The sequence below is a fragment of the Paenibacillus sp. FSL R5-0914 genome, from assembly GCF_038004525.1.
GTDB lineage: Bacteria > Bacillota > Bacilli > Paenibacillales > Paenibacillaceae > Paenibacillus_AQ.
Genome location: NZ_JBBORH010000001.1, coordinates 2,191,515 through 2,306,857 on the forward strand (window position 1 = coordinate 2,191,515; position 115,343 = coordinate 2,306,857).

Here is a 115,343-nt window from a genome sequence, read left to right on the forward strand (position 1 = left end):
CACGGGAACGACGGGCCAAGCGGGAGTAGTGGGAGCCACGGGAACGACAGGCCCAGCTGGAGCAGTGGGAGCCACGGGAACGACGGGGCCCGCGGGAGTAGCGGGAGCCACTGGAACGACGGGCCCAGCTGGAGCAGTGGGAGCCACTGGAACGACGGGCCCAGCTGGAGTAGCGGGAGTCACGGGAACGACGGGCCCCGCCGGAGTAGCCGGAGTCACGGGAACGACGGGTCCAGCTGGAGTAGCTGGAGTCACGGGAACGACGGGTCCAGCTGGAGCAGTGGGAGCCACGGGAACGGCGGGGCCCGCGGGAATAGCGGGAGCCACAGGAACGACAGGCTCCACGGGAGTAGCCGGAGCCACGGGAACGACGGGTCCCGCCGGAGTAGCCGGAGCCACGGGAACGACGGGTCCCGCCGGAGTAGCCGGAGTCACAGGAACGACGGGTGCGGCAGGAGTAGCTGGAGTCACGGGAGCAACGGGCCCCGTGGGAGTAGCTGGAGTCACGGGAACGACAGGCTCCACGGGAGCAGCTGGAGTCACGGGGACGACGGGTGCGGCAGGAGTAGCTGGAGTCACGGGAGCGACGGGACCCGCCGGAGTAGCCGGAGTCACAGGAACGACGGGTGCGGCAGGAGTAGCTGGAGTCACGGGAGCAACGGGCCCCGTGGGAGATGTGGGTCCTGCCGGAGCCACGGGAACGACGGGTGCGGCAGGAGTAGCCGGAGTCACAGGAACGACAGGCCCCGCAGGAGTAGTCGGAGTCACAGGAGCGACAGGCCCCGCGGGAGTAGCTGGAGTCACGGGAGCAACGGGCCTCGTGGGAGATGTGGGTCCTGCCGGAGCCACAGGAACGACAGGCTCCGCGGGAGTAGCCGGAGTTACGGGAACGACGGGCCCCGCCGGAGTAGCGGGAGCCACGGGAACGACGGGAACGACGGGCTCTGCGGGAGCAGCTGGAGTCACGGGAACGACGGGTCCCGCCGGAGTAGCCGGAGTCACAGGAACGACGGGTGCGGCAGGAGTAGCTGGAGTCACGGGAGCAACGGGCCAAGCGGGAGCCACGGGAACGACGGGTCCAGCTGGAGTAGCCGGAGTCACGGGAGCAACAGGTCCCGCGGGAGATGTCGGACCCGCTGGAGTAGCAGGAGTCACGGGAGCAACGGGCCCAGCGGGAGCCACGGGAACGACGGGCCCCACCGGAGTAGCTGGAGCCATGGGAACGACGGGCCCTGCCGGAGCAGCCGGAGCCACGGGGACGACGGGTCCCGCTGGAGTAGCCGGAGTCACGGGAGCAACGGGCCCAGCTGGAGTAGCGGGAGCCACGGGAACGACGGGCCCCGCCGGAGCAGACGGAGTCACGGGAGCAACGGGCCCCGCCGGAGCAGCCGGAGCCACGGGAACGACGGGCCCCGCCGGAGCAGACGGAGTCACGGGAGCAACGGGCCCCGCCGGAGTAGCGGGAGCCACAGGAACGACGGGCCCCGTGGGAGATGTGGGTCCTGCCGGAGCAGTAGGAGCTACGGGAACGACGGGGCCGACGGGAGCAGCGGGAGTCACAGGCACGACGGGTCCCGCCGGAGTAGCCGGAGTCACGGGAACGACGGGCCCCGCTGGAGCAGTCGGAGCCACGGGAACGACGGGTCCAGCTGGAGTAGCGGGAGTCACGGGAACGACGGGCCCCGCCGGAGTAGCCGGAGTCACGGGAGCTACAGGTGCCCCAGGCGGAATAGCTCAGTTCGGGTATGTTTATAATTTAGGGGCTCAGGTGGTTCCAATAGAGGCGGATGTCTCTTTTGATACAAATGGACTTCTAACACCTGGAATTACACATGCCCCTGGGACCACTACAATCTCGGTTACTAATACGGGTAATTATGAGGTTGATTTTTCAGTTTCAGGTGTGGAACCCAATCAATTCGCATTATTCTTAAATGGCGCCGAGGCTGCAGGTACAGTATATGGTTCAGGTGCTGGCACTCAGCAAACTAATGGGCAGGCGATACTCGCTCTCTCGTCGGGCGATGTTCTTACGCTGAGAAATCATAGTTCAGCTGCTGCAGTTACTTTACAGACATTGGCGGGAGGCACTCAGGCAAACGTCAATGCTTCTATAGTTTTAAAGCAATTAAGCTAGGCAACAAAGAAATAGATTCTTCAGCATTAAAAAAGCGTGCAGGACTCTATTAGAGTTCTCCACGCTTTTTGTGTTAGCCCTTAACCGCCCCGGCGGTAATTCCCTTAGTCATCTGTTCTGTGAAGAGCAGATAGATCAGGATGGTTGGAATCGCAATGATCGTCATAACAGCGAACTGAGCACCGTAGTTGGACGAGTATTCTCCGGCGAATTTCATAATGGAGAACGGAATGGTTTTGAGATCCTCCGAGGTGAGGAAGGTGTTCGCCATAATAAATTCATTCCATGTGCTGATGAAATTGAGTACACAGATGGTAGCTAATGCGGGTTTCGTAATAGGGAAGATGATGCGGAAGATCACACCGTAAATGCCGCAGCCATCGATAACCGCCGACTCTTCAATCGCACGAGGGATGGTCTCTAGAAAACCAGTCATGATGAGCACACTCATTGGGATGACAATAGCCGAATAAGGCAGAATCAGTGTGTACATATTGTTCAGCATTCCGAGCTTGTTAAACAGAATAAAGTTCGGCAGCAGTGTCGCGTGAATGGGAATGATCATGCCCATCATGATAAGTGACAACACGATACCACTTAGCTTCCATTTCATACGGGTGAACGCATACCCCATCATCAGTGACACTAGTGCGGACAGCGCAACGGTAATTACTGTAATGATAAGACTGTTGGCAAAATAGCGTGGTACACGCCCATAGGTAAAAGCGTTTCTATAATTCTCCCATTGCGGAGGGGATGGCCATTTCAGAAAAGAGCTTCCGAAAAAATCACCACTCTTTAGCAGGGAGTAATCGATCAGCCAGATGAGCGGAAATAACTGAATCAAAGCAATGAGACAAAGAAACACCATCATTAGGATTTTGCCAGTTGTAGGTTTACTGCGCTTCTGTTTATGAAGCTTCAGATTGAGGGGCGAAGCGGCAGGTGCTAATGAATTATTCATATGATTTCCTCCGGTTACAGGGATTCTAAAACTCTCCGATATCTTTCTTCAGAACCTTGTTGAGTATTACGGTCAGTACAAGGCAGAACACAATGAATAGGATGGATATGGCATTACCGTAGCCGTATAGCGACGAGGAGAAGGCGGTTTTGTAAAGGTAGTTTCCTAAGAATTGCGTGCTATTAGCCGGGCCACCGTTGGTCATTAAGAACACGGTTTCCATTTGCTTAAGACAGGTTGTAACCGCGATGATAATGGCAACTCGCATCATAGGCGAAAGAAGCGGCATGATGATGCGCGTGTAGAGGGTATAGTTGTTCGCGCCATCGATCTTTGCGGCTTCGCTTAGATCACTTGGAATGCCTTGCAGACCTGAATAATATAGCAGCAGTGCGTATCCAAAACCTTGCCACATTACAACAATGATGATGCACCAGATCGCTGTCTTCGGATCTCCAAGCCAATCATGTGTGAGTGAATCCAGCCCAACGCCGCTAAGCAACTTGTTAAGCAATCCGTAATTGGGATGGAAAATCCCGCTCCACAGCTTGGCTGTAACTACAACAGAAATTACCGCGGGGATAAAAAAGATCGTCCGGAATATTTTTTCGTATTTACCGGAATTGGTCAGGAATATCCCTATGAGAATAGCAAAGGGATGCTGTAAGAATACAGTGGCAGCGGTTAGTAACAGGGCATTGCCCAGCGAGGTCCAGAATACTTTGTCATGAAATAGGATTTCGCGATAGTTATCAAAGCCGATAAAATTGTACTTGCCGATCCCGCCCCAGTCCGTAGAGCCGTAATAAGCGCTCATGAAGATAGGGATGCAAATCATAAAAGCAAACAGGAATAGCCCGGGTGCGATGAGTAGGAATATCGCTTTTTTGTCGCTTAACACTCTGTGCATGGAAATCTCCGTCCTTTGAAAGAGTAATCTATCTACTACCATCGTAACGGGAAGCCAGACCCTGGAACATGCCGTATATTTCAGATGATTGTACACATTTTTTAAATTATGGAATGATAATTTTCTCTAATGTCGAAGGTGCTTATGCTCAAACAACAAACCCCCGACCTCTGGGGGAAGTCGGGGGTTGTACGCCACTATTTATGATGTTAAATCAGAAGCGCCGTCATTCATGTACTTAGTAGTATTAGAGTTTATTTACCAGCCAATTTATCAGATGCAGCGTCAAGCGCTTTGGCGAATTCCGTTGTATTCATAGCACCGGAGAGTAAACTTTGGTGAGCTTCCATTACCTTTTGCTTGAACTCGTCGTTACCAATATCCTGTAGCGGAGTTCCGCTAGAAGAGGTCATCGAGCTGAAGACATCGACTAGTTCTTTTTGGAGTTGAGTTTCATTACCAGTCAAGAATTCATCGAATTTTTGCGCAGGTGTACCCGCGCCAGCTTGCCATAACATCTTGGACCAGTTCTCAGGAGCGAAGAAATATTTCAAGAAATCAACAGCAGCTTCAGGATGCTTGGAGTTTTTACTTACTGCATATCCACCACCGTACCAAGCAGCATCATCCGTTGATTTACCTTTATCTGAACCAGGGAAGGCGAATGCGCCTACATTATTGCGGAATTCTTCAGAGAAGTTCACATCTGTAGCTAGGCCAGACTCCCAAGCGCCCATAAAGAACATAGCGGCTTGTCCTTGTCCGAACAAGTTACGCGCTGCACCGTAATCGGCGGTCAGCCAGCCGTCGGCAAAACCTTTAGCATTTGCGAAATCTTGCATTTCAGTTGCAGCTGCAACAAGACTAGGATCATTAAAGGATATTTTACGAGCAACAGCTTCATCCATCTTATTAAAATCACCATTTTGACGTTGAGCCACAAACTCATACCAGATTGGCAGCGTCCATGCGTCCATACCATTCATAGCGATAGGGTTAATCTTGTTGGCACGCAATGTTTTGACAGCTGCGAGCAGGTCAGCAGTAGTCTTTGGAACCTCGATGCCGTTGTCAGCAAAGATTTTCTTGTTATAGAACATAACCATATAGTCGGCACTACGTGGCAATCCATACAGTTTGCCATCTTTGCTGAAGCCGTCCATGGAACCAGAAACAAACTGATCACCTTCGAAGTCAGCGCTGTTCAGTTCAAGCAGTAAGTCATTATCGAGCAGAGGACTCAGGAAAGAAGGCTGACCCCAAGCTTGAATGATATCAGGCATCTGATTACTGGAAGCATATACTTTGATTTTTGATTTATAAGGTTCATCTTGAAGCGCTTCCACTTCTATCTTGACGTTAGGGTGCTCTTTCATATAAGCGTCGATAATGTCTTGCTCCACCTTGCCTGAACCGTTTGCCCGATCCGCAAGTGCGGTGAAGAACTTCAGTGTAATTTTTTCGGCTGGTGCGTTCGCTGTGGCCTCGGCAGTAGCTTCGGCTTTGTCATTTGCAGGAGCGTTTGTAGCTTTCGCATTGTTATTTCCGCCACCGCAGCCTGCAAGCAGAGCTGGAAGCATTAGACTCATAAGCATTAGCTTGATACCTTTACTTTTCATCAAAGACCCACCTTTTAGAATGATGTATTTTGAAGAAACGATTGTTATCCATCAAGGAAGACGACAACGTCGTTTCTTCTTGAAATATAAGAATGTATAAGTTTCACGCTATACATTATCCTTATATTTCTCGCATAAACGCTGACCGTCTATAAGAGACGTCGAAGGCGTTTTTGCTTGCATCCTCATCTTAAGAGTTTCTGGCTAATAGAAACATGGTTCATATTTAAGAATGATGTAGGCATTTTTTAGCGAATGTAAAAAGCCGGTTCAGGGTGTAATGATTTCAGTTATACTTGCTTTACACATCTTTCTATTATATAAGAAGGTGGTTCTCATGAATCGAAACTTTCGCTTAGTCAGCCGTTATCGCCATCTTCCGCTCCAATTTAAGCTGTTGTTATGGTTCGTCCCCCTGCTTCTGGTGACCATATTCGCTATGGGCTGGAACTCGTATCAGATCTCTTCACAGCAGGTGGTGGAGAAAATGAAACAGTCGCAGGATCATCTTACCAAAAAAACAGCAGAGCAGATCGATGAGATGGTGCGAGGCATGATTTCTTTTTCGAATACACTCTTTCTGGATGAAAGTGTGCAGCGGCTCTTAGCATCGTCTGAAGCACAAAAGGAACGTAATTCTGTATTTAAGACCGTTACCAATCTTATGGTTGCAGGCAATTCAATTCAATCGCTGATTCTGTATTCTTTAGACGATAACAATGGAGCAGAGCCTTTTGCTGCGAATCAGGCAGGATTGACGACAGGTATGAAGTACTCAGATTTTATCAAAACCTCGTATTATAAAGAAGCTATTAAAGCAGCAGGTAGCCCAACCTTTGGACTCTCCAGGCCGACTGACGGCATTTTTGTAGGCGATCATTATCATAAGATTGTGCTTTCCAGAATCATCATGAATATTTACACCTTAAAGCCGGCAGGACTCGCTGTGATCGGTGTGGATGCAGGGAAGATTGGGAGCCAATATCTCGACAATGCTGAAGATGATGTAGATATGTTCGTAATTGATCGGGATGGGCTGATTATTACGGCTTCGAATCCGAGCTGGATTGGCAAAAGAGATCTGGAACTTCCGTATTTTGCGGACAGCGACCCTAAGCTGACTGTGAAAAAAAGGCTGGAATTTACAGCGGATCATAAACAGTGGATTGTGTCGCATCTGCAGTCGGAGACGACAGGCTGGTATGTGGTGGTGGCTCATTCCAAGCGGCAGCTTGTTAAAGAGCTCGGTCAGATTTTACAGGTCACGATGACGATTGCTGTTCTGTGTTTAGTAGTTAGCCTAATGGTTACCTGGCTGGCAGCTGCCGCTATCACGAAACCACTGAAGAAGCTTTCCCGTTCGATGCGCAGACTGCAGACAGGTGATTTTACGCAGCGGGTATTTTTTGAAGGAAATGACGAGATCGGCTTACTCGGGCATGGTTATAATCTAATGGTGCAGCGGATTAAATCGCTCATCAATGATGTATACGCCTCAAGAATGAAGCAACAGGAGGCAGAGTTGAAAACGCTTCAAGCTCAAATCAGGCCTCACTTTTTATATAACACGTTAAATACAATCTGTTGGGAAGCTGAGAAGAAGGGAGATAAAGAAATTGCCGATATGGTGTATTCTCTCTCTCAAGTGTTCCGACTGAGCTTAAATGATGGACGGGATACGTTTACTTTGGAGCAGGAAGTAGAGCTGGTGACCAATTACTTGTTCCTTCAGAAAAATCGCTTTAAGGAGCGTTTTGAATTCGAAATTTCTCTGGATGAGAGTATCAAGGATTTCACAGTACCAAAGCTGCTGCTGCAGCCACTAGCCGAGAACGCAGTGATTCACGGGATTGAGCCGCTGTCTGGAAGTGGGCTGATATCCGTTCGAGCTTACCGTATAGAGAAGACTATTGTGCTTGAGGTACAGGATAATGGTGCAGGGATCACGGCAGATAGACTTCTAGAGCTTCATCAACGTTTAGCAAGGGGAAATTCTTTACCTGAGGAAGACAATGTTGGACGCACAGGATTTGCGCTCATGAATGTGCAGGAACGACTGGCCTTATTTTTTGCAGGAGCCTCTTTACAACTAGAGAGTGTGGAAGGGGCAGGCACACGTATTATTATTCATATCACTGTGGAGGGGCCATAAATGATGAAGCTGCTGATTGCTGAAGACGAAGATACGATCCGTGAGGGCATTGTGAATATGATTGATTGGAAGTCACATGAGATTGAGGTCATGGGTGAGGCGGGGAACGGAAGTGAAGCGCTGGCTTTGATGGAGAATGAACAGCCCGATCTTTTGTTAACGGATATTCGTATGCCACAAATGGGTGGTCTCGAGCTGATTGAAGTCGCACGGCGTAGAGGTTACGGCTTTCGGTCGATTATTTTATCCGGGTATAACGAGTTTTCTTATGCGAAGCAAGCGATCTCCCTGGGTGTTGTTGATTATGTGCTGAAGCCATGCCGACCTGAGGAAATTCTGAAGACGGTACTGAAGGCCAAGGAACTTATTGAAAGACAACGATATCAGGAGGATGAACAGCTTAAAAGAGATCGTTCTTGGCATAAAAATGCACCGCTTGTCAAAAGCCAGGTTCTGTCTCAATGGATTTATCATCCCCCGGTTCCGCTAGAACGGCGACAGGAGCTGATCGGAGAGTTATCTATGGCGATTGGCTTTGAAGGACCACAAATTGGTCTGGTCAGCTTTGATTTTGATCCACCCTCCGCTACAGGAACAGGACAGGATTTTGTACTTCTACGTTACGCAGCGTTAAATATTATCAGTGAGACCTTGTCGCCTATCTATAGAGGAAAAATAGAGACTTTTCATGATGGCAATAACTTGCTATGGATTGGCAGCGGATTAGCTGGAACCGATTCTCGCAAGCCTTACCGAGCACCCCTCCAATTGAAAGAGCAGATTGAGAAGCTGCAGAGTAATTTGGAGAAATATCTCAAACTGTCAATCAGTATTGCCGTTGGCTCCTGTCGTTCGGATATTTCTGAAGCGCATCTGTCGTATAAAGAAGCCCTTCAGGCGATGGAATCGCGATTTTTGAACGGAAAAGGCGGTGTCTATTACTATACAGAAGGAACGGGAGTTATAGGTGGCGCTCCACAGGAAATCGGGATCTTAGATGATTCTAAATTAAATGTGCTGGAGGATGAAATGCTTGTGGCGGTGGGGGCTGGGAGCAATGAGCTCGCACTCGATCTGCTGGAGAAATGGCTGGATCGTTTTCGTAGCAATCCGGGATGTCTTAAACAAGAAGTGAATATTCGGGCAACTGCTTTTGTAGTTCGATTAAAGAGACTGGCGCAGGAAAAACAAGTCGCTGGCTTCGAATGGAAGCAGCATTTGGTCAATTGGATGGAGCAGGCTCCACAGATAGAGACGTTGGAAGAATTGTCTACGATTTTGAATAAGGTCATGCAGAATGTGGTGGAGGCTTTTTCTAAACATCGTCCACTACATCGCACAGTAGTCACTGCTATGGAGATCATCCGCAATAAATACAATACCAATCTGACACTAGAGTATGTCGCGAAAGAAGCCTATGTTTCTAATACTTATTTAAGCTCACTTTTCCGTCAGGAGCTTGGTGTGAATTTTCTCGATTACTTGCACCAATACCGGGTAGAAGAAGCGAAAAAGCTGCTCCGCCAAAATCTAAAGATGTACGCCGTTGCAAAATTGGTAGGGTACGGTGAAGAGCGTCACTTCAGTGCTACTTTTAAAAAATGGACTGGACTTACACCTTCACAATATCAAAAGGGATTAGGGAAGTAGGGGGGATTTGTTATCTACTAGGCTCTGTGTGGTTAAACTCTACATATAGCTAAATAGGAGGTAACCGAGTTATGAACCCCAAATGGTGGAAAGAAAGCGTCGTGTATCAGATTTATCCGATCAGCTTCATGGACAGTAACGGAGATGGGATTGGAGACTTGCAAGGTATTATATCCAGACTGGATTATTTACAGGACCTAGGTGTAGATGTGATCTGGGTCTGTCCTATTTATAAATCACCTAACCATGATAACGGGTATGATATCAGTGATTACTGTGACATTATGAAGGAATTCGGTACGATGGATGATTTTGACCGGTTGCTCAGGGAGTTGCACGCACGTGGAATGAAGCTGATGATGGATTTGGTTCTGAACCACACGTCACATGAGCATCCTTGGTTTGTAGAATCCAGGTCTTCGAAGGACAATCCTAAACGGGACTATTATATTTGGCGAAAAGGTAAAAATGGCGGCCCCCCGAACAACTGGGAGTCTTATTTCAGTGGCTCGGTATGGGAGCTTGATCCGCGGACGGATGAATATTATCTACATCTCTACTCCAAATACCAGCCCGATCTGAACTGGGAGAATCCTGTGGTCATTGATAAGCTGCATGAAATGGTGGAGTGGTGGCTGAAGAAGGGTGTGGATGGATTTCGTTTTGATGCGATTGCACATATCGTGAAGACGAAAGGGTATCCAGATGCAGACAACCCGAACGGAACACCTACGGTAAGGGCCTATGGTATGTTCTCCAATCTGGAGGATGTGCATACCTTGCTACAGAATCTATACGATAAGGTGTTATATTTCTACGATATTATGACGGTAGGAGAAACCTCGGGACTCGGACCAGAGCAGGCGCTGGATTATGTAGGTGACGGACGCCGGGAGCTGAATATGACTTTTCAGTTTGAACATATGTTTCTGGATGCCGCTTCGCCGGGTAGTGGGAAATGGGATGTGGTTCCCTGGAGTCTACTTGAACTGAAAAAGATCATGAGTAGCTGGCAGACAGTTTTACATGAGAGAGGCTGGAATGCGAACTATTTATGTAACCATGATCAGCCGCGTTCGGTGTCTCGTTTTGGGAACGATCTCTTTTACAGGATTCCTTCTGCAAAAATGCTAGCGACCTTCATTCATATGCTGGAAGGCACTCCTTACATTTATCAAGGAGAAGAAATCGGCATGACGAATGTCTGTTTCGATTCCATTGATGAATACCGGGATGTGGAGACACTTAATTATTATGAAGAAAAGCGAAAAAACGGTGTTCCAGAAGAGCAGATTATGTCTGCGATTCATCATAAAAGCCGGGACAATGCCCGTACCCCCATGCAATGGGACGATGGACATGCAGGTGGTTTTACAACAGGGACGCCCTGGATTGAAGTGAATTCCAACCATATGGAGATTAATGCTGGCAATGCGGTTAAAGATCCGGATTCTATCTACAACTACTATAAACAGCTGATAGCGTTAAGAAAAAAATACAAGGTGATTGTGTACGGCTCATATGAGCTACTGCTTGCAGAGCATACTGAGATTTATGCGTATACCCGAACTTTAGAGGATCAGCGATTGTTGGTTATTTTGAATTTTTTTGATAGAGAGCCTGAATTCGAATGGCCAGCGGGGTTCGATCCAGATCAGCTGGAGCTATTAATCAGTAATTACCCGCAGTCAAAAGATCAGGATATTCGTTCTTTCAAGCTTCGTCCTTATGAAGCAAGGGTCTATTTGCAGCAGCGTGTGTAAAGGAAGTTTCAATAAGAGTTGTCATTAAAGCCCAAGAGGTCAAGATGATGACTCTTCTTTGAGTTTGTCAGCAAAAGACTGTACAATGGCGATACATTAGCATACATGAAGTGGAGTTGCGGGATGACGCCTGTAGGAGGAGAGGAGAGACAACATGACTGAATGGTATGAAAAGAGCTTTGGTGAGGACTATCTGATCGTATATAAGCACCGGGATTTCGGTGGAGCACGTAAAGAAGTAGATCAGATGATCGCCTGGCTGAGACTGCCTCCAGGTTCGAAAGTACTGGATTTATGTTGTGGGATGGGACGTCATTCTCTGGCACTTGCGAAGGAAGGATACGAGGTTACCGGAGTGGATTTGTCGGAGGTCTTGTTGCGTGAAGCTCGATCTCAAGTCGGGGCGGAGAAGGTAACCTGGATCCGTTCCGACATGCGTGATTTACCACTAGATGGAGGATTCGATGCCGTAGTTAATCTGTTCACTTCTTTTGGTTATTTTGAAAAAGATGAGGAGCAAGTAAAGGTTCTGCGTGAAATCTATCGTCTGCTGAAGCCAGGTGGCAAGTTCGTTATTGATTTTTTGAATCCTGCGCATGTGATTCGTCATCTGGTACCGCATTCTACGCGTGAGGACGGAGAGAATTTGATAGATGAGTCACGCCGAATTGAGGATGGTTATGTGAAGAAGGACATCATTCTAACTACTAAGAATGACCCTACGCCTCGTCAATATCATGAGCGTGTGAAGCTTTATTCACTGGAGGAGTTCAAGGAAATGATTGAGAAAGCGGGCTTGCAGCTCGAAGCTGTACATGGCAGCTATGAAGATGAGGTTTATGATGCAGAAAGGTCCACGCGGATGATCTTTGGTGGAACACGTCCCTAAATGGTTTCCGGAAAAAGATTTAAAGGTGGTGAACGCTCTATGTCTAAGGCAGAGATTACTTCATGGGACAAGAACATTCTCCAAGTCTCGGTACCCATGGACTCGCCTCTTCGTCAAGTGAACAGCTATATCCTCTCGGATGAAGATGGTAGAGTAACTATTATCGATCCAGGTCCGCGTAGCCCGGATACAGAGAATTGCTGGCTCGGGATTTTGCAGGAGCTGGACTTGTCGTGGATGGATATACGGGATATCGTCGTTACGCATCACCATCCCGATCATTACGGATTAGCCGGCTGGCTGCAGTCGCAGAGTGGCTGTAAGGTGTGGATGACGGAGCGCGCCCATGCGGAGGCTAGGTTGATGTGGGGCTTGGGCACTGGTGAAGATCAGGGGAATGACATGGATGAAGATACGGGAAATGGCGTAGACAATGATGTAGGCATAAATGAGATCTTACCGGATTATTTCATCCGGCATGGGATGACGGAGCAGTGGTCGAACGGGATTAAAGCCCACTTGGAAAGCTTTAATTCCCAAGTGGAGCCGCAGCCTGCCGTTTCTTATTTCAATGTGGCGGAGCCCTTCAAGATGGGCGACCGTGAATGGCAGCTCATTATTACCGGCGGACATGCACCGGGGCATGTGAGCCTGTATCATGCTGACAGCGGGCTTATGATCTGTGGGGACGCTGTGCTCCCGCAGATCTCGCCCAATGTCAGCCTACTGCCAGGCAGCGATCCACAGCCGCTGCAGACGTTCCTTCAGGGGCTGCGGGAACTGGGCAGCTACCCGGTCAGCATGGCGTTCCCGGGTCATCGCGAGCCCTTCGCTGGCTTCGCGCACCGGGTAAGCAGCCTGCTCGCTCATCATGAGGAGCGGCTGGATACAGCGGCGGCGCTGCTCACCAGCGGTCCGCTCAGCGGATTCGCGGTGTGCGAATTCCTGTTTCGCAGCCGAGTAACGACTGTTCATCAGATGCGCTTTGCGATGAGTGAGACCCTGGCGCATTTGGCGGAATTAGTGCGCCGGGGACGGGCAGTCATGCTGGAGGCAGACGGCGGTTTCTTGTTCGACGCAGCTGAAAGTGTTGGAGAACATATTAGCTAGAGAGTATCTTGCAAGATCGAAGTGAAGTAGATGAGTATAAAGTTTAAGAGCAGTCCTGCATTGTGGGGACTGCTCTTTTTGTATTTGAGTAACCTTGTCCCTCCGTCCCTCTATTCATCCTTCGATCGCTTTCATATTCATGCGTTAGCGTATGTATTCGGACTCAGATGACGCTATTCGTTGATTTTGAGCTTTTGAGGTTAGTATCGGACCGGAAAGGCGTTATTACTTGTACAGAGTAGTGTTTTGGGTCATTTTTGAGCGAATAGCATCTCTGGAGACCGTAAGTGTTCAAATTTAGGGCGATTTAAGAGTATAGCGTCTGCTGAGTCCGACAACGTGTGCGAAACGCTTCTTATGTAGAGTAACTAACTGTTGGTAGCTATTAAAGGGAATTTCACCCTATAATTTTGGATTTAATGATTCTAAATCTGTTTATAGGGAATTTCTCCTTATAATTCTACTGATTTGGCTATAAATTGAGATTTTCATAGAGATTATAGGGAAGAATTCCGTATAATCTCTGGATTTGAGCCAAAATCGTTATTTTATAGGGAGGATTTCCCTATAGGCAACGAGCTCCTGTAGAACCCCCACCGTAGAACCCCCATAGCAGAAGCACCATCGTAGAACTCCTCGTCCGCTACCCACAAAAAAGCGATTGTCTCAACAGCCCGCAGGGCTGTGAAACAATCGCTTTTTCCTCAGAGTTTCATATAGTCGATCTGAAACTCATCATTCAGGTGTACCTAAAACTCCTCACTCCGGAGTTTCATCATATTCCGCAAGTTTCCTAGCGGCCTCTTCTCGATCCTCTGGTGTGTGAGGCAGATCCAGCTCAATTTCGCGCTCCGCTTGCTTGCGGTGTGCGATTCGGCTACTGGCTGCCGCCGCCACGGCTCCAACGATGTCGTCGAGATAGGTGTGGATTTGTCCGGTACTTTTGTCATTTAACCTTTGAAGAACGCCTGGCTTCAGCTTGTCCACATAGCCATAGTTGGTAAATCCGATACTGCCGTATACGTTCACGATAGAGAAGGCAAGAATCTCATCTACGCCGTACAATCCCTCATCATTTTCGATCATATCTTGAAGTGGGGAGAACAGCTTGCCCTCTTCTGCCATTACATCTAATTGAATGCCTGTTAGTACAGCATTTTGTACTTCTCGCTTGCTAAGCACCATCTCTACATTATGGATACATTCATCCATCGTTAAATTCGGATAGTATTTCTGTTGCAGGAACATAACGAGTTCCGCGATTTCTTCCAGGGTTACTCCACGCTTGTTCAGCCAGAATTTGGTCGCATCTGCGACGGCCTTGCTGTTCAGACTGTACGGAATTTTTTCGATTTTGTCATCAGCCATGTTCAGTCACCTCGTTGTTTAGTAAGTCATTTCATTACAGCAAACGTTAGTATGATGTTAAGGACTGTTGTTACCTCAGATTGTACGTTTACTGGAAGTATTTGTCCAGCGAGGGAAGTTTCAGCGAACTGAAATCCAGGCCCTACTTGAGATGAAGAAGTAGTTCACAGGCTTTTCCAACAATTTAGGATAAGCTGTTGTTATTTTTTGGACAAAGGTCTCGTATACATAGCAGTACAAATGATATCTAACCTTGAAAGGGGTAATAAATGATGAAACCTATGCAACAAATCCGCGGAATCTCCGCAGTATGCTTACTCGCAGTTCCACTGGCACTGTCCGGCTGTGGGCTGTTTGGTTCAGAATCGGCATCGATTGATGCTCCGCCACCAGAGGTTGAAGCACAAATGTTACAGACTAGTGGAAATACTACGTTGGATTCAGGTGTATTCGGTCCTGTGACACAGGATGATACACAGACAGCGGTTAAAGGCAGCACCAAAACTTCACAGGGCAATGCTTCCGGAGATCGCACAACTGTATTTTTGGAAGATGGTAATGGATTACTCGCTCCTGTATCCCTAAGCTTGCCAAAGAGCAAAGATTCCAGCGCACTCAAAAACTCGTTAATGGCATTAGTGAGCAAGGGAGAATATGCCTCATCAGTGCCTGAAGGTTTCCAAGGCATTCTTCCAGCTGGAACGGAAGTCAAAAATATTACGATAGACAAGTCGAACTCAGCTGTTGTCGAATTTAATTCAGAATTCAATAACTATGATCCTTTAGAGGAACGTAAAATCCTCGAAGCTATCACTTGGACGCTGACCGGTCAAGATGACATTAAAAGCGTACAACTCTGGGTAGATGGTAAAAAGCTCACAGAGATGCCGCTTCAAGGAACTCCGCTGGATCGTCCATTATCCCGCACAATGGGCATAAACTTGCCGAAGCAAGGTCCACTTCTGATGAACTCCAGTGCGGTTACTGTTTATTTTTCCACAACATCTCCTGACGGTATCCAATATTATGTACCTGTAACCCGCTTTGTACCCGCCGGACAAGAACAGCTGACCGCTGCTTTGAACGAATTGATTGCAGGTCCTGAATCCGGAAATGGGCTGGAAATGGTCATGACACAGGGAACGATACTTGATTCCGTTGATGCTGGGCAGAACGGTGTAGTTACCGTGTCCTTGACGGATGATATGTTCACAGATGGTAAAGGTGTACCCGCTGAAATGCTGGAATCGGTCGTACTGACGGTTGCGCAAAATTCGGATGATTCTCTGGTACAAATTCGCTTAAACGGCAAGGAATCGATTACGGATACAGATAATGTGGACTACAGCAAACCTGTTTCCGCACCTGAATATTTGAATGAGATCCCGTTATAGAATGACCCTGTAAGGTTTAAAAGATGCTTTTGTGCCTCCTCTTTGGTAGAATAAAAGTTGCTCAAAAAGACGTTACGTCCCAAGCATTGTGCTACTCGGTATTTATGACGGGGAAATGGGACTCACGCTAAACTTTTAGCTATACGATGTAGGAGGCAGAAAAGATGAGATCAAACGGGCGAAACGACGACCAATTACGGCCGCTGACAATAACAACCCAAACGAATAAATATGCTGAGGGCTCCGTGATCATTGAAATGGGAGATACCAAAGTCATTTGTACGGCTACTGTGGAGGAAAAAGTGCCTCCGTTTCTTAAAGGGCAAGGAAAAGGCTGGGTAACCGCTGAATATTCGATGCTTCCTCGGGCAACTCAATCCCGTAATCAGCGTGAAGCTGCACGTGGTAAGCTTACCGGACGGACTATGGAGATCCAACGGCTGATCGGACGAGCGCTTCGTTCCGTAGTGAATTTACAAGCGTTAGGCGAGCGTAGTATTACGCTGGACTGTGATGTGATTCAGGCGGATGGTGGTACGCGGACCGCTTCGATTACAGGTGCTTTTGTTGCTATGGCATTTGCTATTAACAAAATTGCACTTCAGCACAAGTTGCCTGTGTTTCCTATAACAGATTTCTTGGGGGCAATCAGTGTCGGTGTTGTAGGGGATAAAACGCTGCTCGATTTGAATTATGAAGAAGATTCCAAAGCAAAAGTAGATATGAATGTAGTTATGACTGGCGGCGGTGCCTTTGTTGAACTTCAAGGGACTGGCGAAGAAAGACCGTTCACTCGTCAAGAGCTGGACCTTTTGCTGGGTCTAGGTGAGAAGGGAATCTATGAACTGATTGCTGCGCAGAAAGAAGCGCTTGGAGCGATTGCTCTCAAAATCCCTTCCGGCCAGCCGGGCCAAGAGGTGTAGCATGAAGTCTGACGGCGGTATTCTTATTGTTGCGACGAAGAATAAGGGGAAAGTACGCGAATTCGAGCATGCTTTTGCCCCGCTAGGGCTGACAGTGAAAAGTATGTACGACTATCCGGATCTGCCCGATGTGGTGGAAGACGGAGCCACTTTTGCCGAGAACGCCTTTAAAAAATCCAAAGCCGTAGGCGATGCCCTGGGAATCCCGGTACTCGCTGATGATTCGGGTCTTTGCGTAGACGCTTTGGATGGCCAACCGGGTGTGTACTCTGCACGTTACGCAGGGGAAAATGCAGGAGATGAAGAGAACAATCTGAAGCTGCTTAGCGAACTTGAGAAGCTAAAACAGGGCGAGGATACCGGACAGCCTTTGCTAAGTACAGCTCGGTTTGTCTGTACATTGTCCTTATACGATCCAAGCTCAGGACGGGAGTTAACCGCTGAAGGTGCAGTGGAGGGATGGATCACATCCGAACCTGCTGGTGGTGGAGGCTTCGGATACGATCCGTTGTTTTACTTGGCGGAATATGAAAAGACAATGGCCGAGCTAACGCTCGAAGAGAAGCAGCGGATTAGCCACCGAGGAACTGCGCTAAGGTCGCTGACTGAGAAGCTGGCAGCTGCAGATGACTTGAATTCCTAATCTAAGCGCTCCATGCGGTCGCATGAGAGATAAAATAAAGAGCTTGCAAATCCAAGATACATATCTTGGTTTGCAAGCTTCTTTTGGTTTATTAGGTGAAACTTATCATATTAATGGATTAGTTCAGCTTCCAGAGTGCAGGTGTTGCTGTCGGTTCCCAGCCCAGAAGTGAAGTGTGGGGCTGCAGACATGTATACGTTAACCCGTTGTAGCTAACCTTATCACCCGCTTTGTATGCTACACCTGCTGCCCAGGCAGATATTCCCGGACTCGGTGTTGCAGTTGGCGTTGGTGTTACGGTTGGTGTTGAAGTAGGTACTGTAGTTGGTGTCGGCGTTGGTGCAACGGTTGGCGTTGGAGTAGGTGCTATAGTTGGTGTCGGCGTTGGTGCAACGGTTGGTGTTGGAGTAGGTGCTATGGTTGCAGTCGGCGTCGGTGTTACAGTGGGCTTCGGTGTTGGCGTTGCGGTTGGCGTCGCCGTTGGTGTTGCTGTCGGTGTCGGTGTCGCTGTTGGAGTAGGTGTAGGCGTTGGAGTGATACCTCCATACAGTTTGTCGTATTCCTGCTGGGACGAGCTTCCGTTCAGCGTAATTCGCTGCGGACCTCCCGAGAAATTCAGCTTCATCATGCCCGGAACTTCCAATGTGGCTCCGTTTGCAATCGTTTGGGATGCCGTTCCGGTAATACGATAGCGGTTAAAGTCCCAAGCCGTCGAGATTTGCTCTACAGTTCCTGCTCCCCATGCAGAAGTCAGGGTTGTTGTTGTCGGTAGATCGAATTCCAGCTTCCAGCCACCGGAGATATCCGCGCCTGTGTTATTCGTTATTTTCAGGGAGTAGGTATAATTCGGATGATCGTAAGCGCCACTGAAGCTAAGACTGAAGTTCGTAGGTGCAGGTAGTTGTGGCTTCGGAGTTCCACCTGGCAGAGAGGCTGTCTTAAGCTGGTCATAGGCAAAATCGGTCAACGAGTTGCCGTACGTGTAAGTGCCATCACTCTTTTCAGAGTAGTCGCCGGTCAGTTCCCAGAACATCATCCCTCCCAAGCCTTTTTGCTTGATATAATCCAGTTTGTAGCCGAGTGACTCCTTATCTTCATACGTAAGAAAGACCTTCTTGTCTGCGTTGAACAAGTATGGAGTTTTGGTAACAGGATCGAAATAACGTTTGTTCGCTGGATCTTTGAGCAGATTCAGCACATGCCAGATTGGATTTGCGCCAGCCGGCTGCTCTGGTGCAGGATCATTCCAGATTCCGTATACGCCGTCGGCTCCACCTCCGGTTGTAGGAGCTGTACCATAAAGACCGGTGTTGTTGATGCCTCCATTTACATTCTTCCAGCCACGTGAGTAATAAGGAACTCCGATGACGATTTTTTCCGGAGGAAGCGTACCCAAATAGTATCGAACGGCCCAGTCGGTATTCAGAACCGGAGTGCCCAGCGCAGCTGTTTCAGTATCACGAGAATCCGGGTACAGGGCGGAATGCGGCCCAACATATCCATTCCAAGCGCCGTGGAAATCATAGGTCATAAGGTTCGCCCAGTCCAAATACTGGTTGGCTTCCCCTAGCTTCATTCCGCCCAGAATCCAAGAGGAGGCGGTTGCGGCAATGGTTAGGTCATATTTCTGATTGTCCTGTGCGCCTGCCTGATCCAGCTTTTCACGAAGCTTTTTCATGAGGAGAACATAGTTGTTGTAATTCACTGTGCGCAGCGGCTCAGCCACACCGAAGTCATTCGGGTTACCTGATTGACCAGTACCGGATGGGTACTCCCAATCAATGTCCACACCGTTGAATTGGTAGGTACGTAGAAAATCCACAACACTGTTGGCAAAGGTCTCGCGGCCAGCTTCCGAATTGGCCATGTTATAAAAACCACCAGAACCCGACCAACCACCAACCGAAATCAGGGTGCGGACATCGGGGTATAACTGCTTATACTTTACGAGTTGATTAAAATGTCCTTTATACGGCAAATTAGTTAATTGGTCAGGGTAGTCTTTTTCGATAGCTGCTGTACGGTCCATCAGATCAATCTTGTTCGTTTGAGGGTTTACCTTGGCGAACGCATAGTTAATGTGAGTGATTTTGCCCCACGGTATTTTATCGACAGTATAAAATCCTTTGTTCTCCTGATCTCCCCACTCCGGGAAGTAAGCTACAATTTTACGCGGATGATCTGCAGCCGGAGCTGGAGCAGTAGGCGTCGTCCCTGCTGCTAAGACTACTTGCGACGATCCACCTGCACTTGTGTATAGCGGAAGCAGAATGATGGCGCTCATTAAGGCCGCAATGTAGCGTGCGGATTTACTTCGCCTATTACGTGTACTTATGTTCATTTAACATTCCTCCAAAAGGGATAATATAACTGCGGGAGTAGATTAGGAACGGTGATCCTTTCGCGTTAATAATGAGTCTTAATTCAGCTTCCAAAGTGCGGGTGTGGTCGCTGGTTCCCAGCCTTGAAGTGAAGTATGGGGCTGGAGGCAAGTATACGTTTTGGCGTTGTAGATAACGATATCACCCGTTTTGTAAGCGGTTCCTGCAATCCAGCTAGAACTCCCAGGGGTCGGTGCTACAGTTGCGGTTGGAGCCGGAGTTGCTGTCGGTGCTACTGTTGCGGTTGGTGCTACTGTTGCTGTCGGTGTTACAGTGGCCGTTGGTGTGGGAGTTGCGGTTGGTGCCACTGTTGCCGTCGGAGTCGGAGTTGCTGTCCCGCATACGTTGATGAATTTCCAGACTCCAGCAGCACCGCTAAGGTCGGGACGATCGCCTTGAGTCCACCACTTAGCTTCATAGACTGAACCGTTGTAAGAAACTTGCTGGCCGCCAGTATATACGGCAGTCTGGTTCCACGCCGCTGCGCATTGTCCTGGAGTAGCCGTTGGTGTTGGAGTTACCGTAGGAGTCGGAGTTGCGGTTGGAGTTGCGGTTGCCGTAGGCGATGGTGTGGGAGTTGCTGTTGCGGTTGGTGTCGGTGTCGGCTGTACCACTCCTCCGCCAAGGTCGGCGTTCAGCTTGTTGGTCAGTGTTTTGTTCCGGTCACCACTTGTCTCCCAGAACATGGCACCCGCTAGGCCTTTTGATTTGAGATAACTGATCTTATGGCCAAAAGATTCTACGTCGTCATAGCTGATATAAGTTTGGTTCGTTGGATTATAGAGATAAGGCACTTTTGAAGTGTCATTCCAATAACGGGTATAGCCGTTTTTGTTAATATAATTAGCTTCGAGGTCGTAGAAATCATAGCTTCCCTTCTCCCATGTACCTGTGGACGAAATACCAGCGGACAATTGGTATTGGCCATTTCCTGCTGCAGGAGCACCTCCCCAACCACGGCCATAGAATCCCATACCAAGAACTAATTTGTTCGCAGGTACGCCATTGGCTAAATAGCTGGTTACCGCTTTGTCGATGTTGAAGTTTTGCGGTTCGGTCAGGCCTGATGAAGATGCGGCTGGATCATAGTACAAAGGAGCATTGTGACCTGTAGTCTTATTCCAGCTTCCGTTGAAGTCATAGGTCATAATATTGATCCAGTCAACAATGGAAGCAATGCCAGCAAGGTTATTGTTATTGACATATGTTGGTCCTGCACCGGAAGCAATGGTCAGCAGATAGGTTTTTCCGTCGGTCTGACCGGCAGCATTTAGCTTTTCACGGATTTTTTGCAGAAGAAGGACATAGTTCTCCTTGTCTTCGGGACGGTAGCTGTTGCCTGCAAGCCCACCGCTGACTGGGTACTCCCAGTCGAGATCGACTCCGTCCATTTTATATTTACGAATAAAGTCTACCGCAGAGTTGGCAAAAACCTCACGGGTTACGGCCGTAGCCGCCACATCCGAGAAACGGTTCGACCAGGTCCAGCCTCCAACGGAGATCAATGTTTTCAGGTTCGGGTTCTTTTCTTTCAGCTTCCACAGCTGCTTCAGGTTACCTTTGATGGGATCATCCCATTTGTCATCCCCAAAGCTCTTTCCGGTGTCAATCCACGGGTCACCCAGCACAATCGTGCCGTTCGGAACGTTAATGGTCTGTGCTTGCTCATTTTGACAGCTCCATGTTACCGGATTAGGGCCGGTAGGGTCAGGGTTGCCGTGAATGCCATTCCAACAAATATCTGCGAAGGCGTAGTTAATGACATTCATTTTGGTGGGATCGATATCTGATACATTGTAAGCCCGCCCGTAAGCGGCCCAAGAAGCGTAATAACCAACCAGTTTATAATCCTGTGCGGCGTTGGCCGTTTTGGCACTACTACCCAGGGCTGAAAAAAGTGTAAGAACAAGCGCGGCGATCATCGCGATCGCAAAGGTCTTACGTGAACTTTTTTTCGTGAATATCATTGATTTTATACCTCCAAGGTTCAATGTGTAGTTCGAAATTCTTTTCGGCAAGAAACCCTACCTTCACCTCCCATAATTTGAAATTCACCTGTACCTTCACCCTTGCATATCTCTCATTCTACTGACACCCATTTCATAGATTTAGCAGCAAAAAAATAGCGGTCCACATAAAGCTCACACAATAAGTAAGCGCTTTCTAAACTGCTGTTTTAAGGATTCCTTTTTGATAAAATTGTAGATGTAACATTGTTGAAGGGGTGTAAGGTGAGTAGAAGAGTGGGTTTGGAGTTCAATAATTAGGATTAATTTCTTATTTATGGGTGAAGGCATTTCTTATTTTCAAGCATAGAGAGCGATTATGCTAGGGATAAAATTCAGTAATATAGGGGGACATTTTTCTAATTCATGGATACTTGTTTAGGGAACTTTGATAGAAAAGGTGTATGTCCTCTTTTTAAGGAAACTCATGCAGAACACATAACCTCCGATGTTATGAATATAAATTATATACATGCCTGCAATATTTTTACGGAATTACGCAACGCATCGCTGTTTCTTTTCGTTATAGTAGTATCATAAGGAAGGTGGTGGGTTCACCGATGGTTGTGTTTTGGTTGATCGCAGCCGGTGTCCTGTTTGTTGTAGAGATGATGACGCTTACTTTTTATCTGCTATGGCTTAGTATTGGTGCGCTGGCCGCAGGTTTGGTGTCGTTGATTGTTCCTGAAGCCATTTTGTTTCAGGTGATCCTCGGATCACTGGTCGCACTTGGTCTGACTATATTCTCGAAACCACTGGTTTCTAAATTTCGCAGTTCACGTGGGTTCAAGGATACAGGCACAGAAATCGTAGGCAGGCAAGGAGTCGTCATTGAGCCGATTGAGAAGGGGCGCTACGGGCAAGTGAAGGTAGGCGGAGATACGTGGAGCGCGAGCTCTGACCAGTCTTTGGGCAAGGACGAAGTGGTCAGAGTAGTGAAGAGAGGCACGACCATTATTGAAGTAGAACGATGGGGGGATATGAACTAATGGAATGGGCAATTATTTCAATTATTCTAGTGGTAGTCGTAGTATTTGTGGCATTAACGATCAAAATCGTACCGCAACAACGGGTAGGTGTAGTGGAACGTCTGGGTAAATTCAATCGTCTACTGACGCCGGGTCTGAACATTCTGATACCTGTGATTGATCAGGTGCGTACTTACCATGATCTAAGGATTCAACAAGCGAATGTGCCTCCGCAAACGGTGATCACGAAGGATAACGTGCAGGTGCAGATCGACACGATTATTTTCTATCAGGTAGTGGGACCAGAGGAAGCTACGTATGGCATTTCCGATTATGTATATGGGGTAAGAAACATTTCAACGGCAACTATGCGGCAAATTATTGGTAAGCTGGAATTGGATGAAACGCTGTCTGGGCGTGAAAAAATCTCAACTGATATTCGTCTGGCGCTTGATGAGGCTACAGAGAAATGGGGCGTAAGAATCGAGCGTGTGGAAGTCATCGATATCAAGCCGCCGCTCGATATTCAAGAAGCAATGGATAAGCAGATGAAAGCGGAGCGGAGCAAACGGGCGATTGTTTTGGAAGCGGAAGCTGCCAAGCAAGATATGATCCTGCGTGCTGAAGGGGATAAGCAGAGCAAGATTCTGAAAGCGGAAGGCGACAAGGAAGCACGTATCCGCCAAGCAGAGGGTTCAAGACAAGCACAGGAGCTGGAAGCTCATGGTGAGGCGAAAGCAATTCAAGCCGTGGCTGAAGCAGAAAAATCACGCATTGAGCTGATTCGCTCAGCAGGTCTGGATGAGCATGTGCTCGCATATCGCTCCTTCGAGGCTCTGGCTGAAATCGCCAAAGGTCCTGCAAATAAAGTGTTCTTGCCAACAAGCGCTGTTGAAACGCTGGGAAGTCTTGGGGCGATTGCTGAGGTATTCAAAGCGAGCAAGGATAGTAAATAGATTTTACAATTCGTGCTTCTTCCGTTAAAGTAAAAAGCAAAAACAACCCTATGCATACGAAGCTATTGTTGCTCATGCAAACTTTGAAGGAGAGAAGCTACCGTGACACAAAAAGAAATCTCACCGTTAGTTGAACTGCTCGGATTACAGCCCCATGTTGAGGGCGGTTGGTACAAAAGACTTTGGAACTCCGAATTTGAAATTCCGCAGGAAGTGCTTGGGGATAGCTATTCCGGATCGCGCCATTCGGCATCTTCGATTTATTTTTTGCTACACGAGGGGGAACAATCTGATTGGCATACTGTTTTGTCCGATGAAGTTTGGTTCTGGCATTCCGGTAGTCCAATAGTGCTTAGTCTTGGAGGTAATGGAGATAAGCCTGAGAATGTGCAGGAAGTTATTCTGGGTCTCGATATTGCTGCAGGTCAACAGCCGCAGGTCGTAGTTCCAGCGGGCGTATGGCAGGCGGCTCGCCCGTTAGGATCAGAACCAGTACTGGTATCCTGTATCGTTTCTCCAGAATTCCATTTTGATGATTTCAAACTGATTGAGAAATAAAGAAGAACGGGGGCTTTATATATGCCTCCGTTTTTTTATGAGGATTTTGGGAATGATGAAGCAGTCTGTTATACTTTTGTGGTAGCGCTTGCTTCTGAAGCGTGAATTTAGGTTAAGTAAGATTAATGAAATAACAATAAGCTTGGAGGGTTAAGCGATGAGTGAATTGAATGCACCGTTCTCGGGAGGTCCGACTTTAAATGATGGAGTGACCATGCCGTGGCTAGGCCTTGGCGTGTATCAGACTAAAGATGGGGAAGAGGTTATTCACGCGGTCAAGACCGCAGTGGAGCTTGGATATCGCAGTATTGATACGGCTGCTGGTTACAATAACGAAGAAGGTGTAGGTCAGGCTATTCGTGAATGTGGAGTGGCCCGTGATGAACTGTTTATTACGACGAAAGTGCGCAACCCTGATCAAGGCTATGAATCAACGCTGAAAGCGTTTGAAGTTAGCCGGCGCAAGCTGGGGCTGGACTATATAGATTTGTATCTCATACATTGGCCGGTGGCAGGAAAGTATCGGGAGACTTGGAAAGCTCTGATTCATCTGCAAAAAGAGGGTCTCATCAAATCTATCGGTGTGAGCAATTTTCAGATTCATCATCTGAAGGATATCATCGAGGACACTAGCGTAGTTCCAGTGGTAAACCAGGTGGAATTCCATCCGCTATTGACTCAGCGCGAGTTGCTGAAGTATGCCAATGAGCAAGGAATCCAGCTTGAAGCTTGGAGTCCGCTAATGCAAGGGAACTTAGATCTCCCCCTCCTTAAAGAGCTGGCTGGAAAGTATGATAAGACCCCTGCTCAAATTGTACTTCGCTGGGATTTGCAGCAAGGCGTCATTACGATTCCGAAATCAGTACATGCGGATCGAATCAAGGAGAATGCGGGATTCTTTGACTTCACGTTAAGTGATGAGGATGTTAAAGCCATCGAAGATTTGAACAGAGACCATCGGTTCGGTCCGGATCCGGACAATTTTAATTTCTAAAAATTACGAATACAAGCCAAACAGCAAGCCACCGATACGGGGACTTGCTGTTTGGCTTGTCGCTTATTGGATGGAGACGTTATATTTACGCAGCCAGAGATCTACTTGAGCTAGGTAAGCAAACAGCTGAGGACCGGACATGAGCTGACCGAACCAAGGCAGATTGGTAGAGGATTCTGGGGAAGCGGCGATCTCACGGATTTTGGCGGCATCGATTAAAGGAAGTATTGGCGAAGTAGAGTCATCTAGAATGTTCAATACTTGTGTTCGTACTGCGTTTAAATAGGCTGGATTGTGGGTTTTCGGGTAAGGACTTTTTTTACGATATAGCACATCATCTGGAAGAATTCCCTCAAGCGATTTGCGCAAAATCCCTTTTTCACGACCGTTCAGGTTCTTGATTTCCCAAGGAATATTAAAGACATATTGAACGAGGCGATGATCACAATAAGGAACACGTACCTCTAGTCCGGCGCCCATACTCATTCGGTCCTTACGGTCGAGCAAAGTAGGCATGAAGCGGGTGATGTTTAAATAGGACATTACGCGCATTTGTGCTTGTTTACCTGTCTCCCCATCCAATGTTGGGACTTCGGCTACTGCATCACTGTATCTGTCACCCAAATATTCCAGCGGCCGAATCCATTCATTAACTTCAGGGGATAATAGACTTGCACGCATTTTAGGAGCAACTGACCAAGGAAAAGTGCCCGAGGAGAGCATCTCCTCCCGATGGAACCAAGGATATCCGCCAAAAATCTCATCGGCAGCTTCGCCGGAAATGGCTACAGTAGCATTCTTTTTAATCTCACGGCAAAATAAATACAAAGAAGAGTCAACATCGGTCATCCCAGGTAAATCGCGTGTGTACAGCGCATTATCAAGTGCTTCTACAAGCTCTGGCGTATCAAATGAGATATAGTGATGGTTCGTATTTAATTCATCGACCATTCGCTTAATCCATGGACCATCTGCTCCGGGCTGAAAAGTATGGCTCTTGAAGTGCTTGTCGTTGTCGACATAATCGACGGAATACGTATCCACTCGTCCCTGGCCGTTTCGGTTGTAGTAGTCCACTGCAAGTGCTGTCAGCGCACTGGAGTCCAGCCCTCCTGACAAGAGCGAGCAGACAGGAACATCTGAGACCAGTTGGCGTTCGAGCGTATCCTGCAGCAGTTCACGTACTTTAGCGGCTGTCTCTTCTTCATTGTCAGTATGTTTTGCGCTTTCCAGCTTCCAATAAGCGTAACTACGCAGACCTTCGCGACTATAGATCATGGCATGCCCCGGACGAAGTTCCTGCATATCCTTATAAACACCGTGTCCTGGCGTACGGGCTGGACCGATAATAAAAATTTCCGCTAACCCTTCGGGCCCGACTATTGGCTGTACCTTGGGGTGCTGCAGCAGCGCCTTAGGCTCTGATCCGAAAACTAAGACGTCATCCACTTTACTATAGAACAGAGGCTTCACGCCTAAGCGGTCACGTGCAAAAAAGACCTGATCCCGAAGTCCGTCCCACACTGCAAAGGCAAAGATCCCGTTGAGCTTTTCTGCACAATCCGGTCCCCATTCGATATAGGCATGCAGCAGAACCTCGGTGTCACATTGGGTACGGAATTGATGACCCCGCTGCTTAAGTTCTTGTTTGAGCTCGGGTGCGTTATATAATTCGCCATTGTACACAATCGCGTATACCTGTTCGTCATGGCGGGTGATCATAGGCTGCGCGCCGTTCTCTGGATCGATAACGCTAAGTCTGCGGTGACCGAATGCGCAAGGACCTGAAATCCAAGTTCCAGCTGCATCGGGTCCGCGGTTTGCTAAAGTTTCAGTCATTTTGACCAGCAACTGCGAGTGCTGCGTGAGATCTCCGCGCCACTGGATAAATCCGGTTATTCCGCACATGATGGTTCATCCTCTCTTTTTGTGCGATTGTTGTCCTTACTTTTTTGCCAAGTAATACAGATATATGCCGAAGGAAGGCATAAAATGTATGTCCTTATCCGAACACTAGGGGAGAGAGGAATTTGCCAGGAGGGAAGGATGACAGGTGTATTATATTAAAGATGCCAAAATTCGCAGAATGATGGAGTATGACGGTGCGCCTTGTGCAGAAGTAGGTGTATTGCCAGGTGCTGTTAGTGATCCTGCGCTTTTGGTGTATATCGTAGAAGATCAGCGCGAAGAAGGCTATGAGATTGTCCGTATCCTCACTAACGACGCAGACACTTCTACCGATTGGTTTGATAACAATATGCATGATGCTTTTAAAGATGTGACTTCGAGCGCGTTTACAGGCAGTATGATTATGACGCCAGAAGATGAACGTTCCAAGTTTCAGAGAGAATTAATGACATACGGAGATTTAAAAAAGCAGCTGGAGGAGCATTTTCGGAATCTGGAGTAATATGGAGTAGAAACGAGGGTATCCGTAAGCTATGAAAATAGCTAAGATACCCTTGTTATTATTAAAATAGGATTAAGATTACTTATTTTCCAAAATGTTTGATCTTGAAAATTCTGCTGAATAAGGTATAATAAATATCGTTGCGTCAATACATATCATTAATTCTTATATGTCCCGGTAGCTCAGCTGGATAGAGCATGCGCCTTCTAAGCGCACGGTCAGGGGTTCGAATCCCTTCCGGGACGTCAAGTAACAGCCTTCCTTCGGGAAGGCTGTTTTTGCATGCAGGGAAAGAGAAGCCCGGGTGGTTCGTCGGAGCATAAGCATCGATAGGATCAGCTTCGCAGTCAGCCTGAAAGGGCTGCATCCCGCTCGGGGCAAGTAACAGCCTTCCTTCGGGAGGGTTTTTTTGCGTGCAGGGAAAGAGAAGCCCGAGTGGTTCGTCGGAGCATAAGCATCGATAGGATCAGCTTCGCAGTCAGCCCGAAAGGGCTGCATCCCGCTCGGGGCAAGTAACAGCCTTCCTTCGGGAAGGCTTTTTTTGCGTGCAGAGCATCCTCGCCAAAGTAAGTAAACTGAAGCTCTGATAGATAATTAGGGAAAATCTCCCTATAATTCAGAGCTTTCTGCTCAATAGACTAATAATTAGGGAAATCCTCCCTGTAATTTAACTAATTCGTTGGCGAATATAGATATTCCCCCGATTTTTAGGGAGGATTTCCCTCTTTTCATTCATTTCAAGCAATTATCGGCTAAATACAGGGAGCTTTTCCCTAATTATACGAAAAGAAGGTGCCGAGAAAGTAGCCTCCACTACTTTCTCGGCACCTTGAGCCTTCCCGTGAGAAGGCTGTCTCGCATATGCCCACCGCTAAAGAAGCGGCCAGATCTCCTCCCAGACAGTGTCTAGAATAGCTTGCATATTATCTTCCATACTGTTAATAGCGATTACCACTTGTGCATCCGGTACAACAATGCAGAATTGACCATGAGCGCCATCGGCACGATAAGCATCGTGCGTACACAACCAGAATTGACAGCCGTACCCTTGGCCCCAATCACCAGCTCCGTTATTTTCGATCTGCTTTTGTGTAACAAAATCAACCCAAGCTGCGGGAATAAGCTGCTGTCCCTTCCACATTCCTTTTTGCAAAAGAAGCTGTCCAAATCGGCTTAGTTCTTCCGTATTGATCTGAAGTCCGGCACAACCGAGGGTGATCCCTTGAGGGGCCGTTTCCCAATCGACGTTTTCTATGCCTAGTGGGGTAAAGAGACGGGGAACGAGGTAATCTTTTACGGTTTGTCCGACACGGGCCTGAACCATTGCAGAGATCATAATGGTATCCCCGCTGCTGTAGGTAAACTGTTCCCCAGGAGGTCTGTCTAAAGGTAGCGATAGATAATGTTGTATCCAATTTACATCCTTCAAGGCCATTCTTTCTTCAACCCAAAACGGTGGGGAATCATGCCCTGTACTCATACGTAGTAAATCGAACAAGGTCAACTCCCCAGGTTGCATGGAAAGAAGGACTTCTTTATGAGTGAATGCATATTCTGGAAACACATCCTTAAGTGTTGTATTTAGTGATAGTTTTCCTTCTTCGATGGCTAGACCCACCGCCATGCATGTAAAAGACTTGCTGACCGAATGCTGCAAGCGCCGAATATCCTCTGCGAGATCCACTTTCCCCACTAACGTTCCATTTTTAAGCACAAGAACATTGAACACATTCAATCCACGTTCGCGGATCTGGGCTTCGAAGCGAGTCATGTTTAACATAAAATGTAGCCCTCTCTTTCTTAGATTTCAAGCTGGGATTAGGAAGTTTGGTAGTCGAAATCATTGAAAATGATGTGGAAACGTTTCCTCTGACTAGATATTAAATAGCTAAATCGATGCTATTCTATTCTTATTTTAAAGTCAATGCAAGCAGAAAGACTACTATTTAACATCGAAACAATTAAAATTTAAAACGAATTTGAGATGCGAATCATTTTTAGTCAAAAATCATAGGTTGACTTCTAAAAAATATCTGTCCATAATGAACGTATTAAGCGATTTAGATCCGAAAACAGTCAAAATGATGTCATGGGAAACGTTTCCCATCATTTTATGCGTTTCCACTAAGCTGATTATATCAGGTGCATGGGGAGCTCATTATAGGGGTGAAACAGGGGGAATTATGAATATCAAGGATATTGCAAGGCTATCAGGCGTTGGTATCGCCACGGTCTCCAGGGTAATTAATAACTCCGGTGTCGTAAGTGATGCAACCAGAGCTAAAGTAATGGCTGTTGTAAGAGAGCATAATTACATTCCAAATGGAAATGCAAGCAATCTGAAAAAAACGCGTTCTAATACGATAGCGCTTATGGTTAAGGGGATTGCAAATCCGTTTTTTGCAGACATGATCAAAGAAGTAGAGCGTCAAGTGAATCTGCGCGGCTGCCCGCTTCTGATCCAGCATGTTGAAGATGGAGTGGATGAGATCAATGCTGCTCTTCAGCTTGTGAAGGAAAAGAATTTATACGGGGTAATCTTTATGGGTGGTACATATGACCATTCTGAAGAAAAATTCAAACAATTGCCGATCCCATTCGTTTTGACTACCATCACGACTACGAAGGATGTTGATCCTGCCGTATTCTCCAGTGTGATCATTGATGATATGCAAGAGTCTTATAAAGCTGTGAGCTATCTAATTTCACTCGGACACCGGAACATTTGCTTTTTGGCCAGATTTCCTTTGGTTCAGCATACTACCGGAAACCGTCGTCTTATGGGTTATATTAAGGCGCTTGAGGATCATGGGATTGAGTATGATGCTTCCTTGGTAGAGGATTGTGAATACAGTCCAAGTTCTGGTTTCACGGCTACGAAAAGACTGCTTAATAAGAAAAAAGATATCACCGCTGTATTTGCCGCATCAGATACCATCGCTATCGGAGCTGCCAAGGCTTTATTGTCTTTGGGTCTATCGATTCCAAATGATATTTCGATCATCGGATTTGACGGTATAGAGATGGCAGAATACTATCACCCATCGCTGGATACGATTAGCCAACCTGGGGTGGATATGGCGAAAGCCAGTGTTGAAATTCTGTTTGACCTGATTTCGGGACAATCGGAGAACAAACATGTGGTATTCGAGTCTGTTTTGGTAAAGCGGGGATCTTGTAAGAAGATTAATAAACAAGCATAAACGCCTTTGGCGTCCTTATAAGGACGGTAAGCGTTTGAGCGAGAAATAGAAGGATAATTTATAGCGTAAGCATATAATTTCTTATATTTTAAAAAAGGTTCCGTAAGGAGATGACATATGGCACTTCTAACCGTTGAGACTGGTTCTCCTACCTTAAGAATGACAACGTCCATCAGTATCATCTCCCCCGTTGATTCGGGCAATACCACCGGAGGAACGCTCTATCTGTTACATGGTGCTGGCGACAATGCTAGCACATGGTACAGGCTGACCACCATTGAGCAGTATGCTAACAAGTATGGCTGTACAGTCATAATGCCTCAGGTAGGAAGAAGCTATTATACAGATATGGAGTACGGACTGGATTACTTCCACTATGTTACGCAAGAGCTTCCTGAGCTTTGTGGCCGAATGATGAGGCTGGATGATGATCCGCAAAAGACGTATGTTGCCGGACTATCGATGGGCGGATATGGGGCACTAAAATGTGCACTTACCTATCCTGAGCGTTACAGCAAAGTAGTTTCCTTATCAGGCGTTACAGATATTCAGAAAAGATTGAAAGACCCGCAAATGTCTTCGGATATGGCGAGGGAGATGGCAGGCACTTTCGGAAAACGCTTACAAGTTAAGCCGGATCAAGATCTGTATGCTTTAGCGGCTAAATTGGTCGACGATAAACGTAAGCTGCCTTCAATTTTGACCTGCTGTGGCTCGGAAGATCCATTTGTGGAGATGAACCGGGAATTTGCTTCTCATATGCAAGCGAGTCCCTATACATTTCAATATGTTGAGACTCCGGGAACACATGAATGGAGATTCTGGGAGGAACATCTGAAGACAACTTTTGATTTCTTGTACAACTAAGAGCAATGAGCAATTGCAGAAAGAGATATTATGGAGGATTTGAGATGAAAGACCAGCAACTGACGTCCCTGTTGAACCAGATGACGCTTGAAGAGAAAATAGCACAATTGCAGCAGCTAGCTGCTAATTTCTATGAAGGAGCGGAAGAAGGAGGGCAAATCACTGGCCCTATGGCATCCATGGGGATTACGGATCACATGATTGAGAACAGTGGTTCAGTACTTGGACTTTCGGGCGCAGAGCAAGTCATTGCCGTCCAAGAAGCTCATTTACGTAAAAATAGATTGGGTATTCCACTGCTGATGATGGCGGATATCGTGCATGGCTTTAAGACGATTTTTCCGGTGCCACTGGCGATTGGTTGCTCTTGGGATATGGAACGGGCGGAGCTAAGCGCTGAGATTGCTGCTAAAGAAGCGGCAGTATCTGGTGTACACGTTACTTTTGCACCTATGGCGGACCTTGTTCGGGACCCGCGTTGGGGAAGAGTGATGGAGTCTACCGGCGAAGATCCTTATTTGAATGGTAGGTTTGCCCGTGCATTTGTACGCGGGTTTCAGGGAAATGACTTGACGGGTGATGTAAGTCGTCTGGCGGCTTGCGTTAAGCACTTTGCAGCCTATGGTCTATCCGAAGGCGGACGGGATTATAATACGGTCGATTTATCAGAACGTCAGCTACGGGAATATTATCTGCCAGCCTATCGTGCAGCACTGGATGAGGGTGCAGAAATGGTTATGACTTCGTTCAACACGATTGATGGGATTCCAATAAGCGGAAACGTTAAGCTGCTTCGTCAGCTACTGCGTGAGGAATGGGGCTTTGACGGCGTGTTGATCTCCGATTGGGGCGCGGTGAAGGAACTGATCCCGCATGGTGTCGCCGAGGATGAGGCTGAAGCAGCACTTAAAGCTATCAAAGCTAGCGTGGATATTGAGATGATGACAGAGTGTTATGTGCACCAATTGCCAGCTCTTGTAGCTGACGGGCAAGTGGATGAAAGTATCATTGATGAAGCCGTACTTCGTATTTTGAAATTGAAGCAAAGACTGGGCTTGTTTGAGAATCCGTTACGTGGGGCAGATATAGAGAAAGAGCGCGAGGTAATTTTCTGTGATGCTCACCGGACAGCAGCGAGAGAATTAGCGGTTAAATCCTGCGTTCTACTGAAGAATGATCAGGTTCTGCCGCTTGCGACTGAGCAGCGGATTGCGCTAATCGGACCGTTTGCTAATAACGGAGATATTCTTGGACCATGGTCCTGGTTGGGTTCAACAGAAGAAGCTAGCCGTCTTGCTCCAGCTTTTGAAGCTCGTGCAGCTGCTGGTAAGGTTACCGTTGCAGAAGGCTCCGGGATTGAGAGCTTTACAGAAGAGCAATGGCTGGAGGCGAAAGCGGCAGCGCTGGAAGCCGATGTGATTGTGCTGGCGCTTGGAGAACATTCGGATATGAGCGGAGAAGCTGGAAGTCGTTCAGATATCCGCTTGCCGGAAGCGCAGCGTGAGCTTTTGCAACGTATGAAGACGCTGGGTAAGCCTGTTGTTGTGGTGTTGTTTAACGGACGCCCACTGGATCTTAGTGGTGTGATCGAGAACGCGGATGCTATTCTGGAAGCCTGGTTCCCAGGAAGCGAGGGCGGTGCGGCGATTACCAGTCTACTGTATGGTGACGAGAATCCGTCAGGAAGATTAACGATGTCTTTCCCTGTATCTGTTGGGCAAATTCCGGTCTATTACAATCATTTCAACACTGGACGTCCTCTACATGCACCGGGTGCGGACAAGCGTTATGTCTCACAATATTTGGACATTCCTAATGAGCCGTTCCTACCATTTGGCTTTGGTCTTAGTTATACGACATTTAGCTACAGTGAACCGATCCTTTCCGGTGAAATAATGACGAAGGATCAGCCTATTAAAGTAACTGTTACGGTGACTAATACAGGCAATGTACAAGGTGAAGAGGTAGTGCAGCTCTATATCCGAGACATTTCAGGAGAAGTTGTTAGACCAATGAAGGAACTGAAAGATTTTGCTAAGATCAGCCTCTCCCCGGGAGAAAGCCAGGAAGTGAGCTTTACGCTTACAGAAGAACAGCTTCGTTACTATCATAGCGACTTAAGCTTTAGCAGTGATCCGGGACAATTCAAATTGTTTGTGGGTCCAAATAGCCAAGAGGTTAAAGAACGCGATTTTCGCTTAACATTAGCTTAAGTAGAATATATACGACACAGGCTGTCGTAATAGAGGAGTGCAAGAATATGACTACTAATATGAATTCTAACATCCATTTAAACGCTGGAGACTTATCATTCACTTTTACAAACAGCGGGGACTTGTTCCAAGTTCTCCATGAACGGACAATGATCAATCAATTGTTGCCTAATATCGTGGATGGCTCCTTATCGAACCTATACTTACGCATTCATAGTAATGGAAGCATTCAAGCTGTTCCTTTGCTGGGCATTCATTCCTCAAGCACTGTACGTAAGGCTGGGAACCGCTTGGTTTGGGAAGGTACTGCGGAAAATATCGAGTATCAGGTTATTTTTACTCCGACGGCTCAAGGCGCTTGGTTCTGGGACGTGAAGCTTAAAGGGCAAGATGCAGATGTGGATCTCGTGTACGGACAAGATGTGGGTATTGCCGATATCGGTGCTGTTCGCAGTAATGAAGCCTATCTGTCACAGTATATTGACCACGCCGTATTCGAGGATCAGTCAAAGGGATATGTAGTATGTTCCAGACAGAATCAACCGCAAGGTGGCAAATTTCCATACCTACAACAGGGTGCAATCACTAAGGCAGCAAGCTTCTCAACAGATGGTTTCCAATTCTTTGGATTGTCTTATAAAGAGACCAATCAACCAGAAAGCCTGAGCCGTGAGCAATTAAGTAATGAAATCTATCAATATGAATTCGCTTATACTGCGCTGCAATCGGAGCGGGTGAAGCTGAGTGGGGAAGCCCAGTTTGTATTTTATGGATTGTTCAAGCAAGATCATCCAGAAGCGATTACCTCGTTAGAATTCACGAAGGATGTTGCTGCGGCTTGGGAAACGGTAAAAGAGTTGCCTTTAGAAGCTGAAGCACCGCTCGAGCGTTCTTTCTTGACGAAAGAGCTGGGAGCACCACTAGCTGCAAATTCTCTGACGAGCGAAGAGATCGAAGCCTTGTTCCCGGTTCGCTATCAAGAGGAAAAAGAGGGAGACCAGCTTCTGTCTTTCTTCACGGAAAATTATGAGCATGTTGTATTGAAAGAGAAGGAACTTAAGGTAGAGCGTCCTCATGGTCATATTCTAATGAGTGGGGATAATGCCCGACTTAACGATAAGGTAATCACTACGACTTCCTATATGTACGGAATATTTAACTCACAAATCGTTATTGGAAATACCAATTTCAACAAGCTCATGACCAATGCCAGAAATGCACTTAACATTCCAAAGGCTTCGGGACAAAGAATCTATGTACAGTGGAATGGCGAATATCGCCTCTTGACCATGCCTTCATTGTTCGAGGTTGGTTTCAACTATGCCCGTTGGTATTACAGAACAGATGGCGAATGCTTTATTATTACGAACTACACTACTGCAGATTCTCCGGAGATATTCCTGAATGTGCGTACGGAAAGTGGAAAAGCTTATCGCTATCTAGTCACTAATCAAATCACTATGAACGTTAACGAATACGAGCTTCCATATCAATTCAAACAAGAAGAGGGAACCGTAACCTTCTCGGCTGATAGAAGTGCACTAAGTGCAGGAGAATATCCTGATCTGCAATATAAATTCCAGGTACAGGGAGCGGATTTCACTCTTCAAAATGAAGGTAGACTTGTCTCTCATGCTGACCAGTCAGATGCGCCGCTAGCTATTCTGGAACTGTCGGAGAGCAGTGAATGGACAATGAACATTCAAGGTCTTCTGGATGGTAAGGAGATTCAATCGAGCAGCCGTACAGCTGAAGAGGAGATTTCCGCATACCGCGAGTTCTACAGCGGGGTTATGAATGGCTTCCGCTTGACGTTAGGTGATGGGTCCGAAGGTGAATTGTTTAAGGTAAATGCTCTAGCTTGGTGGTATACACATAATATGCTCGTCCATTATTCAGTCCCTCACGGATTGGAACAATACGGCGGCGCTGCTTGGGGAACCCGTGACGTGTGTCAGGGACCAGTGGAATACTTCATGGCTACGCAAAAATACGATCAGGTTCGTGAAATATTGCTGACCCTGTATGCTCATCAATATGAAGATGATGGTAACTGGCCACAGTGGTTCATGTTTGATAAATATACGAAGATTCAGCAAGAGGAGAGCCATGGAGATATTATTGTATGGCCACTCAAAGTGCTTGGAGACTATTTGGCGGTAACGCAAGACTACAGTATTTTGCAAGCGACTGTGCCTTATACTCGTAAGCATAGCTTTGATTTTACAGAGGAAAAAGCGACGCTGCTGGATCATGCACGGAAGGAAGTTGCTTATATTAAGAATCACTTCCTGCATGACACGCATTTGTCTTCTTACGGTGATGGAGACTGGGATGATACACTCCAACCGGCTAATCCACAGCTGAAGCAGTACATGGTTAGCAGCTGGACAGTGGCGCTTACCTATCAGACATTGAATCAGTTCTCAGAAGTGCTTCATAAAGTTGATCCAGCAGGTTCGGAAGAGCTGAAAGCGATGGTGGAGGGAATCCGTGAGGATTTCAACACACATATGCTTCAATCTGAGGTAATTCCAGGCTTCTTGTATATGGAGGACCCAGAGCAAGTGAAGCTTATGGTACATCCAAGTGATACGGAAACAGGGATCCAATACCGTCTGCTGCCAATGACGCGCAGTATGATCAGTGAGCTGCTTACACCAGAACAAGCCGAAGCCCACTATGAAGTAATCCAAGATAAACTGTTCTGTCCAGATGGCGTTCGTTTGATGAACCGTCCAGCTCAATATGTTGGCGGCGTAAGCACCCATTTCAAACGTGCGGAGCAAGCTTCTAACTTTGGTCGGGAAATTGGACTTCAATATGTACATGCACACATCCGTTATGTAGAAGCTATGGCTAAGCTAGGGAAAACCGATCAGGTCTGGAATGGCCTAGCGGCGATCAATCCGATCGGAATCCGCGACGTGGTGCCAAACGCTGAACTACGTCAGGCTAACTCTTATTTCAGTAGCTCGGATGGTAAATTTAACACCCGTTACGAGGCACAGGAGAATTTCGATAAACTGCGTAATGGTGACGTAGCGGTTAAAGGTGGCTGGAGAATCTATTCAAGCGGTCCTGGGATCTACATGAACCAGTTGATCTCGAATGCACTGGGGATCCGTACGGAAGGTGGAGATTTAATCGTCGATCCAATTCTGCCGGAGTCGCTGGACGGAATGCGCTTTAGCTTTGAATATGCAGGCACTAAGGTAGACTTTATTTATCACCTTACGGGCTCTGATAACAGTCGGATTACTGTTAACGGTACAGAAGTGCAAGCCGAAGGTACGCTTAATCGCTACCGTAGTGGTGGTATCCGTATCAAACGTGAGGACTTTGATCGTCTCTGCGTAGAAGCTGGAAATGTGATAGACATCTATAAGTAAGATAATAAAAGAAGGGCAATCTCCGCGATAAGCGTGGAGATTGCCCTTTTTGTACTACATTCGGCTCGGTGTCGGTAACCCAAGCACTTCAAGTACATCCCCTAAAGTATCCTTAAATCTCGAAGTAAGCCAGAGGCGGAACGCGATGGTAGCCTCCTCACCTTTTAAAATCGGACATATAGAATAGAAGTTATTGAAAAGTGTGGCTAAGGTATGCGCGTACGTGCAGAGTATATTCGGTGTTAACTCTATGCTGGCAGCATACAATGTCTCTTGCCAGACGCTAAGCTGTCTCAGCAAAGCGAGCTCTGCCTTTTCCATTTCGAGTGGAAATTGAAGCTTTGAGGCATCTGTGCTGAATGGGATTGTAGATTTGCTCAAAACACTGCTGGCACGGGCATAGGTGTACATCAGATAAACCCCGGTATTACCGGATATTTCGGTAGCCTGTTTGAAATCAAACACGATTTCCGTTCCCAGGTTAAACCGCAGCAGATAATAACGAATAGCAGCAGCTGCAATGATATGGCTGGAAAGACCCTCTTTATCGGAGCGCGAATGTTCTATGTTCTGTTCCATAAGCATTACTAAATCGCTCACCTTAACGCCGATTCCTTGGCGCCCGGACATGGCATAAGAAGATTTCCCTTCTGAAACATCTATCCCCAGCTCAGCAGCAGAGGCCGGACTAAGAGAAACAACGCCATAACTTACATGATGGAGCTTCTCAGCCTGCTCGTTATATCCTAGTGCTCCTAAAGCCTGCTTAACCATTTGTTGCGGATATTCCTGTCTATAATCGATCACGTTAATAACACGGTCGGCATGTCCATAAGGCTCATGGGTTCCAGTTAATCCTGTGGTCCATAAACCAGACGAGAATTCACTGTAGGTGAAATCTTTGGATAGTAGACCGAATTTCCAGAGATGATAAGCAATGTCTTTGGCTGTGTACGTCAAAATCCCATTCGAACGCACAAGCACCTTATCCATCTGATGATCCTCTGAATCCGCTCCACTGCTAACCTCTGTCCCTTGCTTTAGCACCCAGCAGCCCGCAAGTTTGCCTTCAGTCTCCTGTACAAAAACTGCCGTTTGCTTCAATAGCTCAGATGCGGCTGTCCAGAATCCCTCTTTTAAAATATTGCTCTCCCACACCAGCAGGTCATAGTGAATACCAAAACGCTTCATTTCCGCTACATGTTCTCTCACAATACGTTCAGCGACTAAGTTGCCCAGCCACGCCTCATTACCATCACCCTGTTCAAGGGCATGCAGCATATCCGTGCGCTTGTGAGTGATCTCTGGATTCCGTGCATATTCTTTGTTCACTTTGGCATATAGATCCCAGCAATAATCACCGAAACGTTGATGTTCCCCTTCTAAAGGTACATTTAATAAACCAACGACTGTATCTGCCAGCTGGTTGCCCAGATCATCCACATAGTTATGGACCTCTACGTTATGTCCGGTTCTTTTCATGATTCTGACCAGCGCATCGCCGATGCAGGCATTTCTCAGATGACCTACATGAGCAGCTTTATTTGGATTGATTGAAGTGTGCTCGATGATGACCTTTTCCCTTGTGCTGTTAGGCAGATCAAAGGAATGTTTAGCCCACACCTGCCAATTCATATACAAATTAATAAATCCAGGAGCAGCTACTTCGACTTTTTGTAAAAGACCCGTGTAACTCTCTTGTAATTTGATTTCTGCTTTTACTAACTCTGCTATGACGAGAGGGGATTTACGCAGGAGTTTGGCTAGCTGCATAGCAATATTGCAGGAATAATCACCATGCTCTAGATTAGCTGGCTGTTCGATCAGAATTGCAACATCTTTTGGGTAGGCAATTTCTAAGGTGTGGAATACTTTTTTTACACTTTGTTCAATGCTGTTTTTGATGATTTGACTTAACATTTTATACCCTCCTTTGAAAATACAAAAAAGCCCTCGTCTCAAAAGAGACGAGGGCTTTAGCGCTCGCGGTACCACTCTCGTTGCTAAACAGATGTTTAGCCACCTTACAGGATAACGGTCTTTAGCCGGGACTTCCTACTTAGGTTCAGAAGTCCATCTCACGGGTGCGCTTCATTAGGTGATCTGTACCGGCTTGCACTTACCCGGCTCGCTGAGGACTAGAACACGTTAACTACTCTCCCGCTCATCGATGCTTGAATAATTTTTATCAGTATAACGAATATTTCGAAAAAAGCAATAGGGTGTTAGTTAGAAAACGTAGAAAATGCTTGAGTTTAAGATTGTCCGATTAGTAGATTACAAATTCAAAGAATAGAAGGTTGTCTTTTTTTGAGTGGCAATTCCTTTGCATAAATGTCCACACATTAACTTTAAATACAGAATATTACTATATAGAGCTATTAATTATGAACCATGTTACTAGTTTTATAGTTTTTTTATTTTTCAAACTGCAGCAGAAGAGAGGAGTGAATAAAGATGGCTTTATTCTCAACCGGACCTATAGATAATAGTCCAATTCTAGGGGTCAGACAGACACAAATCGTAACAGTAAAAGTAGTTAATCGTGATTCTCTTAATCCATATAATCTTGTTATTCAGGGATTTTTGCTAAATGGGTCAAGATCGATGTATGTGAATGAAATGATTAATCTCGCACCTAACCAAGTTCTAACTAGGAACTATTTTGCAGATTTAGATGCATTTGAATTTGAGTTTACGACATTAGAAGTTGTTGAAGCAGAGGTAGGGATCTCGGTCTGGGGAAAACAGGCTTCAGGGGAATTAGTAGAACCTCATCGTATAGTAGCGTGGGAAAAACATGTAGGAATAATCTAAAGGAGTGTTGAGAATTGAGCTATTTATCTACTGGGCCGATAGATAATACCATGGTGGGAGGTATACGACCTACTCAACATGTTACGATCAAAATCGATAACCGAAGCGACGTTATTTCTTCTACGGTTCTCGTCCAAGGATATTATATGAATGGGACAAGAACTTTATATGTTAGTGAGCTTGTTAACGTTATGCCTGATCAAGTTGTAACAAAGGACTATTATGCGGATTTTGATGCGTTTGAATTTATTTTTACGACTTTAAGCCTGGTAGATGATCCTATTCAAATTTCAGTCTGGGGAAAAAATAGTGTAGGTCAAATTGTGACTGCTCACCGACTTGTCCATGCTGAATTACTTGGAGCAACGGTAGGGACAACTGGTGCTACAGGTGCGGATGGAGCAGATGGAGCGACAGGGGCAACAGGTGCGGATGGAGCAGATGGAGCGACAGGGGCAACGGGTGCGGATGGAGCAACTGGAGCCGACGGAGTGACTGGTGCGACAGGGGCAGCCGGAGCAGACGGGGCGACTGGAGCGACAGGAGCAACTGGAGCCGACGGAGTGACTGGTGCAACAGGCGCAGCCGGAGTGACTGGCGCAACAGGGGCAGCCGGAGGAGCGACAGGAGCAACGGGAGCAGATGGAGCGACTGGAGCAACAGGGGCAGACGGAGCGACTGGAGCAACGGGAGCCGATGGGGTGAATGGAGCGACGGGAGCCGATGGAGTGACTGGTGCAACCGGGGCAGATGGAGCGACTGGAGCAACGGGAACCGATGGAGCGACTGGAGCAACGGGAACCGATGGAGTGACCGGAGCAACAGGAGCCGACGGAGTGACCGGAGCAACGGGAGCCGATGGAGTGACAGGAGCAACGGGAGCCGATGGAGCCACTGGGGCAACGGGAGCCGATGGAGTGACCGGAGCAACGGGAGCCGATGGAGTGACAGGAGCAACGGGAGCCGATGGAGCGACAGGAGCAACGGGAGCAGATGGAGTGACAGGAGCAACGGGAGCCGATGGAGCCACTGGGGCAACGGGAGCGGCTGGTGTAACTGGAGCGACAGGAGCAACGGGAGTGACCGGAGCAACGGGAGCCGATGGAGTGACAGGAGCAACGGGAGCCGATGGAGTGACAGGAGCAACGGGAGCCGACGGAGTGACAGGAGCAACGGGAGCCGATGGAGCCACTGGGGCAACTGGAGCAGCTGGAGGAACTGGAGCAACAGGGGCAGACGGAGCGACTGGAGCAACAGGAGCCGATGGAGTGACTGGAGCAACAGGAGCGGCAGGTGTAACAGGAGCAACGGGAGCGGATGGAGCCACTGGAGCAACAGCGGCAGCTGGAGTGACTGGGGCAACCGGAGCAGTTGGAGCGACTGGTGCAACAGGAGCCGACGGGGTGACTGGAGCGACGGGAGCGGCAGGTGTAACTGGTGCAACAGGAGCCGACGGGGTGACTGGAGCGACGGGAGCGGCAGGTGTAACTGGAGCAACAGGAGCGGCAGGTGTGACTGGAGCAACGGGAGCGGCTGGAGTGACCGGAGCAACGGGAGCCGACGGAGTGACTGGAGCAACAGGGGCAACGGGAGCCGATGGAGTGACTGGAGCAACAGGGGCAGCTGGAGTGACTGGGGCAACCGGAGCCGATGGAGTGACTGGAGCAACAGGGGCAGCTGGAGTGACTGGGGCAACCGGAGCAGTTGGAGCGACTGGTGCAACAGGAGCCGACGGGGTGACTGGAGCGACGGGAGCGGCAGGTGTAACTGGAGCAACAGGAGCGGCAGGTGTGACTGGAGCAACGGGAGCGGCTGGAGTGACCGGAGCAACAGGAGCCGATGGATTGACCGGAGCAACGGGAGCAGTTGGAGCGACTGGAGCAACGGGAGCCGACGGGGTGACTGGAGCAACAGGAGCGGCAGGTGTGACTGGAGCAACAGGGGTAGCTGGAGTGACTGGTGCAACAGGAGCCGACGGGGTGACTGGAGCAACTGGAGCAGCTGGAGTGACTGGAGCAACAGGGGCAGCTGGAGCGACTGGAGCAACAGGAGCGGTAGGTGTGACTGGAGCAACGGGAGCCGACGGAGTGACTGGAGCAACAGGGGCAGCTGGAGCGACTGGAGCAACGGGAGCGGACGGAGTGACTGGAGCAACAGGGGCAGCTGGAGTGACAGGAGCAACAGGAGCGGCAGGTGTGACTGGAGCAACGGGAGCGGCAGGTGTAACTGGAGCAACAGGGGCAACTGGAGTAACTGGAGCAACCGGAGCGACTGGTGTAACGGGAGTAACAGGAATAACTGGTGTGACTGGAGCAACAGGGCCGAATATTCAAGCTGAGGGATTCTCAGCGTTCCTATCAGCTTTGTCAGTTTCTACTTCTTCCCAACTGACTGGATGGTCTGTGGCTTCTCCTTTCTATTCTGATCCTTCCTTTAACCCCGTTTCGGGAAATTACACAGTTCCGACAACGGGTAGATATTCTATTGAAGCGACCATTAACTATTCCACAACTGCCTCAATCTCAATTAGTCTTGGTAGTGGGGTTAATCCAGCTTTCGTAGTTCAGAGAACTTCTCCTACTTCAACAAATCTGGTAAGTGGATTATTCCCTGTGTTGGATGTGAATGTTGCGCTTATTCTAGATTTGAGAGCTATTTTGGGAAGTGGGACTGTAACGCTGGTTGGAGAATTTGCACTAACAGCAGGTGATGTTATTGGTTTGTTCTATGTTTCTAATGGCTTGACGGTTCCTTTGAATCTGGGCGGTGCCAATACTTCGGGTATAGTTTGGTCTGTTCATGAATTGACGTAAATTTATCTCTGAGTTTGATTGTAAAAATAGAGGATGCTCAGTAGCCGTTAGGATGGCTTCCTGAGCTATCCTCTATTTTGTTAACGGGACAAGTTTTGGGCAGAACGGAATAATGCTCCTAAGATTTACAATCTATTGAATATTGATAGATTTATAGATTTTTCCAATAGCACTCAATATGTATAGTAGTAGCTTTTGATAGATGTCCACACATTAAAAAGAGAAAAGAATATTACTATTAAGAGCTGAAAATTTCCAACTGAAAAATATAATAGGCTCATTGTTAGCGAATTTAGAGTAGATCGGAGGAATGATTATAGTAACGCTACTATTTAGAATTTTTTGCAGGCAATCTATTTAAAAATAAAAGGAGTTGATAACTTGAGTTATTTATCTACTGGACCTATAGAAAACAATCTGGTAAGCGGTGAAAGACCCACTCAGCTTGTTACTATTAAACTTGTTAATCAGAGTGATGTCACTGCGTCGTTGATTCAAGTCGAAGGATATTATATGAACGGTACAAGAACACTATATGTTAGTGAACTTCATACTGTGGGACCTAATGAAGTACTAACAAATGATTATTATGCAAATTTTGATTCATTCGAATTTTCATTTACAACACCAGCTTTGATAGACGATCCAATTCAAGTCTCAGTTTGGGGAAAAAGCAGCACAGGTCAATTAGTGACTGCTCATCGGCTTGTCTACTCTGAATTGTATGGTGAAAATATAGGTTATTCAGGAGCCACTGGAGCCACCGGAGATACCGGAGCGACAGGAAGTACAGGTGCGACCGGAGCAGCAGGAAGCGCTGGAGTTACCGGAGCAACGGGAAGCGCAGGTGCAACAGGAGCAACGGGAAGTGCAGGTGCAACAGGAGCAACAGGAAGCGCAGGTGTAACAGGAGCGACAGGAAGCGCAGGTGTAACTGGAGCAACAGGAAGCGCAGGTGTAACAGGAGCGACAGGAAGCGCAGGTGTAACTGGAGCAACAGGAAGTGCAGGTGCAACAGGAGCGACAGGAAGCGCAGGTGCAACAGGAGCGACAGGAAGCGCAGGAGTTACCGGAGCAACGGGAAGCGCAGGTGCAACAGGAGCAACGGGAAGTGCAGGTGCAACAGGAGCAACGGGAAGTGCAGGTGCAACAGGAGCGACAGGAAGTGCAGGTGCAACAGGAGCGACAGGAAGCGCAGGAGTTACCGGAGCAGCGGGAAGCGCAGGTGTAACAGGAGCGACAGGAAGCGCAGGTGTAACTGGAGCAACAGGAAGCGCAGGTGTAACAGGAGCGACAGGAAGCGCAGGTGCAACAGGAGCGACAGGAAGCGCAGGTGTAACTGGAGCGACAGGAAGCGCAGGTGCAACAGGAGCGACAGGAAGCGCAGGTGTAACTGGAGCGACAGGAAGCGCAGGTGTTACTGGAGCGACAGGAAGCGCAGGTGTAACTGGAGCAACAGGAAGTGCAGGAGTGACCGGAGCAACAGGAAGTGCTGGCGCAACTGGAGCGACTGGAGTGACAGGAACAACCGGAGCAACGGGACCTACTGGTTCAGGTGCAATCATTCCTTATGCTTCTGGTCTTCCTGTAGCTATGACAACTGTATTAGGAGGCTTGCTGAATACTTCAAGTATCGTAGGATTCGGAAGTAGTGCGACGAATATTAGTGCTGCTGGCGGTACGATAGATCTCACCGGAGCGGCTGGAACCTTGCTGAACTTTGCATTCTCAGTTCCACGCACCGGAACAATTACCTCTTTGGCGGCCTATTTCAGCACAACAGCAGCGCTTAGTTTATTAGGTTCTACAGTAACAATCACTGCTCAATTATACAGTTCTTCTACCCCTAACAATACCTTTATTGCAGTCCCTGGTGCTGTAGTCACATTAAATCCTCCATTTACAGGTGTCCTTTCACTTGGCACAATTAGCAGTGGTATTACTACAGGCTTGAGCATTCCTGTAACCACTGGAGAGCGGTTGCTGTTGGTCTTCACTTCAACAGTAACGGCCGGAGTCGACGTTGCGACAACCATTGCTGGATACGCTAGTGCAGGAGTTACAATCGCATAATCTGATGATGATGACGTATTTACTACAGAAAAAGGGATATCCCAAAAGCCATTTGGCTGAAGGATATCCCTATTTTTCTCCAAACATCATTACACCTAGATCATCAGAATTTCTCGGATGTCTTGTTCTGTAAGGGTAGATAACCCTTCCTGACCTGGCTGGATCACTTCATCGATTAAGTTCCTTTTCTTCTGTTGTAGCTCATACATCTTGTCCTCCACAGTGCCTTGGGTTACGAGTCTGATCACTTGCACTACTTTTTTCTGTCCGATTCGGTGAGCCCGATCTGCAGCTTGCTGTTCGACGGCAGGGTTCCACCATAGATCGTATAGAATGACAGTGTCTGCCCCTGTTAAATTGAGTCCGGTTCCGCCAGCTTTTAAGGAGATCAGGAAAATATCCCGCTCTCCTTCATTAAATTGATTACATAAATCTACGCGCTGAGACACAGGCGTTTGACCGTCTAGGTAAAAATATGGAATACCTTGATAGCCGAGTTCACGTCCAATCAAACCGAGCATTTCTGTGAACTGGGAGAATACTAGCATTCGTTTACCTGAACTGCGGCATTCCTCTATGATTTCAAACAGCTGCTCGAACTTGGCAGAGCTTCCTTCATACCCATCCACAAATAGAGCCGGGTGACAGCATAGCTGGCGCAGACGAGTGAGACCAGCAAGGATTTTAATCCGATTATTATTACCGAAGCTATCCTGGGTCAGATGCTTAAGCGCCTCTTTTTTCAAACGGGCGAGATAAGCGACATATAACTTCTTCTGCTCAGGGAACAGCTCACAGGCTTGGAGTGATTCGATTTTCTCAGGCAATTCTTTTAACACATCATTCTTTAAGCGCCGCAGCAAAAAAGGACGTGCCCGTTTAGCGATAGTTTCCCTCGGCAAATCGTGAAAAGCCTTCTTACCTGGAAACAACCCGGGAAACACAGTGCCGAAGATGGACCATAGATCTTCTAGCGCATTCTCAACAGGAGTCCCAGTAAGTGCAAAACGATGCCGGGCTTGAAGAGCCATAACTGCTTGAGCGGTCTGCGTCGTATGGTTCTTTATGGTTTGCGCTTCATCGAGAATCAGGGTGTGAAAAGATTTCTTAGCATACAACTGAACATCTCTTCGAAGCAGCGGGTAAGAGGTGATAATTACATCCGCCTTCGCTGCATTTTTTAAAATTCGACCGCGTTCCGTTAAGCTTCCATCTGCAATAACAGCCATAATCTCAGGCGTGAACTTTTTAAGCTCATTATGCCAATTGTAGGTGAGAGAGGCAGGAGCGACAATAAGAGCGGGCAGACCACTCTGACGAATATCCGGAAGCTCAGAGAGCAGAAAAGCGATACTTTGCAGCGTTTTGCCAAGACCCATATCATCCGCTAAAATTCCCCCGAAACGGTAATGGGCCAGCGTCTTCAGCCACTGAAATCCATACTGCTGATAATCCCGGAGCACAGGAGCCAGACTCTCTGGTATAGGGAAATCAAGGTTCTCAGGATTGTGCATATTCGCAAGTAATCTTTTAAAGGATCTGCTCAGTTTGACTGAGTCACTTTGAGAATCGGAAGAGGTTAAGTGTAACCCACGAACGACTGGTAAAGAAAATTGCGCACCTTTAATCTCACCTTCTCGGATGCCCATCTCGTTCATAAAGGTGATGATTTCTTGGAGCTCCTCGCTCTCGAGAGGTAGCAGTGCCCCTTCGGGCAATCGGTAGTATTTACGTTTATCCTGAAGTGATTTTAAGACCATCACAATCTCAGATTCTGGAATACCACCCATGTCGAATTTAAAATCAAGCCAGTCGGTTTTCTCATTCCAACTAATGCTTACCTTAGGTGGCGTGGTTCCCGTGAACAGTCTCTCTTTAACAGCGGTGGTCGCATAGACCGTTAGTAGTGGCTCAAGCAACGGAATCGTGTGGTATAAAAAATCGTACTCACCGTCCTCATCCGTCATAATATACCCGCCTTCGGTTTTGGCGAAGGATTCATGCTCCATCAGCTCCAGAATTTGGGCCTCTCCTTCACCGTCGCGTATAAGAATCAAGTCCGTACCGCGAACATGGGCTTTTTCATCCAAAGGATTGATGATAATGTCACCATACTGAAACTCTAGCCCGGCGAGCAGTCGATCTCTCACGCGGTCCAGATAGAGCCTGGCTATAAGCTTATGTTGCACAATTCGATCAGCAATAGATTCGGCAATATGCACGTTTCCCAGTTTTTTTAGACCAGGGATAACCTTGTCCATAAAGGGCTCCATTTGTTCGGGGGCAATATCGATGCCATCTCGACGAGAGGATTCCAGCATTTTTTTCATCTCAGATAGGCGCATGCATTCCTGAGCAGTTAGCTTCAACAGCTTACCTTCAGACAGCACGAGCCCGTAATCTTCCAGAACTGAGATCTGCTCCAGTCCTTGAATATCCAGATGGTAGCCTTCGCCTTCGGCTTGTTCGAACGCAAAGCTAAGGGGCGGTGCTTCATTAGACATATGAATGCCTTCGTACAACACCTCTTCTTGTTGCAGATATACCGACGGAACCTCTGAAAGTGCGGGCTGAAGCGTCTCCCAGAAAAAAGGAGGGATAGCCAGCTGGCGATCTCCCCCCAGGTTGCCACCATATGGAGAGTAGTTAGTGACGTTATCGCGATACATTTTTTCATTTAAGACAATTTCAATTAGCTTCTGAAGAACGATGTTATCTTCCTTCCGAAAGCTGTGAATGGCAGGGTCATAGACGAAATGCTTCGAGAATTCGAAGGTTTCTCCACGATGTACACGTTCCAGAAAACCTCTAATTTTATGAACGACATATAGTCGTTTCGAGCCGATTTTCATTTCTATTCCCAGCATGGTAGTGCTATAGCTGTAAGTGAATGGCTTGCAGATGAACTCGACATTTAAAGGGATCCTATTATCTACAAAAGCCCCAGTACCGCTCGGACGCGGCTTATGGTTACTGAACATGCCTAGCAGGCTGCTCACAAGATGCTGGTCTCTGGACCTTCCTCCCATGTCTCGCGTAGAATCCGTAACATTACGTGGTGTTAAGACTCCAGTATCTTCAATAGTAGAAAGGCTAGAAGTTCCAGTATGAGCTGGCCGTTCTCCAGCAGTTTCAAGGGCATCAATGCTGATCAGTACGGCTGCGATATGTTTGCAGAAAGGTCCTCCATGCGTGTAAGCAGGACAAGTACATTCTGCTGTGACATCACCGTCGATATCGATGACAACCATGACTTCGTAGCCAATGCCCCCTTGAACGAGCGCTTCATAACGAGAGCGGGGCAGATCTGGGATGGATTCATTACGTTCTTCAATATCTATTATATCTACGCTTCCAGACTGGTAATAAGCCAATCCTTTTTCAAAAATAGACTTGCCGCACAGCAGCTTAATTACCCGTTCTGTCACACTAAAGCCCATAACATAATTCCTTCCTCGTAACTTGTTCTTCGAAAAGTCCGATTATTATATAGTCCTTATGATAACAGAACGGGCGTGCGCATCAAATAGGGGCTGCTACTCCACTAATCCCGTGCATAATAAAACGGATCGTCAGGTTAATCTCTTCCTCATCTTTCCAGTCCTTCTCCGGTTGGAGCAGCAGGCGATTAAGCAAATACCCACCAATGGATGAAATAGTGAAACGTAGAATAGCGGGTGTGGGTAATTCAATGACTTCACCTTTTGCCTTGAAGTGTTCAACAATTTCGATGACGCGCTCCAGCACCTTGCTTAGAATATTTTCTGCGAACTGTTCTCTGAGCAACGGTTGGAAAGGAATCTCCTGTATCAGAATCTTTAGCATTTTAAAATTTCTACGGGCGAACTCCAGACGATTGACGATAAATGACCGTAGGAATTCTTCGAAACTGTCATAGGGAACATCGAGTACCCCGTTGAAATTCCGCAGTACAAAAGGAGCGAGCATACGACTCATGGTGGGGCCAATGATGGAGAGCAGTAAATCTTTTTTGGTTTTGTAATATCGGAAAATCGTACCCTCTGCTACGCCTGCCTTTTGAGCAATTTCACTAGTCGCAGCAGCAGCGTAACCTTTTTCGGAGAACACCTCAATCGCCGCATGCAAAATGGAAATCTGCTTCGGTGTCAGTTTATCCTCTTCACTTATGGCCAGCAGCTCTTCAATCCACTGCTCTTCTATATTTTGTTCCGTAGAATCATATTCTTTCATTACAATTATCCTCCAAACTTGGTTCATTCCGTTCAACCGATGAAAGTTCTTAGTGAGGCTACATTTTCCGGTGTTTGCGCAGTGCCAATACATTCAGCACCATGAATAATAGTGAGAATCCGATCAGTACATAGACATCCAGAGCGATGGAATTCCATCCTTTGCCACGGATCATGATGTTCATAAGCGCTTCTGATCCATAATGAATTGGGGTTGCATAGCCGATGCGCTGTAGCCATAGCGGTAGGGTGTCGAGTGGGAACAGTCCGCTGAGGAAGACTTGTGGCACGATAATAAGCGGGATGAACTGAATCATCTGTAGCTCGTTGGCTGCAAAAGCAGATAGTAGCGTGCCCAGCGTCAAAGCTGTCATCGACAGGAGTAAGGTGATTAGCATTACGTATCCAAAGCTTCCTGTCATCATAATGCCAAGAATCTGAATAGAGAACCATGAGATCAACAGCGCTTGGAATACGGTAAAAATGCCGAAGCCACATACATACCCGAGTACAATCTCCCATCTTTTTAAAGGAGTGGAAAGTAAACGTTCAAGGGTGCCTGTAGTCCGCTCACGCAGGAAAGAAACACCGGCAATCAGGAATACGAAAAAGAAAACAAATACACCAATCATAATCGGACCGAAGCGGTCAATCGTCTTCATATTCTCAGAACCGTATAAGTAGCTGATCTGGGGCTGTAATTGCAGCTGTTCCTCTGTACTTGGAAGAAGCTTCTGAGAAAGCTTTTGAAGCGTCATAATTACCGCCTTGTTGGCTGTAGGATTACTACCCTCTAACAACACTTGAGGGATGACTCCTGAATTCCCAACGTTTCCGTCCAAAGTGATCAAAGCGTCAATCTTTCCTTCTACTAGAGCACTTTTCCCTAGCTCTTCGCTGGCATACTCTTTAATTGTGGTATTTTCTTCTTTTAACGCAGCTGAGATATTTAGTGGCACACCGGATACTCCGATTTTTGGCTCATAGGCGTTCCCGTTGAATACCAAGCTCATTAAACTTAGAACGATGAGCGGTGCAATGAACATTAAGGCCATCGTTCTTTTATCATGAATAAATTGTCGCAAAATCCGTAAGGTGATCGCTCGGATTCTCATGAACGGACACCTCCATAATATAGAAAGGCTTCTTCAATAGAAGCTGAGCCAGTGGCTTCAAGCAGTCCGGCAGGTGTGTCGGCGGCAAGCAGTTTGCCATCACGGATCATTCCAAGGCGATCACATTTCTCAGCTTCATCCATGACATGCGTAGTGAGTACAATCGTGGTACCTTTCTTGTTCAGAGCTTTTAGTTCTTTCCAGATGGATAGTCGGAGTACAGGATCGATACCTACTGTTGGTTCATCAAGAAGAAGTAGCGGAGGCTCATGGAGCAGCGCAATCGCCAGGGATAGGCGGCGTTTCATTCCGCCAGAGTATTGATCTACTCTTTTGCGCAGATGCTCCTGAAGATCTACTAGTTCCATAACAGCCATGATGCGTTTGCCGCGCTCCGCACCTTTTAGTCCATATAGCGCAGCGAAGAACTCCAGATTTTCTTTTGCGCTGAGTTCCGTATATAGGGCATCAGATTGAGCCATGTATCCAATTTGTTGCAGCATGGATAACTTAGGCATAGTGACACCAAGCACCTTTACCTCTCCTGAGGTCACCTCATCGATACCTGTAAGCAGCTTTACTAGCGTTGTTTTTCCGGAGCCAGAGGGCCCTAATATGCCGAAGGTTTCCGCACGCTCCACTTGAAGTGAAATATCTTCGAGCACCTGTTTGTCTCCAAAGGCTTTACTAACATGGCTCACTGAAATGACTGGAACTTCCGAACCCATATTCATCTCCTCGATTCTGAATAGTCTGGGATACAAAGTGGTGTTACTGAATGCTCTGCACAACAATAATGAGTGAGTGCTCACTCATTATTGTGCTCCGGAATCCAGTAAATGTAAAGTGTTAGATTTCCGCTACTGAAACTAACTTACAATTAGGTGTAAATCGCAAAGTAGCGGCATTTTTGCACAAGATGCGAATACCTGCTCACGAACCAACTTGATATGATGTTAATAAGGAATCCAGCTGGGATGTTCGACAACTCAATGATGCAAATACCATTGCTTCCGAAATTGATTAGGCGTTGTGCCGAAATGGGTTTTGAACAATTTGCAAAAATGAGAGCAATTTGTAATCCCCACTTCCTCGGCGATGTGTGCAACCGTGTATTTGCTTGAAGTCAGAAGATGAACGGCTTCCTGCATTCTTTTGACCGTTAAATAATCGGAAATACTGCTGCCTGTACATTCCTTGAACAAGTGGGATAAATGGTGGGGTGAAAGATGCAGATCCTTGCTCATTTGATCAAGCCGCAAAGATTCCTTGTAATGCAACTGCAGCCATTCCATAATACGTTCTGCCTGATGTGGTTTACGAAGCAATTGTTCCATGGAGGCCGGCTTCTGCTGTGTATCCCAAAGCGGCTTTAAAGTACGTAGGAACGTGATGAGAAACAATGAGACCTCTTCCATGAAATCATTTTTGTGCAAAGTTGGAAGCGCTTTATCCAGATTCTTCAGAAGAGCTATCAGGGATTGCAGGTCCTGCTGTTCATACCATCGAGGTGAGGCGGAATTGCCGCTGTGAATATGATTGAAAAAGCTTTGTAGGATGGGCCACTTTTCAAAATAAGCTTTAAAAATGCTGGGCTCATAATGCACGATCGAACGCACGAACGGAACCGCCTCATTAATTTCAATTTGAATATGATGCAGTTGATACGGCTGGAAAATACAAATCATCCCTGGCTTTATTTCATAGCTATTTTGATCAATAATCAGCGTCCCTTTACCTTCATGAACAATAAGGATTTCAACACCCTGATGAGCATGGAATGTACCTTGATAGTCGTCTGTATTTGTACTTGTTCTTTTATATACAAAATAGAGATGGAACGGTTGTAAGTCCTGCTGCTCATGGTACGTCACATTCGTGTTCCTCCTATTAGTAGGGATGCGGATAACCTATCGTTTACAAAAGTATAAGAGAACCATTGCACAGCTAGCAACATCTAGATTAAAAAGTCTTACTCACTAATGGAGGACACCGAATTATGGAAGAACAAAAGACAGAATTACATAACGCAGGGTATAAAGCTTGGCTCGAATATCCTTATATTCAATCGAGTGCAGTAAGAGAATGCTATTCTCCTTGGTGCTATAACATTTTGACAGTCAAACAAGATCATCCAGTGATCAAAAGTGCTGTGCAAGAACTAACACGTGGCATACAAGGAATGCTGGATATAGATGCTACTATTACTGAATCTCAGGATAAAGATATGCAGGCCTGTATTGTGATCGGTACATTTGGTAGTAATCATCCGTTGATTACGCAGACCTTTAGCGAGGCTACAAGGACAGCAATTGGATCAGAAGGATATGCCATTCGAACAAACACGGAGAAGGACTGTATTGCAATAGGTGCTTCCACACCCGTGGGATTACTGTACGGTGTATTTGCATTCTTACGCTTGCTTGGAACGGGTCAATCGATTAAGGCGTTGGATATGTTGGAACAGCCGGTAAATACGCTCCGCATGATGAATCAATGGGATAACATCGATGGAAGCATCGAACGTGGTTACGCGGGGAAGTCCATATTCTACTCAGACAACGAAATCACTAAGGACTTTGATCGATTGGAAGATTATGCGAGAATGCTCGCTTCGATAGGAATCAATGCGATTGCTATAAACAATGTCAATGTACATCGGTTTGAAACGATGTTTATTACGGAGCGCTATCTTCCTGACATCGCGAGGATTGCCGATATCTTCCGTACCTACGGGGTGAAGCTATTCCTAAGTATTAACTATGCTAGCCCGATCGAAATCGGTGGATTGAATACAGCTGATCCGTTAGATTCTGATGTACGCCAATGGTGGAAGGCAAAGGCGGTAGAAATTTATAAATTGATTCCAGATTTCGGCGGTTTCCTCGTAAAAGCTGATTCAGAGAATCGTCCAGGTCCATTCACTTATGATCGTGATCATGCAGAAGGTTCGAACATGCTGGCTGAAGCTTTATTGCCTTTCGGGGGAATCGTCATCTGGCGCTGCTTCGTTTACAATTGCAAACAGGATTGGCGGGATCGCTCCACCGATCGTGCACGAGCGGCATATGATCACTTTAAACCGCTAGATGGTCGATTCATGGATAATGTTATTTTGCAGGTGAAGAATGGACCGATGGATTTTCAAGTACGGGAAGGTGTGTCTCCGCTGTTCGGTGCCATGGAGCATACTAATATGATGATTGAGTTTCAGGTTACGCAGGAATATACAGGCCAACAGCGTCATGTCTGCTACCTCATTCCTCAATGGAAGGAAGTTCTTGATTTTAATACTTACGCAACGAATTCGGAGTCATCGGTGAAACGGGTCGTCGATGGATCCATGTTCGGTTATAAATATAGCGGCTTCGCTGCTGTTTCAAATATTGGTAATGATCATAACTGGACGGGGCATTTGTTAGCGCAGGCCAATCTATATGGTTACGGGCGTCTCGCTTGGAATCCGGAATTAAGTGCAGAGCAAATCGCGAAGGAATGGACAATGCTCACGTTCAGTGCAGAGGATGAGCAGTTAATAGATACGATTCGTGAGATCTTGTTAACCTCCTGGAATATCTATGAATCTTATACTTCGCCGCTTGGGGTAGGCTGGATGGTCAATCCTGATCATCATTACGGTCCAAATGTGGATGGATATGAATATTCGAAATGGGGAACGTATCATTTTGCAGACTTACAAGGGATTGGCGTAGACCGGACAATAAAGACGGGTACGGGATATGTTGCTCAGTATCAAGGAGCGAATGTAGATTTTTATGAATCGGTAGCTACTTGTCCAGATGAGCTATTACTCTTCTTTCATCATGTATCGTATACGCATACTCTTAAATCTGGTAAAACGGTCATCCAGCATATTTATGATACGCATTTTGATGGCGTGGATCGCGCAGCAGGGCTGAAAGAGAAGTGGCAATCCCTTGAGGGGAAAATGGATGGCAGCAGGTTTGGACAGGTGGCAGACCGTCTGCACGAACAGGTACTACATGCCCGCGAGTGGAGAGATATCATCAATACGTATTTCTATCGAAAAAGCGGTATCCCAGACCAGCATCAACGCACAATATACTAAATATTAGCATTAGGAGGAGTGTGTCCAGCAGGGCCACTCCTTCTGTTGCTCCATCCCTTTGTTTCATAATCCTATGAGAAGAAAGGAAGATACACCTTGAATCAGAAAAGATTATTTAATGAGGGCTGGGAATTCGCCAAGAGTACTTTAGAAGTGACGTATGCTGAGTCCTTGGATTTCCATCCCGTCGATCTCCCACATGATTGGTTGATTTATAACACGTTAGACTTATATGAGAATAGTATTGGCTGGTATCGAAAATATTTTATAAATACGAAGAACGATGAGCAGCTATTGCTGTGTTTTGATGGTATTTATATGGACTCCACGATTTATGTGAATCATCAATGGGTTGGGGAGTGGAAATACGGTTATTCTTCCTTTGAATACGAGATTACAGATATGCTCATAGACGGGGAAAATGAAATTCTAGTGAAGGTTGTGCATCAGAGTCCGAATAGTAGATGGTATTCAGGAGCGGGTATCTACCGGAATGTATGGCTCAAGACAAGAGATTGCAATCATATCGTGACAGATGGAATTTACATTCATACGGTACAAAAAAATGACGTTTGGCGAGTGGAGATCGACACCGATGTGAGCATTACAGGAGATATGCGGCTTTCCCAAACCGTTCTACACAAGGATCGAGAGATAAAGACCAGTGTTGAGAAGATCTCCGCAGTAGGATTAACACAAGTTACCTCACGTGTAAGTCAGGTGCTGACTGTAGAGAATCCTTTATTATGGAGCCCCGGTGAGCCGCATTTATATCAGCTAAAAACGGAATTGCAGCATAAGGCACCTGATCAGGGCTCTGATGATGTGTGGACAACAATAGAAGAAGTAACACAGTTTATAGGTTTTCGAACGATTGTACTGGATCCTCAAGAAGGAATGCTTCTGAATGGGTTAAAGATCAAGCTTAACGGAGTTTGTGAGCATCATGATCTTGGAGTATTGGGTTCGGCGTTTCATACAGCAGCATTGCGAAGAAGACTTGAGATCTTAAAGGACATGGGCGTAAATGCAATACGCACCGCTCATAATATGCCTGCAGCAGAGCTTATGGATCTGGCGGACGAAATGGGGCTGCTTGTGGTTTCAGAAGCCTTTGATATGTGGGAGCGATCGAAGACCACATATGATTACGCAAGATTTTTCAAGGACTGGGCGTTAAAAGATGTGAGAAGCTGGGTCATGCGAGATCGTAATCATCCAAGCTTGTTCATGTGGAGTATTGGCAATGAAATTTATGATACGCATGCTGACAGGCGAGGGCAAGAATTGACGAGCATGTTGATGGAAGCCGTGCTTCAATATGATCCGAAAGGCAACGGGAAAGTAACCATTGGATCGAACTATATGCCATGGGAGAATGCTCAGAAATGTGCGGACATCGTAAAGGTGGCAGGCTACAATTATGCGGAAAAATATTACCATCAGCATCACGCGGAACATCCTGACTGGATTATCTATGGTAGTGAAACCGCCTCTATTGTGCAGAGCAGGGGAATATATCATTTTCCATTCGAGCAATCCATCCTGGCTGATGACGATGGGCAGTGCTCTGCACTAGGTAATAGCTCTACAAGCTGGGGAGCGAAGTCAGCAGAAGCGTGTATTATCGCGGAGCGAGATGCAGCGTTCTCATTAGGGCAATTTATATGGACGGGTTTTGATTATATTGGTGAACCTACACCGTATCATACGAAGAATTCGTATTTTGGGCAGATTGATACAGCGACCTTTAAAAAGGATTCATATTACATCTATCAATCGGCTTGGACAAATTACAAGGAGCATCCCATGGTGCATATTTTTCCCTATTGGGATTTCAATCCCGGTCAAATGATCGATGTTCGAGTCTGCTCGAATGCTCCCAAGATAGAATTGCAGTTCAATGGTGAGACTGTTGGGACCTATGAAATCGATCATGTGCATGGAACGCAGCTAGCGGGCTGGTGGAAGATTCCTTATGAAGCAGGCGAGCTCAAGGCAATCGCTTATGATAAGGCTGGCCAAATCATTGCAGTAGACATTAGGAAATCGTTCGGGGATGCGAGTCGAATCTGCTTAAAGGCTGATAAGGGTACACTCCTTGCGAACGGCACAGATTTAATCTTCATCGAAATTACGATGGAGGATGAGCGCGGGAATGCCGTTGAGAATGCAAATAATCGCGTTCAGGTTCAGGTGAACGGAGCAGGCCGTTTGATCGGTTTAGATAATGGAGACAGCACGGACTATGATCCATACAAAGGAAAGAGTAGACGCTTGTTCAGCGGTAAGCTTATGGCGATTGTTGCTGCGAGTTTAGAAGCGGGTACGATAACAGTTGAGGTTACCTCGAAAGGTGTAGTAGGTAGTAAGCTACAGCTTCAATCGCTCCCTGTGGCAGATCGTGGAATAGGCATTTCAGCTAACACTAGAAATCTAGAGTTGCCCTGTGTAATGGGAAATGTAGAAGAAATTCCTTTACGAAAGATTGAAATTATTAGTCATTCTGGACAACAGTTTAATGAAAATAGAAGAGAAATGAATGTACACGCCATCCTTTACCCTAAAGACACTTCCTATACTGAAGTGGAGTGGAGTATTGTAAATGATGCAGGGATTGAGTCCAATCTAGCGCGGCTCGAACAACTGGGACAAGAAGCCAAGATCACGGCGTTAGGAGATGGGAGTTTCCGCGTTCGCTGTATGAGTAAGAACGGTACGGAAAAGACAAAGCTGATTTCACAGTTGGAATTTACAGCGAGCGGTCTGGGGACGGCTTACAAGGATCCGTTCGGATTTATATCTGGCGGTCTATATGACGAGGTTAAAGGCGAAGTCGGGAACGGAAATGAACGAGGCGTAGCAACGAGTCGAGATGGTGAGACGCAGGTTGCTTATCGCGAGATTGACTTTGGAACTTACGGCTCGGATTTGATAACGATTCCCCTATTCGCATTGTCTAGCGAAGCCTACGAGCTCCAGATTTGGGAAGGCATGCCGGACGAAGAGAATAGTGAGCTTTTGGCAGACGTTATTTATCAGAAGGAATCGCAATGGAATGTTTATCAGGAGGCAACCTATCTATTATCCAAAAGACTTACTGGCATCAGCTCTATTTGTTTTGTATTACAGAAGAAGGTGCACATTAAAGGCTTCTCGTTTGTGAAAAAGAACCGAGCGTTCGAGCAGAATAGGGCTGTGGATTGTGATCGCATTTATGGTGATACGTTCACCATCGCGGAACAGGGTGTTGAAGGAATCGGGAATAACGTATCTCTCGTGTTCGAGCAGATGGATTTTACGACGGAAGGTACTTCAAAGCTTGTCATTTGTGGGAGATCTCCGATCGATAAGAATACCATTCATCTTCGCTTCGAAGAGGGTGAAGCATCTAACAATCAACTGATCGAATTTACACAGTCAGATGGATATGTAGAGCGAGTATTTGAGTTGGAGAAAGTGACAGGGGAGCAGAAGGTAACGTTTATCTTCTTGCCTGGAAGTCAGTTCGATTTCGGTTGGTTTCGGTTTGAATGATCGATTGTCCTTTCAACTACTACGATAAATGAGGTGCGTGTACATGTTAACAGGCAAGATGAATGCTGCAATAATGGATGAGCAATTATCGATTTCTGTGAAGCAAATAGATATTCCTGTTCCTAAGGAAAATGAAGCGCTAATTAAGGTGTATTGTATAGGAATTTGCGGGTCAGATGTTCATTACTATGAGCATGGAAGAATCGGTCGTTATGTAGTAAAGGAACCGATCATATTAGGCCATGAGCTGGCTGGTGAAGTCGTTGAGGTTGGTAAGCAGGTATCAAATATAGCTGTAGGTGACCGAGTAGCGGTTGAGCCAGGAGTGACCTGTGGACAATGCGACTATTGTAAATCAGGACGTTATAATTTGTGCCCAGATGTGGTCTTTCTTGCAACACCCCCAGTAAATGGGGCTTGGGCAGAATACATTGTCATGCCAAGCGATTATCTATTTAAACTTCCGGATTCTATGAGTTATGAGGAAGGTGCAATGCTGGAGCCATTGTCGGTTGGTTTTCACGCAATGATGCGTGGTAAGGTTCAACCGTTTGATCGAGTGCTAATAACGGGTCTTGGTCCGATCGGACTGCTTGCAGGACAAGCAGCAAAGCTATTTGGCGTTTCTGAAATTTATGGTACGGATGTCGTACCTTTTCGGCGTCAACTTGCAATGGAGATGGGCTTCACTGCAGCATTAGATCCAGTAAAAGAGAATGTTGGACAGCGCCTCAATGAGTTAACGAACGGATTTGGAGTTACACTCGTCGTAGAATCATCGGGTAACGCAAGGGCGATGGCGGATACAATTAAGTGGGTTCGCCGTGGCGGGAGAATTGTATTTGTCGGTTTACCAGCCGATAGTGCTATTCCGATGGACATGGGACAATTTATCGATGGTGAGATCGATGCTTATGGTGTTTTTCGTTACGCGAATACCTATCCGGCTGCGATCCAAGCGTTGCAGCATTCTTCATTAGATATTGAGAAAATAGTTACGCATCGCTTTGCGCTTACAGATACTCAAGAGGCTCTTGAAGTAGCACGTAAAGAGAAGGATACAAGTATTAAGGTAATGATTTATCCGAATATGCCTTAATGCGTGTTATATAAAAAGAGACCGTCCCAAAAACCATGAAAATGGCTGCTTGAGGCGGTCTTTTTGTGTTTACGTAGGAGCAACTATTGCTTTTTATATGGACGCTCCGCGAACGGACCGTTGTTCCAATCGCTGTGGTCTCCAGATTTAATTTATTTTCCCTACGCGGTAAAAATCCGGAGACCAAGGCGAACGCTATCGCTTTTCCACAATCAGTCCGTCCTCTCCGCTGTTTTAGAGGGGGAAGTTTCAACAAAAAAAACGAGACCGAAGACACATAGATATGCCAAGTTGGACAAATCTTTCTACTGTAGGACAGCCTCTTCGCGTTATTACGCTTTAATATAATCTGCAAAATTCTCCAGTAAATATAAGGAGTTCATATCTTCACGCAAATGATGCTGGACTAGCTCATCCACTTTGTCTGGTTCATGGTTTGTCATACAATCCAGAATCATGTGATGCTCGCTCAAAATTTTCTCCAGCTTTTCTGGCTTTAGCGTATGCAAGCGTCGATATCTTTCATAATGCACATGGGAAAACTTAATTTGCTCCCACAAAAATTCATGTCCTGCTAATGTGAATAACGTCTTATGATAGGCGTCATCCAAAGCAAAAAAGTGCTCAATGGAATGTTCTTGATGTATGGCATTTTTTTGTTCTTCTAGGTTCTTCTTAAGTTCTATAATTCCTTTAAGAGTAAGGCTATCGCATAGACCTTTGATAATATCCTTTTCTAAAACGCTTCTTAAATAGATCATTTGCTCGACAGATTCCAAATCAATGTATGAAACCAGATTCCCTTTCTTCGGATACACATCAATATAGGACTCGAGGGATAGCTGCTTTAGTACATCGCGCAAAGGTGTTCTGGATATCTGAAACCGTTCGGATAACACGGTCTCACTTAGAATGGTTCCAGGTTTTAGCGTTAAATTAAGAATTTCGTGCTTTAATAGGTTCAAAATATCATTTTTGGTGGACATGAGGTTGCGTCTCCATTGCCGTTGAATTTGTAGTGCTGATATCTGAAACGGGATCCTGAAATAAGATAGTGATTTCATTATATAATTTTTTAATCTTGTATACAAGATCGGGGATTATTGATTTTATGTCATTGACAAAAGGTATTATTTAAATCTAATATTTGAGTATATTATCTTGTATACAAGATCTCGACATATGAAATTATAGGAGGTTTTATCTAGATGAACATGACATGGAGATGGTATGGAGAAGGCAATGACAACATTACGCTTGATCATATCCGGCAAATTCCGGGGGTAATGGGTATTGTCTGGTCACTACATCATAAGGTAGCGGGCGAAGTGTGGGAAATGGATGACATTCAAAAGGTTGCGGATCAAATTACGAGCAAAGGGTTTAGCACTGCCGTAGTAGAGAGTGTGAACGTCCATGATGATATCAAGATTGGACTCCCGACGCGTGATAAATATATCGATATTTACATAGACACCATACGGAAGCTTGCCAAGGTCGGTACTAAAGTGATCTGTTACAATTTCATGCCTATCTTTGACTGGACTCGGACGGAGCTGTACAAGGAATTGCCAGATGGCTCGAATGCTCTTTTTTATGAAAATGCGGCCATTAATGAGAACCCGCGCGACATGGTAAATCGTATTCTCGAGGGGGCAGGCGAATTTACGATGCCTGGCTGGGAGCCAGAGCGTCTTGCGAAGCTCGATGAGCTATTCGCCGCTTATGCAGATATAACGGAAGAGAAGCTGTTCGAGAACTTGGTCTATTTTCTGAAGCGCATTATTCCTGTCTGTGAAGAAGTCGATATCAAAATGGCTATTCATCCCGATGATCCTGCTTGGCCGATCTTTGGCTTGCCCCGCATTGTCCGCAGCCGTGATACGATCCGTCGTTTACTTGACGCAGTAGATAGTCCGTATAATGGATTAACCTTCTGCACTGGGTCGCTCGGTACGAATCCGAAGAACGATCTGCCGGCTATGATTCGGGAATTCTGTAATCGCATTCATTTTGCTCATATTCGAAATGTTAAGGTTTTTGAGAACGGAGATTTTATTGAGGTCTCTCATCGTGGACGGGATGGTAGTGTGGATGTGGCAGAGGTTGTTAAAGCGTATCATGAGAATGGATATACGGGGTATGTGCGTCCAGATCATGGTCGTCATTTGTGGGGGGAAGAGAAGACTTGCCGCCCGGGGTACGGGCTGTACGATAGAGCAATGGGGATCATGTATTTACTTGGTGTGTGGGATAGTCTCGACAATACGATGGGGGTGAAGTGAATGCTGCTTCTGACAAGAGAGAGTATTCAATCATGTGCAGAGGCGTGGAAGGACGCTGACGTGGAGCTTCCTCAGTTTGATTATGAGCAGGTGGCGGAGAATACGCGCGTTAGGCCGGAATGGGTTCATTTTGGAGCGGGAAATATTTTTCGGGGATTTGTTGCGAATGCTCACCAGAAGCTGTTGGATCTTGGAAAAGCAGATACAGGTATTATTGCCGCTACCTCCTCTGACTACGAGCTGATTGACAAAATTTATAAACCGCATGATCATTTAACACTTCTCGTACTAATGAATGCGAGTGGCGAGTTTACAAAAAAGGTCATTAGCAGCATTACCGAAGCTATTATGGCAAACAAGAATCGAGCGCAGGATTACTGCCGTTTGGTTGAAATTTTTGAAAACCCGAGCCTGCAGATGGCCAGCTTCACCATTACAGAGAAAGGTTATACCTTGACCGGTCCTGATGGAATGTACCTTGATATCGTGAAGAAGGATATGGAACAAGGCCCAGAGCAGCCATCCCACAGCATGAGTGTTATCGCTTCTCTAGCGTACCGTCGATATCTTAAGGGGCAGTATCCGATGACTTTTGTCAGTATGGATAACTGTTCGCACAATGGGGATATGTTGAAAAATAGCGTGATTACAATCGCCAAGGCATGGGCTGCGAAAGGGGTTGTGGAGCAAGGTTTTGTTGCGTACCTCGAAGACGAGAGTCGCATAACATTCCCCTTATCGATGATCGATAAAATCACACCACGTCCATCCGAGGTAGTACGTAATGCTTTACAGGAGCAAGGGATTGGCGGCATGGATATACTTATTACCTCGAGGAACGCTCATACCGCGCCTTTTGTTAACGCAGAAGTTAGTGAATATCTGGTCATTGAGGATAAGTTTACGAATGGGCGACCTTTATTAGAAGAAGCCGGCATTATATTCACAGATCGTGAGACCGTGAACAGGGTAGAAACGATGAAAGTTACCACCTGTCTAAACCCCTTGCATACTGCATTAGCGGTCACTGGCTGTCTACTAGGCTACACACAGATTTCGGATGAGATGCAGGATCAGACTCTACGTACATTAGTCGAGCGGATTGGGTATAAGGAAGGATTGCCTGTAGTTGTAGATCCTATCATTCTACGTCCACAGCAGTTCTTGGATGAAGTGCTGCAAGAGCGACTCACGAATCCATTTATTCCAGACACCCCGCAGCGAATTGCGACAGATACGTCGCAGAAGGTAGGCATTCGTTATGGGGAAACGATCAAATCCTATGTACAACGCGAAAATCTTCATCCAGCTGAATTGACAGCGATTCCACTAGCAATTGCTGCTTGGTGCCGCTATTTGATCGGAGTGGATGATGAAGGAAATTCATTTGAGCTAAGTCCCGATCCGTTAATGGAGTCGCTTCAAGCGCATCTGCAGGGAGTGACTTTGGGAGATTCGACCTCTAATGTGCATAGAATTCTAGATAATGAGAAGATTTTTGGTGTACCGTTATATGAAATCGGTCTGGGTAGCAAGATTGAAAGTTACTTCTATGAGATGCTGAAAGGCCCAGGAGCTGTACGGAGAACGTTGGAAAAGCATTTAAATGAAGAGTTAGGGTAAATCACATTTACAAAAAGCCTCATGGAGTAAAAGCTACTGCACCCCGCAGAGCTATCCCCCATGAGGCTTTTTCGTGTCTAGTCCATTTGGTTTATCTGAATTTAGCAGTCTAGTACGCTAATATACCTACTTTTTCAAAAAAATAATTATAGTTAATATTTCCATAACATTCCTCTGCAACAGAGTTGACAATTGTAGACGAAAATGACATTAGCAGTTACCTATACGAAAAGGGTGAATCTAATTGAAAAACAGTAAATGGATTAGCGCAACGTTGGCTTCAGCACTTCTTGCAACTGTAGGCGTTGGGAGTGTATCTGCAGCTAGCATCGGCAGTAATGTAAAATCTGTGGCTACCAATCAAACCGCTGCAAAAACAGCAGTTAAAGAAGGTACAGCCACTTGGAATGTAAATGGTACGCCGATTGTGTTTAACACCATTAATAGCAGTGGTTACAAGTTGTACTCGCTGAATCAGGTAGCTGGTGAAATTGGAGCTAAGTTAGTACTTGGAGCTGGCGGGTTTGAACTTAATGACAGCAAAGGATTACATAATGTGAAGCTCAAAACAGGCTCAAAGAGCTATCAAGTAGATGGTAATTCTGAGACATTCACAGTTGCTCCAGTATTTTATAACGGTAAAACCTATGTAGAGCTTTCAAAGTTAGTTTATGCATTAGGTGGAGAACTGGATGCTGACGCTAGCACGATTCTAAGCTTTGCTCGTCCTGAAGGATTGTTTGATACTTTGCACTGGACAGCAGCTGGAAGTCTGATTGCGAACAAAAGTGATGCTGAATCTGCTCAACTTATCAAGTTCAGCACAGAGCCAGGTAACTACGAAGTATTTTCATCAAATGACAGTGCAGTAGATTTTGCAGTATCGCCGGATGGGCAGTGGGGAGCTTTCAATGATGAGACTGGTTTGTTGAATCTGATTAACCTGTCTAGCGGAGCTACTAAGACACTTGGCACTGACAATAGTGTAAAAACGGATCTGGTGTGGTCGAACGATGGTAAAAGTATTTACTTCGTCCAAGGTGACAAGCAAGAGAAACTCGCAAAAATCGCTGTAGACACTGGTGAAGTTAAATCCGTATTGGCAGACAAAGTAGAAAATAAATCCGAACTGCGCATTTCCGCTGATGAAAAGAGCGCCGTTTATATCGTTAACTTGACGGGTGTTGCTAAAAACGATGCGGACAGCACAGAAGATTCTCTTACTGTAGACTTCAGCTCTGCTGGAGAGCAGCTTTACAAGCTTGACCTGGCTACGAAAGATGCTAAACCAGCTGCACTGACAACTACACCGGATAACAAACTGTACCCTGAAATTTCTGCTGATGGTAGCGTCGTTTACCTGAGTGCAGATGCTGAGGGTAACGCAGCTAACACATTGAAGGTTGTAAAAGCAGACGGAAAAAGCAGCAACATTGCACTTGATGTTGAAGTAACTTGGTCTACTGGCGTTAAGAACGGCTTGGTTGTAGCAGGTTCAGCGGCAGATGGAAGCACAGTAGTCTATTCCGTTGATAACAATGGAGCTAAGACTGAGCTGTTCCGCTCCACTGAAGATGTATCTGAAGTAGCTGTTTCGAATGATGGAAGCAAGCTTGCTATCGTAAGTGATGGCGGTGTATGGGTGGTTCAAGGCGGTAAAGCATTGCAACTGTCGAAATAATAAATATCCCTAATCATATTTTAACGGCGTAGAGCCGAGAGGAGAAATAATACAAATGAAGATTTTCAAAAAGCTAACAGTAACGGCTCTAACGGCTGTAATTGCGGTAACCGCATCTTTCGCAGGGGTTGCAGCAGCAGCCGATTCACTTAAAGGTAAAATCACAGTTAACGGTTCAACCGCACTTCTTCCATTGACGCTTCAAGCGGCAAAAGAATTCCAAAAGCTGCACCCTAAAGTGAAAATCGCAGCCTCAGGTAAAGGTTCAGTAACTGGACCTCAAGCTGTTAAAAAAGGCATCGCTGATATCGGTGCTTGCGACTGGGATGCTAGCATCGACGTACCAGGCTTCAAAGCTTTTGACGGTCAAGTAGCAAACAAAGTAGCAGTTATTCCTTTTGCTACAATCGTTAACAAAAATGTTGGTGTAGATAACCTTACAACTGAACAGCTTAAAGGTATTTTCGCAGGTAAAATCACGAACTGGAAAGAAGTAGGCGGTTCAGATGCTGACATCGTGGTTATCACTCGCTCTTTCGGTTCCGGTACACGCGTTAACTATCAAGCTAAAGCTTTGGATGGCGGAGATATCGTTAAAAAAGCTAAGAACTACAAAGAAACAGGTTCATCCGGTGACATGAAGACTGCCGTAGGAACAACTCCTAACTCTATCGGTTATATCGACCTTGTATATGTAAGTGGCGACGTAAAAGCTGTTAAACACAACGGTATAGCTGCTACTACAGACAACGTAATCAATGGATCTTATAAGATCTGGGCTTATGGTTACTACATGACTAAAGGCCAACCTACTGGCGCTACAAAAGAATTCATCGAATACGTACAAAGCAAGAAGTTCCAACAAGGTTCCCTGAAAAAGCTTAAATTTATTCCGATCGCAGCAATGAAGGGCTAATAACATCTAAAGATCATATTGAACGGTAACAGCGGCCAGCTCCGATCTTGATACGGGGGTGGCCGCTTACAGGAGGGAAAGTATGGGGGCACCAGTCCAAGGCTTGGCAACTAGGGGGAAAGAGAGCGTAACGCAGGTTAGCGCTAATCCTAAACGTCATGGTAGACATTTGTTTAGCAACAAATTGTTTAAGTTTTATTTTTTATTCAGCATTCTTGCGCTTTGCTTCGTGCTTGGACTTGTAATTCTATTTATCGGCAAAACGGCTATGCTTCTGTTCGGCCATCTCTCGCCTGCGGACTTTTTCTTTTCCTTTAACTGGACGCCGGAAGAGGATTCTTTTGGAGCGGCTGCCTTCATTGTAAATACACTTTCACTAACTGCATTAACGCTGCTGATCGCAGTTCCTATTTCGGTAGGGATGGCAGTACTTTGTGCAGAGATTGCTCCAAAATGGATGAAGACTTTTATCCGTCCAGTGCTAGATTTATTGGTAGGGATTCCTTCAATTGTTTACGGATATATAGGCTTAACGGTATTACTTCCTTTCTTGCGCAGAATTAGTGGGGAGAGCTTAGGCGATGGCTTGTTAGCTGCTGCGCTGGTGCTCGCATTAATGGTGCTGCCAACGATTTGCCGAATCAGTGATGATGCCATTGTCTCTGTGCCGCGCAAATATCGTGATGCTGCATATGCTCTTGGATCTACCCGTTTACAGGTCATCATGCGTGTAGTACTGCCTGCGGCTAGCCGGGGAATTATCTCTGCGGTTATTCTAGGTATGACTCGTGCTGTGGGTGAGACGATGGCTGTAGTTATGGTTATCGGGAATACACCGCAATTGGCGAAGATGTTATTCACGCCAGCATCGGTGCTAACTAGTAACATCGTTATGCAAATCTCCAATGTAGAGTTTGACTCTACATGGAACTATGCGCTACATATGATGGCATTTCTCCTGCTAGTAATATCATTTGTATTAATTCTGATCATCCGCGTGCTGGGTAGAAAAAGGAGGGATGCAGCGTGAACGGATTCGCAAGTACAAAGCATACAGCGCGGGCTCAAAGAAACAATAAAATTGCAACCATAGGGTTTTATACGCTTGGGGCTTTAGTCATGCTGCTGATCTTCTGGCTGCTCTTCACGATTCTTAGTAAAGGTTTACCGGCACTTCGGCCCGATTTCTTGATTAAACAGCCTGAAGAGATTGACGCAGGTGGTGGGATTGGCCCGGTGCTGTTTAACTCCTTTTACATTTTGTTCATCTCGCTGTTTATTTCCGTTCCAATTGGTTTGGGTGCGGGAATCTATATGGCTGAATATGCACCAGACAATAAATTTACAGGCGCACTACGTATTTGCGTAGAATCTCTGTCATCGGTACCATCGATTGTGTTCGGTATGCTCGGACTCGCGATTTTTGCGGAATATTTCGATATCGGTCTGACGATTCTTGGCGGAGGCGTCAGCTTGGCACTGCTGAATCTACCTATGCTTGCGCGAGTGACAGAGGAAGCGGTACGTGCTGTCCCCGGGGAGATCCGCGAGGCTGGTTATGCGCTTGGGATGACTAAATTCCACGTGATCCGCACGGTAGTTCTGCCCGTTGCAATGTCTGCCATTGTTACTGGGATTTGTCTCGTTGCTGGACGCGCCTTCGGGGAGTCTGCGGTTATTATCCTTACCGCTGGTCTCAGTACCTCGGGCGAAATGTGGGATTTCAATCTGTTCTCGCCGGGTGAAACACTGGCCGTACATCTTTGGTATGTACAATCCGAGGCGATTGTAGAAGATGCGCGTCAAATTGCTGATAAGTCGGCAGCCGTACTTGTATTTGTAGTTTTGTTTATCAATTTTGTATTTCGATTTCCGCTGTGGCTGGGAAATCGCCGGAAGTAATGAATTGGGTCTACGGGGGAAGCCTGTAGGCCTTTATTTGTTTATAGGGTTATTGATGGGGTGTCGATGGATTAGTATTGGATTGAAGTTGTTTATTCGTAATTAGGGAATATCTCCCTAAAATTCAGCGTTTTATGCTCTTTAGAAGCATAATTAGGGAAAACCTCCCTGAAATATCCTTGATTACTCATGATTAGCGGTTTTTAGGAAATATTTAGGGAGGAATTCCCTAAAAAGTTTGTTTTTTTGAGATTATAGGTAAATATCAGGGAGGATTTCCCTAAAACTATAGTCTCGGCAGGAAATAACCATTCGATCTGTTCAACCTATGTAGCTCCAAAAACTGAAAGGTCCTCGTCCTAATGTAAGCTGCCACGAATCCGATACCCAGTTGCTCATAATACACCACCGTCGAGCTCCTAGTTCCCTCAACCAATCTAGTGTATCGAGCGTACCGCAGTTGATACAGCGCCCAAGGATGGTATGAGGAACGCCAACTGTACTCGGCCGAGACTTAGTTACTCAACAAGCCTAGTGCACTGATCATAGACCAGCCGACACACCACCTTAAGATGCCCCGAGAAGCATCACCAGCTGTCGGGTCAGGGCTTACTGCGAAGCGTATGCTTTCGATGCCTATACTCCGACGAACCTCTGTGCTTCGCATCCCCTGAACGCAAAAACAGCCTCCCCGAAGGAAGGCTGTTACTCTGACGTCCCGGAAGGGATTCGAACCCCTGACCGTGCGCTTAGAAGGCGCATGCTCTATCCAGCTGAGCTACCGGGACATGATTGCTGGCTGAAAAGCAAGCAGGAGTTATCATATCATGTACGCCGATGTTTTTCAAGCTGTTTTTTAAAAAGAGTACGGGGTATGCTATAATCTACAATTATTAAGTTTCGGAAGAAGCTTAAGGTCTTAATAACATTTATGACGTTTTAGAATTCAATTCACATAATTAGCTATAAGGAGGTGCCCTCATTAAAGATTCAGATTCCCCCGCCACAAAAGAGAATATCGTCCTGTTTCCCAAGACACTGGACTATTATCAAATCCAGCTTACGGTGATGCTGGAGAGTGAACGATACGGGGAAGCGATGGAGCTGCTGCGTTTTTTGTTGCAGTGTCAAGGACAGGAAGAACGAAATTACGAGGAATGGCGGTCTCTGCTGGAATGGCTCGAAACAGCTTTCCCTTACGCCTCTCAGAATGGAGATGCGGAAGGAGCCGTTCACCCCGAAGACGAAGATTTAAGGGAAGAAGATATGGCCCGTCTCTTGGCCAAATCAAAAATGACTGAGGATGCGGGGTATCCTCAAAAGCTGCTGCAGCGGATAATGAATGAGCCGTTGTCAGAGGCGACAATCCTAGCACTAGAGCAGCTTTCATATCTGGAAGGCGGCGGAGTCGATGAGGCGCTGACGGCATGGCTGCAGGGGGATAATGTTCACCCACTGCTGCAATTTCGGACCCTGCAGACCCTTCGGCGGCGTGGGATACAGGGAACAGTGAATCTGATTCGTGGTCACGAAACAGCAATTGTAGAGATTGAAAGTGTACCGCTGCAGACAGAGGATTTTCCACCACAGGTGAGTCAGGTGCTCGAGCGGGTAGCCGAGCAGGCGGAGGTACATGAGCCTACGCTGTATTATTTTGCACAGGAGCTCTGGGGCCAGTTCGTCATGTCGATTTATGGATCGGAAGAGTATCGGAAAATACTGGATGGGGAAGACGCGCTACTAGATATTTGGGCGGGGGCGTTACACCAGTTTGTATCTGAGAGCTTAAACGGTACACGGCAAGAGGAGGAGACTCGTGGAATGTACGGCATTACAGACGGCATGCGCTTTCAATTTGAGGGGGCATATCGTGCGCTCAAGGGTTTTGTAAAGACTTCTCTACTTGATAAATAAAGTAATGTTGTATATAATATAATGGTTATTCTGTGCGTGGATTGTATCATTTTTTGAAGTAAACTTGTGAACCTATATTTTGGAGGGAAAAGTATAATATGAAAGCAACATGGGAAAAAATAGAGAAGAACCTTGGAGTTCTTGAAGTAGAAGTTGACGCAGAACGCGTTGCAGCAGCACTTGATAAAGCTTTTAACAAAGTCGTTAAGAAAGCTAACGTACCAGGCTTCCGTAAAGGTAAAGTGCCACGCCCGATCTTTGAATCCCGTTTTGGTGTAGAAAGCTTGTACCAAGATGCAATCGACATTCTTCTTCCTGAAGCTTACGGTGAAGCAGTTGAACAAACTGACATCTTCCCTGTAGACCGTCCTGAAGTTGATATTGAGCAATTTGCTAAAGGTCAATCCTTTATCTTCAAAGCGAAGATCACGGTTAAACCTGAAGTGAAGCTCGGCGATTACAAAGGTCTGGAAGTTCCAGTACAAAAAGCTGAAGTGACTGAAGAAGAGCTGAGCGCTGAGCTTGCTCGTCTGCAAGAGCGTCATGCTGAACTCGTAGTAGTTGAAGAAGAAGCAGCAGCTAACGGCGACATCGCTGTGATCGATTTTGACGGATATGTTGATGACGTACCGTTCGAAGGCGGAAAAGCTGAGCGTCATTCTCTTGAACTTGGTAGCAACTCCTTCATTCCTGGATTTGAAGAGCAAGTAGTGGGAATGTCCACTGGAGATTTCAAAGATGTTGAAGTTACTTTCCCTGACGAATACCATGCAGAGAACCTTGCGGGTAAGAAAGCAGTATTCAAAGTGAAGCTGCACGAAATCAAACGCAAACAACTTCCTGCACTCGATGATGAGTTCGCTAAAGATGTAAGTGAATTCGAAACTTTGGAAGAGTACAAAGCAGATCTGAAAGCTCAGCTCGAATCCCGTAAACAGGATGAACTGAAAGGCCTTCGCGAGAACGCAGTTGTTGATAAAGCAGCAGCAAACGCTGAAGTTGAGATCCCAGAAGCAATGATCAACAGCGAAGTTGAGAACATGGTTCGTGACTTCGACACTCGTCTTCGTCAACAAGGTATGAACATGGATATGTTCCTTAGCTTCTCGGGTCAAACTCGTGAAGACTTGCAGAACCAAATGAAAGGCGATGCTGAAAAACGCGTTCGCAACAACCTGGTACTGGAAGTTATCGCTAAACAAGAGAACATTGAAGTTTCCGAAGAAGAAGTTAACGAAGAGTTGGCTACTATGGCTGAAGCTTACAAACGTACTCCAGAAGAAATTCGCAGCATCTTGGCAGCTAACGGTTCACTGGGCAGCTTGAGCGAAGAACTTTCTTTGCGCAAAACCATTGATTTCCTTGTTAGCAATAGTGTAGAAGTTGAAGCAGTAGAAGAAGCACCAGCTGCTGAAGACGCTAAAGCTGAGTAAGATTTTTCAAACTACCTAGAACGGCCGAGCAATCGGCCTCCATACAGATATGATAAGGCACGTAAGTTTCGTTACGTGCCTTATTTTTATCCTCGGGCACAGATATATGTGATTACATAGGTATCCGTATGAGCGTATGGTATTAAGGAAATTGGCGTGATGACGTCACTATCACAAGCGGTGGACAGGTCTGCTGTAGTGAAAAAATGACATCGGGCCGTGAACGTGTTAAAATATTTTTGAAACGATAAGACTAATCTGTATAGAGAAAAGAGGTTGGTGGCATGAGTCTGGTACCAATGGTTGTGGAATCAACAAGTCGTGGGGAACGTTCATACGATATCTATTCCAGATTGCTCAAGGATCGCATTATTTTCTTAAGCAGTGCGATTGACGATGATGTCGCCAATCTGGTTATTGCTCAATTGCTGTTCCTTGCAGCAGATGATCCCGAGAAGGACATTCACTTGTACCTCAACTCACCCGGTGGTTCAGTAACAGCCGGCATGGGTATATACGATACGATGCAATATATCAAACCGGATGTTTCAACCATTTGTGTAGGGATGGCGGCAAGCATGGGATCGCTCCTTTTAACAGCTGGGGCTCCGGGCAAAAGATACGCGCTGACTAACAGCGAAGTTATGATTCATCAACCGCTCGGTGGTGTTCAAGGTCAAGCGTCCGACATTTGGATTCATACCGATTGGATCCTCAAGACGAAACAGAAGTTGAATCAAATTTATGTAGATCGCACAGGTCAGCCCCTTGAAAAAATCGAACGGGACACAGACCGCGATAACTTCATGAGCGCGGAAGAAGCCAAGGAATATGGGCTTATTGACCAGGTTCTTTCTTCACCGATGAAATCTTAAAGGGGTGGTTAGATGTTTAAATTTAATGATGAAAAAGGGCAATTGAAATGTTCTTTTTGCGGCAAATCACAAGAGCAGGTTCGTAAGCTTGTAGCAGGACCGGGCGTTTATATATGTGACGAATGTATCGAGCTTTGCACGGAAATCGTGGAAGAAGAGCTCGGTCATGAGGAAGAGCTTGATCTGAAGGATATTCCGAAACCAAAGGAAATCCGCGATATTTTGGATCAATATGTAATCGGTCAAGAGCAAGCGAAGAAATCGCTGTCTGTTGCAGTTTACAATCACTATAAGCGTGTGAACAGCCAAAGCAAAATCGAAGATGTTGAACTGACGAAGAGTAATATTCTTTTGCTCGGTCCAACAGGTTCGGGTAAAACTTTGCTCGCACAGACGATGGCGAAGATTATCAACGTTCCGTTTGCGATTGCAGATGCTACTTCCCTAACGGAAGCTGGTTATGTCGGTGAGGATGTTGAGAACATTCTGCTTAAGCTGATTCAAGCGGCAGATTATGATGTGGAGAAAGCCGAACGCGGCATTATCTATATTGATGAGATTGATAAAGTGGCACGTAAATCCGAGAACCCGTCCATTACTCGTGACGTATCCGGTGAAGGTGTACAGCAGGCACTTCTGAAGATTCTCGAAGGAACGGTTGCTTCCGTACCTCCACAAGGTGGTCGTAAGCATCCTCATCAAGAGTTTATTCAAATTGATACGACGAACATCTTGTTCATCGTGGGCGGTGCCTTTGACGGTCTGGAGCAAATGATTAAACGCCGTATCGGTAAAAAAGTCATTGGCTTCAACGCAGCAGTTGAAGGACAAAAGGATCTCAAGCCTGGCGAATATTTGTCGATGGTATTGCCTGAAGACTTGCTCAAATTCGGATTAATCCCTGAATTTGTAGGCCGTCTACCGGTCATCTCGACTTTGGAGCCGCTTGATGAGAATACGCTGGTGCGTATCCTTTCCGAGCCTAAGAATGCACTCACGAAACAATACATCAAGCTGCTGGAAATGGATAACGTAGCGCTGAAGTTCGAACCGTTGGCACTCGAAGCGATTGCCAAGGAAGCGATCAAACGCAATACGGGAGCCCGTGGACTGCGCGCGATTATTGAGAGTATCATGCTTGATGTGATGTATGAAGTTCCTTCACGCGATGATATTAAGGATTGTGTGATCACGGAGCAGGTCGTTCAAGAGAAGGCTTTGCCTGAATTGAACCTTAAGAAAGACAAAAAGAAAGAGGAAAGCGCGTAAGCTGCTTACCTTAACAATACATGTCACTGTCTCCACCTTTCTTCCGCTTATCCCGCTTCACTAGCGGTTGCGAAGGGGTGGAGCTTTGGCGTTATGGGGGAGAAAAATCATGTTCTTGAGACACCAAACCCGTCCTGTCAATGTTGGCGGGCTCATTATTGGGGGAAACAACGAGGTTGCGATTCAAAGCATGTGTACAACCAAAACAGCTGATGTGGAGGCTACTGTAGCCGAAATTTTACGGCTTGAGGAAGCAGGCTGCCAACTGGTACGCGTTACTGTCAACAATGAAGAGGCAGCCGCCGCGATTAAGGAGATCAAGAAGCAGATTCATATCCCACTCGTAGCGGATATTCATTTTAACTATAAGCTCGCGCTGATGGCTATTGAGAACGGCATCGATAAAGTACGGATTAATCCGGGCAATATCGGTCGTCGGGAGAAGGTAGAAGCAGTAGTTAAAGCGTGTAAAGAAAAAGGAATTCCGATTCGGATTGGTGTAAATGCCGGTTCTTTGGAGAATCATCTCTTGGAGAAATACGGATATCCGACTCCAGAAGCTATGGTAGAAAGTGCACTGTACCATATTGGGATTCTGGAAGAGCTGGATTTCCACGACATTATCGTATCTTTAAAAGCATCCGATGTGCCAATGGCCATCGAAGCTTACCGTCAGGCTGCGGAAGTTATTCCTTATCCGCTGCACCTCGGGATCACAGAATCCGGCACCTTGTTTGCCGGTACAGTAAAAAGCTCCGCGGGTATCGGTGCACTGCTCTCTATGGGCATCGGCAGCACCCTGCGTATCTCGCTTAGCGCTGATCCAGTGGAAGAAGTTAAGGTGGCACGCGAGCTGTTGAAGACCTTCGGTCTGATCTCTAACGCGGCAACACTCATTTCTTGTCCGACTTGCGGACGACTTGATATAGATCTCTTCTCCATCGCTAATGAGGTGGAAGAATACATTTCGAAGCTTAAGGTGCCTATTAAAGTATCCGTGCTCGGCTGCGCCGTTAATGGTCCTGGTGAGGCGCGTGAAGCGGATATTGGTATTGCTGGTGCCCGTGGGGAAGGTTTGTTGTTCCGTTACGGTCAGATGATTCGTAAGGTGCCTGAAGCGGAACTCGTGAACGAGCTGAAGAAGGAAATCGATGCGATTGTTGTAGCGTATGAGGCAACAGGAGAAATCCCAGGCCGCGCTCACGCTAACCTTGCACCTCCGGTGCAATCAAAGTAATTTGGTCTTTTACGAATTAATGATTCAATTCATAATAAGTGGCGAAGAACGCCCTGTTACACCCCGGTATAACCGGTGGTGGGAACGGGGCGTTTTTTTTGCGTGGAATTAATGATTAAGGGGGACATTGAATGCATTATGAACAAGCCCATGAAACATTTATTGAGAAACATCTAGCAAGCAGGAATGGGGAACGACGAGGAAGGCTAGAGAGAGGGCATCGTCATGCCGAAGAAATGTTTTTACAGAATGTATGGTGGCCGCTTCGTGGAGATTTCAATGATCTACATCCGGAGTATGAAGTGCTGGATTGGCGCGGACGATCTTATTTCGCGGATTATGCTTTTTTGCCGGGGCCTATCAAGCTCTTGTTCGAGATCAAAGGGTATGCAGCGCATGTGAGGGACATGGACAGGCTGAAGTATTGTAATGAGCTAAATCGTGAGACGTTTCTGTACGGAATGGGTTACCAAGTAATTTCATTTGCCTATGACGATGTGGAACAGCGCCCAGAGCTATGCATTACACTGCTGCGTGTGGTGCTAAGCCGTTACTTAATTGTAGATGCACCGCATGGAAAATTACTATTTGCTGAGAAGGAAATCATGCGATTAGTGGTTCGCCGAGCAGGGATAGTTCGTCCCAAAGATGTAGCAGAGTATTTTGCTATAGACCCCAAAACGGTACGTTTGATGTTGATGAAGTTGTGTGAAAAGGGCTGGCTAACCCCTGTGACAAGGGGGATCGGTGTCAAAAATGTTGAGTATAGGCTGGCTCGTGATGTCCTTTATTACTGGGATTGAGCTAATAAGTTTGAGGGTTGATTGGATGTTAATTTAGGCGAAATATACGTATGGGATGTTGGAGGTGCGAATGGAGGAAGGGATGTGAAGGCTCGTTAAGGTGCGAAGTAAGGGGAGATAAGGAGCTTGGTATGGAGCGCGGTAGGAGTGAGATAGGAGCTTGGCAATATGCTTGATTTGGAACGTGATATAGGGATGTGATAAGGAATGTGGTTAATTGCGTGATAAGTAACGTGGTATGGAGAGAGTAGGCAATAAGGTGCGTAGTGTGTAGCGAGGTCTGGATCAATAAGAAGTAATTAGGGAAAACCTCCCTGAAATAATCCTAAAATCGCTCCAAATCGAGCTTTTTACGGAAAACCTCCCTAAAAAACAGGCGATTTCCCCTGTTTACAGCCTAATCAGCGAATAATCAAGGAGGTTTTCCCTAATTGTTAGCTTGGAGGTCATGAACACCGGATAATCAGGGAGGAATTCCCTAATTATCTGCTTAGAGGCCATAAACAACAGATAATTAGGAAGAATCCCTTAATTTTCAGCTTTGAGAACTAACTTAAGTTTCTTCTATAGATGAGTCAACGCCCCGAGCGAAACAGTCGACGGAAATAGGTACCTACTGAACTTAGCTGCAAGGTCCACAGCTGTTCTTGCTTCTATCTTTCTGCTAGAGGGGGGAGAATCTGAGGTGCATCTAGCACTCCTTAGAACTTTCAACCCCCCATTTATAAATTCCTGCTACTTGTCCTACACCAACAATTCAACAAATCCTCAATTGTGCGTTTACTAATTACCGAAACGGCTATACTACCTAATAGTAGCCAAAGGTGGAAAGGTAGACTGAACGAAACAGGAGGATGACCTATGGAATTAAGTATAGTTGTGATGATCGTGCAGCTCTTTTTCGCGCTGGTTATCGGCGTATACTTTTGGAATCTGCTGCGGGGTCAGAAGACAAACAAGACGGCGGTAGACCGAGAGTCGCGTAAGGAACTGGATAAACTACGGAAGATGCGTATGATTTCACTAACCAAACCATTGTCGGAGAAAACTAGGCCGGCTTCTATTGGAGATATTGTTGGGCAAAAAGATGGGCTCCGCGCCCTGAAGGCCGCACTATGTAGTGCTAATCCGCAGCATGTGATTATTTATGGTCCGCCAGGAGTCGGCAAGACTGCAGCGGCGCGCGTGGTCATGGAAGAGGCGAAAAAAAATGTCCTTTCCCCTTTTAAAAGTGACGCCAAATTCACTGAAATTGATGCGACGACCGCTCGTTTTGATGAGCGTGGTATTGCCGACCCGTTAATCGGATCGGTGCATGATCCTATTTATCAAGGTGCTGGAGCCATGGGCGTAGCAGGTGTGCCGCAGCCAAAGCCAGGAGCGGTGACGAAGGCGCATGGCGGGATTCTTTTTCTGGATGAGATCGGTGAGCTTCACCCCATTCAGATGAATAAGCTGCTAAAGGTGCTGGAGGACCGGAAGGTTCTGCTAGAGAGCGCGTATTATAATTCGGAGGACAATAATACTCCGGCTTATATTCATGATATTTTTCAAAATGGCTTACCCGCTGATTTCCGGTTAGTAGGCGCGACTACGCGATCCCCGGATGAGATTTCTCCCGCGCTGCGTTCACGCTGCATGGAGATTTATTTCCGTCCGCTATTGCCGGATGAGATTGCAGTCATCGCGCGTGACGCGATACAGAAGATCGGACTGAAGCCCAGCCCTGAAGCAGTCACTGTTGTGCAGCAATATGCAACAAATGGCCGGGAGGCGGTCAATATGATTCAGCTCGCTGCTGGACTAGCGCTAACGGAGCAGAGAGATACGCTAAGTGCTGCTGATGTAGAATGGGTGGCAGGCAGTAGCCAGCTTCCACTTCGAACAGAGCGCAAGATTCCTTCCGCGCCGCAGATTGGATTGGTTAACGGACTTGCAGTGTATGGACCAGGAATGGGCACCTTGCTCGAGATCGAAGTATCCGCAGCACCTGCGCAGAACGGTCAAGGTAGATTGAACGTAACCGGAGTAGTAGATGAGGAAGAGATTGGTGGAGGTTCTCGCACGATTCGGAGAAAGAGCATGGCTAAAGGCTCCGTTGAGAACGTATTGACCGTACTGCGTACCATGAATCTGGAACCAGACCGTTATGATCTGCATGTGAACTTTCCAGGTGGAACACCCATTGACGGACCCTCAGCAGGGGTTGCGATGGCAGTTGCTATCGTCTCCGCTATTCGTGGTCTTCCAGTGGATAATACCGTAGCGATCACTGGTGAGATAGGCATACATGGGCGTGTGAAGCCTGTTGGTGGTGTAATTGCGAAGGTGGAGGCTGCTTTTCAGGCAGGAGCTACTACGGTGCTTATTCCAAAAGAAAACTGGCAGTCCCTATTCGCTGACCTCGCCCCACTACGCGTCATTCCAATGGAAACGGTGGAAGAAGTATTCCGTCATCTGTTTGGCGCCGATACAGCAGATGTAAGGCTACCAGCAGTAGCTGGAGAGCTATTCTCAGCAGCACCTTCACTTCTGAAGGCTGATGCCGCTGGAGAGTCTGCAAAGGGTTGAGCTTAAATTATTACCTAAAATGTAAGCTAGGGTGTTATGGTTTCGATAAGTAAATCGAGATTTGCCGCTGTAAAATAAAGGGAGCCGCAGGCATGTCTGCTGCTTCCTTTTTTAAAGTATAGATTCACACTTTCCATAATCCTTGCATTTCTTTGAGAAGCGTTGCTGTTTTTTAAGGATAATAAGGTTGTTTATTCTTAAATTGCAAGTACTTTGTTGGTGTTTTGGGGCTGCTTTTGTTAGAATGAATTCATATGAGATTAATTGAGAGCCATGGGAGGTGCGAAAGCGATGATGACAAATAAAACAAAAGGTCGTCGTTTTCCTTTATTACCGCTAAGAGGTCTTCTTGTGTACCCAAGCATGGTTCTTCACTTGGATGTGGGCCGTGAGAAGTCAGTTCGGGCACTAGAAAAAGCTATGGTTGAAGATAATTTAATTCTTCTGTGTTCACAGTCGGAAGTGAATATTGAAGAGCCTGGTCAGGACGATATTTTTCGGGTCGGTACTGTCGCGAATGTGCGGCAAATGCTGAAGCTGCCAAACGGTACGATTCGTGTACTGGTTGAGGGTGTAGAACGAGCCGAAATTATTAATTATATCGATAATGATGAGTATTATGAGGTTATGGCGCGCGAGCTACCAGAAGAGGAAGATGGCGATCAAGAGTGTGACGCGCTGATGCGTACAGTACTTAATCAGTTCGAACACTATATAACGTTATCCAAAAAAGTGACACCAGAGACACTGGCTGCTGTATCCGATATTGAGGAGCCTGGTCGTCTTGCGGATGTCATTACGAGCCATCTATCGCTGAAGATTAAAGATAAGCAAGAAATTCTTGAGACGATTGATGTAAGTAAACGGCTAGAGAAGCTTCTTGATATTCTGAATAATGAGCGTGAAGTGCTGGAGCTTGAACGCAAGATCAATCAACGTGTGAAGAAGCAGATGGAGAAGACGCAGAAGGAATATTATTTGCGCGAGCAAATGAAAGCGATCCAGAAAGAACTCGGCGAGAAGGAAGGTCGGGTGGGAGAAGCGGAAGAGCTGCGGAATCTAATGGAAGAGAAGAATTTGCCGGAACGCGTGAAAGAGAAGATGGAGAAGGAAATCGATCGTCTGGAAAAAATGCCAGTGAGCTCAGCGGAAGGTGGCGTAATTCGCAATTATGTGGATTGGCTGCTGGGTCTTCCTTGGAATGAACAGACAGAAGATGACCTTGACATCAAGAAGGCAGAACAGGTACTTGATGAGGACCACTACGGTTTGGAAAAACCAAAGGAACGGGTATTGGAATATTTAGCCGTTCAGCAGTTGGTGAAGAAGCTAAAAGGTCCGATCCTATGTCTTGTAGGGCCTCCAGGTGTGGGCAAAACCTCACTGGCTCGTTCCATCGCCCGTTCACTCAATCGTAAGTTCGTGCGCATTTCGCTTGGCGGTGTGCGTGATGAGGCTGAGATCCGTGGTCATCGCCGGACTTATGTGGGTGCGATGCCAGGCCGAATCATTCAAGGGATGAAGACGGCAGGAACGATTAATCCAGTTATCTTGCTAGATGAAATTGATAAAATGGCTGCAGATTTCCGTGGCGATCCATCCTCCGCATTGCTTGAGGTATTGGACCCAGAACAGAACAATACGTTCAGTGACCATTTTGTAGAGCTGCCGTTTGACTTGTCGAACGTTATGTTTGTTACAACAGCGAATGTAGTGCATAACATTCCGCGTCCGCTACTTGATCGGATGGAAATGCTGTTCATTCCGGGTTATACGGAACTGGAGAAATTGCAGATCGGTAGCCGTTATCTTTTGCCGAAGCAGAAGAAGAACCACGGTCTTGCAGAAGATCAGCTGATCATCGAAGACGACAGTTTATTGCGTATCGTGCGTGAATATACTCGTGAATCCGGTGTGCGTAATTTGGAGCAGCAGATTGCAGCGTTATGCCGCAAAGCCGCGAAACAGATTGTGTCCAAGGAAAAAGAAAGTGTAGTCATTCTACCGGATGACATCAAGGATTACCTGGGTGCATCGAAATACCGTTACGGTATGGCGGAGCTTGAAGATCAGATTGGCACAGTAACTGGACTGGCCTGGACTGAGGTTGGTGGCGATACGCTGCTGATCGAAGTAACTGTCGTGCAGGGAACGGGCAAGCTGACGCTTACTGGACAACTGGGCGATGTAATGAAGGAGTCGGCGCAGGCCGCTTTCAGTTATACACGTTCGAAGGCGGAGGAGCTGGGACTCCAGCCCGATTTTTATGAGAAGATTGATATTCATATCCACATTCCTGAAGGTGCGATTCCGAAGGATGGCCCGTCTGCAGGGATTACGATTGCTACCGCTTTGATCTCTGCACTCACGAAGCGTTATGTTTCGAAAGATGTGGCTATGACCGGTGAGATCACCCTACGTGGACGTGTATTGCCGATCGGTGGACTGAAAGAGAAGTCTTTAGCTGCACACCGTGCTGGATATAAAAAGATCCTTCTTCCCAAAGACAATGAACGTGATCTGAAAGAAATTCCAGAGAGCGTACGCAATGATGTGGAGTTCATACCAGTATCTAACATGGATCAGGTCTTGCATCATGCGTTAGTTGAGCATCATAATGAAATTAGCAGTGAGCCACCGAGTAGTGTGCATTAGAAAGGAAGTCCTATGAAAGTTAATATTGCCGAATTTATAATCAGTGCCGTTGGCCCTGATCAATACCCTGATGATGCTTTGCCAGAGGTTGCTCTGGCAGGGCGCTCCAATGTAGGGAAGTCATCCCTCATTAACCGAATGATTAACCGCAAGAATCTGGCTCGGACAAGCTCCACTCCAGGTAAGACCCAGCATATGAACTATTACCGTATCAATGAAGACAGCATGTATTTTGTTGACTTTCCAGGTTACGGATATGCTAAAGTGTCGAAGACGCAACGTGCAACATGGGGCAAGATGGTAGAAAAATATCTATCTGAGCGCGATACGTTGAAGCTTGTTCTGCTCATCGTGGATCTGCGTCATCCGCCGACCAGCAATGATAAGATGATGTTCGACTGGTTGAAGCATTATGATCTTCCTATGTGTGTAGTAGCGACTAAGGCGGATAAGATTCCGAAGACTCGCTGGCAAAAGCATATCAAGATCATGAAGCAGGAGCTTGGCGTGCTGCCAGGGGATAATTTCATTCCATTCTCTTCAGAGATTGGCCTTGGTAAAGAAGAACTTTGGGGATTGATTGATGGGTATGTTCTCTCCTCTCCAGATTCTGAAGATGCTGAAATAGATGGAAATGAACCTCAGCAAGAGGAACCTACTGAAGCATAAGACAAGAACTCATTTACAATCAAGCAACCATTCCATTTGGGAATGGTTGTATTTTTTTATGGGTAAAACTAAATTTTCTATGTGAAGGGACCGATAGATAACATATGAAAGATATCCATTGCCACATCTTACCCTTTATGGATGACGGAGCTACTGATTGGGAATCCGCTCTCGCCATGGCGCAAGACGCCTATAGGGACGGGATTACATCCGTCATTGCCACACCACATCACGCCAACGGTCAATATATGAATAACTCCGCTAGTATAAGAGAAGCAGTGGATCTGATGAATGAGAAACTTCGTCAGCATGGCAATCCACTGCTTGTTCTTCCAGGTCAGGAAATCAGAGTGTACGGAGATTTACTGGATGATCTGGAGCGGGGGCAACTGCTAAGTCTTGCAGACTCGCGGTATATTTTGCTAGAAATGCCTTCTTCACGAGTCCCACGCAACATGGAAGAAATCTGTCACGAGTTGATCATTCAAGGGTTCGTTCCGGTCATCGCCCATCCGGAGCGTAATGCTGAAGTAGCTGCCGATCCTTCTAAGTTAGAAAGATTGATAGAGCTGGGATCACTCGGTCAGGTAACCGCACAAAGTCTTGCAGGCGTCTTCGGGAATAAACTTCAGAAGCTATCTCTGGAGTTATGTCGTAGAAATGCAGTACATGTGTTGGCCTCTGATGCACATGACAGTGTTCATCGTCCTTTTGGATTAAATGCTGCTTATGTGGTTTTAGAGAAACAATTAGGTCCTGAGATGCGCGACTATATGCGCGAGAACTCTCAGCAAATTGTGGCAAATGGAGAGGTTATTCGTGGTAATCACGTACAAAAAAGGGGGAATCGACACAAATTGTTTGGGATTTTTTCCCGAAAGGGCTGACTAATCTACCTAATAGTGGTAGAATGGGTTTTATTGGGTGAATCGTTGATATACGTAATAGTGTAGACATAAGGTGAAATAGTCTAGGACTATAGTAACAAAAGGGATTTAAATACATATAAAGAGGTGGATATTTAGTGACTTTGAAAAAGAAACTAGTAGTATCAACATTGGCAGTTAGCATGGCAGCGGTTGCAGTAGCAGGACTTCCGCTTAGCAGCAAAGGATTGGCAGCGCAGTTTGGAATCGTTGGAACAGCATCCGCTGCGACTAGCGTGGATTTTGCAAGCTTGAAGGAGCGTGCAACGAAGCTTTATAGCACGCTTACTGATGCTGATAAGCAGACGCTTCGTGATTTCCGTACTGAGCTTCAAACTCTTTCACGTGAACAACTGGAAGCAGACTTTGCACCTGTTTTGGCTCAACTTGAGCTCAGCGCTGAACAAAAATCTACATTGTTTGATCTCTATTTAGAAGTAGTATCGTCTATCTATACTCCGGATTTATCCGCAGTGAAAGATATTCTGAAGTCCCCAAACTATGAGGCTTATCAAGCACTACTTAAGGAGATCGGTAAACAAGCTGGTGTTACAGATCTTTCCGTTGAAGAAGTTTACAGCTTCATCTTTGGTTCGAACGGTGTTGAACAGAAACTAATTAACTTGCTAAAAGGAAAATCAGAAACGGATCTGGCTGACCTTATTATTCATCCGAACAGTGAATTGGCGAATCAAGTGAAGACTATTGTTCTCGACAGCACCATTGGTACTGCCAACTATTCCTTGAGAGCGTCTCTTGCAAATCTTAAGATTACTAAAGATATGATTGCAGCAACCAAGAATAATGTTGAATCTAGACTTACTAATGAAAAAGCAGCAGCTTTGGTTCTGGCGAAAGCTTACTATAACGCGTATCTGAAATCATCTACAACTACTGAACCTGGTACTCCGGGATCCGGTTCAGGTTCAGGTTCCGTAACAACTCCACCTGTACTAACTGTGGATCAGAAGCTGGCAGCCGCTGCTACTTATGATGTATCTAAACTGGTACAAGTAGTAGATGGTAAAGCAACTGTGAAATTGGTAGATACCGATACAATCAATGCATTGGCTAATCTTGCTGCTGCAGCTAAAGCTGCCGGTAAAGAAGGTACTGCCCTTACGCTGACATTGAATCTTGGCACGATCACTGCGCCTACTGTTGAAGTTCCGTTGTCCAAAGCTATTGTTGAAGCAGCTAAGACGAATGGCATTGCGAATATCGCAGTAACCTTTAATGGCGTAACCGTAACAATTCCAGTGAGTCAGTTCAGCACAGCAATCGCATTGACTGTAACAACTGCTAAACCAGAAGTGGTAACTTCTGTTACCAAACTGAAATTGGCTTCGGATGTATACGAGTTCGGACTCAGTGTGGATGGTGTAGCGACTAGCACATTCAAACAACCAATCACCATTAAACTTCCGCTTAAGAATACTGATGGTCTTGATAAAGAATTGCTGTCCGTAGCGAAGCTTGTATACGGTAGCCTGCAATTCCAAGGTGGTGTTCTTGACGGAGAGTTCATCGTAGAACCACGTGATACTTTCTCATCCTATGCAGTGCTTGAGAATAAAGTAAACTTTACGGATATTGCTAGTGTACAAGCATGGGCTGGCAAACAAATTCAAGTCGTAGCTGCAAAAGGCGCGATTGAAGGCGTAGGCGAAGGTAAATTCGCACCGAAGAGCAATGTAACTCGTGCAGAGTTCGCTAAAATGCTGATTCGTGCGCTTAACCTGGAGAATAATTCAGCTGTACAAAGCTTTAGCGATGTAAGTTCAACTGCTTGGTATGCACCATATGTAGCAGTTGCAGCAGAAAAAGGAATCATTACTGGACGCAGTGCGGCTAAGTTCGATCCTAATGCAACTATCACACGTGCAGAGATGGCAACTATGATCTCCCGCGCAGTGAAATCTATCAATCCAGCTGCAACAACGAATGTAACGGCAATCAGCCAATTCTCCGATGCTGCTAAGATCAGCGCATCTTTGAGAGATGGCGTAGCATTCGCAGCAGATCATAACTTGGTTATCGGAAATGCTGGTAAGTTCAACCCGAACGATACAGCAACTCGTGCTGAAGCAGCAGTAATTATCTACCGTACTATTAACTTCAAGTAAGTAATTAAAAAAGTATAGTATACAGCCTCCTCTCATGTAGGTGAGAGGAGGCAATTTTTTGCCAATAGGGAAGTGCTGTAATATAGTAACGAAATATTTCAGAAATAGCTTGGAGGTAATTACACTTGTCATCACAAGAATTGGATCTTCGCGATTATTTTCAGATCGTCAGGAAGAGACTATGGCTGATTGTTAGCATAGTTGTTTTGGTGTGCGGTGTTGCTGGTGTATACAGTCTGTATATTAAGAATCCGGTGTATGAAGCATCTACTAAGATTATTGTTAACCAGACACCGACTCAATCGGCAGCAGCGCAGCTTGATTTGAACCAGATTAATACTAATATTCAATTGATTAATACGTATAAGGAAATTATTAAGACTCCGGCCATCCTTGATATTGTTACGAGAGATTATCCGCAGTTCAATATTACTGCAGAAGAACTGTTGAAGAAGGTTAATGTGAGCTCCGTCAATAATACGCAGGTGATGACACTTGTCGTTCGAGATAATTCATATCAGCGAGCTGCTGAAATCGTGAATGCCATTTCACTTGTATTCAAGGATGAGATTCCTAACCTATTTAACGTGGAGAACGTATCGATTCTGAATGAGGCCAAAGTGAATCCACTTATTGAGCCAGGACCTGTAGAACCGAATGTCTTAATGAATATGGCTATAGCTTTCATCGTTTCCTTGATGATTGGTTTAGGGATTGCTTTCTTGCTGGAATACATGGACGATACGCTGAAGACTGAAGCAGATATTGAGAAATATCTTGGTCTACCAACGATAGCGATGATTACAAGATTGGGTTCAGAAGAAAGCAAACAAGGCGCAACACAGGCACAGACGCAAACATCCAGAAAGGCGGGCGAACTCGAACATGTCACAGCTGCCAAATAAACAACGACATCTAATTACCGTTACGAACCCTCGCTCCCCTGTATCTGAAGCGTTTCGTGCGCTACGCACAAATATTGATTTTTCCTCTGTAGATGAGACTATTCAAGTAATCATGGTAACTTCGTCCGGACCGGAGGAAGGTAAATCAACAGTTTCTGCTAATTTAGCTGCGGCTTACGCACAGGCAGATAAGAAGGTATTGTTGATTGACGGTGATTTGCGGAAACCGACAGCACATAAGACTTTTTCGCTTAGTAACCGATTTGGGCTATCTTCACTACTGTCGCAGCAGGCGGTTCTTGAGGATACTGTCCAAGATTCTGGTGTTTCCAATCTTTCCATTATGACCTCAGGACCGATTCCTCCAAACCCAGCAGAAATGATGGCTTCTAATCGGATGAGTACTCTTTTGCAGGACTTGCGCCAGCGTTATGATGTCATTCTTATTGATACTCCACCGTTATTGGCGGTTACAGATGCGCAGATCATGGCTTCCAAGAGTGATGGTGTCATTATGGTTGTCAGCTATGGCAAGGTAAAGCGGGATATTGCTGTAAAAGCTAAAGCTAACCTCGATCGTGTAGGTGCAAAAATGCTTGGCGTGGTTCTCAATAATGTAAAACGTAAAGCCAGCGAAGGTTACTATTACTACTACTATGGAAATTGATTTGTTCTTTAACAATAATGTTGTTTTTGGAGGCACTGAAAATGACAGCGAAATCTAGAGTGATTCTTTTATTCTTCATTGATCTTGCGATCATTTGGTTCAGTATTGTGACATCTTATTTGTTTCGGTACCCTAACCATGCTCTTCAGGAATACGTTGTACAGATGCTGCAATTTGGTGTGATTGCAACATTTGCATTCGGTGGAAGCCTGATATACTTCGGTCTTTACCGAAGAATGTGGCAATATGCCAGTATCGGTGAGATTATATCGGTTTCTAAAGCTATTGTAGTAGGGTCTTTATTTTCATTTGCACTGGCGTATCTAATTTTGCCGGATAGAGTACCTCTTGCCATAGAAGTTCGGTCGATGGAGACTATTCTTTTATTAGTAGGTGGAGTTCGATTTTTGTGGAGAGTACTTCATAATGATCGAATCAATTACAAAGACACTAAGACCCATACACTAATTGTAGGTGCAGGCGATTGTGGAATATTAATTGCTAGGGAAATGATGGGGCCTTCTTTTGCTCATACGAAGCTAGTAGGTTTCATTGATGATAGTATCAATAAATATCATTTGTCTATATTGGGTGTGCCAGTGTTGGGCAATCGTTACGCGATTCCCGCTATTGTGAAAGAACGGGAAATTCATGAGATTATTATCGCTATGCCTTCCGTTTCACGTACTGAAATCTCTGAAATTATTAATCTTGCGAAGAAGACAGGGGCCAAGCTAAAGATTATACCAGCGCTTAACGATCTGATCGCGGGAAAAATATCAGTGAAAAAACTGCGAGATGTTAGCGTTGAAGATTTACTAGGTCGTGAGCCGATAATAGCAGATTTGAACAGTATTCTAGGTTATGTACACCACAAGACTGTGTTAGTTACGGGGGCTGGTGGATCTATTGGTTCAGAGCTCTGTCGGCAGATTGCCCCATTTGGTCCCGATAAGCTAATGTTACTTGGTCACGGGGAGAACAGCATTTACATGATTGAAATGGAGCTTCGTAAGAAGTTTCCTGATCTGAATATTGTTACCGTAATCGCGGATGTGCAGGACCGCAGCCGGATGATGGACATATTCAGCAGCCATAAGCCACATGTTGTCTTTCATGCGGCAGCACATAAACACGTCCCATTGATGGAGCGGAACCCTTCTGAAGCCATTAAGAATAATGTCTTCGGAACAAGGAATGTTGCGGATTGTGCAGATAAATATGGTGCGGAGAGATTTGTAATGATCTCCTCGGATAAAGCGGTTAACCCAACGAGTGTGATGGGCGCAACTAAGCGTATTGCTGAAATGTATGTGCAAAGTCTGCATACCACAAGTAGAACAAAGTTCTCAGCTGTTCGTTTTGGAAACGTGCTTGGCAGTCGTGGAAGTGTAATCCCGGCCTTTAAAGAGCAGATTGCTGCTGGTGGTCCAGTCACTGTTACTCATCCAGAAATGGTCCGTTATTTTATGACGATTCCAGAAGCCGTTCAGCTTGTAATCCAGTCGGGTTCTTTTGCCAAAGGTGGCGAAGTGTTCATTCTGGATATGGGAGAACCAGTAAAGATTCTAACGTTAGCGGAAGATTTGATTACTCTCTCTGGTTATGAACCTTATAGGGATATTGATATTCAGTTCTCCGGTATTCGTGAGGGCGAGAAGTTATATGAAGAACTATTAACAGATGAAGAGAATTTAGGCTCTACAGATCATGGGAGAATCTTTATCGGTAGACCTAATGTGATAAGTCTGAATCAGCTAGAACTGGAATTTAAACGCTTGGAACGTGTTCTCGCCGAAGAACCTGAAGTTATTCGCGAAATAATCAATCAAATTGTACCGATGCAGCCCGTTGCCCAAGTTGCTATCAGCTAAATCATTCATAAAGGGGGATACATAAGTGTTCAACAAACGATGGAAAAAGATCCTTTTATGGACGCTGTCAGTCATTGTAGTTCTGGGTGTTGGTGGTTTGTTCGCTGCGAATTATGCGGTCGATAAGCTGATGAATTCTATGGTGGATGGTTTTGATCTGGAGTCTGAGGATCAAGTTAGTGGTGGTCAAGATCAAGGAACTGCACCTGAAGATACAGTTGCAGATGGGAAGGTCGAACCTGTAGCTTCTGCAACACCTGCTCCATCAACAGATGATAAGGGAAGCAAAGATACTGGGGATACTGGAAAAGATACAACAGCTTCTACTTCTAGTGAACCTACGAAAGCTCCATCAACAGATTCGAAAGATAGCTCTTCAGATGGATATACGGCACAGGTCTCAACAGATAAAGCTAAAGAAATTCAAGAGAACGTAACGATGAAGGATAAAGCAGATGTAGCTGCTATTGTGCTCGGTCAACTAAGTGTATCTGATATCAACCGTCTAAAAGATCTTGCCAAGGGTGGCCTAACGCTTGATGAGAAGCGGGAAGCACGCAGTATCATCCTCGGTAAGGTTTCCGAAGAACAATACAATGAGCTTTCACAGGTTGCCAAGAAATATGGTATCAGTCGCGGGAAGACACATGATGAAATCCTTAAAGAAGAAGAACAATTAAAAGCGAAAGAAAAGGGAAGTGAATAAGTATGTCTAAAGCAACGCTACCAGTCATAGCTCTATCGTTAATAGCTTCAATATGGTTAGCACCCTTAACGGCATCCGCTCCTATTTCCGTATCAGCAGCAGCGGTACCAAATGCAACAACTAAGGTGGCAACAGCTACGGTCAAAGTACAAAGTATGAATGTAAAGATGATTTTTGACGGTGTTAGCATTCAACCACCAGTAGGGCAGTACGTGTTTATGTATAACAATACAACTTATGTTCCATTGCGGTTTATGTCATATGCCATACAGAAGAGTGTGAGCTGGGATGCTAAGAACGTTAAGGTTACCGTAGCAGAGCCTAACAGTTCAGAGCTAGTAGTGATTAAAGAGTATTTAATGAATGCAACAAATGGTACTAGTGCTTCAGCAGAATCTAAGAATCTTTTACTCAATCAAGTGAAGGCAAGTTATGTATTTAACGGTGCAACCAAGGCACTGCCTGCAGGCCAATCCAGCTTCATCTTGAATGGCTCTTTATATGTACCTATACGTTTTTTATCGGAATCTGTAGGTCATAACATTAGCTGGGATCAGAAGACGAAAACCATTACTGCCGCTTCTAAGGCGTATCAAGAGCAAGGTGGCAAAAATCCATCTCCAGTAGCGACACCAGCACCAACGGATTCAACTGGTGCAGCTGGTGGTGGTACTGCGGGTACTGGGAAAGTATCTTATGAAACTATTACTAGTGAAACGGAAGCAAAGCTTACTGCACTCAAAGATCAAAGCCAATCGACATTAATGAGTATTGCGTTAGAGTATCTCGGAGCAAAAGATGAAGCGAGTAAAAAGAGTATTAAGGCTAAAGGTGTACAACAACTTTCAGCGTTTACTGCTAGCTTCAATAGTATAGTTGCCGACACTGAACAAAAACTGAACAGTAATGGCTATAGTACGGCTATCATAAGTCAATATAGAAGTGAATTTGAATCGCAGCTTCAATTGGGTAAAGATTTGGCTGAGGGAATGGCTAACTAAACAAGATAAGACGATAATCTCTATGTCTTTGACATAGAGATTATGTACATAGATTACATAGATAGAAAATAGTAACTTAAAGGATCAGGTGAATTTATGAGACCTTATGTTTACGTGAAACAAACCATTGATTTTCTGCTGGCTTTAATCGGAATGTTAGTGTTATGGCCGGTTTTCTTGATCATTGCGATTGCGATTAAGACAAGCTCAAAAGGCCCTATCTTATTTAAACAAAAGCGATTAGGTAAAAATAAATCGGAATTCTACATCCTTAAATTTAGAACCATGCGAACGGACACTCCTAATGATATGCCAACTCATCTATTGAAGGATCCGGATTTCTTTATTACTAAAGTAGGTAAGTTCCTAAGAAAAACAAGCTTGGACGAACTACCTCAGATTATTAATATCCTCAAAGGTGAAATGAGTATCGTTGGACCTCGCCCTGCGTTGTGGAATCAATACGACTTGATTGCTGAAAGAGATAAATACGGAGCTAATGATATTAAGCCAGGGTTGACTGGGTGGGCTCAGATTAATGGTAGAGATGAGTTGCCCATTGAGAAGAAGGCGAAGCTGGATGGAGAATATGTTGCAAGTCTTTCTTTTATTTTTGATATAAAGGTATTTTTTATGACGATCCTGAGTGTTCTTAAATCTGAGGGTGTAAAAGAAGGAACGAATAAACAGGAAGTGTCTTCTACTAAAGGGGTAACTTTATAAAATGAGTAAACGAAAGATATTAATTACTGGCAAAGGGAGTTACGTTGGTACCAATTTTATTAAGTGGCTGGAACAATGGCCAGATCAATACGAAGTTGTGGAACTATCGGTAAGAGGTACGGAATGGAAGGAACGTGATTTTTCAGTTTATGATGTAGTGCTCCACTTAGCGGCTCTAGTCCATAAAAAGAAAAATTTAATTTCTAAACATGATTACTATACAGTTAATAGAGATTTAGCATTAGCTGTAGCGAAAAAGGCGAAAAGTGCAGGTGTTCGACACTTTATTTATATGAGTAGTATGGCTGTTTATGGAGTTGAAGGTTCCATTGGGAAAAAAATGAATATTAATCATGATTCAATGTGTAATCCTGTGTCATTTTATGGTGAAAGTAAAATGGCTGGAGAGAACGAGTTAACGAAATTAAGAGATGATCAATTTAAGATAGCAATTGTAAGACCGCCGATGGTATATGGGCCTCATTGTCCTGGAAACTACGAAAGACTTAAGAAAATAGCCCTCTCAACACCTATATTTCCACTAATAAAAAATGAGAGAAGTATGATTTTTGTTGATCATCTGTCAGAATTTTTGAAAAAAATAATTTTTCACAATGATGAAGGGGTATTTTTACCGCAGAATAAAGAGTTTGTTTGCACATCAGAGCTTGTTAAAATTATAGCGAAAATCCACAACAAGAAGATATATTATTCTCCGGGACTTGGATTTGTAATTAGGTTATTTGGAGGGGGATCGTCTTTTGTTGAGAAAGTGTTTGGTAATTTATATTATGACAAAAGAATATCCCATCATGAAAAATATGATTATTGCAGTTTTGATTTTGAAGAATCTATTAAGAGAAGTGATACTATTAACATTTAAAGGTGCATATTAAATGAAAAAAATATTATTTACAGCAACAGTTGATAGTCATATCATAAATTTTCATCTTCCGTATTTGAAATATTTTCAAGATAAAGGTTATGAAGTACATGTTGCCAGCAATGGTGATACTCAAATTGCATATACTAATGTCAAACATAACGTGCCATTTCAGCGATCTCCATATAAAAGAGAAAATATACTTGCTTATAAGGAATTGAAAAAAATTATTACTAATAATCATTTTGATCTTATTCATTGTCATACTCCAATGGGCTCAGTGATAACAAGATTAGCTGCCAGAAAGAGCAGACAGAAAGAGACGAGTATTTTTTATACTGCCCATGGATTTCACTTTTTCAAAGGAGCTCCATTAAAAAATTGGTTGTTATTTTATCCTATGGAAAAATGGCTTTCTAGATATACTGATTGTTTAATAACAATTAATAATGAAGATTATAACATAGCAAAAAAAAAATTCAGAAGTAAAGTAATGTTAATCAATGGTGTTGGTATCAATCTTGATGAATTCTCTATTCAGACGCTAGAGGGCAAAAATCGTCAACGTATTGATAAGGGTTACAACTTAGATGACTTTATTCTTATATATGTTGGTGAGTTAAGCTATAGAAAACATCAAGATTTACTTATAAGGGCAGTTAATATTCTAAAGAATAAGATTCCTAATATAAAGCTTTTACTTGTTGGAACAGGTGAAAAGCTTGAAGAATATAAATCACTGTCTGAAAATCTGGATTTAAAAGATTATGTTGAATTTTTAGGGTATCGTAATGATATTAATAATTTGATGCTGCTATCTGATATTGCAATTTCATCCTCGAGACAGGAAGGCTTACCAGTAAATATAATGGAAGCTATTAGCACTGGTCTTCCACTATTAGTATCAAACTGCAGGGGAAATAGAGATCTTGTTATAAATGGTGAAAATGGTTATGTGTTTAATTTAAAGAGTCCTGATGAAGTTGCTTTACAGATTATAAAGCTACATGACTCACAAGCTTTAAGAAAAGAGTTTTACAATAAAAATATTCTTTTAAGAGAACAATTTGCAATTGAGAAAATTATGGAAGATATGATTGACTTATATAACTGCAAATAAGAATAGCATTATCAAATAAAATTAGATGAGGCTCTTTTATAATGAATACACATGTTACAGTATTACATGTTGTGAGTAGTTTAGGATCTGGAGGAGTTGAAAAATTCCTATATAATTGTTACATGAATATAGATAGAAAGTTAATTAAATTTGATTTTATTACTCATAATGACTGTGGAATAATGGAAGGAAAATTGAGCAAAGAAGGCTCGAAAATATATCATCTATCGCATAGAAGAAAACACCCGATAAAATCTGCAATAGAAGCGTATAAGATTTTTAAAAATACAGATTATGATATTATCCACTTTCATGGGAACTTGGAAGTATGCCTGGAGCTATTAATGGCATTTTTAGCCAGGAAGAAAATACGTATTAGTCACGTTCACACTTATTTTAAAAATCCTAGTCGCTTTCGAAAAATTACAAATATATTTAGTAAGTTCATTTTGAATATGCTTGCTACTCAGCATTATGCTTGTTCTAGAAATGCTGGGGAATGGGGATATGGCAGAAAGAAACTTGAAAAAGGTAAAGTTAGCATCATATACAGTGGTATTAAGATCGAAGAATTCATCTTTAATGAAGCTATAAGGGAAAAGAAAAGAAAAAAAATGGATTTAGAGGATTGTTTAGTTGTTGGAAATATCGGTAGATTAGTACATGAAAAAAATCATTTATTTCTTTTGGAAATATTCCAAACTCTAATTGAAATTAATAAAAATGTTGTATTAATTATAGCCGGAGATGGCCCCTTGAAATACCTAATTGAAGAAGAAATATCTAAAAGAGATTTGACTGGTAAAGTGAGGTTATTAGGTGAACGATCTGACATTAATGAATTATTGATGGTTATGGATGTTTTTTTATTACCTTCTAAAAATGAAGGTTTAGGAATGGTTCTAGTAGAAGCTCAAGTTTCAGGTTTAATTAGTTTTGTTTCGAATAGTGTGCCTGAAGAAGTTAATATAACTGGGAAAGTTTATGCTCTCCCTCTTGAGGAGAGTCCCAAAGTTTGGGCTGAAACTATTCTTAATACTAGTTCTTTCGAGAGATTTAATGAAGTTAATAAAATGAAAAAATCAAGTTTTGACATAAAAATTATTAGTGAGCTTTTACTGAAAGAATATATGCAGATAAAATAAAATGAGGGTACCTTTATGATTATATACATTTCAATTTTTTTAATGCTATCCCTTTTATCTTTTTTTGAAATTTTTGTGAAATCGAGAAATTTAAATAAACGAAAAATAATAACTATTATATGCTTGTTTTTTTTGTTTATATCTTCAATAAGGTGGCAGAGGGGGACGGATTGGAATGCCTACTATAATTATTTTATAAATATTAAAGCTATACCGCTTAAAGATAATACACTCTTCGAAATTGGTTATAAGTATTTGAATTATTTTACAAACAGCATTTATGATAATTACTCATTTTTTCTATTAATATGTGCTTTAATTGTTTATTTTTTTCAGAGTAAAACTATCCAGAAATTTTCCTATTCTGATAAGAACATTACATCATCTGATTATATTAAGGAATATCCCGTTACAATGCTTTGGATTATGTGGTCACTGTTTCTTGGCAATATATTTGTTGTCAGAAGTACAATAGCGTATATAATTCTATTTTATTCTTTGATATGTATTCGAGATAAGAAAAAAATTAGTTTCTTACTTTTAGTTGTGTTGGCTACTTTATTTCATAGATCTTCACTGATTTTTGTTGTTGCATATTTTATTTATTATTTTAGAATCAATAAATATTCAATAATGTTAATAGTGCTTTTAATTCCGGGTTTATCATTTTTCACTACTGATATAATGTATTTTTTGTCCACAATATTAGGTGGAAGTTATGAATCAAAAGTAATAAATTATATCAGTAATAATAACATTGGAGAAGGGGTTTTTGGGTTAGCAAATACAGTTATATTAGTTGTTATTTTTTTATACTTATTTATAAGCAAATATGAAAATAATCCTTTATATAGTGGATTGTTCAAGATTTTTCTTTTTGGTTCGATTCTTTACTTTGGTACATACTTTAGTTCTGTTTCTTTAACTAGAATTGCCTTACCTTTTATGATGACACAAATTATATTATTACCTTTCATATTTAAGGGGATAAAGAATCATTGGCTAAAAGTAGTAGTTTTTTTAATATTTCTTTCATATCTAGCATTAAGAAATTATTCTGTATTATTAAACTATTGGGATTTATATATTCCATTTAAAAGTATATTTAATATAGACCTAGATGTAATAATTTATTAAATAAAATATGAGGATAAATAAAAATGAGAATTTTGTTTATTGATTTAATGTCTCCAATTGGTCATAAAAATTATAATTATGGTATTCTTCGAGCGTTAGGAGAGTTTGATGAAGTAGACCTGCTAATAAGAGAAAACTATCTGGATTTACATGATAAGCATTTGAATATAAACGATATCTCATATATACCAGATAAATATATTCCGGAAATGATTATTTCTGAATATAATAATTTAGCATTATTTAAAATTGGATACAGAATAAGGCAGTTTCAGTGCTTAAAATGGATAAAGAAAAATTTTAAATTGGAAAAATATGATCTTATTTTTTTTAGTTCTGTGGATATTATTTCTTTTTCAATTGCGACCCGATTTTTAAAACAAAGATGTGTCTTTGTTGATCATGCAATATCTGATATAAACTATAGTTTATTAAAAAGAATTGCCTGGAAAAATTTAAGTAAAAAATTAGAACTGATAGTCCTAGAACCATATATAAAAGAGTACATGATTAACGAAGTGGGTATAAGAAACAAAGTTTGGATAATACCCCATCCACTTCCTAAGATTCAAGTAAAGAAAAATTTTGATAGTCTAAAGGACGAAAGTAAGATAATATTTGCTCCTAGTTTAAGTAATGATGAAAATTTTATAAGAAGTATAATTAACTGTCATGAAGAAATACCGGAAAATACTAAAATAATATTTAAAAGTAAACACTTTGAAGTTAAGTTAAAAAAGATAGAGGTATATAATTCAAGAATAACTGATGAAGAATATTTTGATACTATGGCTAAAAGTTCTTATATTTTATTACCCTACGATGATAAATACAACTTCAAAACAAGTGGAATCCTATTTGAAGCGGCGGAAATGAATTTGCCAATTTTGTTGCAAACAAATAATACTCTGAAATATTATGCTGATTCTTATCCTGATAAAATTGTAACTTTCAATAATGTTAAGGATTTATTGGAAATACTTAATCGTGATGAAGAAAATATAAAGTTCACATTTGTTAGCCATGAGAAATTGCTATTTGACTATTCAGATAAGGTTATAAGCGAGAACATTAATAGAATAATAAAAAATTTATCATAAGTATTTCAGATGATTAATAGATTTTTGTGGAGGAATTATGAAAATATTGATAATTAATGATTATATTGTTTACGGTGGAACTGAAGTACAAACTTTAAGAGAAAAAAAAGCATTAGAGAACAACGGTCATGAAGTGTTATTGATAACCTTAGATGAAAAAATTTCTGAAAAAGATAATGTTTACAATGAGGGTAATGGATTTTTTAATATTCCTTTAATGTATTCTTCTATTAGAAGAAACCTAAATCGTATGAATTTATTACGTATTAACCATAGGTTGTATGATGTTTTGATAAGTCGGGTAAAGAAATTCGCTCCTGATGTAATTCATTTGAATAACCTGAATAAGGAACCATTTACCGTTTATTCTGTTATAAAGGATTTCAAGTCATTTCAAACATTAAGAGATTATTCAGCCATATGTCCTCTTGGTACATGTATAAAACCTGATGGGAGTATTTGTTGTGGATATCAGTATAACAATTGTAATAAGGTTTGTGGTAGCTCTCTTGCTAGAAAGTTAAGATTTTCCTTGTGGAAAGATATTAACGCCTACAGAAAAGAAAGTATAAAAAAATACATTTCCCCAAGCAAGAAATTATCCGAATTTTGTATTCAAAATGGATATAACACTACCTGTATTAATAATTCCTTTGATTTCGAAAAGTATAAACAATTTGAAAAAAATACGGATTTTGAAATGAAAAAATTCCTCTATTATGGTGCTATCAATACAAAAAAAGGAATTATGGAACTTTTAGATGCATTTGAAGAGTTTCAAAAGGACAAAGAGGTTGAATTGTTAATAGCTGGTAAAATTTATGATGATGTAAAGGATCTATTTGAAAAAAAAGTTACTGAATGTGAGAAAATTAGATATATTGGTTCTCTTGAATATTCGGAAATGATGTACACTTTGCGAGATGTTCATACTATTATAGTTCCATCAGTATGGATGGAAAATTACCCGAATACGGTGCTTGAAGGCTTAGCATTAAAGATTTTAGTTATAGGTAGCGATCGAGGAGGGATACCAGAAATGCTCTCTGACAATAGAGGATATACTTTTGATGTAACAAATAAAATAGATATGATTGATAAATTTAATAGAGCTTATATGTTAACTCCTACGGAGTATAAAGATATTACTGATAGTAATCAAAAATACACAGTCAATAACAATTCGTTGGATAAATATTACTCTAGACTTATTGCTTATGTGGAAGAATTCATTTTATAAACGTAAGCATAGAAAGGGACTGCATAATGAGATTAGTGAATCAATTAAAATCGGTGGTTAAAGAGCCTAAGAAAATCTTTTTGTATGCAAACTATGTTGGTCTATTAAATTGGATGCCAGATAAGCTTTATCTTAAATTAATGTTTAAAGTTAAAATGAATAAGAAGCTTAACTTAAATAATCCCATTACATTTAATGAAAAATTACAATGGTTGAAATTATATGATAGAAAGGAAATTTATACAGAATACGTTGATAAATTGAAAGTTAGGGATATAGTTAGAACGCTAGTAGGTGACTCTATTTTGATTCCTTTATATGGAGTTTATGAAGATTTTGAGAGTATTAATTTTGAGAGTTTACCAAATTCATTCGTTTTGAAGTGTACCCATGATTCTGGTGGAGTGATAGTTTGTCAAGATAAGAATAAGTTAAATATAAAGGATGCAAAGAAGATAATTAATCGCAGTTTTAAGAGGAATTTTTTTTATAATGGAAGAGAATGGCCTTATAAAGATGTTAAGCCTAAGCTGATTTGTGAACAATATTTAAGAAGCACTAAAGATACTGAACTTATAGATTATAAATTTATGTGTTTTAATGGGAAGGTAAAATGTTCATTTATATGTTCTGGTAGAAATACAAATGAGGGATTGAATGTAACTTTTTATGACTTGGACTGGAAAAAACTTCCTTTTGAGAGGTATTATCCTAAAAGTAATTTCAATTTTCAGAAACCCGTGAATTATAATAAGATGATAGAAATATCTGAGATTCTCTCACAAAATACTTCATTTATGAGAGTTGATTTTTATGAATTGGATGGGGTTTTATATTTTGGTGAAATGACCTTGTATCCAGGTTCAGGGTTTGAAGGATTTGAACCCTTCAAATATGATAAATTATTGGGAGACTGGATAACTTTGCCCAATTAGAACTTAAAAGACTATTTAAAGGAAGATGAATTTTGAATGAATTGGACTTATCAAAGCAGATAAATAAAGCTATTAAGTGGTCTACAATTACTGAAATTCTCTCGAAAATTGTTACACCTATCACTAATATGGTTCTTGCTAGAATTATCACTCCCGAAGCTTTTGGGGTAGTTGCAATGATTACCATGATAATTAGTTTTGCTGAAATGATTGCTGATGCAGGGTTTCAGAAATACATAATACAGCGGACTTTTAAAGATAAAAAAGAAACATATGAAAATATGGAAGTAGCTTTTTGGACTAATTTTATATTTTCTATTGTATTTTTAGGATTAATTATTATCTTTCGTGAACAAATAGCAAATTTTGTAGGAAATCCTAATATGGGTAATGTAATAGCTATGGCTTGTATACAATTACCTCTTCTGTCTCTCTCAAGTATTCCTATGGCACTTTATAAAAAGAATTTGGAGTTTAAAGTGCTCTTTTTAGTAAGATCAGTCTCAATTTTTATACCATTATTAATAACAGTACCTTTAGCATTTTTGGGTCTTAGCTACTGGGCTATAATTATCGGTTCTATTTTAGTACAGTTATCTAATTCTATTATTTTAATAATCAAGTCAACATGGAAACCTAGATTTTTCTTTGATATTAAAATTTTAAAGAAAATGTTTTCATTTAGCATATGGTCGTTGTTTGAGTCAATCTCAATATGGCTAACAATATGGATTGATACGTTATTAATTTCAAGTGTTCTTGACACATATTATTTAGGATTATATAAGACTTCACTTAATATGGTTAATTCTTTAATGTCCATAGTAACTGCTTCAATTACAACTGTTTTGTTTTCAGCTTTATCACAACTGCAAAATGAAGATAGCGCATTTAAGTTAACCTTCTATAAAGCTCAAAAAATGATAGCTTACATTATTATTCCCTTAGGAGTAGGATTATTCTTATACAGTGAGCTAGCTACAAAAATTATGTTAGGCAGTCAATGGGTTGAGGCAAGTAAGGTTATAGGTGTTTGGTCTTTTACCTCTGCTCTAACCATAGTTTACTCTAATTTAAATAGCGAAGTTTATAGATCTAAAGGGAATCCGAAATTATCCTTCATACAGCAAATTATTCATTTATGTTTTTTAGTGCCTACTTGTTTAGTGAGCTTAAAGTTTGGTTTCTGGCCTTTGGTTTATTCTAGGGCATTTATAAGGATACAAGCTATATTGCTAGGGTTTTATTTCATGAGAAAATTCATGGGATTTTCTACTTTGAGTATTTTAAAAAACACCGTTTTCCCTTTATTTTTTAGCATTGGTATGGCAATTTGTGCGATTTCGCTAAAATTATTGTCTGGAGCTACATGGTGGAGTTTCTTATCAATACTAATCTGCTTGATGGTATATCTATCTTTTATGTTTGTAGTAGCAAGAAATGATTTTTATTACTTTAAAAATTTTATTTTCAAAAAAGGAAAAATATAAATTATTATAAACTATTTAGTTTAAGGAGGACAGCTGTTTCCATGTACAAAATTGCCGTAGCCGGAACCGGCTATGTCGGCCTTGTGGCCGGCGTTTGCTTTGCAGAAGTGGGGCACCAAGTAACTTGTGTCGATATCGACGAGGAGAAAGTCCAATTGATGAAATCGGGTACTTCTCCAATTTATGAAGCTGATCTTGAAGGACTTATGCAGAAGAATTACGCAAAGGGAAGAATCGATTATACTACAGATTATGCAAAAGCTTATAGGGATGCAGATGCAATCTTTATAGGCGTTGGAACACCTGAGCAACTGGATGGTTCCGCAAATCTAACATACATAGCTAATGTGGCCAGACAAATTGCTGAAACAATTGAGCATGATTGTTTGGTAGTGGTTAAATCTACAGTTCCTGTGGGGACTAATGATAAGGTAGAACAGTTCATCTATGATTTCTTGCCTCAAGATGCGAAAGGGCTCACTGGAAATAGTAGTGGAACCAGTAGGAAGATCAGAGTAGAGGTAGCATCTAATCCGGAATTCTTAGCGCAAGGTACAGCAGTTAGAGATACTTTGCAAGCGGCAAGAATCATTATTGGAACAGAGAGCAAATGGGCAGAAGATATACTAATGAAAATTTATAAGCCGTTCAATATTCCAGTTGTATCTGTTAAAAGAAGATCTGCAGAGATGATTAAATACGCATCTAATGATTTCCTCGCTCTAAAGATATCTTACATGAACGATATTGCTAATCTCTGCGAATTGGTAGGGGCTGATATTCAAGATGTATCTAGAGGTATGTCTTTTGACGAACGCATCGGCAGTAAGTTCTTAAATGCTGGTATTGGTTATGGTGGTAGTTGCTTCCCTAAAGATACGAAGGCGCTAGAATACTTAGCAAGACAAAATGGCTATGAGCTTAAAACAGTTAAAGCTGCTATTGATGTGAATACTAACCAAAAGACGATTCTATTTAAGAAGGCCACTAAAAGACTCATTACCTTCAACGGCCTAAAAGTAGCAGTGCTGGGATTGACGTTTAAGCCTGGAACAGATGACTTAAGAGAAGCTGCATCACTTGAAAATATACCTTTGTTATTAGAACAGGGAGCAGAAATTCATGCTTATGATCCTGTTGGGAAAGTGAATTTTTCGAAGGAGTATCCAGAAGGTCAGAACGGCAAAGGAAGTATCAAATATGTTGAGAGCATAAAAGAAGCACTTGAAGGTGCTAATGTCTGTTTTGTATTTACAGAGTGGGGAGAGATAAAAGAAATTCAACCGGAAGTTTATAAAGAATTAATGAGAACGCCATTAGTATACGATGGTAGAAATTTGTACGGGGTTCAAGATATGAAAGATGTTGGCGTTGAGTATTATTCCATCGGAAGATAGTTGAAGGGGCGAGCTATTTGAATGATATACCTGTAGATAACACGAAAACATTTCTAATTACTGGAGCAGCAGGCTTTATAGGATATTATTTATCTAAAAGCTTATTGGAGCAAGGCAGCCGAGTTCTCGGTGTTGATAATATAAATGATTACTATGATGTTAACCTCAAATACGGTCGCTTAGAGCAACTAAAGTTGTTTAGCCGTTTTGAATTCATAAAAGTTGATATCTCAGACAAGGACTTAATCACTAAGGTCTTTGAAGAATACAAACCGAACATAGTTGTAAATCTAGCAGCACAAGCAGGGGTACGATACTCTATAGAGAATCCTGATGTGTATATTCAAAGCAATATTGTAGGTTTCTTTAACATTCTTGAAGCCTGTAGAAATCATCCAGTTGACCATCTTGTATATGCTTCATCCAGCTCAGTTTATGGATCTAATAAGAAGGTTCCTTTTGAGGAATCCGATGTTGTAGATCATCCGGAATCGCTATATGCAGCTACGAAAAAGTCAAATGAGCTAATGGCGCATACATATAGTCATCTTTATAAGATACCGACTACTGGTCTACGGTTTTTTACTGTTTACGGCCCTATGGGCCGTCCAGATATGGCCTACTTTGGATTTACCCAGAAATATTTTGCTGATGAATATATTAAAATATTTAATAATGGTGATTTTAAAAACGATCTTTATCGAGACTTTACTTACGTAGACGACATTGTAGAGGGTATCGAGAGACTTTTAAGTAAAGCCCCGACAGAAACTGTTCCTCATAAGGTTTTTAATATAGGAAATAACAGTCCAGAAAAATTAATGGTATTTATTGAAACATTAGAAAAATGTTTAAGCAAGGCTACTGGTAGAGAAGTGATATTTAATAAAATATTTGAACCCATTAAACCCGGGGATGTACCTGCAACTTATGCATCTACAGATTTATTAGAACAAGCTGTAGGATTTAAGCCAAGAACTTCCATAGAGGAAGGTTTACAGAAATTCGCTGATTGGTATGTGGAATACTATGATGCAAGATGAGGTATTGTTTTGAGCAAAATTCAGCTGTGAATTAATAAGTGTTTAAAAATTAGTCATTGAGATAGGAATATTGTATGAAGAGCAATACAAATAAATTGAAGAAAAAAAGAAAAAGACTTAATTTGATATGTGTAATTTTTCTATTGATTTTCTTTTTCTTCTTCACAGCTGGCCGTTTTCTAACCTTAACTCAACTACCCAAGCAAGCAGACGCCATCATCGTTCTCAGCGGAGGTCAAGAAAGGGTAGAAAAAGCAGCCGAGTTATATAAAGCTGGCTACGCTCCTTCTATAATTCTTTCTAATGCCAAAGAGTCGACGAGTTCATCAGGTGATATGCTTCAAACTGCCTTTAATCTCGGTATACCACATGACGCTATCTATACCGAGAAAGCAGCCGAAAGCACTAACCAGAATGCAGAGTTCACACTCTCTGTAATGAAGGAACACGATTTTCATTCTGCAATTGTCGTTTCCTCGGATTTTCATATGCGCCGGGTTAAGTTTCTTTTTGATCGTGTGTACAAAAAGTCAGATATTGAGCTTACGTATGTAGCATCTGCCTCAGGATATAACGCTAAGCGCTGGTGGAGTGACCGAAAGAGTAGGGAAACAACGTTCAACGAGTATGTGAAAATGATCGGTAATACCTTCGGTTTCAATGGATCGGAGGCAAAAAGTATTCTTGATCAGATGAAGAACTGGTTTCGCTAGCTTGGAATAGCATATACTTTCTCCGAGGTGGTCGTTATGAACGAAGCAAACTTAGCTTGTAAATCATTTGGAGAAGTAGCATCGATAAAAGTTGTAAAACCTGAGAAGTTTTGAAACACATATCTGATGCTCTATTCTCAGAGGAATTATGACGATATTCAGAACTACTAGTTAATAAAATGTCCTTCCCACTCCCACCAACTAATAATTAATCACAAAATAACCCATCCTAACCGTAGCGAACCTGCGGTTTTTTATTTATAATAATTATTATCTGGATTTCATAAAGCGTTCAAAAAATCTGTAAAAAGTCGTATTTTCGTGTGATATACTTAACACAGTGTTTTGAGATGTTGTGAAAGTGAATATTATGTAAAAATATTCTTTAATATAACTGTACACAGTAATGAATAGAGACTAGGATGGTGAACTATCGATGCACATCGTCGTCGTTGGCCTGAATTATCGTACGGCTCCCGTGGAGGTTAGGGAACAGTTTGCTTTTGCGGAGAGTGATCTTCCGGCAGCGCTTCATCAATTGATGAAGACGAAGGGTGTGCTGGAAGGGGTCGTAGTAGCCACCTGCAACCGTACGGAAATTTATGTGGTCATGGACCGCCTTCATATGGGAGGGTATTTCCTCCGCGGCTTTATGGAGCAGTGGTTTGGAGTGAAAAATGAGCAATTTGCACAGCATATGTATATATATGAAGACGAGCAGGCGATTGCGCATTTGTTCCGCGTGACCTGCGGCCTGGATTCCATGGTGATTGGCGAGACGCAGATCCTGGGACAGGTACGGAGTTCTTTTCTCACAGCTCAGGCTGAGGGTGTAACTGGAACTTGGTTCAATCGGTTATTTAAACAAGCGGTGACACTCGGCAAGAGAGCACATAGTGAAACGTCAATCGGCGAAAGCGCAGTATCTGTCAGTTATGCGGCAGTGGAGCTGGGCAAGCGGATTTTTGGTATGTTCACTGGTAAAAGAGTGCTGATCCTCGGCGCCGGCAAAATGAGCGAGCTCACTGTAAAGCATCTATATAGTAGTGGTGCGGCTGAGGTGATTGTCGCTAACCGTACGCTGTCGCGTGCGATTGAACTGGCAGAGAAGTTCTCGGGTAAGCCAAGCACGATTGAAGATGCGCTAAAAACTCTTAATGAGGTAGATATCGTGATCAGCTCAACGGGAGCTGACGGCTATGTACTTTCGGCAGATCAGGTAGCGAATGCTATGAAGCGTCGCCCTTCGCGGCCGCTTTTTATGATTGATATAGCTGTACCACGTGATATTGATCCTGCAGCGGCTAATGTGCCAGATGTTTTTTTGTATGATATTGACGATCTGGAGGGCATTGTGGAGAGCAACCTGGAAATGCGCCGGAGTGAAGCTGCGAAGATTGAAGTGATGATCGGTGAGGAAATGGATGAGTTCCAGCTGTGGCTTAAGACGCTTGGCGTGAGACCGGTAATCCGGGCGCTTCAAGATAAGTCGAATGCGATTCATGAGGAAACGATGGAGAGCCTGTTCAATAAGCTGCCTGAGCTGGACGAGCATCAGCGCAAGGTGATCCGTCGCTTGACCAAAAGCATTGTGAACCAGATGATGCATGATCCAATCAATGTAATTAAAGAGATGTCCGGTGGCAAGCAGGGGAATGAAGCTCTTGATTATTTCTCCAAAATCTTTGCGCTACAGGAACAGCTCGAATCTAATTCAGATGGCGGAGATTCCGCCCCGGTTAAGCAGTCTAGTTCCACAGAACGTACTGCCGGTAGCGGCGATTTTTCTGTGCCTAAGACGGTACTTGCTCCGGCAGGCCTGTTGGGTAGGTGAGTGATATGCAACTGCTGAACGGAATATATGATGCCGCTCTGCTGCTATATGCCCTGAGCCTGCTGTTTGTTTTCTCGGATTGCCTTTATCGCAACCCGAGTGGGAAGCGGTTAGGCACGGGGCTTCTTGTTGTTGTGGGTCTTTTGCAAGCTGCAGGACTGGGGATTCGTTTCTCTCAGGAGAAGGGACTGCCCATTTTCACACCTTATGATTTCTTGTTCTGGTTTGCATTTAGTATTGTGCTGACTTCGCTTGCGGTGGCTTTTACACGTGGAGGCGAGTTTACGATTCTGCTGCTTAGTGTGGCTGGATTCTGTGTTTTTCTCCTAAATCGGGTGTGGCTGACGGCGGGGGGACATACGCTTGAGACTTGGAGCTCGGTGTATGGCTGGTTGACAATGCATGTGATTTTGGCCAATTTGAGTTTTGCTGCACTGACGCTTGGGACGGTATTTGCAATATTGTACTTATTCCTGCACACCAGACTCAAAAGCAAGCAATGGAGTGACCGAATTCGTCGTTTACCGAACTTAGAGACTACAGATAAATATTCTTACACCGCTATTCTGGTGGGGACTCCTTTGCTGGCAATCTCTCTGGTGGTGGCTAGCTTATCTATTGTTTCTGAGGGACGGACATTATTATTGAAGGATTTAAAAGTACTAACGACACTTATTGGCCTTGGAATTTACATATTTTATATTATCTTTAAGAAATCCGGGCGGAAAAGTGGAGTAAGTATGGCTCGCTGGGCGATTTTAGGATATGCTTTTACTATCTTGAATTTTTTGTTGAATTCTTTATCTGGTTTTCACGGTTGGAGCGGGGAGTGAAGAGCATGACTCGGTATTTGCCCATAATGCTGGATTGTGAAAAGCAACAGGTTGTGGTTATTGGCGGTGGCGCCGTGGCTGAACGGAAGGTGAGTGGGCTGCTGGAAGCTGGAGCGGTAGTTAAGATGATTAGTCCCTCTTTGACAGATACGCTTGCCTCTCTAGTGAAAAAGGGTCTCATGACCTGGCATGACCGCCCTTATGCTCCCGGAGATCTCCGTGGGGCCTTTCTCGTATATGCAGCCACTAACGATAGAACGGTTAATGAAGAGGTTGCGCAGGAGTCTAGGCGACTTGGCATTCATGTGAATGTGGCTAGCCATGCGGAAGCGGGGAATTTTATCACGCCCGGGGTTGTACGGAGGGGTCGTTTAACGGTAGCTGTATCTACTTCGGGTGCTGGTCCGCTTGCGGCTGCGAGGATTAAAAGTGTGCTTGAAGAGGCGCTGGATGCGGCGTATGAGCCATATTTGGATTTTGTACATACCATGCGAACCCGGATTAAGGAACAAGAATCTTCTGCTGAAGTTCGTGGCAGACTTTTGCGGAAGCTTGGGGCGCTCGATGTGTTAAATGAAATAAGAAACGGTAGCTTTATTGCGTGGAGCCCGGAGGATATGGACGCTTGGATTGCTGATCATCGGGCGGAGTAAAAGTGCGCGTGGACACTGTGAAGATTACAAAATTAGGTTAGATTAATGATATGAGTACGGTTGATGTGGCTGAAATGGTCGAAAGAGCGGCAAAAATACCCCTTAATTGAGTAATAGTCGCCGATAGAGATAAATGAAGGGTATAAATACCCTTGAATTGCTCTAAAACGCTCATATTAGTTAAAAGAGGGGTAAAAATACCCCTGAATTGAGCTATAACCGACGAAGGAGCTAAATTAAGGGCAAAAATGCCCTTTAAATAGTGTGGAGTAGCTTTTGGTTAGTTTGGATTACTATATACGGTCTACGGTGAAGAGTAAGAGGCAGACGTAATCAGGAGGAATGGACAATGCGTAAGATTATTGTGGGGAGTAGACAGAGTGCGCTTGCGTTGACGCAAACGGGGCATGTGATTGCGGATCTGGAGCGACTGAGCGAGGAGCATGGTTTTGGATTCACTTTTGAAGTGAAAAAGATTGTTACAAAAGGGGACCGCATCCTAGATGTCACCTTGTCCAAGGTAGGCGGCAAAGGGTTGTTCGTGAAGGAAATCGAGCAAGCGATGCTGGACGAAGAAATCGACATGGCGGTGCACAGCATGAAGGACATGCCCTCCGAGCTGCCGGAGGGGCTGATCAACGGCGCTGTGCCGAAGCGCGTCGATCCGCGCGATGCACTGATCTCTAACGGAGGCGTCTCGCTGGACGAGCTGCCTCAGGGTGCACGCGTAGGCACAAGCAGCCTACGCCGCTCCAGCCAGCTAGCTGCGCTGCGGCCTGATCTGGTCATTGAGCCCGTGCGCGGCAACATTGACTCGCGGCTGGGCAAGCTGGAGAGCGGCGAATACGACGCGATCCTGCTTGCAGCAGCGGGGCTGTCGCGCATGGGCTGGCAGGATCGCGTGAGCGCCTACCTGCCGCCGGAAGTTTGCCTGCCCGCTGTAGGGCAGGGCGCACTCGGCATCGAGTGCCGCGCAGATGACGCCGACCTGCGGAAGCTGCTGGCGTTATATAACGACGCCGATACAGCGTTGACGGTGGCGGCGGAGCGCACTTTCCTTGGCGCGCTGAACGGCGGCTGCCAAGTGCCAATTGGCGCTTATGCGGTGCTTGACGCAGCCGCGGAAGCCACTACTGCGGAGCACAAAATAATCTCCTTAACCGGAATGGTGGGAACACCTGACGGTTCAACGATTTTGAAAGAAACTTGCACTGGGGTAGACCCGGTACAGCTCGGCGAAGAAGTCGCTAAGAAGCTGATCGCAAGAGGAGCGGAGAAGATACTGTCAGACGTTAGGGGATGAGGGGATTGACGGGGAAGGTTTATTTGGTAGGTGCAGGTCCCGGGGACGCAAAGCTGATTACTGTAAAAGGCCTCGAGTGTATTCAAAAAAGCGACGTGCTGGTGTACGATCGGCTGGCAAGTCCTAGATTGCTGAAATGCATGAAGCCCGGCGGCGAGAAGATTTATGTTGGCAAGCTGCCGGATCGCCACACGATGAAGCAGGAAGAGATTAATCAATTGTTAGTTGATCTGGCTTTACAGGGGAAAACAGTGGTGCGGCTGAAGGGTGGGGACCCTACGATTTTTGGCCGCGTAGGTGAAGAAGCGGAGCTGCTGCGCAAAAATGGGATCTATTACGAAATCGTACCGGGTATCACGTCGGCGATCAGCGTACCTGCTTATGCGGGTATACCTGTCACGCACCGCGATCATGCTTCTTCCCTGTCGATTATCACCGGACATGAGAGCCCAGATAAACTGGATCATTCCATTCATTGGGATAAAGTAACGAATGCCACGGGGACGTTAGTATTCCTGATGGGCGTAGCTAAAATAGGATATATCAGCGCCCAGCTGATCAAGCATGGGCGTCCGCCAGAAACACCAGTGGCGCTGGTGCGCTGGGGTACCCGCGCAGATCAGGAGACACTGACGGGAACCCTCGCCGATATTGAGGCGAAGGTGAAGGCGGCAGATTTTCAGCCGCCAGCCGTCATCGTCGTTGGCGACGTGGTGCTGCAGCGTGAGCAGCTCAAGTGGGCCGAGGCGATGCCGTTATTCGGCAAACGCATCGTGGTGACACGGGCTCGGAGCCAAGCGAGCGAGCTGGTGGATATGATTGAGGAACTCGGCGGGGAACCCTACGAGTTCCCGGTGATCGAGACGATCATGCCGGAAGGCGCAGAGAAGAAGGAGAAGATTGCAGCGGCGTTTGGCGCGCTGGAATCGTACGATTGGGTATTCTTCACTAGCCCGAACGGCGTGGAGTTTTTTTGGCGCCACTTAGCGGAGCAGGGGGCGGACATTCGGGGGCTTCACCGCGCAAGGATTGCAGCAGTGGGGCCGGGTACAGCAGCCGCGCTGGCGCAGCGCGGGGTAATTGCTGAGGAGCTTCCGGCGAAGTTTCAGGCGGAAGGTCTGATTGAGACGTTCGGTCCCCAGCTGCTGCCGGGGCAGAACGTGCTGTTGCCGCGCGGCGATCTGGGGCGCGACTGGCTGCCGGACAAGCTGAGAGAGCTTGGCCTTCAAGTCACAGACGTCGATACCTATGAGACGGTTGTGACGGGTGAGGATGACGACGAGCTGCTGAAGCTGCTGGAGGAGGGGCGCGTTCACGCGGTGACTTTTACTAGTTCTTCGACGGTGCGCAATTTCATCCACATTTTGAAAAGAATGGGGATCGAAGATCCACTCCCATTGCTAGCTAACGTGAAAATAGCCTGCATCGGGCCATTAACCGAGCAGACTGCCGTGGAAGCGGGGCTTACCCCGGGACTGCTACCTGAAGAAGCAACTATTAATAGTCTGGTGCAGGAACTCTGTCGATGGAATGCGGAGACTAGGCTCAAGTAGTTTCATAGAGATAGGTGAGCTATAGCCCTATTAATATAAGTAATTTTAGACTGGTTGTAGTTTGTACAATAGAATCTCTTAAATTTAGAATCAATTCCAATTCTAAGTCTTTTCTATTGCACATTCTGCAATGAAATCAGATTGTTAACTAACTGGCAGTTAGACGGGCAAACTATAAATGTCCGTTGTGTCTATATATTTTATTTTCAGGAGGATGAACAAATGAGCTTTCCAATTACACGTCACCGTCGTCTACGCGGTTCTGCTGGAATTCGCGGTATGGTGCGGGAGACAGTACTGAATGTGCTGGATTTTGTACAGCCTATATTTGTGACTTATGGAACAGGTGTGAAGAATGAGATTAGCTCGATGCCGGGCGTGTACCATTTTTCGCTGGATACTTTAAAAGCAGAAGTGGACGAGATTGCCGCACTAGGCATTCCGGCTGTACTGTTATTCGGGATTCCTGAAACGAAGGATGCAATCGGTTCTTCCGGTTTCGCAGAGGATGGAATTGTGCAAGAAGCTACTCGCTTGATCAAGCAGTGGTACCCTGAGCTGTTGGTCGTTGCAGATACCTGCCTTTGTGAATTTACGGATCACGGACATTGCGGGATGGTGCATACGCATACGGTAAATGGTGTGGTACACGGTGATGTCATCAACGATGCTTCGCTAGAGCTGTTGACCCGTACGGCGGTATCCCAAGCTAAAGCTGGAGCAGATATAATTGCCCCTTCGAATATGATGGATGGATTCGTACATGCGATTCGTGCGGGACTGGATGAGAATGGTTTTGAGCATGTGCCGATTATGTCGTATTCGGTCAAATATGCTTCGGCATTTTATGGCCCTTTCCGCGAAGCTGCGGATTCAGCACCACAGTTCGGAAATCGCAAAACGTATCAAATGGACCCTGCCAATCTGCGCGAAGCGCTTCGTGAAGCAGAATCCGATGTGCTGGAAGGCGCAGATATGTTAATGGTGAAGCCAGCTCTGGCTTACTTGGACGTGATTCGTACGATTCGTGACCAATTTGATTTACCTCTTGTGGCTTACAATGTGAGTGGCGAATATTCCATGGTAAAAGCAGCAGCCCTGCAAGGCTGGATTGACGAGCAAGCCGTTGTGCTGGAGATGCTGACTGGTATGAAACGCGCCGGCGCGGACATTATTATTACTTATTTTGCAAAAGATGCTGCGCGCTGGCTGCGTGGTTAATCTCAATCACAACGATATCGCTGCATAGGCAGCTGCCTTATACCTGTGTGACCAAGAACAGAATAGGAGTGAAGATAGATGAGTAATGAGCCAATAGCGCGTAAAGAGGAAGCGTCCCGCAAGGCTTTTGATGAAGCAAAACAATATATTCCCGGTGGGGTGAATAGCCCTGTACGGGCGTTCAAATCCGTAGGATTGACTCCGATTTATGTGGATCATGGGATCGGATCGCGTATTTATGATATCGACGGCAACAGCTTTATCGACTATGTATGCTCATGGGGACCGCTGATTATGGGTCATGCGCATCCTGAGGTTGTAAAGGCATTGCAGGAGACGGCGGTAAAAGGGACAAGCTTTGGTGCACCAACTTTACTTGAAACTGAAATGGCAAAAACGGTTGTCGAACGTGTAGCCTCTGTAGATATCGTACGTATGGTTAACTCCGGAACGGAAGCGACGATGAGTGCGATTCGTTTGGCACGTGGTTATACAGGACGCAGTAAAATTTTGAAATTCGAAGGATCCTACCATGGTCACGCGGATAGTCTGCTTATTAAAGCGGGTTCCGGTGTAGCCACATTAGGTCTGCCGGACAGCCCAGGTGTTCCCGAAGGTGTGGCAGTAAATACGATTACAGTTCCATACAATGATTTGGAGTCCACTCAGATTGCTTTCGAACGTTTTGGCAGTGAGATTGCCGCAGTGATCGTAGAGCCGATTGCCGGCAACATGGGTGTTGTACCACCACTTCCGGGATTTCTGGAAGGACTTCGCAAGTTAACTTCAGACAATGGATCTTTGCTTATCTTTGATGAGGTAATGACAGGCTTCCGTGTCAATCGTGGCTGTGCTCAAGGCTTGTTCAACATTACTCCGGATATTACCTGCTTCGGCAAAGTTATCGGTGGAGGACTTCCAGTCGGCGCTTATGGCGGCAAAAGAGAGATTATGGAGCAAATCGCTCCTACGGGACCGATCTATCAGGCTGGCACACTTAGTGGTAATCCATTAGCGATGGCGGCAGGACTCACTACACTGAAGCTGCTGACACCGGAAGTATATGATCGTCTTGAGCAATTAGGGGCGCGTCTAGAGGCAGGCTTGAAAAAGAATGCAATCGAGACCGGTGTTCCACTGACAATAAATCGCGTGGGCTCGATGGTCTGTCCGTTTTTCACGGAAGGACCAGTAACTAACTTTGAAACAGCCAAGACTAGCAACACGGATCTATTCCGTCGTTATTTTGGTCATATGCTGAGCCAAGGCATTAGCGTGCCACCTTCACAGTTTGAAGGTATGTTCGTGTCGGCTGCGCATAGTGAGCAGGATATTGATGATACCATTGAGGGCCACTATAATGCCCTGAAGGCCCTTTGAGTATTGGAGCCGGAGAACGAACCGGTGGTGGAGCTTGGACTAGACGTGGGGAGTGGCTGGAAGTAACACCCGGCAAAATCATTACAGGAGCCGAGGATTCTGAAGCTGCAATTGATAAGTGGCTGCTGGAAACTGTAGGTATGCCTGAGAAGCTTCGTCTGCGTCTGCGCCGCGAGGGGGGCATTCAGTGGAAGGGAGATCGACTGCGACTGGCACTTTTTCCGGATCGTGAAGCCGGCATTGAACCGGTATGGGAAGAGCTTGAAGTGTTGTATGAGGATGATTTTTGCTTGGTTGCCCACAAGCCGGCAGGCATGGCGGTTCATCCGGATGGCAGTGGCTTAGGTGTAACGCTGGATCACCTTGTAGCTGCGCATTATGTCGCTACCGGTGTTAGTGCAGCTGTAAGGCATATTCACCGACTGGACAAGGATACAACAGGTCCGGTGATGTACGCGAAGAATGAGTTCGCACAGCTTGTCCTAGACGAGAATATGCGTGAAAAAAGCATCTCGCGGCTCTACGCCGCGATCGTCGAAGGCACAGTGCCGCCTACGCTTAAAGTGATCGACGCGCCGATTGGGCGCGATCGTCATCATGCGGCGCGGAGAAGAGTCTCACCCGGCGGACAGTCCGCCGTGACTCGAATCATCGGACGCGAAGCACTGCATGGCGGGAGCCTGGTGCATGTGCAGCTGGAGACCGGACGGACGCATCAGATTCGCGTCCATCTCAGCCATATGGGTCATCCCTTGTATGGGGATGCGCTATATGGCGGCCCGGTCTGGGCTTCCAGTGCCGCCGGCCGACATGCGCTCCATGGCGAGCTGCTGTCTTTCCGCCACCCTTGGAGCGGTGAACAACTGGAAGTAAGCGATCCGTGGCCGGAGGATATGCTTCAGCTGCGGGAGCTGCTGTCTGAAGCGCCTTGACGGCTTCGTTATAAACCTGAGAATCGTGGTATCAGCAAATGCTGGTATTACGGTTCTTTTTTATCTATTTTTTCGTGGGAGTAAATAATTTTCTGTTTTTTCAGAAAGAAGCATCTATCTATGTCCTAATAGCAAAAGCAGCATATAATACTTTGTTCATGCGGAGTAGTTCATCTATTGGCCGGCAGATAGGTTCGAATAGTCCCTGAATTTATGAAATTAATAGCATCCTGTCCGGTTAGTGCCACCAAAGTTGTCATGCCTTTCTGTTTGAAGCATATACATGTGGGGAGTAACATTTTGGGCTTATGCTCTGGGCCTGTCTCAGGGTTAGATTATGCCAAGAAGGAGGACATATCCCGTGTTTGATCAGTCCCACGGCTTGCGGTTTGATATTTATGAACGCATTCACCTATCGGAAGAGCTTCCGGGAATAGCTGAGCTGGAGGAGGTTGAACTACTTCCGGAAATCCAGGTGATTCAGCGGGAGGATCGTGCCGAGTTATATGGTCAGCTGTTGCTTACCGGACTCTACCGGAGTGAAGATGACCGAACACAACGTCTGGAGCATGCCATTCCCGTTGAAATCACAGTTCCGCTTACACGCGTCAGCTCGATTGAAGATATCGGGGTGGAGATCGAGAATTTTGATATTGATCTGCTCACGATGCGCACAGTGAATATAACAGGCGTATTATCACTGCGGGGAATCGGTGGTGCGGAGCCTCAACCACAACCGGCCTGGCAGCAGGAAGAGTACACAGTTGCCTATTCCCCTCTCAGTGATGACAGGGTAATCGAAGCATCTGCAGAGAACCAAGAGCACGAAACTGATGCACTTTATGAAAATTCTCAGTGGACCTTTGGCGAGGATGCATCGGAGGTTGCCGTAGAAGAACATGAGCATGCTGAAGCTAATGCAGACGCATCAGAGGCTCCACTGGTCTCAAGTGGAGCTGGTCATTCGTCCCCTATAGTGAATTTCTCATCCGCTCATGAGAAGGACAAGGGCGCGAAAGCTCGGACGCATAGTCTGGATTCGCAAACAGAGGATTCCAAAGCAGGAATAGCGGATTACTGGTTTAAAGCTGAGTCACAGAATGAAGCTGAGGCCACTCAGCTGAATCAAGTTAGCCTGGCGAGTCAAGCGGATCAGGAGCAAGAAGCTGAATATACTTTTGCTTCAAGAGAAACCGCTGTTCCAGCAGCTAATGCTGATGCGGATCAAGATATTGCCGTATTCGCTTCGGAAAACGAGGCCAATAATGAGCTTCATGCACAAGAAGAGAATGCTCAGCTGATCCACGAGAATACGAATGAAGTTTTTGTTTCTCAAGAGACTGTGCCACAGTCAGAGGAGAAGCAAGATCTTAAGATTGCGCTAGGAAGCAAGAAAGATGCTGAGGCTCCAGTCAAAGAACATCTCACCTTCTCTTCATTACTCAGCTCTAGTCGTTCTCGTAAAGAACAAGAGGCTCTCCTATCTGAAGGAAATGCATCGGCTGCAGCGATCATTCCAGAGGCCGGAAATAATACGGAGTGGAAGAGCAGATTCATTGCTGGAGCAGATGGCGCTAACCTATTCCGTAAGGTTCGCCTTTGCATCGTGCAGCGTGAAGAAACGCTGGATACAATCGCAGAGAAATATCAGCTAAGTGCGCGGGAGCTGGGAATGTATAATCGATTGTCTGGGCAGAGTGTAGAAGAAGGGCAAGTGTTGTACATTCCGTAATCGAATTACAATGCGTACTCATATGAATAGGTGAATCCCGATCTGATAGTAGATCGGGATTTTTGTCAAATATAAGAATATATAAGTTTCACGTTATACATTATCCTTATATTTCTCAAATAAACGCTTACCCTCCGTAAAAGGATGTCGAAGGCGTTTATTCTTGTGTGACCGGAGAACGTTAGAATGTGGGGTATCTAACCAACGCAGAGTGATGAATCGAATGAAAATTCGACATATGCACGCTATAAGTCGAAATTCCGCTTAAAGTCCCGCTGTAGAAGCCTATTCAGGTTGACTAGGGATGACTCAAAATGTATTATGGAGTAAGCAATATCTAAGTAAAGACTGGGAACGGGAAGAGTAGGCGGTCAGCCCTTCAGAGAGCGGAATGCAAGTGCTGTGACATTCCGTAGGATACAGCCACCGAAGTCGCCCCGGAGTCGCCCTTCTGAGCTTGTCTTCATGATATGAAAGATAAGTTAGGATGTGGCCGGTAGCAGCCGTTATCTGTACGAGTGTCGCGCTAAGCTTCTGAACCGTAAGGTGAAAGAAGTGCAGGTTTATTTTTCATTGGCGCGAAACAAAGGTGGTACCGCGAAAGAATGGCCTTTCGTCCTTTGAGACGAGGGGTCTTTTTGTTTTTTAGAAACCAACTACAAGTAACCAAGTGGAGGTATCAGAGAATGGCTGACCAAAACAATCTAACAGCGGCAGAGTTGCCGAACTTGCAAGATACAGCGGCAGATGCTGCCGCTGCAAATGATTCTAAGAATGAAATGCCAACCACGTATGATCCGAAATCGGCAGAAACCAAGTGGTATTCCTACTGGACAGAGGGTGGATATTTCCGTGCAGGCGGGCGTCCTGATGCAAAAGCATACAGCATTGTAATCCCGCCGCCAAACGTAACGGGAATGCTACACATTGGTCATGCGCTTGATTTTACGCTTCAGGATATCCTGATTCGTACAAAACGGATGCAAGGCTTCGACACGTTGTGGCTACCAGGTACGGACCATGCCGGTATCGCAACGCAGACAAAGGTAGAGCAAAAGCTGCGTGAACAGGGAATTTCTAGACATGATCTCGGCCGCGAGAAGTTCCTGGAGCAGGTGTGGGAGTGGAAAGATAAATATGCGAATACCATTCATGAGCAGTGGGCTAAGATGGGGCTTTCCCTTGACTATTCCCGCGAACGTTTTACCCTGGATGAAGGGTTGTCGAAAGCTGTACGCGAGGTATTCGTTAAGCTCTATAATAAAGGCTTGATCTACCGCGGCAAACGCATTATCAACTGGGACCCGGCGGCTCGTACAGCATTGTCGGATATCGAGGTTGAATATAAAGAAGTTAATGGTCACTTGTATCATCTGCGTTACCCACTCAAAGACGGTAGCGGATTTATTACAGTAGCGACCACACGTCCGGAGACCATGCTGGGTGATACAGCGGTTGCTGTTCATCCGGAAGACGATCGTTATAAAGATCTGATCGGCAAAACGTTGATCCTGCCGATTATTGGCCGTGAGATTCCGATTATCGCTGATGATTATGTAGACAAAGAGTTTGGTAGTGGTGCGGTTAAGATTACACCAGCTCATGATCCGAATGACTTCGAGATGGGTCAACGTCACAATTTACCGCAGATTAACGTAATGGATGAGAGCGGTACGATGAATGAAGAAGCAGGACCTTACCAAGGTCAAGACC

83 protein-coding genes, 2 tRNA genes and 2 other annotated features (2 of these 87 cut by a window edge) are annotated in these 115,343 nt (G+C 44.9%); of the genes, 69 read left to right on the plus strand and 16 right to left on the minus strand.

The annotated features are described in order from the left end of the window. On the plus strand, window positions 1-2,137 hold the 3' portion of the coding sequence (locus tag MKX60_RS09655) for a beta strand repeat-containing protein (RefSeq protein WP_341059630.1). The gene continues 1,247 nt to the left of window position 1, outside the view; the window shows 2,137 of its 3,384 coding nt (coding positions 1,248-3,384); its start codon lies beyond the left edge, outside the window; its stop codon occupies window positions 2,135-2,137. 73 nt (window positions 2,138-2,210) lie between these two features. Here MKX60_RS09655 and MKX60_RS09660 read toward each other — a convergent pair whose 3' ends face one another. The 3 genes from MKX60_RS09660 to MKX60_RS09670 form a co-directional block, all read right to left on the minus strand. Next, the gene (locus tag MKX60_RS09660) at window positions 2,211-3,101 is read right to left on the minus strand and encodes a carbohydrate ABC transporter permease (RefSeq protein WP_081393202.1); all 891 of its coding nucleotides are present in this window, start codon (window positions 3,099-3,101) and stop codon (window positions 2,211-2,213) included. A 25-nt stretch (window positions 3,102-3,126) separates the two neighbouring features. Next, on the minus strand, window positions 3,127-4,011 hold the full coding sequence (locus tag MKX60_RS09665; RefSeq protein ID WP_341059631.1) for a carbohydrate ABC transporter permease: 885 nt from the start codon (window positions 4,009-4,011) through the stop codon (window positions 3,127-3,129). 254 nt (window positions 4,012-4,265) lie between these two features. Then, on the minus strand, window positions 4,266-5,630 hold the full coding sequence (locus tag MKX60_RS09670; RefSeq protein ID WP_076286045.1) for an ABC transporter substrate-binding protein: 1,365 nt from the start codon (window positions 5,628-5,630) through the stop codon (window positions 4,266-4,268). Between the two features lie 337 nt (window positions 5,631-5,967). Between MKX60_RS09670 and MKX60_RS09675 the strand changes: the two genes are divergently transcribed. The 5 genes from MKX60_RS09675 (at window position 5,968) to MKX60_RS09695 (ending at window position 13,194) form a co-directional block, all read left to right on the plus strand. Next, on the plus strand, window positions 5,968-7,782 hold the full coding sequence (locus tag MKX60_RS09675) for a sensor histidine kinase (protein ID WP_076300463.1): 1,815 nt from the start codon (window positions 5,968-5,970) through the stop codon (window positions 7,780-7,782). Continuing rightward, window positions 7,783-9,432 carry a response regulator gene (locus MKX60_RS09680; protein WP_076286047.1) on the plus strand — a complete coding sequence of 550 codons (1,650 nt, stop codon included), beginning with the start codon at window positions 7,783-7,785 and terminating at the stop codon, window positions 9,430-9,432. Between the two features lie 71 nt (window positions 9,433-9,503). Beyond that, the gene (locus MKX60_RS09685) at window positions 9,504-11,195 is read left to right on the plus strand and encodes a glycoside hydrolase family 13 protein (RefSeq protein ID WP_341059632.1); all 1,692 of its coding nucleotides are present in this window, start codon (window positions 9,504-9,506) and stop codon (window positions 11,193-11,195) included. A gap of 154 nt (window positions 11,196-11,349) precedes the next feature. Next, complete coding sequence (locus MKX60_RS09690; RefSeq protein WP_076286049.1) at window positions 11,350-12,084, plus strand: class I SAM-dependent methyltransferase; 735 nt, start codon at window positions 11,350-11,352, stop codon at window positions 12,082-12,084. Then, entirely contained in the window at window positions 12,085-13,194 is a 1,110-nt protein-coding gene (locus MKX60_RS09695; protein ID WP_341059633.1) for an MBL fold metallo-hydrolase, read from the plus strand. It abuts the gene before it with no gap. 759 nt (window positions 13,195-13,953) lie between these two features. Here MKX60_RS09695 and MKX60_RS09700 read toward each other — a convergent pair. Continuing rightward, window positions 13,954-14,562 (minus strand): phosphatidylglycerophosphatase A family protein, encoded by a 609-nt coding sequence (locus MKX60_RS09700; protein ID WP_076286050.1) that lies wholly within the window; start codon window positions 14,560-14,562, stop codon window positions 13,954-13,956. A gap of 272 nt (window positions 14,563-14,834) precedes the next feature. On the opposite strand from MKX60_RS09700, the gene MKX60_RS09705 reads away from it, so the two are divergent. The 3 genes from MKX60_RS09705 to MKX60_RS09715 all read left to right on the plus strand — a co-directional run bounded on the left by MKX60_RS09705 (window position 14,835) and on the right by MKX60_RS09715 (window position 17,522). Further along, window positions 14,835-15,956, plus strand: a complete 1,122-nt coding sequence (locus MKX60_RS09705; protein ID WP_179085838.1) for a GerMN domain-containing protein — start codon at window positions 14,835-14,837, stop codon at window positions 15,954-15,956. A 164-nt stretch (window positions 15,957-16,120) separates the two neighbouring features. Further along, entirely contained in the window at window positions 16,121-16,879 is a 759-nt protein-coding gene (gene rph / locus MKX60_RS09710) for a ribonuclease PH (RefSeq protein WP_042130710.1), read from the plus strand. Between the two features lies 1 nt (window position 16,880). Then, window positions 16,881-17,522 (plus strand): XTP/dITP diphosphatase, encoded by a 642-nt coding sequence (locus MKX60_RS09715; protein ID WP_076286053.1) that lies wholly within the window; start codon window positions 16,881-16,883, stop codon window positions 17,520-17,522. A 118-nt stretch (window positions 17,523-17,640) separates the two neighbouring features. Here MKX60_RS09715 and MKX60_RS09720 read toward each other — a convergent pair whose 3' ends face one another. Both MKX60_RS09720 and MKX60_RS09725 read right to left on the minus strand, forming a co-directional pair. Continuing rightward, on the minus strand, window positions 17,641-19,863 hold the full coding sequence (locus tag MKX60_RS09720; RefSeq protein WP_341059637.1) for a glycosyl hydrolase family 18 protein: 2,223 nt from the start codon (window positions 19,861-19,863) through the stop codon (window positions 17,641-17,643). Window positions 19,864-19,941: 78 nt separating this feature from the next. Further along, window positions 19,942-21,870, minus strand: a complete 1,929-nt coding sequence (locus tag MKX60_RS09725) for a glycosyl hydrolase family 18 protein (RefSeq protein WP_076286054.1) — start codon at window positions 21,868-21,870, stop codon at window positions 19,942-19,944. Between the two features lie 599 nt (window positions 21,871-22,469). Between MKX60_RS09725 and MKX60_RS09730 the strand changes: the two genes are divergently transcribed. The 4 genes from MKX60_RS09730 (at window position 22,470) to MKX60_RS09745 (ending at window position 25,385) form a co-directional block, all read left to right on the plus strand. Next, complete coding sequence (locus MKX60_RS09730; RefSeq protein ID WP_076286055.1) at window positions 22,470-22,898, plus strand: NfeD family protein; 429 nt, start codon at window positions 22,470-22,472, stop codon at window positions 22,896-22,898. Then, window positions 22,898-23,833 (plus strand): SPFH domain-containing protein, encoded by a 936-nt coding sequence (locus tag MKX60_RS09735; RefSeq protein ID WP_042191323.1) that lies wholly within the window; start codon window positions 22,898-22,900, stop codon window positions 23,831-23,833. Before MKX60_RS09730 ends, MKX60_RS09735 begins: the two co-directional genes overlap by 1 nt. Window positions 23,834-23,935: 102 nt before the next feature. After that, on the plus strand, window positions 23,936-24,391 hold the full coding sequence (locus tag MKX60_RS09740; protein WP_076286056.1) for a cupin domain-containing protein: 456 nt from the start codon (window positions 23,936-23,938) through the stop codon (window positions 24,389-24,391). A gap of 157 nt (window positions 24,392-24,548) precedes the next feature. Next, window positions 24,549-25,385, plus strand: a complete 837-nt coding sequence (locus MKX60_RS09745; protein ID WP_076286057.1) for an aldo/keto reductase — start codon at window positions 24,549-24,551, stop codon at window positions 25,383-25,385. Between the two features lie 63 nt (window positions 25,386-25,448). Here MKX60_RS09745 and asnB read toward each other — a convergent pair whose 3' ends face one another. Next, window positions 25,449-27,293, minus strand: a complete 1,845-nt coding sequence (asnB, locus tag MKX60_RS09750; RefSeq protein WP_341059640.1) for an asparagine synthase (glutamine-hydrolyzing) — start codon at window positions 27,291-27,293, stop codon at window positions 25,449-25,451. Window positions 27,294-27,438: 145 nt separating this feature from the next. Here asnB and MKX60_RS09755 point away from each other — a divergent pair, with 145 nt between their 5' ends. Together MKX60_RS09755 and MKX60_RS09760 are read left to right on the plus strand one after the other, a co-directional pair. Then, window positions 27,439-27,795 (plus strand): hypothetical protein, encoded by a 357-nt coding sequence (locus MKX60_RS09755; protein WP_341059641.1) that lies wholly within the window; start codon window positions 27,439-27,441, stop codon window positions 27,793-27,795. A 171-nt stretch (window positions 27,796-27,966) separates the two neighbouring features. Then, window positions 27,967-28,040 (plus strand) — tRNA-Arg (locus MKX60_RS09760). A 626-nt stretch (window positions 28,041-28,666) separates the two neighbouring features. Here MKX60_RS09760 and MKX60_RS09765 read toward each other — a convergent pair. Beyond that, window positions 28,667-29,575, minus strand: a complete 909-nt coding sequence (locus MKX60_RS09765; RefSeq protein WP_341059643.1) for a serine hydrolase domain-containing protein — start codon at window positions 29,573-29,575, stop codon at window positions 28,667-28,669. A 403-nt stretch (window positions 29,576-29,978) separates the two neighbouring features. Between MKX60_RS09765 and MKX60_RS09770 the strand changes: the two genes are divergently transcribed. The 4 genes from MKX60_RS09770 to MKX60_RS09785 all read left to right on the plus strand — a co-directional run bounded on the left by MKX60_RS09770 (window position 29,979) and on the right by MKX60_RS09785 (window position 37,470). Further along, the gene (locus MKX60_RS09770; protein WP_042191311.1) at window positions 29,979-30,998 is read left to right on the plus strand and encodes a LacI family DNA-binding transcriptional regulator; all 1,020 of its coding nucleotides are present in this window, start codon (window positions 29,979-29,981) and stop codon (window positions 30,996-30,998) included. 117 nt (window positions 30,999-31,115) lie between these two features. Next, window positions 31,116-31,865, plus strand: coding sequence for an alpha/beta hydrolase (locus MKX60_RS09775; protein WP_042191309.1), 750 nt, complete (start codon window positions 31,116-31,118; stop codon window positions 31,863-31,865). A gap of 44 nt (window positions 31,866-31,909) precedes the next feature. Continuing rightward, on the plus strand, window positions 31,910-34,078 hold the full coding sequence (locus tag MKX60_RS09780; RefSeq protein ID WP_340972592.1) for a glycoside hydrolase family 3 N-terminal domain-containing protein: 2,169 nt from the start codon (window positions 31,910-31,912) through the stop codon (window positions 34,076-34,078). A 47-nt stretch (window positions 34,079-34,125) separates the two neighbouring features. After that, window positions 34,126-37,470 carry a GH36-type glycosyl hydrolase domain-containing protein gene (locus MKX60_RS09785; protein ID WP_341059646.1) on the plus strand — a complete coding sequence of 1,115 codons (3,345 nt, stop codon included), beginning with the start codon at window positions 34,126-34,128 and terminating at the stop codon, window positions 37,468-37,470. Between the two features lie 54 nt (window positions 37,471-37,524). Here MKX60_RS09785 and MKX60_RS09790 read toward each other — a convergent pair whose 3' ends face one another. After that, a complete protein-coding gene (locus MKX60_RS09790; protein WP_340972589.1) occupies window positions 37,525-39,390 on the minus strand; it encodes an arginine--tRNA ligase in 1,866 nt (621 codons plus the stop codon). Between the two features lie 40 nt (window positions 39,391-39,430). Next, window positions 39,431-39,647, minus strand: a binding site (T-box leader). 280 nt (window positions 39,648-39,927) lie between these two features. Between MKX60_RS09790 and MKX60_RS09795 the strand changes: the two genes are divergently transcribed. The 3 genes from MKX60_RS09795 (at window position 39,928) to MKX60_RS09805 (ending at window position 45,173) form a co-directional block, all read left to right on the plus strand. Next, entirely contained in the window at window positions 39,928-40,287 is a 360-nt protein-coding gene (locus tag MKX60_RS09795; RefSeq protein WP_339266825.1) for a hypothetical protein, read from the plus strand. Between the two features lie 14 nt (window positions 40,288-40,301). Then, window positions 40,302-43,100 (plus strand): beta strand repeat-containing protein, encoded by a 2,799-nt coding sequence (locus MKX60_RS09800; protein WP_341059648.1) that lies wholly within the window; start codon window positions 40,302-40,304, stop codon window positions 43,098-43,100. A 381-nt stretch (window positions 43,101-43,481) separates the two neighbouring features. Then, entirely contained in the window at window positions 43,482-45,173 is a 1,692-nt protein-coding gene (locus MKX60_RS09805) for an exosporium glycoprotein BclB-related protein (RefSeq protein WP_341059650.1), read from the plus strand. Window positions 45,174-45,268: 95 nt separating this feature from the next. Here MKX60_RS09805 and MKX60_RS09810 read toward each other — a convergent pair whose 3' ends face one another. The 5 genes from MKX60_RS09810 to MKX60_RS09830 all read right to left on the minus strand — a co-directional run bounded on the left by MKX60_RS09810 (window position 45,269) and on the right by MKX60_RS09830 (window position 52,373). After that, a complete protein-coding gene (locus MKX60_RS09810; protein WP_341059651.1) occupies window positions 45,269-48,613 on the minus strand; it encodes a DEAD/DEAH box helicase in 3,345 nt (1,114 codons plus the stop codon). Window positions 48,614-48,695: 82 nt separating this feature from the next. After that, entirely contained in the window at window positions 48,696-49,385 is a 690-nt protein-coding gene (locus tag MKX60_RS09815) for a TetR/AcrR family transcriptional regulator (RefSeq protein ID WP_341059654.1), read from the minus strand. A 58-nt stretch (window positions 49,386-49,443) separates the two neighbouring features. Beyond that, a complete protein-coding gene (locus tag MKX60_RS09820) occupies window positions 49,444-50,499 on the minus strand; it encodes an ABC transporter permease (protein WP_341059655.1) in 1,056 nt (351 codons plus the stop codon). Continuing rightward, window positions 50,496-51,227, minus strand: coding sequence for an ABC transporter ATP-binding protein (locus tag MKX60_RS09825; protein ID WP_445670747.1), 732 nt, complete (start codon window positions 51,225-51,227; stop codon window positions 50,496-50,498). Before MKX60_RS09825 ends, MKX60_RS09820 begins: the two co-directional genes overlap by 4 nt. A gap of 261 nt (window positions 51,228-51,488) precedes the next feature. After that, window positions 51,489-52,373 carry an AraC family transcriptional regulator gene (locus MKX60_RS09830; protein ID WP_341059656.1) on the minus strand — a complete coding sequence of 295 codons (885 nt, stop codon included), beginning with the start codon at window positions 52,371-52,373 and terminating at the stop codon, window positions 51,489-51,491. A gap of 125 nt (window positions 52,374-52,498) precedes the next feature. Between MKX60_RS09830 and MKX60_RS09835 the strand changes: the two genes are divergently transcribed. From MKX60_RS09835 to MKX60_RS09845, 3 genes are all read left to right on the plus strand, one after another. After that, on the plus strand, window positions 52,499-54,589 hold the full coding sequence (locus MKX60_RS09835; protein WP_341059658.1) for an alpha-glucuronidase family glycosyl hydrolase: 2,091 nt from the start codon (window positions 52,499-52,501) through the stop codon (window positions 54,587-54,589). A 96-nt stretch (window positions 54,590-54,685) separates the two neighbouring features. Beyond that, entirely contained in the window at window positions 54,686-58,126 is a 3,441-nt protein-coding gene (locus MKX60_RS09840; protein ID WP_341059660.1) for a glycoside hydrolase family 2 TIM barrel-domain containing protein, read from the plus strand. Between the two features lie 43 nt (window positions 58,127-58,169). After that, on the plus strand, window positions 58,170-59,225 hold the full coding sequence (locus MKX60_RS09845) for an NAD(P)-dependent alcohol dehydrogenase (RefSeq protein WP_042191285.1): 1,056 nt from the start codon (window positions 58,170-58,172) through the stop codon (window positions 59,223-59,225). Between the two features lie 332 nt (window positions 59,226-59,557). On the opposite strand, the gene MKX60_RS09850 is transcribed toward MKX60_RS09845, so the two are convergent. Continuing rightward, window positions 59,558-60,211 carry a GntR family transcriptional regulator gene (locus MKX60_RS09850; RefSeq protein WP_341059662.1) on the minus strand — a complete coding sequence of 218 codons (654 nt, stop codon included), beginning with the start codon at window positions 60,209-60,211 and terminating at the stop codon, window positions 59,558-59,560. A 222-nt stretch (window positions 60,212-60,433) separates the two neighbouring features. Between MKX60_RS09850 and uxuA the strand changes: the two genes are divergently transcribed. The 6 genes from uxuA (at window position 60,434) to pstA (ending at window position 67,632) form a co-directional block, all read left to right on the plus strand. Further along, window positions 60,434-61,510, plus strand: a complete 1,077-nt coding sequence (uxuA, locus tag MKX60_RS09855) for a mannonate dehydratase (protein ID WP_341059664.1) — start codon at window positions 60,434-60,436, stop codon at window positions 61,508-61,510. Then, the gene (locus tag MKX60_RS09860) at window positions 61,511-63,133 is read left to right on the plus strand and encodes a mannitol dehydrogenase family protein (RefSeq protein WP_341059665.1); all 1,623 of its coding nucleotides are present in this window, start codon (window positions 61,511-61,513) and stop codon (window positions 63,131-63,133) included. A gap of 244 nt (window positions 63,134-63,377) precedes the next feature. Beyond that, complete coding sequence (locus tag MKX60_RS09865; RefSeq protein ID WP_076286456.1) at window positions 63,378-64,814, plus strand: stalk domain-containing protein; 1,437 nt, start codon at window positions 63,378-63,380, stop codon at window positions 64,812-64,814. Window positions 64,815-64,869: 55 nt separating this feature from the next. Continuing rightward, complete coding sequence (locus tag MKX60_RS09870) at window positions 64,870-65,730, plus strand: phosphate ABC transporter substrate-binding protein (protein ID WP_076286457.1); 861 nt, start codon at window positions 64,870-64,872, stop codon at window positions 65,728-65,730. An 82-nt stretch (window positions 65,731-65,812) separates the two neighbouring features. Continuing rightward, window positions 65,813-66,760 (plus strand): phosphate ABC transporter permease subunit PstC, encoded by a 948-nt coding sequence (gene pstC / locus MKX60_RS09875; RefSeq protein ID WP_341059667.1) that lies wholly within the window; start codon window positions 65,813-65,815, stop codon window positions 66,758-66,760. Beyond that, entirely contained in the window at window positions 66,757-67,632 is an 876-nt protein-coding gene (gene pstA / locus MKX60_RS09880; RefSeq protein WP_339798279.1) for a phosphate ABC transporter permease PstA, read from the plus strand. Before pstC ends, pstA begins: the two co-directional genes overlap by 4 nt. A 714-nt stretch (window positions 67,633-68,346) precedes the next feature. Here pstA and MKX60_RS09885 read toward each other — a convergent pair. Further along, window positions 68,347-68,420, minus strand: a tRNA-Arg gene (locus tag MKX60_RS09885). Between the two features lie 280 nt (window positions 68,421-68,700). On the opposite strand from MKX60_RS09885, the gene MKX60_RS09890 reads away from it, so the two are divergent. The 38 genes from MKX60_RS09890 to MKX60_RS10075 form a co-directional block, all read left to right on the plus strand. Further along, the gene (locus MKX60_RS09890; protein WP_256716400.1) at window positions 68,701-69,546 is read left to right on the plus strand and encodes a hypothetical protein; all 846 of its coding nucleotides are present in this window, start codon (window positions 68,701-68,703) and stop codon (window positions 69,544-69,546) included. 98 nt (window positions 69,547-69,644) lie between these two features. Continuing rightward, window positions 69,645-70,979, plus strand: coding sequence for a trigger factor (gene tig, locus MKX60_RS09895; protein WP_076286460.1), 1,335 nt, complete (start codon window positions 69,645-69,647; stop codon window positions 70,977-70,979). Window positions 70,980-71,263: 284 nt separating this feature from the next. Continuing rightward, window positions 71,264-71,854 (plus strand): ATP-dependent Clp endopeptidase proteolytic subunit ClpP, encoded by a 591-nt coding sequence (clpP, locus tag MKX60_RS09900; RefSeq protein ID WP_036685049.1) that lies wholly within the window; start codon window positions 71,264-71,266, stop codon window positions 71,852-71,854. A gap of 12 nt (window positions 71,855-71,866) precedes the next feature. Next, a complete protein-coding gene (clpX, locus tag MKX60_RS09905; RefSeq protein ID WP_042130648.1) occupies window positions 71,867-73,123 on the plus strand; it encodes an ATP-dependent protease ATP-binding subunit ClpX in 1,257 nt (418 codons plus the stop codon). Between the two features lie 109 nt (window positions 73,124-73,232). Then, window positions 73,233-74,360 carry a flavodoxin-dependent (E)-4-hydroxy-3-methylbut-2-enyl-diphosphate synthase gene (gene ispG / locus MKX60_RS09910; protein WP_036685055.1) on the plus strand — a complete coding sequence of 376 codons (1,128 nt, stop codon included), beginning with the start codon at window positions 73,233-73,235 and terminating at the stop codon, window positions 74,358-74,360. 131 nt (window positions 74,361-74,491) lie between these two features. After that, the gene (locus MKX60_RS09915; protein WP_341059669.1) at window positions 74,492-75,163 is read left to right on the plus strand and encodes a type IV toxin-antitoxin system AbiEi family antitoxin domain-containing protein; all 672 of its coding nucleotides are present in this window, start codon (window positions 74,492-74,494) and stop codon (window positions 75,161-75,163) included. An 861-nt stretch (window positions 75,164-76,024) separates the two neighbouring features. Further along, entirely contained in the window at window positions 76,025-77,734 is a 1,710-nt protein-coding gene (gene lonB / locus MKX60_RS09920; RefSeq protein WP_042191261.1) for an ATP-dependent protease LonB, read from the plus strand. A gap of 291 nt (window positions 77,735-78,025) precedes the next feature. Next, window positions 78,026-80,389 (plus strand): endopeptidase La, encoded by a 2,364-nt coding sequence (gene lon / locus MKX60_RS09925; RefSeq protein WP_042191259.1) that lies wholly within the window; start codon window positions 78,026-78,028, stop codon window positions 80,387-80,389. A gap of 12 nt (window positions 80,390-80,401) precedes the next feature. Beyond that, window positions 80,402-81,058: a ribosome biogenesis GTP-binding protein YihA/YsxC gene (yihA, locus tag MKX60_RS09930; protein WP_042191256.1), complete on the plus strand. Its 657-nt coding sequence runs from the start codon at window positions 80,402-80,404 to the stop codon at window positions 81,056-81,058. Window positions 81,059-81,162: 104 nt separating this feature from the next. Beyond that, window positions 81,163-81,945 carry a tyrosine-protein phosphatase gene (locus MKX60_RS09935; protein WP_076300707.1) on the plus strand — a complete coding sequence of 261 codons (783 nt, stop codon included), beginning with the start codon at window positions 81,163-81,165 and terminating at the stop codon, window positions 81,943-81,945. Between the two features lie 137 nt (window positions 81,946-82,082). After that, complete coding sequence (locus tag MKX60_RS09940) at window positions 82,083-84,110, plus strand: S-layer homology domain-containing protein (RefSeq protein ID WP_341059670.1); 2,028 nt, start codon at window positions 82,083-82,085, stop codon at window positions 84,108-84,110. Between the two features lie 125 nt (window positions 84,111-84,235). Next, window positions 84,236-85,015 (plus strand): YveK family protein, encoded by a 780-nt coding sequence (locus MKX60_RS09945; protein ID WP_339266788.1) that lies wholly within the window; start codon window positions 84,236-84,238, stop codon window positions 85,013-85,015. Then, the gene (locus MKX60_RS09950) at window positions 84,996-85,682 is read left to right on the plus strand and encodes a CpsD/CapB family tyrosine-protein kinase (RefSeq protein ID WP_042191248.1); all 687 of its coding nucleotides are present in this window, start codon (window positions 84,996-84,998) and stop codon (window positions 85,680-85,682) included. Before MKX60_RS09945 ends, MKX60_RS09950 begins: the two co-directional genes overlap by 20 nt. Window positions 85,683-85,723: 41 nt before the next feature. After that, window positions 85,724-87,556 carry a polysaccharide biosynthesis protein gene (locus MKX60_RS09955; RefSeq protein WP_341059673.1) on the plus strand — a complete coding sequence of 611 codons (1,833 nt, stop codon included), beginning with the start codon at window positions 85,724-85,726 and terminating at the stop codon, window positions 87,554-87,556. 25 nt (window positions 87,557-87,581) lie between these two features. Beyond that, a complete protein-coding gene (locus tag MKX60_RS09960; protein ID WP_341059674.1) occupies window positions 87,582-88,262 on the plus strand; it encodes a hypothetical protein in 681 nt (226 codons plus the stop codon). A 2-nt stretch (window positions 88,263-88,264) separates the two neighbouring features. Then, complete coding sequence (locus tag MKX60_RS09965) at window positions 88,265-89,263, plus strand: stalk domain-containing protein (protein ID WP_341059675.1); 999 nt, start codon at window positions 88,265-88,267, stop codon at window positions 89,261-89,263. A gap of 96 nt (window positions 89,264-89,359) precedes the next feature. Further along, window positions 89,360-89,986 carry a sugar transferase gene (locus MKX60_RS09970; protein WP_341059676.1) on the plus strand — a complete coding sequence of 209 codons (627 nt, stop codon included), beginning with the start codon at window positions 89,360-89,362 and terminating at the stop codon, window positions 89,984-89,986. Window position 89,987: 1 nt separating this feature from the next. Further along, window positions 89,988-90,869: an NAD-dependent epimerase/dehydratase family protein gene (locus tag MKX60_RS09975; RefSeq protein WP_341059677.1), complete on the plus strand. Its 882-nt coding sequence runs from the start codon at window positions 89,988-89,990 to the stop codon at window positions 90,867-90,869. 13 nt (window positions 90,870-90,882) lie between these two features. Then, on the plus strand, window positions 90,883-91,989 hold the full coding sequence (locus MKX60_RS09980; RefSeq protein WP_341059679.1) for a glycosyltransferase family 4 protein: 1,107 nt from the start codon (window positions 90,883-90,885) through the stop codon (window positions 91,987-91,989). A gap of 41 nt (window positions 91,990-92,030) precedes the next feature. Beyond that, the gene (locus MKX60_RS09985; protein ID WP_341059680.1) at window positions 92,031-93,134 is read left to right on the plus strand and encodes a glycosyltransferase; all 1,104 of its coding nucleotides are present in this window, start codon (window positions 92,031-92,033) and stop codon (window positions 93,132-93,134) included. 15 nt (window positions 93,135-93,149) lie between these two features. After that, complete coding sequence (locus MKX60_RS09990; protein ID WP_341059681.1) at window positions 93,150-94,271, plus strand: EpsG family protein; 1,122 nt, start codon at window positions 93,150-93,152, stop codon at window positions 94,269-94,271. 23 nt (window positions 94,272-94,294) lie between these two features. Next, window positions 94,295-95,371: a hypothetical protein gene (locus MKX60_RS09995; protein ID WP_341059682.1), complete on the plus strand. Its 1,077-nt coding sequence runs from the start codon at window positions 94,295-94,297 to the stop codon at window positions 95,369-95,371. Window positions 95,372-95,408: 37 nt separating this feature from the next. Next, window positions 95,409-96,611: a glycosyltransferase gene (locus MKX60_RS10000; protein ID WP_341059684.1), complete on the plus strand. Its 1,203-nt coding sequence runs from the start codon at window positions 95,409-95,411 to the stop codon at window positions 96,609-96,611. Between the two features lie 26 nt (window positions 96,612-96,637). Beyond that, window positions 96,638-97,546 (plus strand): ATP-grasp fold amidoligase family protein, encoded by a 909-nt coding sequence (locus MKX60_RS10005; RefSeq protein ID WP_341059686.1) that lies wholly within the window; start codon window positions 96,638-96,640, stop codon window positions 97,544-97,546. Window positions 97,547-97,578: 32 nt separating this feature from the next. After that, window positions 97,579-99,036, plus strand: a complete 1,458-nt coding sequence (locus MKX60_RS10010; RefSeq protein WP_341059687.1) for a lipopolysaccharide biosynthesis protein — start codon at window positions 97,579-97,581, stop codon at window positions 99,034-99,036. A gap of 41 nt (window positions 99,037-99,077) precedes the next feature. Then, entirely contained in the window at window positions 99,078-100,433 is a 1,356-nt protein-coding gene (locus tag MKX60_RS10015; protein ID WP_341059689.1) for a UDP-glucose dehydrogenase family protein, read from the plus strand. 17 nt (window positions 100,434-100,450) lie between these two features. After that, a complete protein-coding gene (locus MKX60_RS10020) occupies window positions 100,451-101,476 on the plus strand; it encodes a GDP-mannose 4,6-dehydratase (RefSeq protein ID WP_341059691.1) in 1,026 nt (341 codons plus the stop codon). 74 nt (window positions 101,477-101,550) lie between these two features. Beyond that, window positions 101,551-102,189, plus strand: coding sequence for a YdcF family protein (locus MKX60_RS10025; RefSeq protein ID WP_341059692.1), 639 nt, complete (start codon window positions 101,551-101,553; stop codon window positions 102,187-102,189). 436 nt (window positions 102,190-102,625) lie between these two features. Continuing rightward, window positions 102,626-104,023 (plus strand): glutamyl-tRNA reductase, encoded by a 1,398-nt coding sequence (gene hemA, locus MKX60_RS10030; RefSeq protein WP_076286482.1) that lies wholly within the window; start codon window positions 102,626-102,628, stop codon window positions 104,021-104,023. A 5-nt stretch (window positions 104,024-104,028) separates the two neighbouring features. Continuing rightward, window positions 104,029-104,856, plus strand: a complete 828-nt coding sequence (gene ccsA / locus MKX60_RS10035; RefSeq protein WP_076286483.1) for a cytochrome c biogenesis protein CcsA — start codon at window positions 104,029-104,031, stop codon at window positions 104,854-104,856. A 5-nt stretch (window positions 104,857-104,861) separates the two neighbouring features. Beyond that, entirely contained in the window at window positions 104,862-105,509 is a 648-nt protein-coding gene (locus MKX60_RS10040) for a precorrin-2 dehydrogenase/sirohydrochlorin ferrochelatase family protein (protein WP_341059694.1), read from the plus strand. 349 nt (window positions 105,510-105,858) lie between these two features. Next, the gene (gene hemC, locus MKX60_RS10045) at window positions 105,859-106,812 is read left to right on the plus strand and encodes a hydroxymethylbilane synthase (RefSeq protein ID WP_283908776.1); all 954 of its coding nucleotides are present in this window, start codon (window positions 105,859-105,861) and stop codon (window positions 106,810-106,812) included. A gap of 5 nt (window positions 106,813-106,817) precedes the next feature. Continuing rightward, window positions 106,818-108,365 (plus strand): uroporphyrinogen-III C-methyltransferase, encoded by a 1,548-nt coding sequence (gene cobA, locus MKX60_RS10050; RefSeq protein ID WP_341059696.1) that lies wholly within the window; start codon window positions 106,818-106,820, stop codon window positions 108,363-108,365. Window positions 108,366-108,587: 222 nt separating this feature from the next. Continuing rightward, window positions 108,588-109,586 (plus strand): porphobilinogen synthase, encoded by a 999-nt coding sequence (hemB, locus tag MKX60_RS10055; protein WP_042191201.1) that lies wholly within the window; start codon window positions 108,588-108,590, stop codon window positions 109,584-109,586. A 78-nt stretch (window positions 109,587-109,664) separates the two neighbouring features. Continuing rightward, a complete protein-coding gene (gene hemL / locus MKX60_RS10060; protein WP_341059699.1) occupies window positions 109,665-110,966 on the plus strand; it encodes a glutamate-1-semialdehyde 2,1-aminomutase in 1,302 nt (433 codons plus the stop codon). Beyond that, window positions 110,963-111,898 (plus strand): RluA family pseudouridine synthase, encoded by a 936-nt coding sequence (locus MKX60_RS10065; protein WP_341059701.1) that lies wholly within the window; start codon window positions 110,963-110,965, stop codon window positions 111,896-111,898. Before hemL ends, MKX60_RS10065 begins: the two co-directional genes overlap by 4 nt. Window positions 111,899-112,259: 361 nt before the next feature. After that, the gene (locus MKX60_RS10070) at window positions 112,260-113,630 is read left to right on the plus strand and encodes a LysM peptidoglycan-binding domain-containing protein (RefSeq protein WP_341059703.1); all 1,371 of its coding nucleotides are present in this window, start codon (window positions 112,260-112,262) and stop codon (window positions 113,628-113,630) included. 341 nt (window positions 113,631-113,971) lie between these two features. Continuing rightward, window positions 113,972-114,254, plus strand: a binding site (T-box leader). Between the two features lie 155 nt (window positions 114,255-114,409). Beyond that, window positions 114,410-115,343 carry the beginning of a valine--tRNA ligase gene (locus tag MKX60_RS10075; protein WP_341060291.1) on the plus strand. 1,703 nt of this gene lie beyond the right edge of the window, so the window shows 934 of its 2,637 coding nt (coding positions 1-934); it begins with the start codon at window positions 114,410-114,412; the stop codon falls past the right edge of the window.

Excerpts from the sequence above, each read along its gene's own strand:
- MKX60_RS09660 (WP_081393202.1), bottom strand. The coding sequence starts at position 3,101 with ATGAATAATTCATTAGCACCTGCCGCTTCGCCCCTCAATCTGAAGCTT.
- MKX60_RS09665 (WP_341059631.1), bottom strand. The coding sequence starts at position 4,011 with ATGCACAGAGTGTTAAGCGACAAAAAAGCGATATTCCTACTCATCGCA.
- MKX60_RS09670 (WP_076286045.1), bottom strand. The coding sequence starts at position 5,630 with ATGAAAAGTAAAGGTATCAAGCTAATGCTTATGAGTCTAATGCTTCCA.
- MKX60_RS09675 (WP_076300463.1), top strand. The coding sequence starts at position 5,968 with ATGAATCGAAACTTTCGCTTAGTCAGCCGTTATCGCCATCTTCCGCTC.
- MKX60_RS09680 (WP_076286047.1), top strand. The coding sequence starts at position 7,783 with ATGATGAAGCTGCTGATTGCTGAAGACGAAGATACGATCCGTGAGGGC.
- MKX60_RS09685 (WP_341059632.1), top strand. The coding sequence starts at position 9,504 with ATGAACCCCAAATGGTGGAAAGAAAGCGTCGTGTATCAGATTTATCCG.
- MKX60_RS09690 (WP_076286049.1), top strand. The coding sequence starts at position 11,350 with ATGACTGAATGGTATGAAAAGAGCTTTGGTGAGGACTATCTGATCGTA.
- MKX60_RS09695 (WP_341059633.1), top strand. The coding sequence starts at position 12,085 with ATGGTTTCCGGAAAAAGATTTAAAGGTGGTGAACGCTCTATGTCTAAG.
- MKX60_RS09700 (WP_076286050.1), bottom strand. The coding sequence starts at position 14,562 with ATGGCTGATGACAAAATCGAAAAAATTCCGTACAGTCTGAACAGCAAG.
- MKX60_RS09705 (WP_179085838.1), top strand. The coding sequence starts at position 14,835 with ATGAAACCTATGCAACAAATCCGCGGAATCTCCGCAGTATGCTTACTC.
- rph (WP_042130710.1), top strand. The coding sequence starts at position 16,121 with ATGAGATCAAACGGGCGAAACGACGACCAATTACGGCCGCTGACAATA.
- MKX60_RS09715 (WP_076286053.1), top strand. The coding sequence starts at position 16,881 with ATGAAGTCTGACGGCGGTATTCTTATTGTTGCGACGAAGAATAAGGGG.
- MKX60_RS09720 (WP_341059637.1), bottom strand. The coding sequence starts at position 19,863 with ATGAACATAAGTACACGTAATAGGCGAAGTAAATCCGCACGCTACATT.
- MKX60_RS09725 (WP_076286054.1), bottom strand. The coding sequence starts at position 21,870 with ATGATATTCACGAAAAAAAGTTCACGTAAGACCTTTGCGATCGCGATG.
- MKX60_RS09730 (WP_076286055.1), top strand. The coding sequence starts at position 22,470 with ATGGTTGTGTTTTGGTTGATCGCAGCCGGTGTCCTGTTTGTTGTAGAG.
- MKX60_RS09735 (WP_042191323.1), top strand. The coding sequence starts at position 22,898 with ATGGAATGGGCAATTATTTCAATTATTCTAGTGGTAGTCGTAGTATTT.
- MKX60_RS09745 (WP_076286057.1), top strand. The coding sequence starts at position 24,549 with ATGAGTGAATTGAATGCACCGTTCTCGGGAGGTCCGACTTTAAATGAT.
- asnB (WP_341059640.1), bottom strand. The coding sequence starts at position 27,293 with ATGTGCGGAATAACCGGATTTATCCAGTGGCGCGGAGATCTCACGCAG.
- MKX60_RS09765 (WP_341059643.1), bottom strand. The coding sequence starts at position 29,575 with ATGTTAAACATGACTCGCTTCGAAGCCCAGATCCGCGAACGTGGATTG.
- MKX60_RS09770 (WP_042191311.1), top strand. The coding sequence starts at position 29,979 with ATGAATATCAAGGATATTGCAAGGCTATCAGGCGTTGGTATCGCCACG.
- MKX60_RS09775 (WP_042191309.1), top strand. The coding sequence starts at position 31,116 with ATGGCACTTCTAACCGTTGAGACTGGTTCTCCTACCTTAAGAATGACA.
- MKX60_RS09780 (WP_340972592.1), top strand. The coding sequence starts at position 31,910 with ATGAAAGACCAGCAACTGACGTCCCTGTTGAACCAGATGACGCTTGAA.
- MKX60_RS09785 (WP_341059646.1), top strand. The coding sequence starts at position 34,126 with ATGACTACTAATATGAATTCTAACATCCATTTAAACGCTGGAGACTTA.
- MKX60_RS09790 (WP_340972589.1), bottom strand. The coding sequence starts at position 39,390 with ATGTTAAGTCAAATCATCAAAAACAGCATTGAACAAAGTGTAAAAAAA.
- MKX60_RS09795 (WP_339266825.1), top strand. The coding sequence starts at position 39,928 with ATGGCTTTATTCTCAACCGGACCTATAGATAATAGTCCAATTCTAGGG.
- MKX60_RS09810 (WP_341059651.1), bottom strand. The coding sequence starts at position 48,613 with ATGGGCTTTAGTGTGACAGAACGGGTAATTAAGCTGCTGTGCGGCAAG.
- MKX60_RS09815 (WP_341059654.1), bottom strand. The coding sequence starts at position 49,385 with ATGAAAGAATATGATTCTACGGAACAAAATATAGAAGAGCAGTGGATT.
- MKX60_RS09820 (WP_341059655.1), bottom strand. The coding sequence starts at position 50,499 with ATGAGAATCCGAGCGATCACCTTACGGATTTTGCGACAATTTATTCAT.
- MKX60_RS09825 (WP_445670747.1), bottom strand. The coding sequence starts at position 51,227 with ATGGGTTCGGAAGTTCCAGTCATTTCAGTGAGCCATGTTAGTAAAGCC.
- MKX60_RS09835 (WP_341059658.1), top strand. The coding sequence starts at position 52,499 with ATGGAAGAACAAAAGACAGAATTACATAACGCAGGGTATAAAGCTTGG.
- MKX60_RS09845 (WP_042191285.1), top strand. The coding sequence starts at position 58,170 with ATGTTAACAGGCAAGATGAATGCTGCAATAATGGATGAGCAATTATCG.
- MKX60_RS09850 (WP_341059662.1), bottom strand. The coding sequence starts at position 60,211 with ATGTCCACCAAAAATGATATTTTGAACCTATTAAAGCACGAAATTCTT.
- uxuA (WP_341059664.1), top strand. The coding sequence starts at position 60,434 with ATGAACATGACATGGAGATGGTATGGAGAAGGCAATGACAACATTACG.
- MKX60_RS09860 (WP_341059665.1), top strand. The coding sequence starts at position 61,511 with ATGCTGCTTCTGACAAGAGAGAGTATTCAATCATGTGCAGAGGCGTGG.
- MKX60_RS09870 (WP_076286457.1), top strand. The coding sequence starts at position 64,870 with ATGAAGATTTTCAAAAAGCTAACAGTAACGGCTCTAACGGCTGTAATT.
- pstC (WP_341059667.1), top strand. The coding sequence starts at position 65,813 with ATGGGGGCACCAGTCCAAGGCTTGGCAACTAGGGGGAAAGAGAGCGTA.
- MKX60_RS09890 (WP_256716400.1), top strand. The coding sequence starts at position 68,701 with ATGCTGGAGAGTGAACGATACGGGGAAGCGATGGAGCTGCTGCGTTTT.
- tig (WP_076286460.1), top strand. The coding sequence starts at position 69,645 with ATGAAAGCAACATGGGAAAAAATAGAGAAGAACCTTGGAGTTCTTGAA.
- clpP (WP_036685049.1), top strand. The coding sequence starts at position 71,264 with ATGAGTCTGGTACCAATGGTTGTGGAATCAACAAGTCGTGGGGAACGT.
- clpX (WP_042130648.1), top strand. The coding sequence starts at position 71,867 with ATGTTTAAATTTAATGATGAAAAAGGGCAATTGAAATGTTCTTTTTGC.
- ispG (WP_036685055.1), top strand. The coding sequence starts at position 73,233 with ATGTTCTTGAGACACCAAACCCGTCCTGTCAATGTTGGCGGGCTCATT.
- MKX60_RS09915 (WP_341059669.1), top strand. The coding sequence starts at position 74,492 with ATGCATTATGAACAAGCCCATGAAACATTTATTGAGAAACATCTAGCA.
- lonB (WP_042191261.1), top strand. The coding sequence starts at position 76,025 with ATGGAATTAAGTATAGTTGTGATGATCGTGCAGCTCTTTTTCGCGCTG.
- lon (WP_042191259.1), top strand. The coding sequence starts at position 78,026 with ATGATGACAAATAAAACAAAAGGTCGTCGTTTTCCTTTATTACCGCTA.
- yihA (WP_042191256.1), top strand. The coding sequence starts at position 80,402 with ATGAAAGTTAATATTGCCGAATTTATAATCAGTGCCGTTGGCCCTGAT.
- MKX60_RS09935 (WP_076300707.1), top strand. The coding sequence starts at position 81,163 with ATGAAAGATATCCATTGCCACATCTTACCCTTTATGGATGACGGAGCT.
- MKX60_RS09950 (WP_042191248.1), top strand. The coding sequence starts at position 84,996 with ATGTCACAGCTGCCAAATAAACAACGACATCTAATTACCGTTACGAAC.
- MKX60_RS09955 (WP_341059673.1), top strand. The coding sequence starts at position 85,724 with ATGACAGCGAAATCTAGAGTGATTCTTTTATTCTTCATTGATCTTGCG.
- MKX60_RS09965 (WP_341059675.1), top strand. The coding sequence starts at position 88,265 with ATGTCTAAAGCAACGCTACCAGTCATAGCTCTATCGTTAATAGCTTCA.
- MKX60_RS09970 (WP_341059676.1), top strand. The coding sequence starts at position 89,360 with ATGAGACCTTATGTTTACGTGAAACAAACCATTGATTTTCTGCTGGCT.
- MKX60_RS09975 (WP_341059677.1), top strand. The coding sequence starts at position 89,988 with ATGAGTAAACGAAAGATATTAATTACTGGCAAAGGGAGTTACGTTGGT.
- MKX60_RS09980 (WP_341059679.1), top strand. The coding sequence starts at position 90,883 with ATGAAAAAAATATTATTTACAGCAACAGTTGATAGTCATATCATAAAT.
- MKX60_RS09985 (WP_341059680.1), top strand. The coding sequence starts at position 92,031 with ATGAATACACATGTTACAGTATTACATGTTGTGAGTAGTTTAGGATCT.
- MKX60_RS09990 (WP_341059681.1), top strand. The coding sequence starts at position 93,150 with ATGATTATATACATTTCAATTTTTTTAATGCTATCCCTTTTATCTTTT.
- MKX60_RS09995 (WP_341059682.1), top strand. The coding sequence starts at position 94,295 with ATGAGAATTTTGTTTATTGATTTAATGTCTCCAATTGGTCATAAAAAT.
- MKX60_RS10000 (WP_341059684.1), top strand. The coding sequence starts at position 95,409 with ATGAAAATATTGATAATTAATGATTATATTGTTTACGGTGGAACTGAA.
- MKX60_RS10005 (WP_341059686.1), top strand. The coding sequence starts at position 96,638 with ATGAGATTAGTGAATCAATTAAAATCGGTGGTTAAAGAGCCTAAGAAA.
- MKX60_RS10015 (WP_341059689.1), top strand. The coding sequence starts at position 99,078 with ATGTACAAAATTGCCGTAGCCGGAACCGGCTATGTCGGCCTTGTGGCC.
- MKX60_RS10025 (WP_341059692.1), top strand. The coding sequence starts at position 101,551 with ATGAAGAGCAATACAAATAAATTGAAGAAAAAAAGAAAAAGACTTAAT.
- hemA (WP_076286482.1), top strand. The coding sequence starts at position 102,626 with ATGCACATCGTCGTCGTTGGCCTGAATTATCGTACGGCTCCCGTGGAG.
- ccsA (WP_076286483.1), top strand. The coding sequence starts at position 104,029 with ATGCAACTGCTGAACGGAATATATGATGCCGCTCTGCTGCTATATGCC.
- MKX60_RS10040 (WP_341059694.1), top strand. The coding sequence starts at position 104,862 with ATGACTCGGTATTTGCCCATAATGCTGGATTGTGAAAAGCAACAGGTT.
- hemC (WP_283908776.1), top strand. The coding sequence starts at position 105,859 with ATGCGTAAGATTATTGTGGGGAGTAGACAGAGTGCGCTTGCGTTGACG.
- hemB (WP_042191201.1), top strand. The coding sequence starts at position 108,588 with ATGAGCTTTCCAATTACACGTCACCGTCGTCTACGCGGTTCTGCTGGA.
- hemL (WP_341059699.1), top strand. The coding sequence starts at position 109,665 with ATGAGTAATGAGCCAATAGCGCGTAAAGAGGAAGCGTCCCGCAAGGCT.